A 112987-nucleotide genomic window follows, 5' to 3' on the forward strand; every position below is an offset into this window, starting at 1 on the left:
GTTCTGCACGGCGTAATACCTCTGCTGGTAACATAGCTGGACCAGCGCTGAAATTATATACCTGACTCATTAACCTCAACCTCACCCTATCAATGGATATAAATAAAATCGGACATATTGGTTTTATCACTCCCGCTCTGCTGCTGCAATGGTTATTAAGAGATTGTTTAAACTATTGTTGCAACCTATTGAACCGCTGGCAGATAGATTGTGTTACCGAGGATTTGATTATTAAAAATACCAATGAGAAAATCAGGATGATATTTTTAGCCTATATAAAAGATTTAAAATACACTTCAAGAATAATCTACATCCACAAATATAAACACATGGATACTTCATTCCAATGAAAACATGAGAAAGCAATATATTAACAGGGAAGGATTAATTAATATAATTGGGGTATTAATCGCTTAATATACGAAGCACTATTTTGTATCTACACAAAAGAAATTTGTATCTACACAAAAAAAGCTTTATATCCATTGCTGTATATCGGCCCGATTTTATCATGGGAGATAGGATTTCTATTCACCTATGGATAATCATTTATTGCACGTTATCTCTCTTATTGGAGATAAATCGGGCATATATCATAATTAAATACTTTATTCAAAAATCAGGAAGACGCATAAAGCATCTTCCTGATTTCTTTACATCAATAATTAAATCAGGAATTAATACTTACTGAACATTTCCTGAATTTTTGCCACATCAGTAGTCTGAGTCAGCGCCAATTGCAGAAGAACACGCGCTTTCTGTGGGTTCAAACGCTCAGACGCTACAAATCCATACTTGCTGTCGTTAACTTCAGCATTCTGGGTAGTGTAACCAAAAGGAATACGGCTGGAGCGAACAACAACAACACCCTCTTTAGCTGCTTTAGTCAACGTGTCGAAAATGGACTTATAGATGTTACCGTTACCTACACCCGCACTAATGATGCCTTGGTAACCATTTTCAACGAAAGCTTTCGCTGGCAGATCAGATGCGTTGGAGTAGTTATAAACAATGCCAACTTTTGGCAGTTTGTCCAATTCGCTAACATCAAAAGCCGCTTTGTTAGTTTTTACTGGTGCTGTGGAATAGTAATTAACTTTGCCGTTATGAACAAAACCCTGTGCACCGGAATTTACAGCCTGGAATGCCTGAACTTCCGTTGTGCTCAATTTACTGATGTCACGACCATGAATAACGGAATCATTCATCGCCAGCAAAACACCACGGTTTGCAGAGTTTTTATCCGCAGCAACAACAACCGCGTTGTACAAGTTCAATGGGCCATCAGCACCCAAAGCGGTGGATGGGCGCATAGCACCAACCATCACGATAGGTTTTTGGCATTGAGTCGTTAAATCAAGGAAGTAAGCCGTTTCTTCCATGGTATCAGTACCATGGGTGATAACGAAACCATCGGTTTTATCACAATCAGCATTGATTTTTTTCGCCAGAGTCAACCAAACCTGATCGTTCATGTCCTGCGAACCAATGCTGACAACTTGCTCGCCTTTCAAATCAGCAATATTTCTGATTGCCGGAACTGCGTTCAGCAATGAATCAACACCGACTTTACCTGCAGTATAACTAGATTGAGTTGCAGATTCACCACCCCCGGCAATCGTGCCGCCAGTTGCCAAAACGGTAATGTTTGGCAAAGCAAAAGCAGAACCGCTAACTAAAGCCAAAAAACCGGCTATTGCTGTTATTTTAGTCTTTTTCATTATTCAACCTCTTGTAAAAAAAGCTATTTTATTATGTAAACCAAGAATAAATAAACTCTAATTAACAATAATTTTTGGGAATTGATAGAGCGGATGAAAAAAACGCCGTATGATATGCGGTCTTTAGCATAAATTGAAGTGAATCACGATGACGCAAACCTATATCCCAGGCAAAGATGCCGCATTGGAAGACTCCATTAATCGTTTCCAGCATAAGCTGGAATCGCTCGGTTTTAATATTGAAGAAGCCTCATGGCTGAATCCTGTACCAAATGTCTGGTCAGTACATATCCGCGATCGTGACTGCCCTCTGTGCTTTACCAATGGTAAAGGAGCCAGCAAAAAAGCAGCATTGGCTTCTGCATTGGGAGAATATTTCGAGCGTCTATCGACAAACTATTTCTTTGCTGATTTTTACCTTGGCGATACTGTTGCCAAAGGCGAATTTGTTCATTATCCGACTGAAAAATGGTTCCCTCTGCCGGAAGATGACTCTCTGCCAGAAGGGATTTTAGATGAGCGTCTGCATCGTTTTTACGATCCAGATAATGCGCTCTGTGCAAGCCAATTGGTTGATCTACAATCGGGTAATGAAGAGCGTGGTATCTGTGCCCTACCATTTACGCGCCAATCAGATAACCAGGCTATTTATATTCCGATGAACATTGTCGGAAATCTGTATGTTTCAAATGGCATGTCCGCTGGAAATACCATGAACGAAGCCCGCGTTCAGGGGTTGTCCGAAGTGTTCGAACGTTATGTGAAAAACCGTATTATCGCAGAACGCATCAGCTTGCCTGAAATTCCACAGGATGTTATGAACCGCTATCCTGCCGTAGTTGAAGCAGTCAACAAATTGCAGGAAGAAGGCTTCCCGCTTTATTGCTACGATGCCTCACTCGGTGGTCAATTCCCTGTAATTTGTGTTGTGTTGTTCAATCCGAATAATGGTACTTGCTTCGCATCCTTTGGTGCTCATCCTGATTTTGGCGTTGCACTGGAACGCACTGTTACAGAGCTGCTGCAAGGGCGCAGCCTGAAAGATCTGGATGTCTTTACTCCACCAAGTTTTGATGATGAAGAAGTCTCTGAGCATACTAATCTGGAAACTCACTTTATTGATTCGAGCGGTGCAATCAGTTGGGATCTTTTCAAGCAGGATGCCGATTATGAATTTGCTGACTGGAGTTTCAGTGGCACGACAGAGGAAGAATTTGCCACTCTGATGGGAATCTTCAATACGCTGGATGCTGAAGTCTACATTGCAGATTATGAACATCTTGGCGTTTACGCATGTCGTATTCTGGTTCCTGGCATGTCAGATATTTATCCGGTTGAAGATTTACACATTGCCAATAACACGATGGGTACACATCTGCGTGACACGATCCTGACGTTACCGGAGAGCCAGTGGCAGCCGGAAGAGTATCTTGCCTTTCTCGAACGATTGGACGATGAAGGACTGGATGATTTCACCCGCGTTCGTGAATTATTGGGTATCGCTGCGGGTAAAGATAACGGCTGGAGCAATCTGCGTATCGGTGAATTGAAATCTATGCTGGCACTGGCTGGTAACGATCCGGAACAAGCCCTGATCTGGGTTGAATGGACACAGGATTTCAATGCCTCTGTCTTTACCGCTGAGAGAGCTAATTACTATCGCTGCCTGCAAACACTGTTGCTATTGACTCAGGAAGAAGATCGCGAACCAGCACAGTATTATCAAGCATTCGTTAAGATGTATGGGCAAGATACGGTTGATGCTGCTTCCGCTGCTATTGCTGGAGAGAACTGTTTCCACGGTTTATGGTCTGTTGATTCAGAGTTAAAAGCATTGCCCGCACATCAGGCATTATTGAATGCTTATGAAAAACTGCAAAAAGCTAAGCGTGAGTTTTGGGCGAAATAATTAAACTGTTACATTAAAGTTTATTAACCATAAAAAGTAAAATTCAGGTTAAATATAATTTATTTTAAAACAACAAATAAATGACAATTTAACCTGTTATTTTACTTTCCCAGCCGAAACCTCCAAAACCTTTCATATAAAATATTTTTATAAATTTTAAAAAATATTTTTTCTTTATAATCAAAATGTTAAAATAATAACACTGCATTTTGACGGCCATAGTTCACCAAACTTTCTGGCTAATATGATCCATATCAAATTCAGGTCAATGTCCATTTGTTACTATCATTGCGTGCTACAATTATTTAAGGATAAAGAGAGTGTTAGGATGAAAACTGACAACCCTTTTAATTTATTTCCACCTGCTGTAATGGCACGAATCGCTGATGATAGTGGTGTATATAAAGTCAATAAACACCCCGCAGTGACGTACTTATCGGCAATCATGGCAGGTGTGTTTATCTCCATTGCTTTTGTTTTTTATATTACGGCAACAACAGGAACCTCATCCATTCCTTATGGATTGGCAAAATTGACGGGAGGGATCTGCTTTTCCCTTGGCTTAATGCTGGTGGTTATATGTGGTGTTGATCTTTTCACTTCTACGGTACTGACGAGCATTTCAAAAGCAACAGGGCGCATTACGTGGTCACAGATGTTCAAAAACTGGATTAATGTTTATATCGGTAATCTGATTGGCGCGTTATTTTTTGTGGCCCTAGTTTGGTTCTCAGGCCAGTATGCCGTTGCCAATGGTGCCTGGGGGCTGAATGTATTACAGACAGCAGATCATAAAATGCACCATACCTTTATTGAAGCGGTATGTTTGGGTATTTTAGCCAATTTGATGGTCTGCCTTGCAGTTTGGCTCAGCTATGCCGGACGCAGTTTGACCGATAAATTATTCGCGTTGATACTCCCGATTGGGATGTTTGTTGCCAGCGGCTTTGAACACAGTATCGCTAATATGTTTTTAATTCCGTTCGGGATCGTCATCAGAAACTTCGCGCCAGATGAATTCTGGGTGAAAGTGGGAGCAACCCCCGAACAGTTTCCTCAACTCACCATTTCGAACTTTATTACCGATAATCTGATCCCTGTAACGATAGGTAACATTATTGGTGGTGCTGTATTAGTTGGGTTGACTTATTGGTTTATTTATTTACGTGGCGGCAAAAAGCATTAACTGCGCCTCCACGCCAGATTTATTAAAATTTCCACTGTTAAAAGGTAGAAGTATCATGTCTGAGTTAAATGAAAAATTTTCTGTAGCATGGCAAGGCTTTAACGAGGGTAGCTGGCAAAATAAAGTCAACGTTCGTGACTTCATCCAGAAAAACTATACTCCGTATGAAGGTGATGAATCATTCCTTGCAGGCGCCACAAAAGAGACAGATATTTTGTGGGAAAAAGTCATGGAAGGTATCAAAATCGAAAACCGTACTCATGCACCGGTAGATTTTGATACTAATGTTGCGTCTACCATTACCTCTCATGATGCTGGTTATATTGCAAAAGATCTGGAACAAATTGTTGGGCTGCAAACTGAAGCTCCTCTGAAACGTGCCATTATTCCATTTGGCGGCATTAAAATGGTTGAGAGTTCTTGCAAAGCCTATAACCGCGAACTGGATCCAAAACTGAAACAGATTTTCACTGAATATCGTAAAACCCACAATCAGGGGGTATTCGATGTTTATACACCTGATATCCTGAAATGCCGTAAATCTGGTGTATTGACTGGCCTGCCTGATGCTTATGGCCGTGGACGCATCATCGGTGATTATCGTCGTGTTGCGCTATACGGTATTGACTTCCTGCGTGATGAAAAATATGCCCAGTTCACTTCCCTACAGGAAAAACTGGAAAACGGCGAAGATCTGGAACCGACTATCCGCCTGCGCGAAGAAATTTCTGAACAGCACCGTGCTCTTGGCCAAATGAAAGAGATGGCAGCTAAATATGGCTACGATATCTCCAACCCGGCCACTAATGCCAAAGAAGCGGTACAATGGACTTATTTTGCCTATCTGGCAGCCGTTAAATCTCAGAACGGCGCAGCAATGTCCTTCGGTCGTGTTTCCAGCTTCTTGGATATCTACATCGAACGCGATATTAACGCGGGTAAACTGACTGAAGAGCAGGCTCAAGAGCTGATCGATCATCTGGTCATGAAACTGCGCATGGTGCGTTTCCTGCGTACTCCGGAATACGATGAACTGTTCTCCGGTGACCCAATCTGGGCAACTGAATCACTGGCAGGTATGGGTTTAGACGGCCGTACTCTTGTAACCAAAAACAGCTTCCGTTTCCTGAACACACTGTACACCATGGGGCCATCCCCAGAGCCTAACATGACCATTCTGTGGTCTGAAAAACTGCCGATTAGCTTCAAAAAATTCGCAGCAAAAGTTTCTATTGATACTTCATCCCTGCAATATGAAAACGATGATTTAATGCGTCCTGACTTCAACAGCGATGACTATGCTATCGCATGCTGCGTCAGCCCAATGATCGTTGGTAAACAAATGCAGTTCTTCGGTGCCCGTGCAAACCTTGCAAAAACCATGTTGTATGCCATCAATGGCGGCGTGGATGAAAAACTGAAAATGCAGGTTGGCCCGAAAGAAGAGCCCATGAAAGACGCAGTGCTTGATTATGACAAAGTGATGGATCGCATGGATCACTTCATGGATTGGTTGGCAAAACAGTATGTCACTGCCCTGAACATCATCCACTACATGCACGATAAATACAGCTATGAAGCTTCATTAATGGCACTGCATGATCGTGATGTGTTCCGTACCATGGCGTGTGGTATCGCGGGTCTGTCCGTGGCGGCTGATTCACTGTCTGCAATTAAGTATGCGAAAGTTTCCCCAATCCGTGATGAAGATGGTTTGGCAACTGATTTCAACATCGAAGGTGAATATCCACAATTCGGTAACAACGATCCTCGTGTCGATGATATCGCTTGTGATCTGGTTGAACGCTTCATGAAAAAAATCCAGAAACTGCAAACATACCGCAATGCAGTTCCAACCCAGTCTGTACTGACCATTACTTCAAACGTTGTTTATGGCAAGAAAACAGGTAATACCCCTGATGGACGTCGTGCCGGTGCACCATTTGGACCAGGTGCTAACCCAATGCACGGACGTGACCAAAAAGGCGCAGTTGCTTCACTGACCTCCGTTGCTAAACTACCATTTGCCTATGCTAAAGATGGTATTTCATATACCTTCTCCATCGTACCGAATGCGTTAGGTAAAGATGATGATGTCCGCAAAGCAAATCTGGCGGGCTTAATGGATGGCTATTTCCATCACGAAGCAGATATCGAAGGCGGTCAGCATCTGAATGTCAACGTGATGAATCGTGAAATGTTATTGGATGCAATGGAAAATCCTGAAAAATATCCTCAGTTGACTATTCGCGTATCCGGTTATGCAGTACGTTTCAATTCGCTGACTAAAGAACAGCAACGAGATGTGATTACCCGTACATTTACTCAATCAATGTAAATAATCAGAATAGCAACATCAAAAATGTCATTATTTTCTGATGAAATAAAATGACATACACTAAAGGCCCCTCCACAATTGGGGCCTTTATCAGCTTGTCAGTATTTGGAGAAATCCTTTCATGTCCGTACTTGGTCGTATCCACTCTTTTGAATCTTGCGGAACCGTTGATGGCCCCGGTATCCGTTTTATCGCGTTTTTCCAAGGCTGCCTGATGCGGTGCCTCTATTGCCACAACCGCGATACTTGGGATACCCATGGCGGAAAAATCGTGACAGTTGAAGAATTAATAAAAGAAGCAACGACTTACCGTCATTTTATGAATGCTTCTGGTGGTGGCGTTACAGCTTCTGGTGGTGAAGCCATTCTTCAGGCTGAGTTTGTCCGCGACTGGTTCAGGGCTTGCCATGCAGAAGGCATTCACACCTGCCTGGATACCAATGGTTTTGTTCGCCGTTATGATCCGGTGATCGATGAACTGCTGGACGATACCGATCTGGTTATGCTGGATTTAAAACAGATTGACGATAACATTCACCAAAAATTAGTCGGAGTTTCTAATCACCGGACTCTCGAGTTTGCCCGTTATCTGGCAAAACGTCATCAAAAAGTTTGGATTCGCTATGTCGTCGTCCCCGGTTGGTCGGATGATGATCAATCAGTTCATCTGCTTGGTGAATTTACCAAAGATATGAAAAACATTGAGAAAATTGAATTATTACCTTATCACGAACTTGGTAAACATAAATGGATTGCAATGGGCGAAGAATATAAACTAGAAGGTGTCAAGCCTCCATCAAAAGAGACAATGGATAGGGTAAAAGAAATTTTGAGTCGTTATGGGCATCATGTGATCTACTAGATTTATCCCTCTTCTAATCAAAAACTGGCATCAAATAATTGCGGCCAGTTTTATTCTAAATAGTTATCTGAACACCTCAAATCTGATCTTATATTTTCTACCAATAATATTGAATAACTATTTAATTTCAGCAATATTGTCACAATATTCCGTTGTTACTACGAGGGTATTATGATGAAAAGCTTCATTTTTTCTTTATTTAGCGTATGTATATTATTAACTTCATTAAATATACAAGCTAATGAGACAACATTAAAACTAAATAAACCGGCATACGGAAGTAATAATAATACATTGATAAACCTTGATGAAAAACCTAAAAGCAATAACATCCAAATTTATACCAATGGTAAAGACAATAAAATTATATTAAAAATTTTCACATTAAATATTTGGCTAGAGGGTATTATCGTTAAAGGTGGTTATGAAGGTATCATAAATGCTATCATTTCTACTAACGCGGACCTTATAGCGCTTAGTGAAGTGAAAAATTATAATAATATTGATTTTACTAAACGCTTAGTAAAAACGCTTAATGACAAAGGAATAAAATATTACTCTTACAAATCAACAAATGATGCCAGTATTCTTTCCCGTTACCCTATAATCAAACATAGTAATTTTGACAGATTTACTAAAGCATTAATTAAAATAAATAACACTTACATAGATTTTTACTCAGGTCATTTAGATTATAAAAACGCTGCCTATTACCTTCCCAGAGGTTATGATGGTAATACTTGGAAAGAGTTAGCCAATGGCCCAGATACTGATATTAACGATATATTGAGAGAAAATAATCAATCCCAACGTCCAAACTCGATTAAATTATTTATAAATGATGCTCAAAATGAAATCAACAATAATCATTTGATTATATTGGTTGGTGATTTTAATGAACCTTCTTGGATGGATTGGTCAGAGGAAACGAAAAATCTTTTCGACCATAACGGAGCTGTGGTTCCTTGGACGAGTAGTAAATTATTAACTAATTCAGGCTATCTTGATACTTATCGAATAAAATAATCCCGATCCAGTCGCTTATCCAGGCTTTACCTGGCCAGCAAATAATATATATGTTGATATCAAAAAGCTTATATGGGCCCCAAAAGCAGATGAACGCGATCGGATTGATTTCATTTTTTTCCACAATGATCCACGATTAGCAGTTCAAGATGCCGTTATCATTGGCCCTTCCGGTAGTATTGTGAAAAGCAAACGTGTTCAAGAAACCTCTCAAGACAAGTTTAAACAGCCTAAAGGTGTTTGGCCTAGTGACCACAAAGGTGTATTAGTTACTTTTGATTTAAGACCCTAACTGGTTGATATAACGTATTTATCCAAAACATAAAGGCTGAATAATGATAAATTCATCCCATTTATTAATTCCAACTAGTTATAGTAATATCAGGCTGTACTCAGCCTGATATTACCCAAATAAAAAGATTGCGCTTTCATATTTTTTTAATTACATCAATGAACTATAACTAATTAATATTTAATAAAATTCATAGAAAAATACCATCCAAATAATGGTAAAACATTAACCACAGGATATGAATAACATACGGCCTTAAACCAGGCATTGAGTAAAAATTTTAATCTAAATAAATTCAATTTTTGATATTAAAGATAAATTTATTTGCTTTACATCTATATGAATAAGTTAGTTTAACTAAAATCATGTTGTCATAAGCGATAAAAAACGCTTCAATTTACTCAGTAACACTGATAAAACTGCCATTAATCCACTGATAAGAATGACAATTAATACTTGTTGATTAATAATTTTTATATGATAATTCTGCTGTTTTTTCTAACAATTTGTGTTGGCGGGATGGAAATAGAGAAAAACCAATTCGACAATAGCCATTCAATAAGATAAATCGGAAAAAAAATGGATAATCAAGAGATTAATTTGAATTCAGGAGAAAACAACGTTTCCCTGAGCAAAGAAAAAAGCACATTCATTCCTGGTGGTCAAGCAGTAGGAGCTGGAGCAGCAACAGAGTGGATTGGTAACGCATGGGAGATGTTTAAAGGAAGTCCACTGAAATGGATGTTGATGACTTTAATTTACATAGTTATTCTGATAATAGCTCAGTTCATTCCTTTAGTCGGTATCTTTACTGCGCTATTTGGTCCAGTATTCGTTGCAGGCTTCATCGCTGCAAGTGAGAAACAAAGAACAACAGGCGATTTTGACATAGAGTCAATTTTCTACGGATTTAAAAATAAGTTGGGTTCATTAGTTGCTGTTGGTGCACTTTATTTTGGCATATATCTGCTTGGCTTTATTGCTGCTATGATTGTTGGCGGTGCAAGTATATTTCAATTGATTTTATCAGGGCAAGACCCAGATCCAGCACTATTAATAGGTGGCCTTTCTACTTTTCTATTAGCAATTATTATTCTATACATTTTCATAATAGTTGCCCTCGCATTTATCTGGTTTGCCCCTGCTCTGATCATCATTAATGATTTAAAATTTGGCGAAGCAGTTTCAATGAGTCTTAGTGCAGTAAGGAAAAACCTATTTGGTGGTTTTCTCTTTTTCTTGTTGATGGGCATCCTGATGTTTGTTTCCGCGCTTCCATTACTATTGGGTCTGCTTGTGACAATCCCTACGTTCATGATAACTTATTATACAACCTATCGTAGTATCTTTTATACTCCAGAAGAAAAAGAAACAAAATCAAGTTTAATCGTTTAAATTTTTACCCATCGATATCCACATGTAAAAAGCGCTAAAAAAAGCGCTTTTTTATTATCACTTAACACAGTGTGTAATCAGATAAAAAGTATTAATAATCAGGAAATTAAAAAGTAATGGATAACCCTAATATTGGTCAAAATTTGGAAAACACACCTAATAATGCTACTAATGATAACAGTATATTTATTCCCAATGGACAGACAATTAATGTAAGTGCAGCCATCGGTTGGATAGGTGATGCGTGGGATTTTATAACACCTAAACTTGGTATGTGGATAGTAATGGGAATTATCTATGGAATCATCCAATTAGGCCTGATATTTATCCCTTATTTTGGTTTTATTCTCCCTAATTTATTGGAGCCTTTATTTGTCGCTGGCATTATAGCCATTTGTGAAAAACAAAGAATTTGTGGTAAATTCGAGTTAGGACGTTTTTTTGATGGATTTAAATATAAATGTGGTGACCTGCTTGTCGTTGGTTTAATCATTTGTGGAATAACAATAATAAGCTCCCTGCTTATTACACTAATCGATGGTGGCAATCTCTATCAATCTGTTTTTGATGATCTCTATTCATACATTAATTATGACTCCATCATAACCTATAATGATTCAGAATTATCATTTTTATCCCTGATGATTACCCTAATTTCCCTGTTTTTATCTACTGCATGTTCTTGGTTTGCTCCTGCACTGATTATCCTTAAAAATTTCAACGTAGGAAAAGCCCTTTCAATCAGTTTCAATGCTATATCGAAAAATATTTTAGGAGTAATACTATTTTTAATTTTTATGTATCTTTTGATATTTATTTCTGCACTTCCTCTATGTTTAGGAATGTTGCTAACAACACCGCTGTATATGGCAACCTCTTATTCCTCTTATCGTCGTGTTTTTTACAAAAAAGAAGAACCCCTCGAACAAGCTGTGAATTAATTAAACCTGAAGAGAAGTAAATGGAATTTTAAAAATAAGGCCATGATATTTAGATCCTATTTCATTAGGAGCTTACTCATAAAAAAGCGCCAATATTCGGCGCTCTTTTATTAAAGAATACATGGTATTAACCAATGTATTCCAGTCCATTCATATAAGGACGCAACACTTCTGGGATTTCAATACGGCCATCTGCCTGTTGATAGTTTTCCATCACCGCAACCAGTGTACGACCTACCGCCAGACCAGAACCATTCAGTGTATGCACCAACTGGGTTTTCTTGTCATCTTTACCGCGGAAACGCGCCTGCATACGACGAGCCTGAAAATCCCACATATTAGAGCAAGATGAGATTTCGCGGTAAGTATTTTGCGCCGGCAACCAAACTTCCAGATCGTAAGTCTTTCTTGAGCTCGCTCCCATATCCCCCGTACACAGCAACATCTTGCGGTAAGGCAAGTTCAGCAACTGCAATACTTTTTCGGCATGCCCTGTCAACTCTTCCAGTGCATCCATGGATTTTTCAGGATGAACAATCTGAACCAATTCAACTTTATCAAATTGGTGCATGCGAATAAGACCACGGGTATCACGACCATAAGAACCCGCTTCAGAACGGAAGCAAGGTGTATGTGCTGTCATTTTCAGTGGTAATTCGCTTTCATCCAGAATTTCATCACGAACCAAATTTGTAACAGGGACTTCAGCCGTTGGGATCAACGCATAGTTACTGCCAGATTCTTCTTCCAGCGGTCTGGTGTGGAACAGATCTTCGCCAAACTTAGGCAATTGACCCGTACCATATAAGGAATCGTGGTTAACTAAGTAAGGAACATAAGTTTCCAGATAGCCATGCTGCTCAGTATGCAGATCCAGCATGAACTGTGCGATAGCACGATGCAGACGGGCAAGCTGGCCTTTCATTACGACAAAGCGTGAACCCGTTAATTTTACCGCAGCAGCAAAATCAAGACCGCCAGTCAATTCACCCAGTGATACATGATCTTTGATTTCAAAGTCATATTGACGAGGCTCACCCCAACGACTTATTTCCAGATTGTCACTGTCATCTTTTCCGTCAGGAGAAGAATCATCCGGGATATTCGGCATGCTTAATGCAAGAGTACGGATCTCAGCCTGCAACGCTTCCAGTTCAGCTTTTGCTGAATCCAGTTTTTCTCCCAATTGATTCACTTCCTGGCGCAGTGGTTCAATATCTTCACCACGGGCTTTCGCTGCACCAATAGACTTCGATCGGGAATTACGTTCTGCTTGCAGGGTTTCAGTTTCAACTTGTAAAACTTTGCGGCGCTCTTCTAATTTGCGCAGCATCTCCACATCAAGGGTATAACCCCTGCGAGCCAGTTTTTCGGCGACTGCGTCTAGCTCATTACGCAGTATATTTGGATCGAGCATGCTAGTCCTGTGCTTGTTGTTATTGAGAAAATTATTATTGAAAAAATTGTTATTAAGAAAACGTGATGAAATCTGTTGGATATAAACCTTACCGTATCAAAGAGATTAACGATAGCGTTTTATCAGGCTATTTTTATCCTGTTCCATTAACCAGTTTAACTTCTCTCCAATCTTACCTTCCAGCCCTCTGGTTGTCGGGTAATAGTAGCGTATTTGCTGCATTTCCGGTGGGAAATAAACTTCACCGGCAGCATAAGCATTCGTTTCATCATGGGCATAACGGTATGCTTCACCAAACCCCATCTCTTTCATTAACTTCGTCGGCGCATTACGCAAATGGGCCGGTACATCATAATCAGGTTTGTCTCGCGCATCCGCCATTGCTGCCTTGAATGCGGTATAAACCGCATTACTTTTTGGTGCACACGCGAGATAAACAATTGCCTGTGCTATCGCTCGTTCTCCTTCTGCCGCTCCCACACGGGTGAAGCAATCCCATGCAGCAATGGCGACCTGCATTCCGCGTGGATCAGCATTCCCTACATCTTCAGAAGCGATCGCCAATAATCGGCGGGCAACATAAAGTGGATCACCACCTGCGGTAATAATTCGGGCATACCAATAAAGCGCGGCATCAGGCGCTGAACCACGGACTGACTTATGCAAGGCAGAAATTAAATCGTAAAATCGATCACCTTTATTATCAAAGCGCGCACTCCGCTCCCCACTGACCTCGTTCAGCAATTCCGGTGTCAGAATTCTCTGCCCCTGTGAATTTGCTTCTGCCATATCTGACATCATTTCCAGTAAGTTCAGTGAACGGCGGGCATCTCCTGCAACAAGCTCTGCTATCATCTGGCGGGTATTATCCGGCAATATAATATGTCGCCCGCCAATGCCACGCTCTTTGTCGTTCATCGCCTGTATCAGTACTTGCTCAATTTCTGCCGTTGAAAGTGACTTCAATAAGTAAACACGAGCCCGTGACAACAAAGCTGAATTTAATTCGAATGAAGGGTTTTCAGTCGTAGCGCCAATAAATGTGATCGTGCCATCTTCAATATGCGGCAAAAACGCATCCTGTTGGCTTTTATTAAATCGGTGAACTTCATCAACGAATAAGATAGTTCTGCGCCCTGCATTACGATTTTGACGTGCTTTTTCTATAGATTCACGAATTTCTTTAATACCGGAGGTCACTGCTGAAATACGTTCAATATCAGCTTGTGCATAGTACCCGATAATTTCAGCCAGTGTTGTTTTTCCTGTTCCTGGCGGGCCCCATAAAATCATAGAATGGAGATGGCCAGCTCGAATTGCCCTTGGCAAAGGTTTTCCTTCTGCCAACAAATGTTGCTGACCAATATAATGATCTAATGTGACTGGCCGCATTCTTGCGGCCAGTGGCTGAAATTCATTTTGTGAAAAGTCGAGTGAAAGATTGTTCACTTAAACCTCACTGGCGTTGATCATCCAGCGTGACACCTTCTGGTACGGTAAATTTAAATTTCGCCGCATCTACATTGGTGTTTTGCTGCCCTTTCAATTGATAAGCGCTTTTTTGCCCGTCCTGTTCAACCGCTGTGAACTTCTGAATTGTCCCCTCTGGGGTCACGGTAATCGAAAAATGTTTTAGATTACCATTGGCGTTAGTGGGAGTCAGTTCAAAATTATTATTACTTTGCACAACTTTGTACTGTTTCCAATCAGCGGGGTCATTACGCGCAATTAACATAAATGGTGTATTTCCCGTTGCATCTTTTAACCAGTTCGCTGTCACCTGTTCAACAAAGGGATTATAAAACCACAAGGTATTGCCATCAGAAACCAAAACGCTTTCATCAGGTGACGTCATATGCCAGTTAAACAAATTAGGACGTTTGATCCAAAGTTCACCTTCTCCTTTTTGGATCGTTGAGCCATCATTACTCGTAACTGTTTGAGTAAAGCTGGCATGAAAACTATTTACCTTTCCCAAACGCCCTTGCAGATCCTGCGTCGCATCAGCCCATGCAGAACCCACGCTCACACCCATCATCAGACAACCAATTAACATCAGTTTTTTCATGTGCGAGATACCTTCAATTCGTATTTATTCCCGGCTTTAATGGCCGATACCACGTTATATTTTACAACTGTGATTAATGTTCGTGCGGTGGAGGCGCCAAAACTTCACGATTGCCATTATGACCAGGCGCACTAACAATCTGTTGTGCTTCCATTTGTTCAACAATCCGGGCTGCCCGGTTATATCCGATGCGGAATTGGCGTTGCACACCCGAAATGGAAACCCGGCGTTTTTCAATTACAAACTCAACTGCTTGATCAAATAAGGGATCGAGTTCTTCATCGCTATCAAACCCTAAACCACCTTCACCGTCTTCTCCCCCTTTGATAATGCTATCAATATATTGAGGGCGACCACGGGCTTTCCAGTCATTAACCACTTCGTGAACTTCTTGATCGCGTACAAATGCACCATGAACACGCACAGGAATGGAAGAGTTTGGTGCCAGATAAAGCATATCCCCCATGCCAAGCAATGATTCTGCACCACCTTGATCAAGAATGGTACGGGAATCGATTTTACTGGACACGGTAAATGCAATACGTGTCGGAATATTTGCCTTAATCAATCCAGTGATAATATCAACAGAGGGGCGCTGTGTTGCCAATACTAAGTGGATGCCTGCTGCACGTGCTTTCTGGGCCAAACGCGCAATTAATTCTTCCACCTTTTTCCCTACTGTCATCATTAAATCGGCAAATTCATCAACCATCACAACAATATAAGGCTCTTTTTTCAGCACAGGATGCGCAACATCCATACTATCACCCGGTTTCCAGAATGGATCAGGGATTGGACGCCCCATATTTTCCGCCTGCTTGATTTTGTCGTTATAGCCGGCGAGATTACGTACCCCCAAAGCTGACATCAGTTTGTAGCGTCGTTCCATCTCATTCACACACCAACGCAACGCATTGGCGGCATCTTTCATATCGGTGACAACTTCGGTCAACAAATGTGGAATACCTTCATAAACCGATAACTCAAGCATTTTAGGATCGATCATGATAAAGCGAACATCTTCTGGTTTCGCTTTATACAGGATACTGAGGATCATAGCGTTGACCCCTACCGATTTACCCGATCCGGTTGTCCCTGCAACCAGCAAGTGAGGCATTTTGCCCAGATCAGCCACAACCGGCTGCCCTGCAATATCTTTCCCAAGAACGATAGTCAATGGTGATGGGTTATCACGGAATTTCTCGCAATCCAACACTTCCCGCAGGTAAACTGTTTGTCGTTTCTTATTAGGTAGTTCCAAACCAACATAAGGTTTTCCCGGAATCACTTCAACAATACGAACGGCTACCGCTGAAAGTGAACGGGCAAGGTCACGCGATAAGTTAGAAATACGGGAAGCTTTAACTCCGGGTGCCAGATCCAGTTCAAATCGTGTAATGACAGGGCCGGGAGAAAACCCAACAACGTCCGCTTTGACGCGATAATCATTCAAACGCGCTTCAATCAAACGAGAGATTTGTTCAAGAGCAAACATATCAACCGGCTCTTCTTCCGCTGGCGGTTTTGCCAGAAGATCCAGAGAAGGCATTGGCGTCGTCGGTTTCGGCAACGGTTGATCATTGCGTATCAAAAACGGATGGAACAGGCTATCTTGCTGCGGTTGCTGCGGTTGCTGCGGTTGCTGCGGTTGCTGCGGTTGCTGCGGTTGCTGCGGTTGCTGCGGTTGCTGCGGTTGCTGCGGTTGCTGCGGTTGCTGCGGTTGCTGCGGTTGCTGCGGTTGCTGCGGTTGCTGCGCAAGAGTATGTTCAGTTTTCAATTCATGAGAAGCAAGAGCCGGAGCTATTTTTTTCTCCTGAGACTGATGAGTTGGGGTTTCTGTTAGCATAAATGCAGATTCAACGGGCTGGCTCATTTGATAACGCTCACGTTGCTGCTGCTCAAATGCAAGCCGTAACGCTTCTTCCTGCGCAGCCTGTTCATCTATACTTTCATCTACACTATTTTGCGGATTATTTTCCGTAAATGCCGCTACTCTGGGTTGTTCATATTTAGGTTGTTCATGGACTGACGCAGCTTGTTGCTGATCTTTGCTTTCCGCTTCAAAATCTGAACCATAACGTTCACGTTGTTGTTCAAGGAATTGCTGACGCAGCATGTTTTGCTGTTGCTCATCCATTTGCTGCTCGTCAGCTTCCGCAATCAGTTCATTTTGCCTTTCTTTTTCTTCTCTTTGCAGATGCTCTGCCAAACGATGAGAAGGCACTTTAATGCCATACAGTTCCCGGCGTGTAGGTATTCTGACCGGATTAGGGCGAGGCATTTCAGGGCCAATTCCCTGTTTGACCTGTGGGTTTCTCGTTACAACCGCAGAGCTTGTTATATCTGCCGCTGTATTTTTCAGATTGATATTTTCATTGTGAGTTTGCGAAAGAGAGCCAGATTCTGATTCTGCATCCAATTGATAATCTGCTGGCAATTCAAATGAATAACGAACAGGCTCCTGTTCCTCTGCTGACTGCGTAGCCAGTTGTAGAGACGGTTCACTGTGAAGTGAATTGTCAGCCATTTCTGAGAACACTACTTCTTTTGCTGAAATGACGGTAGCAGATTCTACATCAATAGGTTCAGGTGAGTTATTTTCCCGAAGCGTTTCAGAAGGCTCCATAACAGGAGGGATTGAATCAACCGGTGAGGTTGAGTCCGTATTCGCTAATTCAACGATTGTTGGCGCCATCAGCAATACATCATCTTCATCCACTGCTTCAGTCGTAACGGCTGTCTTAATTATGTCACTTTTATCGACGTGCTCAGCCCTTTCTTGTTCACTGGCGGAACGTTCAGAAACGACTTTATTTTCCAATTCATCATCGTAATATTCCGCATCATTACGGCCACGGTTTACCACAAAACTAATTGAATTCAGAATGACTTCACCAATTTTTTCCGCAATCGCGAGCCATGACCAGCCTGTAAATAGGGTAAAGCCAACAGCCCAAATGCCAAGCAGCGCCAACGTTGCTCCAAGGACATTGAACCAAGGCAGAATTGCATTGCTAAATAAGTTGCCGATAACGCCACCAGCGGCAAAATCATTTAAATCGTCAATATTGAGCGCGGCCAAGCCACATGAAGTCAATATCAGAGCTAAAACACCAATGACGCGCAGTGCGAGTGTGAAGAAATCTACGTACTCTTGCCTATCTTTCTGACGGAAAGCATTCCAACACCCTAAAAACATTAACGGTGGGACTGCATAGGCAAGAATACCAAATGCCGAGAATAGTATGTCTGATAACCAGGCACCAACGCTGCCGCCCCAATTATGAACGGGTTCATGCCATGACGTTTGTGACCAGCTAGGATCGGATGGGTTGAAGCTGACAAGCGCTATCATTAAGTACACAGCACAAATGGCAATAACCAACAGGATAGCTTCTAAAAGCCGGCGGCTACTGCTTATTTTTTTTAACTTAACACGTTTGTCTTCTGTATATTCCTGGTTCAAGAAAGACTCTCCAGGTTTTCATGTTGATTAAACGGAACAACGCTGAGGGTAACTCAGCGTTGAAACTGTATACATAAACAGGAGTGTACCTAAGTTTTTCCTGTTTTGCATCTGTACCTCATTAAATTAGGTAAAAGCTTAACGAGTCTTAATCACCAGACGGTTACTCTGTTTCACTTCTTCCATAACAACATAAGTACGAGTATCGTTAACACCTGGAAGACGCAACAGAGTTTCGCCGAGCAATTTACGATATGCGGACATATCTGGCACGCGTGTTTTCAGCAAGTAGTCAAAATCACCAGAAACTAAATGACATTCCTGGATTTCTTCCAGTTTCTGGACCGCAGTATTGAATTGTTCAAATACATCTGCTGCACCACGGTTAAGTGTAATTTCAACGAATACCAGCAATGATGCATCCAGATAATGAGGATTCAGCAAAGCTGTGTAGCCAGAGATAAAGCCCTGACGCTCCAAGCGACGTACACGCTCCAGACAAGGCGTTGGTGATAAACCAACTCGCTTGGATAACTCCACGTTAGAAATACGGCCGTCTTTTTGCAACTCGTTAAGGATATTACGATCTATACGATCAAGATCTTTTCCCGGACGCTTCTTATTATCAATCATCTTATTGCTCTCTCTTTATATTCCTACACCCATAACTTTTCCCTATCTCTTTCAAGCAACTGAGCTGGAAAAGATGTCTTCAAAGGCTAAAGCTCAATCTATAACCAAGGTTTAAGGCCTACTGCAATATCCCGGAATACGATTTTTTATCACCGTCTGACTCATACACGACTACCAAATCACCATTTCCCAGAATATTATCTCCTAAAACACTGTGTCTTTTAGAAAGCAGCTTAACGGCAATTTTTATATTCTATGAGAAAATCACCCACACTAATTTGTCTATTCTATAGAAACAATTGATTAGCGAGGTAGATAATTATCTCTTACGCAGATGTTTTCGCAAATGCACAGCCGATTGTCAAAGTAAATGAGCAAAAATCAGAACAACCTACCAAACAAATTTTCAGTAAATCCTTTTAATAACTCATTTCAGGCCTTAAACGTATAAATGATGTTCAATTCAGAAGGTTGAATAATCTCTTCTTACATTTCGCTTACATCATAGTTACTATCTATCGGTAAAATCGTTAATAACATGAATATTTTATCTGATAATCGCTTTTTTTAACTTATTATTTCTCCTACAATCCCTAAATCCGCAACATGCGATAATGGAAATGAGGTATTCATGAGCACAGCCAAACACAGTAAACTTATCATTCTTGGCTCAGGTCCTGCTGGTTATACCGCTGCTGTTTACGCAGCCCGCGCTAATTTAAACCCTGTTCTCATTACTGGGATCGAAAAAGGCGGCCAATTGACCACCACGACTGAGGTTGAAAACTGGCCCGGTGATCCTGAAGGGCTGACTGGCCCAGGCTTGATGGAGCGTATGTTCCAACATGCTGAAAAATTTCAAACTGAAATCATTTCTGACCATATTCAGAAAGTGGATTTCTCAAACAGGCCATTCCGTTTATATGGAGATGATCAGGAATATACCTGTGACGCTTTGATCATCGCGACAGGTGCATCTGCCCGTTACCTCGGATTGCCTTCCGAAGAAAATTTCAAAGGTCGTGGCGTATCTGCTTGTGCAACATGTGATGGGTTTTTCTATCGTAAACAGAAAGTTGCTGTAGTTGGTGGTGGTAATACTGCCGTTGAGGAAGCTCTGTATTTAGCAAACATTGCTTCTGAAGTTCATCTGATTCACCGCCGTGACTCTTTCCGTTCAGAGAAAATCTTGATTGACCGCCTGATGGAAAAAGTCAAGAACGGCAATATCATCCTGCATACCGATCGAACTCTGGACGAAGTTCTGGGCGACGACATGGGTGTGACAGGTATCCGCATTCGTGATACGAAAAGTGACAATACCGAAGAACTGGATGTAACCGGTGTTTTCATTGCTATCGGCCACAGCCCGAATACAGGCATCTTTGACGGTCAGCTTAATCTTGAGAATGGATACATCAAAGTGCAATCCGGATTACATGGCAATGCTACCCAAACCTCTATTCCCGGGATTTTTGCCGCTGGAGATGTTATGGATCACGTGTATCGTCAGGCCATTACTTCAGCAGGTACTGGTTGTATGGCGGCATTGGATGCAGAACGTTTCCTTGATGGGTTGGCAACCAAATAATCCATTTTTCCTTAGAAGCGCTATTTCGGTAGCGCTTTTTAACAAGCAACATAAAGCTTGTTTTGGTATTCCGTATCACTACCTGCTAATCAGAAGTTTTTCTTATGGACAAAACAAGACAAACCGAACTTGTTCGATGGCTAAGACAGCAAAGTGCCCCTGCCCGTCGGTGGCTTCGTCTATCCATGCTACTCGGCCTAATCAGTGGATTATTGATCATCTCTCAAGCCTGGCTCCTGGCTTCCATCCTCCAGGCCCTGATTATGGATAATGTTCCCCGCGAAAATCTCATCAATCAGTTTCTGATGCTAGCAGCCACCTTCACATTGCGGGCAATCGTCAATGCTATTCGGGAACGTGTCGGGTTTATTTGTGGCAAAGTTGTGCGCCAACAAATCCGAAATATGGTGTTGGATAAACTGGAGCAATTAGGGCCTGTATGGGTTAAAGGAAAGCCAGCGGGAAGCTGGGCAACGATTATTCTGGAACAAATCGAAGATATGCAGGATTTTTATTCCCGTTATCTGCCTCAGATGGTTCTTGCTACCATAATCCCCATGTTAATTCTGGTTACCCTATTTCCGATTAATTGGGCCGCAGGATTAATCTTGCTGGTCACTGCCCCCTTAATTCCTCTGTTTATGGCGTTGGTAGGGTTAGGTGCCGCAGATGCCAACCGACGTAATTTTGTTGCCCTTAACCGATTAAGTGGTAATTTCCTCGATCGTTTACGAGGTCTGGAAACGTTGCGCCTGTTCCATCGAGGGGAAGCCGAAGTTAAGCAGATCGCAGAGTCAACAGAGAATTTCCGTCACAGAACGATGGAAGTACTGCGCATGGCATTCCTGTCTTCAGCTGTATTGGAGTTCTTTGCCGCAGTTTCCATTGCCGTTGTTGCCGTCTATTTTGGTTTTTCCTATTTGGGAGAATTACACTTTGGCAGCTACGGAATGGGAGTTACGTTGTTTGCCGGCTTCCTCGCCTTAATCCTTGCTCCTGAATTTTTCCAACCCCTACGTGACCTAGGTACGTTTTATCATGCAAAAGCGCAGGCAGTCGGAGCAGCAGAATCGCTTTTCACTCTGCTTAGTAGTGATGGAGAACAAGCCGCAACCAGTGGCGAAAAAACACTAACAGATAAAGAACCCGTCGTTATTGAAGCCCGTGAGCTGGAAATACTGTCCCACGATGGTCATCACCTTGCCGGCCCGTTGAATTTTACGATGGATAAACACCAGAGAATTGCCTTGGTCGGAAAAAGTGGTGCAGGTAAAAGCTCATTGATCAATGTACTGCTGGGTTTTCTGCCTTATCGTGGCTCCCTCATAATCAATGGCATTGAGCTACACGAACTCAATCTCACTAAATGGCGCGAATGTCTGAGTTGGGTTGGACAAAATCCACATTTACCAGAACAAACTGTGCTCGATAATATTCGGCTTGGTCAATATGATGCCACGCAGGAACAAATCCATGATGTGATGGAAAGAGCTTATGTCAATGAGTTTGTCCGCAATCTGCCAGACGGAATCAATACGGTAATTGGGGACAATGCTGCTCGTCTGTCTGTCGGGCAAGCTCAGCGTATCGCCGTAGCACGAGCGTTATTAAATCCCTGCCAATTACTGTTATTAGACGAACCCGCCGCCAGTCTTGATGCCCATAGCGAACAACGTGTGATGATGGCTTTAAATCAAGCCTCTTATCAGCAAACCACATTACTGGTTACTCACTTGTTAGAAGAAACACTGACATATGATCAGATTTGGGTAATGGAAAATGGGTTATTGATTGAGAAAGGTGAATATCAGAGTTTAAGCCAGTCTCAAAGTGCATTTTCTCGTCTGCTGTCTCATCGTAGTGTGGAGCTCTAATCATGCGCGTATTATTCCCATTTCTCGCATTATACCGCCGCCACTGGTTTCTCATTAGCTTAGGTATGATCTTGGCGATTGTGACTCTGCTCGCCAGCATCGGGCTGTTGACACTTTCAGGTTGGTTTCTTGCCGGTACTGCCTTAGCCGGGTTCGCAGGGTTATATACGTTTAACTATATGCTGCCTGCCGCGGGTGTGCGTGGTGCTGCCATTTTCCGCACTGCTGGTCGTTATGCTGAACGACTTGTCAGTCACGATGCAACATTCCGTGTATTAGCTCATTTACGTGTTTTTGCTTTTCAGAAAATTTTGCCATTTTCTCCGGGAGGCATTGCCCGCTTCCGTCAAGGTGAGTTGTTAAACAGACTCGTTGCCGATGTCGAAACGTTAGATCACCTCTATCTGCGGGTTATCTCCCCTGTTCTTGCCGCATTTGTTGTGATTGTAGTACTAACGTTTGGCTTAGGGTTCCTTGATATTACCCTTGCCTATACTCTCGGTGGCATTATGTTGGGGCTGCTATTGATCTTGCCTTTCGTGTTTTTCCAGGCAGGGAAACCCTACGGCAGAAACATTACTCTACAGCGCGCTCAATATCGTACATTACTCACCAGCGCTTTGCAGGGACAAGCTGAATTAACTGTATTTGGTGCACTTAAGCGTTTTCGTCAATCCATGACGGCGATTGAAGGTGATTGGCTGAAAAACCAACAAAAACAGGCTAATTTGACAGGGCTTTCACAAGCCATCATGATTTTTTCTACGGGCATGACTGTAACACTGATACTTTGGCTCGCTGCAACAGGTGTTGGAGAAAATAGTCAACCGGGTGCGTTAATAGCGCTATTTACCTTCTGTTCCCTTGCTGCTTTTGAAGCTCTTGGGCCAGTCACTATAGCATTCCAGCACATGGGACAAGTTATTGCATCTGCAACTCGCGTTTCTCAATTGATGCACCAAGAACCGGAAGTGACTTTCCCTGATCAAGGACCACAGGCAAATAGCTCTCTCAGCCTTGAGATAAAAAATCTTGATTTCACCTACCCGGGCCAACCTCAGCCTGTATTAAAAGATATTTCTTTATCTCTGACATCAGGAGAGCATGTTGCTTTATTAGGAAAGACCGGATGTGGTAAATCGACGCTTTTACAGTTATTAACTCGCGCATGGGACGTTAATAATGGGGAAATTCAACTCAACCGGCATCCCATTTCCGATTATGATGAAGCAACACTTCGCTCAATGATGTCCATCGTTCCCCAACGTATACATGTGTTCAGCCATACTTTACGTGAGAATCTTTTATTAGCAAAACCCGATGCCAGCGATGATGAATTAGAAACCGTATTACAACAAGTGGGCTTGGAGAACTTGCTAGGCAATGATAAGAAGCTAAACTGTTGGATGGGTGAAGGCGGTCGCCAACTTTCCGGCGGAGAACAGCGCCGTTTAGGTATTGCCAGAGCGTTACTGCACAATGCCCCTTTAATGCTTCTAGATGAACCAACCGAAGGACTCGATTCTGATACTGAACAACAGATTTTGTCATTGTTACACCGTAGTTGCCAGCACAAGACACTGATTATCGTGACTCACCGACTGACAGGCTTGCAGCATATGGATCAGATCTGTGTTATGGATGGAGGACGTATTATTGAGCAAGGCAAACATGATGTGCTACTTGCCCAACAGGGACGGTATTATCAGTTTTATCAGCGTCAGAGCTATCCTGCGCAGGAGTGATTCATTTTATGTTGATAGCTCAACTCGATAATTCCTATGAGTTTCCCCATCCAACCAATGCGATGGCTGAACCTAATGGTTTACTGGCATTTGGAGGAGATCTTAGTGCAGAACGCTTAAGAGTGGCGTATCATGAAGGCATTTTCCCGTGGTATTCGCCCAATGAGCCTCCTTTGTGGTGGTCTCCCAACCCCCGGGCAGTATTAATTCCCGGGGAATTGCATACGGGCCGAACACTTCTTCGGTTTATTCGCAAACATACTTACCAAATTACGGTAAACTATGCTTTCGATGAAGTGATATATCATTGTGCACAACGACAAGAAGGCACTTGGATAGGGCCAGATGTTTTGCGAGGTTATCAAGCACTGCATCATGAAGGTTTGGCTCATTCAATTGAGGTTTGGCATGATCGCCAACTTGTAGGTGGTTTATACGGTGTTTGTGTAGGGACACTATTTTGCGGTGAATCTATGTTTAGCAGAATGGAGAACGCATCTAAGTGTGCGTTTGTCGCATTCTATCACCACTTTCTACATCATGGTGGCCGATTGTTTGACTGTCAGGTATTAAATCACCATACAGAATCATTGGGCGCCAAAAATATTCCAAGGGAAGAATTTCTTCAGCATCTTTATCAATTGAGAGAGCAGCCATTACAATCGGACTGCTGGTCTAAACAAGAGCTGGATTTATAATCATCACTTAGGGATTTATGCTGTTCACGGCGGGAATGTCATTATCGTCATACATGAAATGATGGTTTAAAATACGACATTCCTTTACATAATGATGGTTTTTCGGCATTATCTTGCCGATTAAAAACTATGGTTGTTACTTAGAGGATTAGATGGCCAAAGAAGACACTAATTTTGAAATGCAAGGTACTGTATTAGAAACACTGCCGAATACTGTGTTTCGTGTTGAATTAGACAACGGGCACGTTGTTACTGCCCACATTTCAGGAAAAATGCGGAAGAACTATATCCGCATCCTGACTGGAGACAAGGTCACAGTCGAGCTAACTACATATGACCCTGAAAAAGGCCGTATTACTTTCCGTAGTCGCTGATTAAGATACCTTTTAACACCACAGGGGATAGTATTTTCAGCATCCACCTGTGGTGTGGCTTTCGGTTTTTATCGCCAGCCTTTATCACTACTTACAGTATTCACTAACTTACAATACAGCATCTTCTGATTTCTTATTATTTGACTTATTCGACCTTTTGGCATCCTTAAAATCATATATTAATGCTTGTTTAGCCTTATCAAGCTTAATACTGACCGAGCCTCCATGTACCAAAGAACCAAATAATAATTCATTCGCCAATGGTTTTTTGAGGTTGTCCTGAATCACTCGAGCCATAGGGCGTGCCCCCATAGCTTTATCGTAACCTTTGTTACATAGCCACTGACGGGCGTCTGCACTGATTTCCAGAGAAACACCTTTTTCATCCAGTTGGGCTTGTAATTCGACGATAAATTTATCAACGACTTGCTGAATAACCTCAGAAGAGAGTGCATCAAACCAAATGATGCCATCAAGACGATTACGGAATTCAGGTGTGAAAATCCGTTTAATCTCTTCCATGCCATCTGTGCTGTTATCTTGTTCTGTGAAACCAATGGATTTACGCTGTGTCTCACGTACCCCTGCATTAGTTGTCATCACCAAAATAACATTGCGAAAATCAGCCTTGCGGCCATTATTGTCGGTCAATGTCCCATTATCCATAACCTGTAACAATAGGTTAAAGACATCGGGATGGGCTTTTTCAATTTCATCCAGAAGTAATACAGAATGAGGATGTTTGATAATAGCATCAGTTAATAACCCTCCCTGATCATACCCCACATAACCCGGTGGTGCGCCAATTAAACGGCTAACAGTATGACGCTCCATATATTCCGACATATCGAACCGCAGTAGTTTGACATTCAATACCTTAGCAAGTTGGACTGTCACTTCCGTTTTACCAACACCCGTCGGCCCTGCAAATAGGAAAGACCCGACTGGTTTATACTCCTGACCCAATCCAGCACGGCTCATTTTAATGGCTTCTGTCAAAGCCCCAATGGCGCGATCCTGGCCGAAGACCAACATTTTCAAACGATCATCCATTGTTCTCAGTACGTCTTTATCACTTGCCGACACCGTTTTTTCCGGGATACGGGCTATGCGAGCAACAACGGACTCAATATCAGAAACATTGATCGTTTTCTTACGGCGGCTGGACGGAACTAACCTTGTTCTGGCACCGGCTTCATCAATAACATCAATGGCTTTGTCCGGCAAATGGCGATCAGTAATGTATTTCACCGATAGCTCAACTGCTGCACGAATTGCTTTCGCCGTATAACGGACATCATGGTGTGCCTCATATTTAGCTCGCAATCCATTGATAATTTGCACCGTTTCCTCTGGAGAAGGTTCAATAATATCAATCTTCTGAAACCGACGAGCCAAAGCACGATCCTTTTCGAAGATATTGCTGAACTCATGGTAAGTTGTCGAACCTATTACCCGAATACGCCCACTGGACAGCAAAGGCTTAATAAGGTTGGCTGCATCCACTTGTCCACCTGAAGCAGCGCCTGCACCAATGATAGTATGGATTTCATCAATAAAGAGAATGCTTTTTCTATCTTGCTCTAAGGTTTTTAACAAGGATTTGAAGCGCTTCTCAAAGTCACCACGGTACTTTGTACCCGCCAACAATGATCCAATATCCAGAGAATAGATAGTACAGCCCTGCATAACTTCGGGGACATTATTTTGTACAATACGCCATGCAAGCCCTTCTGCAATAGCCGTCTTACCAACGCCAGATTCTCCAACAAACAGGGGGTTATTCTTGCGACGGCGGCACAGTACCTGAACAGTTCTCTCCAATTCATTCTGACGCCCGACAAGGGGATCAATTTGACCTTTTTGCGCCAATTGATTCAGATTAGTTGTAAAATTCTCCAACCGATCTTCACTAACTACCTGCTCTTCCTGAACCGGATTGATACTGTGGTGAGAATCGCTATCCGGCTCATCTTTGCGCGTTCCATGAGAAATAAAATTCACGACATCCAAACGACTGACGTCATGCTTACGCAATAAATAAGCGGCCTGAGATTCCTGCTCACTAAAAATAGCGACTAAGACATTAGCCCCGGAAACGTCTGAACGCCCCGAGGATTGAACGTGAAACACAGCGCGTTGTAAAACACGCTGAAAACTTAATGTAGGTTGTGTATCCCTGTCATCATTTTCGGATAACAAAGGAGTCGTTTGAGCAATAAAATTCTCCAATTCCTGGCGTAACAGCGACAAATCGACTTTACAAGCCTCCAGTGCTTCCCGCGCCGATGTGTTACTTAATAGCGCCAGCAACAGGTGCTCTACAGTCATAAATTCATGCCTGTTATCCCTTGCTTTGGCAAAAGCAATGTTGAGACTAAGCTCCAGTTCTTGATTGAGCATAAGCACCTCCTCCTAAAATCAGTAAGCCAGATCAGACTTTTTCCAGCGTGCAAAGTAACGGATGCTCGTGCTCCTTAGCATACATGTTCACTTGCGCAGCTTTAGTTTCTGCGACCTCTGCCGTATAAATTCCGCAAACTGCTTTCCCTTTATAATGGACATCCAGCATTAGTTGCGTTGCTTTTTCAACATCATAAGAAAAGAACTTTCGCAATACGTCAACCACAAACTCCATAGGGGTATAGTCATCATTATTAAGAACGACCTTATACATTGATGGCGGCTGTAGCTTTTGTTTTGCGTCATCTTCAATAAATTCTTCAACTTTCAAATCGTTATAAAACTCAGTCATTATTCTTCCGCTGGGCATTAACTTTCCGCTGGATTTTAGTATGAACTAATTCATTCTACTGCTATATATTTTATCACTTCATACAGCACTCTGCTTCCTCCCCCCTTTGATTACCGAATAAGGATTTCACCTAAAAATCGGATACCGTTATCTATATCAAACTTTAGCCATCTGAGACAGCTTGACGTTACTTATATGCTTGACGGCGTAATGAATTTCACTACAGTATATTTTATGAACACCGCATTCTGTCTGAGCGTATGTTCATATCCTGAAATTTTTAGTGACTCCTAAACCCGAAATCGTGATACGAGGGATAGAGAAGTATGGAAACAGGTACTGTTAAATGGTTCAATAATGCAAAGGGCTTTGGATTTATTTGCCCAACCAGCGGGGGTGATGACATATTCGCTCACTATTCAACCATTCAGATGGATGGTTATAGGACGCTGAAAGCTGGGCAAAAAGTGAATTTTAGTGTTCATCAAGGCCCGAAAGGTAACCACGCCAGCCTTATTGTACCTTTGGAAGAAGGCTCAAAATCAAAAAAAGAGTGATCTAATAAATTCGTAATTCCACGCCACAAATAAACAATGGCCTATTTGTGGCGTGCTATTTGCTTCTTTGCTACTTACTCCCCTGCTACTTTATTTCCTTGCAAATTACTCCCTTGCAAGCGCTTCTATAGGATCAAGATGAGCAGCGTTTCGTGCTGGCAGGAAACCAAAGATTATCCCAATGACTGTTGAACAACCAAAAGCGACGATAAATGCAGCAGGGTTATAAACAAAGTCCCATTTTGGTAATATCCACTGTGCAGTCAAAGATAAGCTATATGACAGGGTGATCCCCAGTATGCCGCCCATTAGACAGACCAAGACAGATTCAATAAGAAATTGCTGCATAATATCGCTGGTTCTGGCACCAACGGCCATGCGAATACCAATCTCTCTGGTACGCTCTGTGACTGATACCAACATGATATTCATCACGCCAATTCCACCAACCACCAAAGATATTACCGCCACTAACGTTAAGAACATTTGTAAAGTTCGCGTTGTTTTATCAATTGCTTCAATTGTTCTGTTTACATTGTAGGTAGAAACATCTTTTTTACCATGATGAAATGCCAATAACTGCTTAAGTTTTTCTTCCGCTTCATTGGCAGAGTAGCCATCCTTCACTCTGACATCAATTGAATCCAAGTAGCTTTTGTTTATCAGACGACCATTCATCGTACTGTAAGGCAACCAAATTTGTAATATGTTACCGCCATAAAACTCTTGCCCATCGCCAATTACGCCAATCACCGTCAAGGGTATATTTTCTAAAATGAGCTCTTCGCCTATCACATTATTTTGGTAAGGAAATAACTTCTTACGAGTATAGTTGTCAATAATAGCTACTTGAGCCTGATGCTGAAGCATTTCTGAAGTAAAAGGCATACCTTGGATAAATTTCATGGCATATACATGAAAAAAATCACCTCCTACACCCAATACCGATGTATTAACATCAATATTGCCTCGACGCAAACGCCCATTTGTCCTGAATTCAGGAGAAACTGCCTGAACATAATGTTGGGATTTTATTATTGGAATATCGGTGAGTTTCAGTGCCTGACTATCCAAGTCACTATCATCATCACCAAAATCGCCACCCGGATAAATCTTGATAGAATTAGTTGCAATGGATTTAATATGTGATAACACCATTGATTTTGCCGCATCACCAATCACCAGGATCGTTACAACAGAAGCAATGCCAATGATAATGCCAAGCATAGTCAGTAAAGTACGCAGTTTATTGATGATCATGGCACGCCACGCCATCAATAATGCTTCATTAAAACGCCCCCAAATTTGTTGCACTGAAGAGTTTTTTACCCCCACAGAATTTACGCTCATCAAAGAAGAAGAGGGCGATGTTTGTGTTCCGCATTCAGAAGGACGTGAATCACTCATGATACACCCATCTTTAATTTCAATCACTCTTTGAGCCTGTGCTGCAATATTCGGATCATGAGTAACAATAATAACCGTATGCCCTTGCCGACAAAGTTGCTTCAAGATATCCATCATTTCCTGACCAGAAACACTATCCAATGCTCCTGTCGGTTCATCAGCAAGAATGACTTGCCCACCATTCATAAGTGCCCTGGCAATGCTGACTCGTTGTTGCTGTCCCCCTGAAAGCTGGTTTGCCCGATAACTGATACGATTTTCCAATCCAAGACTTTTAAGCAGCCTAACAGCCCGCTCACGACGTTGTATTTTGGGAACACCTGAATAGATCGCCGGAATTTCAACATTCTGTTCTGCGGTTAAATGAGCCATCAAATGATAACGCTGGAAAATGAACCCAAAGTATTCCCTGCGTAATTCGGCCAACTGGTTACTATCCAAACCGGCAGTATCTCTCCCAGAAACCCAATATTCTCCACTGCTAGGTTTATCCAGACAGCCTAGTATATTCATCAAAGTTGACTTACCTGAACCGGAAGCACCGATAATCGCTACCATTTCTCCAGCATGAATGGATAACGAAATATTATCCAAAACATTAATTCGTTCTTCTCCAGCGAGGTAACTGCGGCTAACACCTTTTAGTTCTAGTAACGCATTCATTATGATCCCTCTACATTACTATCACTGCGGCTACTTATCACACGGTCGTTTTCCTTCAAACCAGAAATAACCTGAACATTGATATTATTAAAGGCGCCTGTTGTAATTTCGCGTTTTTCTTCTTTTCCATTACGCAAGACACCAACTTCATATCGGGTAGAAGATATTTGCTTCCCTAAATCTGAAATTGGGATCATCAATACATTATGTAGAGTCTGAAGCTCTATTTTCACTTGAGCAGTCATTTGCAAACGCAGAATATGTTCAGGATTCGGAACCTTAAAACGCGCATAGTAGAAAACAGGGCCAGATTTATACGTTACTTCACCATTAGGTGTGCTTGCCGTTCCCTTCGGAGTTGGCAAGATATCTTCTAAGACACCGTGAAACTGTTTTCCGGGTGCTCCCAAAATAGTAAATGATGCTTTTTGTCCGGGTTTCAGATTGATGACATCTGCTTCTGATACTTCTGTATTCACAATCATCGTATCGAGGTTTGCGATTGTCAGGATAGTCGGAGCTTGCTGTGCGGCTATCACAGTTTGTCCCTGAAATGTTTTAATATCCGCCACAATTCCTTCTATGGGAGCGAGGATATTGGTGTATTGCAAATTCGTTTCAGCCGTATCAAGTTTGGCCTTATTTTGCTGAATTCGTGCATTAAGGTTATCAACTCTGGCAGCTTTAGACTGCACGTCTGCTTTACTGACATCTAATTCCTGAGCAGACGTCGCATTTAATTTAAGCAATCTTTTCTGCCTGCTTATTTTAAGCTGAGCCAGTTTAAGCTCTGCTTGTGCACCGCGGAGATCGGCCTGCAATGATTTTGCCGTTTCTTGCGCTTCCACCACAGCATTTTTTGCTGTCTGCGGATCAATCGTCGCCAGTAATTGACCTTTTTTAATCTTTTCTCCTAATTTCACATACAATTCTTTCAATTGACCGCTAACCTGAGAACCTACATCAACTCTACTCACTGCATCCAATTTACCTATAGACAAAACACTTCTTTCAAAGTTACCCTTTATGACTGCATTAGTTTTATATGTGACAGGCTTCGGCAGGAAGAAGAAATAGCTCCATACAGATGCAATAGTAATGAGGATAAGCACTGTTGCGATCCAACGAGACTTAACAGAAAAAAGATTCATCAACAAAGCTCCACCATGAGAAAATAAAACTTCGTTACACCAATGTACTGTAGATGACATCAACGAATCCTATCAACTAGATATTTCCGATTAGAAAAACATCTAACACATCTTTTCTCTAAAACTTGGAGTACTGAATCATCAAAACTTCACGTTCAATTGATTTTTCCTCTTGCCAATCAAAAAACTCTGGAAAACGCCTCTTTCAAAAGTAACAGGATAGCGCCGACACCCTCGCATTGGGTGAGGGTTTACAGCTTACTTTGTTAAAGCTGGAAATTTCTACACGTTCCAGAAACACATATTCCCCCTTTTACCCATCGGATTTACTTGGTTTTATTTATAACAACCACTCTATTAGAGACTAAAAATGCGTTGAGTTTCAGTATGTTTACCCTTATCCTATTTGTTATTTTAGTGTAAATATTTTGTTTCCCTACGCTTATTAGCCCTTATGACTGGTTTTAATTATTAGAACTAGATAAAAAAACGTCTCTGACTGGATAAGGATGTGAATTATGTATTCAGGATTGTTAATTATTCTTTTGCCTTTAACCCTGGGCTACCTTATTCATCTTAATAATAAATCGATGCTCATTTTGGTACACCAGCTACTCAATGTCATGGTTTATACCATTCTTGTTTTGATGGGCATCAACCTCGCCATGTTGGAGAATCTGGGCAGCAATTTGCTTTCTATCTTGCTGTATGCAACAACATTTTTCCTATGCACTTTTATTATTAATATGCTAGCGCTTTTCCTATTGGATAAACGAGATCCGTGGATTATTAATACACATAAACAGGAACAGCCACCGTCCCGATTACATATGGTGTTAGATTCCGTCAAATTATGTGGCGCATTAATATTAGGTTTTCTTATTGGCTTAACAGGCTGGTCATGGTTCCAGTTCTCCAGCCGTGCCAGTGCAGTTGCATTGGTTTTTCTACTACTTCTGGTTGGTATTCAACTGCGCAATAATGGCATGAGCTTAAGGCAAACGCTGTTGAATCGTCGTGGTACGATTATCGCCATAGTCGTTGCCATCAGTTCTCTGCTAGGCGGTGTGCTGGCTGCATTTTTGCTGGGATTACCCACCAAAACAGGTCTTGCCATTGCATCGGGATATGGTTGGTACTCCCTTTCGGGAATTTTAATTTCCGATGCTTATGGGCCAGTACTTGGCAGTACAGCATTTTTCAATGACTTAGCTCGTGAGCTGGCTTCTATTATGCTCATCCCTATGCTAATAAACCGCTATCGTTCAACCGCATTAGGTTTAACAGGAGCGGCTTCAATCGATTTTACCTTACCTATCTTACAACGCTGTGGTGGTGTAAGTATCGTACCAGCAGCCATTGTTCATGGTTTTATATTGAGTTTAATGACTCCGTTGTTCATTGCATTTTTTACTCAATGAAGAACAACCTTGATTTAACATATAAACTAACTAAAAAAGCTTTTTTGGTATGCAAATCAATCTAATTCGTAAAATAAAGAGCGAAAAACAATCCAAAAAAATACCTATTACTTGATTAGTTAAGTCACTAATCTAATGAAAACAACAATTTTATTCAGACATTATTGCATAGTTATGCTTATAGGATTAGTATCTCAACAAATAACTAACTATTCATATTTTTCGCATGAGCATTCAATTAAAAAACATAAATTGTTTCTATGGTAAACATCAGGCTCTGTTCGATATCAATTTTGAATGTACATCAGGAGAAACTGTCGTATTGCTGGGGCCAAGCGGGGCTGGCAAGAGTTCATTGCTGCGTGTTCTGAATTTACTAGAAATGCCTCGCTCTGGGCAACTCAATGTGGCAACTCATCAGTTTGATTTTAAGCAACAACCCAATCACAAAGAAATTCTGGCATTACGACAAAAGGTTGGCATGGTCTTTCAACAATACAACCTGTGGCCACATCTAAGCGTAATGAATAATTTGATTGAAGCACCTTGTCGAGTCCTTCAATTGTCTAAACAACAAGCCCGGGAAAAAGCAGCAAAACTTCTCTCTCGTCTCCGTTTAGATGAATTCGCTAACCGTTTTCCACTGCATCTTTCTGGCGGACAACAACAACGTGTCGCCATTGCAAGGGCGTTAATGATGGAGCCGCAAATTCTGTTGTTTGATGAACCCACTGCTGCACTTGATCCGGAAATTACCTCTCAGGTTATTGATATTATTAAAGAGTTGGCAGAAACCGGTATCACGCAAGTTATCGTGACCCACGAAGTGGAAGTCGCTCGTAAAACAGCAAGTCAGGTTGTATATATGGAACAAGGCCACATTATCGAAAAAGGTGACGCAACTCATTTTATGCGGCCTCAAACAGAAGCCTTTGCTCATTATTTATCACACTGATATACCATACTTTATGAACAACAGGATATGGCTATGAAAAAATTATTGTTTGCTGTTTTGTTGAGTGTAATGACCTTATCGGCAACCGCAGCAGAAAAAACGACTCTCCGTTTTGCAACAGAAGCCACTTACCCGCCATTTGAATTTATTGATGCAAACAATAAAATTCAGGGATTCGATGTCGATTTAGCAAATGCCATATGTGCAAAACTTCAGGCTGAGTGCACATTCACTAACCAATCTTTCGATAGTCTCATTCCCAGCCTGAAATTTCGCCGTTTTGATGCACTGATGGCCGGTATCGATATTACGCCCGATCGCCAAAAACAAGTTGATTTCACCCATACCTACTATGATAACTCAGCCATTTTCATTGCCATCAAAGGAAAATTCGCTCACATTGGCGATCTCAAAGGTAAACAAGTCGGAATACAGAACGGAACTACACACCAAAAGTATTTGATGGAACAACATAAAGAAATCAAGACCGTACCTTATGATAGCTACCAGAATGCAATCCTTGATCTGAAAAATGGTCGTATTGATGCTGTGTTTGGCGATACAGCAGTCGTTAATGAGTGGCTGAAAAAGAACCAGGAATTAGGTACTGTTGGTGATAAAGTAACAGATAAAAACTACTTTGGTACTGGTTTAGGGATTGCAGTTCGTAAAGGCAATGCTGAGTTACTGAACAAACTGAACAAAGCACTGGCTGAAGTTAAACAAGATGGCTCTTATGACACCATCTATAAAAAATGGTTTGAACAATAAGCTGGAACCCAATGAATGAACTACAATCTTTAATCAATGCCGCCGGAATTACCGTCGGCCTTGCAATCTCTTCACTTATCATTGGCTTGGTGCTGGCAATGCTTTTTGCCGCGTGGGAATCCATACGCTGGAAACCTATCGCTTTGTTAGGTTCCTGCTGGGTTACATTGATCCGGGGGCTGCCTGAAATTTTAGTCGTTCTCTTCATCTATTTCGGAAGTTCACAACTTCTAATCATGTTGTCAGAAGGTTTTGAAGTTAATCTGGTTTTCTGGCAGTTTAACATACAGATGGAAATTGATAACTTTGATGTCAGTCCTTTCCTTTGTGGCGTCATCGCCCTTTCACTATTGTATTCCGCCTATGCTTCACAAACGCTGCGGGGAGCATTGAAAGCCATCCCAATAGGGCAGTGGGAAGCTGGCCAGACATTGGGGTTAAGTCAAACCCGCATATTTTTTCGTCTGATTATGCCGCAGATGTGGCGCCATGCCCTACCCGGACTCGGTAATCAATGGCTGGTTCTGTTGAAAGATACTGCTCTGGTTTCCCTCATCAGCGTTAATGATTTAATGTTACAAACAAAAAGCATTGCAACCCGAACACAGGAGCCATTTACATGGTATGTGATCGCCGCGGCTATCTATCTGGTAATTACATTGGTGAGCCAATTTATTCTTAAACAACTTGAAATGCGCACCACTCATTTTGAACGGAGTGCTTCATGATGTTTGAGTATATCAAGGATATTTTACCGGGCCTGCAAACCAGTCTTAGTCTGACTTTCATAGCATTACTGACTGCCTTTATACTGTCTGTTGTATTGACTATGATTCTGACAATGAAATTGCCCGTACTCTCTCAATTGGTCAAAGGCTATATCACGCTATTTACCGGAACGCCTCTTCTCGTTCAGTTTTTTCTGATTTACTATGGGCCGGGACAATTTCCATCAATAAAAGAATATCCGTGGTTATGGCAACTCATGTCAGAACCGTGGCTATGTGCAATGGTTACACTGGCATTGAACAGTGCCGCCTACTCAACCCAATTGTTTTATGGTGCGGTTAAGGCCATTCCAGCTGGGCAGTGGCAATCTTGTCAAGCTCTTGGTATGTCCAAAGCACATTCTATGCGCATTCTGCTACCTTATGCTTTTAAGCGGGCGCTTTCTTCCTATTCCAATGAAGTCGTGCTGATTTTCAAGAGCACTTCGCTTGCCAGCACAATCACTTTATTGGATATCATGGGGCATAGTCAGCTTCAATTCGGGCGCAGTTATGATGTCACGGTATTCGTTGCCGCTGGTATCATTTACCTTTGTATCAATGGTCTTTTAACACTGCTGATGCGTATGATCGAACAGCGGGCATTATCATTTGAACAACGCAATTAATCACCATTGCTACTTAACTAACCAGTACATGTTTTGCTTACTCCTGCGATAACCTCAATTTATCACGGGAGTAAGCAGGTAAAATCAGCAGATTACTTTACATCAAGAACTAAACATCAAGAGCCAACAATGCCAACGTTTCATAATGTTCAGTGTGAGGAAACATATCAAATAACTGAACTTTTTCTATTCGATATTGTTTAAGCATAGCAATATCTTTTGCCATCGTCTGAGCATTACAGCTTGAATAGAGAACAAACTTGGGAGCCATCCGACCAAGATATTCACAAAGTTCTTTGCCAATACCTCGGCGAGGAGGGTTTACCAGCACTAAGTCAGGTACTTGTGATTTATCAAGCGCAAAATGAGTAGAATCCAGCGCCTGAAATACCACATGTTCCAATCCGAGGCTTTTGGCTGAACTTTTAGCACAATCAATAGCTTCAGCACTGATTTCGATCCCCGTCAGCTTGGTTTCTTTATCTGCACAGTGCAAACCAAAACCACCTGCACCACAAAACAGATCCCACATGCTGCTGATATTTAATTCCCTGACCCAACGCCCTGCCGCTGCATACAGCTCAGAGGCAATATCTGGATTCGTCTGAAAAAAACTACGCGGACGAATATACAGCGGGATACCGTTAAAGGTTTCCTTCAACATCTTGGGTTCAGTGAAAATGATCTCTTTTTCGCCTTCCAAAATTGCCATATGAACCGATTGGATATTGGCGGAAACTACTGTCACTTGTGGCAACTGTTCCTGCAACCATGGTAATGCACGCTCCAACTGAATCAGTTTTGTTTCTGAACGCAAAACAAAGCGCAGCATCATTTCACCATTGGCACGGCTTTCCGTCAAAAGAATATATTTCAATTCTCCTTTTTTACGCTCAACGTTATAGGGAACCAAGCCAGCTTTAGCGATAAATATTTTTATTGCATCAAATACTGGCTGAAAATATTGTGGGTACAACGGGCAATCACAAAGATCGACTGTTCTACCATCACGATGCAACATACCAAGCAACGGGCGTTCAACACTACCACTCACTACCATCTTGGCTTTATTACGAAACCCACTGATCTGGCTGGTTATTGGCGGTAGCCAGTGTATTACTGATGTTTCCTGTAAAAGTTGTTTTAAATGTTGTTGTTTATCAGATAATTGCTGTGAATAGGACTTATCGAGCCACTGGCAGGAGTGACAATGCCCCGCGGTGTACTGCACACATTGCATTGTAAAAAACCGTATCAAAAAATATTAGTGCAAAGTAAATGTTGATGTATTCGTCGAAGCCAATGATTCTTCATCTTCTACTTCTACTTCTACTTCCATCTCACTTTCCATATCATGATTGACATAGAGAAGATTATTGCTGTGAATTTCGAAAATCACATTAGCAATTTGTTCTTCACCTTGCTGCATAAAATTGGAAAACTGCGTGAAAGTCATACCTGCTGCGATAGGAAATGCCTGACAAACAATCAGCTTAGGTAAGTTTTCATCCTGAACATCAAGAAATGCCTTAACTGTCAGGGAACTGGCATTAATCTGACTCAAATTGGCAACCAATGGAATGATCGCAGTTGGCCTAACTTCTGCCAGAGCAGAAAATAATACGACATCACCCAACAGATCGATCTTGGCATCAAACAGGCCATCGATATTCTGCATATGAGGCAAATGCAGGACTGAGTTTGAATCATTCTCAAAATAAGAAATTTTGAGCCGTTCAAGCCACGTGCGCAATGTTGACAAATCGGGAATAACCATAGAATCCATCGAAATTAACCTCATATGACCAAGAAGTTACACATGCTACTTTGGGAAACACCCTACTGAGTAGCAGCATGACCAATAATTAACCTATTTTATTTTTTCATCATCAGAAAAAGACTGATGATTTTTATCTGCTTTCTTATGATCAATTCCCAAAAAGGAAAGATTATAGACCGCACGCCAGATAATATGGATAGCTGCTGGTATCAAGCAACCGATACCCAATAAGATCATAGCAATGTGAGCTTCTGTCGTCATTAATAAAGGTGATAGAATTATGCTATCAGTGATCGACAAATACGCCAAAACTAATAACCCGATACCCAATACTTCCAATAAAATAACCAAATTGGGCATATCAGCCAATGAGCGCATCTCTTTTGATGGGTTTATTTTCATTTTTGACCTGCTTTCTCAGCCTTAAAAATAGATCTTCTGTCACTTATCTTCAGGCTATCATACCTCAATCCCGCCAATTGGCAGGACTAATTACAACAAAAGGCAATTCCTGCTTTTTTTTGTGGACACTTACAGGCATAGTAACGCCAGATGACAATCTATCAAGTTCACGATCATTACCACTAAGGAGTTGTTTGTATGTATACTGTCATTTTTGGCCGCCCAGGTTGCCCATACTGCGTTCGTGCTAAAGAACTCGCTGAAAAATTAAAAGCAGAGCGCGACGATTTTGATTATCGCTATGTTGATATCTGGGCTGAGAACATCACCAAAGACGACTTATCAAAAACAGTAGGTAAGCCTGTTGAAACTGTTCCTCAAATTTTCATTGATGAGAAGCACATCGGTGGCTGCACTGACTTTGAAGCTTACGCTAAAGAAAATCTAGCGCTATACGAATAACAAAAAAATAACTAGCCAGAAACGCAAAGCATCAAAAAAGCCGCTATCCAGCCGAAAACGTTTACCTTACTGGATAGCGGTAACCTGAGCTATACCCCCTTCAAAAAAATTCACCCCTCAGAAAAAATTTTTCATTTTTTTTTCTCAATGATGAGAACTTTCACTCCATAGTGTAGTCTTAACTATTGCCACTGCTTTTCTTTGATGTCCCCATATTGAGGAGCCCGATAGTCATCCACTTTGGTTAAAGGCTATCGGGTTTTTTTGTTGTTTTTGTGTTAATTACAAGAGAGATGACTTTTCGTTACTATCACCGCTATATTATTTACTCATATGGTTTCAACAATAGTTAAATAAAGTGATGAATCAAAGTGATCATATTTATGACTTTGTATTATAAAATTACTATTTTAACTTTAAGTTGCTAAAATAAAATCATCATGTTACGTAAATATCACGTTTGTGAGGCTTACTTTGCTAGAACAACTTAACCACAAATTGTTTCTTTTTATCAATGCAACACCCGATTCATCACCCACAATGATTTGGCTTGCAGTCTTTATCGCAAAATATTTAGTATTTGTTTATCCCATCACATTAGCCATTTGTTGGCTTTGGGGCAAAGAAGAAGCCATCACACATCAACGTACGGTCGTCAGTAAATCCTGTATCGCTTTTGCCTTTGGAATAGCAGTATCCTATATCCTTGGCATACTTGTTCCACACGCCAGACCGTTTGTTGAAGGTTTTGGCTATAATTTTCTCTATCATGCCCCTACGGAATCTTTTCCGAGTAACCATGGCACAGCCGTATTCACTTTCGCATTAGCATTCATCTTATGGCATCGAATCTGGTCAGGTGTAAGCCTAATAGTTATTGCCTGCGCCATTGCCTGGTCCCGTGTCTATGTTGGTGTGCACTGGCCGATTGATATGATTGGTGCATTTTTAGTGAGCCTATTAGGATGTGCTTTCTCTCAGGTATTTTGGAGCCTGTATGGTGAGCGTTTGCAAAGTAAACTTACCCGCCTTTACCAGTTCTGTTGTGCATTCTTAATCCGAAAAGGGTTGGTAAAAAATTAGTCAAATCTCAAAGTCATATCCTATTAGATTGCAAATCGCAGCGCTGCACAATTTGCAAAATGAAAGGTAACAATATGTCGCTGGAAATTCATACTAGTAACGAGTTTCCAGTGAACATTTACATTTTAAACTCTAATCCTTTAATGTAATTAGGTTTACCTTAAACCCAGTAGGCTTGTTAAATTTAAGGTTTTATTTTATTCAATTTATTTCGTAACATTTATGTTACTCTATGTAAACAGACAAAATATCCAAATAAAACCCTTCGTTATATTTAACAATATACAACCATAAAATGATTATCATTTCTTCACAAATACAGATTCAGTGATTGATATTTACACACAACGATCAACTAAAGATAATAGTTCCATTAACACATAATCAATAAAAACAAAGTAATAAGAAAAAGAAAAAACACCATATTTAATTAAGAAATTAAATCTAATTTTCTATTAAAAATCAATATATTACAGAGCAATCCAAGTTAAACCAAAAAGACAAAAATAAAAAATTAACATTAATTATATTTATTTAAATATTTATTAACTAACAATCGAGAAATTTATTAATATATGAATATTATTGAATGATAATATAGGTCAATATGAGAATTTAAAACAAAAATAATGATATCATCCTTGTTAAGTTCTTCATTCTATTTTCTTTAATATTTGATCAACATTTCAGCAAAGATCTATAACATCTTTCCTTTTTTATATAAATCTTGCAATTGCGAGAGTGATCACGGTACATTTCACTGAAAATAAATATATTTCCCTATCAAAAGTCAGGAGTTAAATTTTTTGATTTGGGCATTAAAGATACAGTGAACAAGAGTTACAGCTCCTTTTCCTTTGTTTAAATGTTCTGTTTTAAATGAACATATTTTGGCCAAATTATTAATGTAGTAATAAAAATGTAGTAATAAAAACGTTTAGATAAACATCAACGCAATATCTGACAACTTATTATTCATATAAAAATCCAAGTCGCGCATTTAATTAATGTGCGAGCTTAGCAGTTTTTAAATTTTACTTTACCGCGTTATTTCGGAGATATTTATGGACACATCTCAATCATGTTCAATCGCATCCCCTGCTGCCAGCAAAAGCGAGCACGCTACCTGGCGTAAATCAGACACTGTATGGATGTTGGGGTTATATGGCACAGCTATTGGCGCTGGTGTTTTGTTTCTTCCCATCAATGCTGGCATCGGTGGCTTGATTCCTCTTATTATCATGGCGATACTCGCTCTTCCCATGACATTTTTTGCTCACCGTGGGATGTGTCGTTTTGTTTTATCTGGCAAAAGCAGCGGTGGAGATATCACCGGCGTGGTAGAAGAACATTTTGGTAAAGTTGCAGGTTTTCTGATCACTATTCTCTACTTCTTTGCCATTTACCCTATCCTGCTGGTTTACAGCGTGGCACTGACCAACACAGTAGAAAGCTTTATCGTAAACCAGTTACAAATGAGCGCTCCACCACGTGCACTGCTGGCACTTATCTTGCTTCTTGGTGTAATGAGCATCATCCGCTTCGGTGAGCAAGTTATCGTCAAGGCCATGAGCGTACTGGTATTCCCATTCGTCACTGTTTTAATGTTGTTGGCTGTGTATTTGATTCCTCATTGGAACACCGCTATCTTTGATACTCTGTCACTGGACAGTGCGATGTCGTCAACAAGCAATCATGGTCTGCTATTCACTTTGTGGCTGGCGCTCCCTGTTATGATTTTCTCTTTCAACCACTCGCCAATCATCTCTGCATTTGCAGTAGCAAAGCGTGAAGAGTACGGTGAACATGCAGAGAAAAAATGCTCACGCATTCTGGGTTATGCTCACATCATGATGGTAGTGACTGTCATGTTTTTTGTCTTTAGCTGCGTACTGAGCCTGTCTCCTGAAAATTTGGCAGAGGCAAAAGCACAAAACATTACTATTTTGTCTTATCTGGCTAACCATTTCCGTGTACCCACTATTGAATACATAGCTCCATTCATTGCTTTCATTGCCATTACCAAATCTTTCCTTGGTCACTATCTGGGTGCCCGTGAAGGTTTCAATGGTATTGTGAACAAGGCGTTGAGCACTCAAGGCAAAACAATTCAGCACAAAACGCTGAATCGTATCACTAGCCTCTTTATGTTAGTCAGTGCGTGGATCATAGCTACACTTAACCCAAGTATTCTGGATATCATCCAGTCACTGGGTGGCCCTGTTATTGCCATGATCCTGTTCATCATGCCAATGTATGCTATTCATAAAGTTCCGGCTATGCGCAAGTATGCAGGCAAACCAAGCAATATCTTTGTTGTAGCAGCAGGTTCAATTGCTATTTCTGCGGCAATTTATTCAGTCATGTAATCAACGTAAAAAAAGCTGCTGTTTGTGCGGCAGCACCAAAAAAATGCCAGTCACCAAAAGGTTGACTGGCATTTTTTCACGTCATGTTGTTATGTAGATTTATCAAGTCTTTTTAGCTCTTACTAACTGAATAACGAACTAAACCAACCACTCACGGTTTTTACAACGAAATCCCACATACGACCAAAGAAACCACTTTCTTCCACAGCTTCTTTAACTACCAACGGACGCTGATCAATAACTTTATCATTGAGCATAAAATTCACAGTGCCCACCGCTTGGTTTTTCGCCAGCGGTGCTTCAAGGGAAGTTTGATTCAATGTAAAACTGGCTTTTAAATTGCCTACCTGCCCACGAGGCACTATCACTGAAGCATCTTTTTCAACCCCTAAAGCAACCTCTGAACGCGTCCCGTACCATACTTTTTCCGTCACCAGCGTATCACTGGCCTTTAGAGGGATCGCCGATTCATAAAAGCGAAATCCCCACGCTAAAAGTTTTTCACTGTCAGAAAAACGCATCCGATCACTGGGGGCACCCAATACCACCGAAATCAAACGCATTGGCCCTTCTGTTGCCGATGCGACCAGATTATAGCCAGCGCCACTGGTGTGTCCGGTTTTAACCCCATCCACATTCATATTTTTATTCCACAACAGGCGATTGCGGTTAGGCTGGCGGATGTTGTTAAAAGTGAATTCTTTTTCTTTATTCAGAGCATACTCTTCCGGCACATCACGGATCATAGCCTGACTTAAAAGCGCCATATCATGGGCGGTACTATATTGCCCGGCCGCATCCAGACCATGGACAGTTTTAAAATGAGTATTCGTCAGTTTCAGTGTTTTTGAATATTTATTCATTAAATCAACAAATGTATCCTGACTGCCTGCCACATAATCAGCAAGAGCAATACTGGCATCATTACCGGACTGGATGACAATGCCACGGTTCAGATCTATAACCTTAACTCTGTCACCCGGTTTCAAAAACATTAAGGATGAACCTTTAAGCACTGGATTACCCGTAGCCCAGGCATCTTTACCAACGGTTACCATATCTTCTGTAGAAATTTTTCCTGACTTAATCGCCTGCCCAATGACATAGCTAGTCATCATTTTGGTTAAACTTGCCGGATCTAACCGCTCATCAGCATTATTTGAAGCTAGAATTTTTCCGCTGGCATAATCTATTAATACATAAGCTTTCGCATCAATTTCAGGTGCAGCGGGTTCGTCCACTGCATACACATTGGCACTCGCTAACCAAAAAACACTTAAGCCAACAACAAAAGATTTTATTACCGGTGTCTGTTGTTTTTTTTTCATCATCAGTCGCCCTTCTCTTTACCACCCAATTTTGTATATATCCACAAAGTAAACATAAAAACTCTATTAATATAGGATGTTATAAGAGAAGACTCCAACCCAATAACGTAAAGATTTTCTTGTTATTAGTCTGATTTTGTTATCATATTATCAATTATTCGGAATGATCTTACATAAGGCGAAAATAATGCTAACAATCTGGGGTCGTAAAAACTCATCAAACGTGAAAAAAGTGCTTTGGTGTCTGGAAGAACTAAACGTGCCATATCAACAAATTGATATCGGTGGCAAATTTGGCAAACTCAATGATCCTGAATACCTGCGTATGAACCCCAATGCAGTTATTCCTTGTTTGCAAGAAGACGATTTTATCTTATGGGAATCCAACGCAATTGTTCGTTACGTTGCTGCGAAATTTGGCAAAGACAGCCTTTATCCAGCCGATCTTCAAGAAAGAGCCAGCGTTGAAAAATGGATGGATTGGGTAGGTTGCAACCTCTTTCCTCCCATTAAACAATTCATGATCAGTTTTATCAGAACTCCGAAAGAACAACGCGACCCTAAAATTGTCGCTCAATCTTTAGCAGAGATTGAAAAATTGCTGAAAATTGTCGATGACACCCTAAGCAAGCAACAATATCTTTCCGGCAATAAATTTGGCATGGCTGATATTGCCTTGGCTCCGCTGGCCTATTTATGGTTAAACGTAGATGTAGAGCGCCCATCTCTGCCAAACCTAGGGCGCTGGTATCAATTACTGACCGAGCGACCTGCTTTTAAAAAGATTGTTATGATAGAAATTAATTAAGCTTTTGCTTGTGAGTTTATTAACTCATTGGCATTCTGCCGGGATCTGGAAACTGATACTTAAACCCTAGTTCCCGACAGATACGGCTACCATCAACTATTTTGCTTTCAATTACTGTACCCTCTGACTGCAAAAATTCTGGCGGAGTCAGATCAAGTTGACGACTAACTAATGGATAAAACTCAGCTCTTTTCGGATGTATGGGGGCACACAAATTAAAGATATGTCCGCCTTCCGGTTGTTGAATAAGCAACTTAATAGCAGAAATAACATCATCTTGATGAACCAAATTGACCGCATTTTCTCCTCCCTTGAGTGCCTTCCTTCCAGCGAGAAAACGCCCCGCATGGCGCCCATTACCAACCAAACCCGCTAAACGTAATATATCGACCGATGTATTAGGTAGTTTATGCAGCCAATTTTCCAACTCAACCAACGCCTTTGCTGATTCAGTTTCGGGAGACAGTGGTTCATCTTCATTGATGTAACCAACAAGCGAGCCATAAACTGAAGTTGAGCTGGTGAAAATAATCCGTGGAATTGAATATGCAAGCGCAGTATCAACAACCAGTTGCACTGCTTTCACATACCCCTCTCCACCACCAGCAACACCACTAACGGGCAATGTCAAAACCAGTACATCAACAGACATCAGTTGATCAAGATCATCTGCATCACAGATAATTTGAGGGTCCAGATTCAATAAGTAACAATCCACTCCACACATACATGCAGCTTCAACGCCATCCGATGTTGTTTTACTGCCAACGACCTGCATACCACTACTTAGTAATGCTTGCGCCAATGGCATTCCTAACCAGCCTAGTCCAATAATAGAAACTTTTTTTACCATGGCTCTCCCCCAAGACTGACATGATTTTGATTATTAGGTCAATATATGACCATGGCTAACATTACCCGTATATCTTCCTAATGACAACAACCCTCATTTATGATGAAAAACAATTAATTAACACAAAATAAATATCTTTTTTTAAAAAAAAGTTTGCTTTTCATACATAAAATCATATAGGTTAAACAGCAAGCAACCAATCCTTAGTCGCAAACATAACGTTAAGTATAGTTATCATTAAGTGCGGTTATCATTAAGTACATATATACCCTTTATAAAAATAGCACTTACATAACATCAAACGTAGATAGAGAGCTTTCACATTATGAACCGTATTCAATTCAGCCATCATCATCACCATCATCCTGATTAGTCTTTCAGGCTGCTGCGTGCTGGAAGACATTTAATCCGTCTTCCGGTGGCATGAATACGACAAAACCCTCGGAAGATTTTCCGGGGGTTTTTTGTTTCTGGCTTCTACGATTTAAACACTGACCGAATATTAAGATAGGGTAAAACACAACATGTTAGATAAAACACGCTTACGGATAGCCATTCAGAAATCAGGCCGCCTTAGTGATGATTCCAGAACATTGCTGGCGCGCTGTGGGATCAAAATCAATTTACAACAACAGCGCCTGATTGCATTTGCAGAAAATATGCCCATTGATATCCTGCGCGTCCGCGACGATGATATCCCTGGCCTGGTTATGGATGGTGTTGTCGATTTGGGCATTATCGGTGAAAACGTTCTTGAAGAAGAATTACTGACTCGTCAGGCACAAGGAGAAACCCCGAGTTATTTAACGTTACGTCGTCTGGATTTTGGTGACTGCCGTCTTTCCCTCGCGGCTTCCTTTGATTGCGAGTATACAGGGGTGGAATGCCTGCAAGATGCCCGTATTGCCACATCTTATCCACACTTACTAAAACGTTATTTAGATCAGAAAGGCATACGCTTCAAATCCTGCCTCCTCAATGGTTCTGTTGAAGTTGCACCTCGTGCAGGACTAGCGGATGCCATTTGTGATTTAGTTTCAACCGGTGCCACATTGGAAGCCAACGGATTGCGGGAAGTTGAAGTGATTTATCGCTCAAAAGCCTGCCTTATCCAACGTGATGGAGAGATGCCAGAAGCTAAGCAACGGCTCATCGACAAACTGATGCTCCGCATTCAAGGGGTCATTCAGGCACGAGAATCCAAATACATCATGCTACACGCTCCCAATGATAAGTTGGAAGAGATTATTTCCCTACTGCCGGGAGCCGAACGCCCCACCATTCTGCCACTCGCAGGCGCACAAAATCGTGTCGCTATGCACATGGTCAGCAGTGAAACACTATTCTGGGAAACGATGGAAAAACTCAAGGCATTGGGTGCGAGTTCCATTCTCGTTCTGCCAATTGAAAAAATGATGGAGTAAAACTTGATGAATATTAATTTTAAAACCATCATCCGCTGGCAAGAATGCACCCCAGAGCAACAAAAAATATTGCTGGCCCGCCCGGCTGTCGCTGCATCAGATGATATTGCCTGCACAGTTAAACAGATCCTGGAAACAGTAAAAATACGCGGCGACCAAGCATTACGAGAATTCAGCCAACGCTTCGACAAAACGATTGTAGAAGCCATCCGGATCACTCCAAGTGAAGTAGATTTAGCTGTTAACCGCCTGTCCCCCGAAATTAAGCAGGCTATGCAGCAAGCCATGAATAATATTCGTCAGTTCCATGAGGCTCAAAAACCAGCAGAAATTGAAGTTGAAACTCTGCCAGGCGTTCGCTGCCAGCAAATCACTCGCCCAATAAGCTCAGTCGGGCTTTATATTCCCGGCGGCTCAGCCCCGCTGCCTTCTACAGTATTAATGCTGGGCACACCAGCCAACATTGCGGGTTGCCGTAAAATCATCCTGTGTTCTCCACCTCCCATTGCCGATGAAATTCTCTATGCGGCACAACTGTGCGGGATCACTGAAATTTTCCAAATTGGTGGCGCACAAGCCATTGCTGCAATGGCATTCGGTACAGAATCTGTTCCCAAAGTAGACAAAATTTTTGGCCCCGGCAACGCATGGGGCACAGAAGCCAAACGGCAAGTGAGCCAATATATTGACGGAGCTGCAATTGACATGCCCGCTGGCCCGTCAGAGGTACTGGTCATCGCTGATCACAGAGCTAACCCTGTATTTACTGCCGCAGATTTACTTTCTCAAGCGGAACATGGCCCGGATTCCCAAGTCATACTGTTAACACCTGACGAAAACTTTGCCGGACACGTCATCCGTGAAATTGAAGCCCAGCTCGCGATATTGCCACGCCAGCAGATCGCAAACCAAGCTTTGCAATCTAGCCGCATCATTATTACAAAAGATCTCTCCCAATGCGTGGAGATCAGCAACCAATACGGCCCTGAACACTTGATTATTCAAACCCGCCAGCCTGAACAATTAGTGGAACAGATTACCAGCGCTGGCTCTGTATTCCTCGGTGACTGGTCGCCAGAATCGGCGGGAGATTACGCCTCTGGCACCAATCATGTTCTGCCGACCTATGGCTATACTTCAACCTACTCCAGCCTCGGTCTGGCTGACTTTCTAAAAAGAATGACCGTTCAGCGGCTCACACCACAAGGGTTGAGAAACCTTGCTCCCACGATAGAAACGCTGGCACAGGCAGAGCAACTCATCGCGCACAAAAATGCGGTTACATTACGTATGACTGCTTTGAATAATGCAAACTTAGAATCACAAGGCTAAGGATCAATCATGAGTACGGTTTTTGATATCAATTCACTGGCAAGAGAAAATATTCGTAATTTAGTTCCTTATATGTCAGCCCGCCGTCTGGGAGGCAAAGGTGATATTTGGCTAAATGCGAATGAATACCATACCGCACCCGATTTCCAATTTCGCGAGAACACTCTCAATCGCTACCCTGAATGTCAGCCCGCTGCGGTTATCCAACGTTACGCCAATTACGCTGGTTTACAGCCGGAACAAGTTCTTGTCAGCCGTGGAGCGGATGAATCTATCGAACTGTTGATCCGCGTTTTTTGCGAGCCAGGACGTGATGCCGTGCTGTTTTGCCCGCCCACTTATGGCATGTACAGTGTTAGTGCAGAAGCCTTCGGCATAGAACAAAAAAAGATCCCTGTCAGTGCCAACTGGCAACCCGATGTTGATTCCATCAAAAATAATTTGGATCGCGTCAAACTTATTTATATCTGTAGCCCTAACAACCCCACTGGTAATTTGGTTAAGCCTGCGGCATTACGTCAGATCCTTGAACTCACTCGTCACCAGGCCATTGTTGCCATTGATGAGGCCTACATCGAATTTTGTCCGCAACATACTACCATTCGATGGCTGCAAGACTACCCTCACTTGGTCATTTTGCGAACCCTCTCGAAAGCTTTTGCTTTGGCTGGATTGCGTTGTGGATTTACGTTGGCTTCTGCCGATATTATCGCGCTGATGTTGAAAGTGATTGCCCCTTACCCACTTGCAACGCCTGTCGCAGATATCGCTGCACAAGCACTAACGGAAACGGGTATTCAGACAATGAAAAATCGTGTGGCAGAAATCGTCAGTAACCGGATTTATCTTCAGCAAGAGCTCAGTCAACTGGCACTGGTTGAAAACGTGTTTCCGAGCGAAACCAACTATATTTTGGTGAAATTTACCGATGCAGAAATCGTATTCAAGACGTTATGGGATAAAGGAATCATCTTGCGTGATCAGCGAAAGCAGCCGGGATTAGAGAATTGCCTGCGCATCACCATTGGTAGCCGGAGTGAATGTGAACAACTAGTCAGTGCCATTAGTGCACTTTCCAGCCAGACTCAACAAATCAAGGAGACTGAGAACCCATGAGCCAGAAAATGCTTTTTATTGACCGCGATGGAACATTGATCACCGAGCCACCTAGTGATTATCAAGTTGATCGCCTTGATAAATTGGCTTTTGAGGTTGGAGTGATCCCCGCCTTACTGTCCCTGCAAAAAGCCAATTACAAATTAGTGATGATTACTAATCAGGACGGATTAGGTACTGCCAGTTTTCCACAAGCAGATTTTGAACCACCCCATGCCCTGATGATGCAGGTTTTCACTTCACAAGGTATCCATTTTGAAGAGGTACTGATCTGCCCACACAAACCAGAAGATAGCTGTCTTTGCCGTAAACCCAAACTCGGATTGGTACAAAAATATCTGGTCGAAAATGTTATTGATACCGAAAACAGTTATGTCATCGGCGATCGGGAAACCGATTTGCACTTGGCCCAAAACATGGGAATTAAGGGTATTCGTTACCAACCTGAATCACTTGGATGGTCAGCTATTTGTGAAAAGTTGACCCGAAAAGATCGCCATGCGCATGTTGAACGCAAAACTAAAGAAACGGCCATTGATATTCAAGTCTGGCTGGATCGCGAAAGTGAAAGCCGTATCAATACCGGTGTTGGTTTCTTTGATCATATGTTGGATCAGATTGCGACTCACGGTGGGTTCCGCATGAACATACAAGTCAAAGGCGATCTCTATATAGATGATCATCACACCGTTGAAGACACTGGTTTGGCACTGGGTGAAGCCTTGAAGCAAGCATTGGGAGATAAGCGAGGAATCGCCCGTTTTGGCTTTACATTGCCAATGGATGAATGTCTTGCCCGCTGTGCCTTAGATATTTCCGGTCGCCCATATCTTGAATATAAAGCTGAATTTAAACATCAGCGTGTCGGAGATTTAAGTACAGAAATGATAGAACATTTCTTCCGTTCCCTCTCCTATACGATGGGATGCACGCTGCACCTGAAAACTAAAGGAAAGAATGACCATCACCGGGCAGAAAGCTTGTTCAAAGTTTTTGGCCGGACATTGCGGCAGGCTATTCGCATAGAAGGCGATACCTTGCCTAGTTCAAAAGGTGTTTTATAAGGGGACGCTATAAAGGAAGTTATGATGAAGGAAGTTACGATGAAAATAGTTATTCTGGATACAGGCTGCGCTAACCTCGCTTCTGTTGCTTATGCCATCCGCCGATTAGGTCATGAACCAATTATCAGCTTAGACGCAAATGTTGTACGTTCAGCCGATAAACTGTTTCTGCCCGGCGTGGGCACGGCTACCGCTGCAATGGCACAACTCGAACAACGCCAATTAATCCCATTGATTAACTCACTCTCTCAACCTGTACTGGGTATTTGCCTCGGCATGCAGTTATTGGCTGACATCAGCGCGGAAGGCGATAACGTTCCTTTGCTGAAATTAATTAACGCACCTGTCGAAAAAATGGTGACCAAAGGATTGCCATTACCGCATATGGGCTGGAACCAAGTGCAGGCACAGGAAGGGCATCCTCTGTTTCGCCACATTGCAGACAATGCCCGTTTCTATTTTGTTCATAGCTATGCGCTGCCTGTCAGTGAATATACGATTGCTCAAACGGAATACGGCAATATGTTTAGCAGTGCCGTTGCGAAAGACAATTTCTTTGGGGTGCAATTCCACCCTGAGCGCTCAGGTGCGGCAGGTGCACAATTATTGAAAAACTTTCTGGAGATGTAATCCCATGATTATACCTGCATTAGATTTAATCGACGGCAACGTGGTGCGTTTGCATCAAGGAGATTACGGTCAGCGCCGGGATTATGGCAATTCTCCACTTTTGCGTTTGCAACAATATGAGCAGGATGGCGCTGAATTACTGCATTTAGTGGATCTGACAGGTGCAAAAGATCCTGCCAAACGACAGATCGCGCTTTTGAAAGAGTTAGTGGCGGGTGTGACTGTGCCTGTGCAAGTGGGTGGAGGCATTCGTTCAGAAAACGATGTCAAAACGCTTCTTGAAGCGGGTGCCAGCCGGGTTGTAATTGGCTCGACTGCAATTACTCATCCTGAATTAGTCAAACAGTGGTTTCAACAATATGGAACGGAGGCGATTGTGCTGGCATTGGATATCCGCATCAGTGCCGATAGGGTTAAACAAATAGCCATCAGTGGCTGGCAAGAAAACAGTCATGCCACTCTAGAATATGTCATTGAACAATATCTTCCTGTTGGGTTAAAGCATGTGTTATGTACCGATATTTCCCGTGATGGCACATTAAGCGGCTCCAATATCGCCCTCTATCAGGAAATCAGCCAACAATATCCACAAATCCAGTTTCAAGCTTCCGGCGGTATTGGCAACCTCGCCGATATTTCTCCTCTGCCTGCGTCTGGTGTAGCAGGTGTTATTGTCGGGCGTGCACTACTGGAAGGAAAATTTACACTGACGGAGGCTATACAATGTTGGCAAAACGCATAATTCCATGCCTTGATGTCCGTGATGGGCAAGTCGTCAAAGGCGTACAATTCCGTAACCATGAAATTATTGGCGATATCGTTCCTCTCGCACAACGCTATGCCCAAGAAGGCGCAGATGAGTTAGTGTTTTACGATATTACCGCCTCGTCTGATGGCCGTGTGGTGGATAAAAGCTGGGTAGCAAAAGTTGCTGAAGTCATCGATATCCCTTTCTGCGTGGCGGGTGGCATTAAATCCATTGAAGAAGCAGGGCAAATTTTATCGTTTGGGGCAGATAAAATTTCCATCAACTCCCCTGCACTTACTGAGCCGGATTTAATTAACCGCTTGGCTGATCGTTACGGAGTCCAGTGTATTGTTGTAGGTATTGATACATGGTTTGATGAGAAAACCAACAATTATCAGGTTTACCAGTTTACAGGTGATGAAAAACGTACAACCGCAACGCGCTGGCAGACATTGGATTGGGTCAAAGAAGTACAACAACGCGGAGCGGGTGAAATTGTCCTGAATATGATGAATCAGGATGGTGTCCGCAATGGTTATGATCTCACGCAACTGAAATTAGTTCGCGATATCTGCTCTGTGCCACTGGTCGCTTCTGGCGGAGCCGGAGCACCAGAGCATTTTCTGGATGCGTTTAAACTTGCAAACGTTGATGGTGCTTTAGCTGCCTCCGTTTTCCACAAACAACTCATTAATATCGGTGAACTCAAACAATATCTTGCTACACAGGATGTCGAGGTTAGAACATGTTGATAGCACAGCCATTAACAACACAAGAAATCGAAAAGCTGGATTGGGGGAAAGTGGATAACCTGATGCCGGTCATCGTCCAACATGCTATTTCCGGAACAGTATTAATGTTGGGCTACATGAACCAAGAAGCACTGAATGTCACGCTCGACTCAGGTAAAGTGACCTTTTTCTCCCGTACCAAACAACGGTTATGGACAAAAGGCGAAAGTTCCGGTCATTTTCTGAATCTGGTTGATATTTATCCCGATTGTGATAACGATACCCTACTCGCCCTCGTAAATCCTGTTGGCCCAACCTGCCATAAAGGTACTGAAAGCTGCTTTGCTTCCGTACAAACTGACTGGGGTTTCCTCTATCAATTGGAACAACTACTGGCAAGCCGAAAAAATGCCTCACCAGACAGTTCCTATACCGCTCGTTTATACGCCAGTGGAACAAAACGCATCGCCCAAAAAGTTGGCGAAGAAGGTGTAGAAACCGCGTTAGCAGCTACAGTGAATGACAGAGAAGAGTTGACCAACGAAGCCGCAGATTTAATTTATCACCTGCTGGTTTTACTCCAAGATCAAGAACTCGATCTTAGTAGTATCATTAATCAATTGCGGGAAAGGCACTCAGCCAAAGAATAATTTTCGGTGCAGTAATAGAGGCTTCGAAAAATAACAGCCACTTTGTCAAGCTATATATACGAAGTGGCTTCTTGCTATCCTATTAGATAACCTTTTATATCTGAGTAGGATGTAGTATCAATTATGGTGGCATTCAAATTCTACTATTCAAAACACCTAGCAAATTGAAAATCCATTAACAGTGTTAAATAGAGAAGCCTATTTACTCTATTTAGCAGCCACAACCACCCGGTGCGCACATGGGAACTTCAACTGAGGCGACAAAATTGCTTGATGCTGTTCCACAGTTAAATACCCCATAGTGTGTACAGCCTTCACCAACCACACTAAACAAACTATGGTATCGGCTTTTGCAAATGATATCTGCTGTATTTCGACATATTGGCACCGCTTTCCCTGTTTCAAATACATGTTCTTGATCAAACATAAAGCGAATGGGGGCATCAGGGAGATTACCTTTGTACATGGCGACTTGACCATAATCTTCACAACTATCTTCTAGATCAATCTTGAATAACCTGAGAGTCATTGAATACAATCTTGCACCACCCAGTTTTTCTTCAATGGGTTTGTTGCTAATGGTCTTTAAATTGCTTGCAACAATTCGTATATCCCGAAAGCCTGCATCACGCGCTATTCGTACAAAGTCGCCATAATACAATACATCACCAATACACTCTCCAATCAGCAATGGATCATTTTTTAACTCTTGGGAAAGTCTGCGATCAGAGAAAATATCAGCAAAATAAATTTCTCCACCAGGTTTGAGCAACTGGGCCATTCCCTGAAGCACATCAGATTTTGCGGCAGCTAGATTAATGACACAATTGGAGACAATGACATCGACACTATTCGGCGGTAAATTGAGTAAATCCAAGGACTCAATATTACCGTGTATAAAATGTACATTACTTTCGGTGTAGCCATAGGCTTCTCGGTGATATTCGACGTAGCTCTTGGCAAATTCAATTTGCTCAAGAGTAGTATCCACGCCGATAACATTCCCTTCTGGTCCTACCAACTTAGATAAAATGAAGCAATCTCTCCCGCCACCACAGCCTAAATCCAACACAGTTGATCCAGTCAGCAAAGGAGGAAAAGGAGTACCACAGCCATAAAAACGCTGCTGCACATCTGGGTGAATTGCCTTTAGTATAGCTTTGATCTCATCAGAAGGTGGTTCATCTACCGTGCAAACATTAGTTACCAAGTCTTCCTTGCTCGAAAGCGTTGTACCGTAGTAATTCTGTACATTTTCAACTCGCCGAGACAATTGTTGTTCTTTCGTTTTCATCATTCTATTCCTCTAATAAAACCCAACTTTAGTCCAGACATGGCTCTAATAACGATAAACCTAAGACGTTTATTTGCCTGTCATCTAAGCAATCTATTCAATACTCACCATATCCAGTCATTACACACGGTCATAGCAACTTGTTTAGCATAGTGTTTATTCACATCTTCAATAAGTAATAACCTTCAATTAACATGGTCTTTAAATAAATAGCGGCCTACTCATTTTGATTAACATTCAGAAAAATAGTAAAGCCGCGTAACCTGCGATCATGGCAATAGCAAGGATAACAGTTACAAAGGCCGCCAAGAGCTTAAATGTAAATAGGGATCGTAATAAAATTAGCTCAGTCAGGCTGGCGCCAGCACCACCGATAATTAACGCCAGAATCGCTCCGGCACTGACTCCTTTCATCATCAAAGCTGCTGAAAGCGGTATCAAAGCTTCGGCACGAAGATACAGCGGTATTGCAATGACAGCCGCAATTGGGATAGCAAAAGGATTATCTGAGCCAGCATATTCTTCAAGCAGACTAGTAGGAATATAGCCATAGATCACACTGCCTATCGCTATACCGATGAATAAATATGGTAGTACATTCTTAAAATCTGACCAAGCTTCCTGCCACAGACCGCTATACTTGCTTTTTGGATGAGCAGCTTTAGTGGTTTGGCTATCGCAACAACCTGTAGATTGCGTGGCTATCTGGGTAGCAGAACAACAGGTAGCCGCCATTGACTCGCAACTGTTTGATATCGTGGGTTTAACGTCGCAACTACTCCCAGTAACTCCGCAACCGGACGCCTCTTCGTGGCGTACATAACGCTCAAATCCCAATTTTTGTAGCGACCATCCGGCACCAAGTGAGACCAGAAGAGCAGATAGTACGTAAATAGCTGTTAGTGTCAGACCAAAAGTAGCAGCAAGCAATACAACGATGATGGGATTCAATAGAGGGGAAGTAAATAGAAATACCATCGTTGGACCAAAACCAGCTCTGGCACGAATTAACCCTTTCAACATAGGAATGGTCGAACAACTACAGAAAGGGGTGATAGATCCGAGGAGTGCAGCCAAAAAATACCCCCTTCGGTTAGCACCCAGTAAGGCTTCCACCTTGGATGGAGGTATATGCCGCTGGAGAATACCAACCAACAAACTAATACCAATAAACAAAGCTGATAACTCTATGGACAGGAAGACAAACATGTTTAAAGTTTCTTGCAATTGAGAAGACATTTCAAACCCCCAAATATCTATATTTCTAGTTTTATGGAAATATTAGGGATATTAGATTGCTATTGCAGTTCCTGTCAATTATATTTCTAGAAACATTGAAATTTTTGTTTAGAGACACGTATGAAACACGAAGAAGTCGCAGAAAGCCTGGCTGAACTGGGGAATAGTCACCGGTTAGCTATATTTCGCTTTTTAGTTAAGGCTGGTCATCAGGGAGCCTCCGTCGGAGAAATTCAGAAAGCCCTGGGTATTCCGGCTTCAACACTATCACATCATCTAGCGCGCATGGTGAAAGTTGGACTAATCCGTCAAGAGAAGCACAGTCGTACTATTGTATGTATACCTGAGTATCAGCACTTGGAAAATTTGATCAACTTCTTGCAAGAAGAGTGTTGTGTGGGGATTTCGGTTGAACACTTCACCGAACAATCATGTGGGTTATGTAAAAAACAGGGATAATAGAAGAAGACTATGTCTCTATAAAGTATACGGAATAAGGTTACAGTAGACTTGAAAGGAAAAACATGTGTGTAGTGCATCTGTACACTTTTGAAAACAAATACTGCCAGAAAAATCTCTATTAGGGGATGACAGTGAAGATTTTTTATCATTTATAGCATAACTTGCCTATCACCTAATGAAAAACACCTTCCCTAAGGGAAAATGTGTTTTTCAAAGGGATACGCAATACTCATGTTATTAGAACATTCAGCTATAAAAATCACTGCTCAATGAATTACATTGCCGCTTTGAAAATAGCGACAATCTCTTCATGCGATGCCTGAATTGGGTTGGTGAATCCACAAGCATCTTTCAATGCGTTAGTCGCCAGTGTTGGCAAATCGTCCTCTTTTACATTCAACTCAGACAAACCTGACGGAATATTTACATCTTTTGCCAACTCACTGATCGCTTGAATACAGGCTTCAGCTCCTTGTACATCGTTTAGAGTATCAACCTCAACGCCCATAGCAGCGGCAATCTCTTTTAGCCGCGCCGCAGAAACTTTTGCATTAAATCTTTGCACATGCGGCAGTAAAACCGCATTACAGACACCATGTGGCAAATCATAGAATCCACCTAACTGGTGTGCCATAGCATGGACATATCCCAAAGAAGCATTATTGAATGCCATACCTGCCAGAAATTGGGCATAGGCCATATTCTCACGTGCTTCCATATCATTGCCGTCTTCAACGGCACGGCGCAAATAATTGCTAATCATTGCCACTGCTTTTAATGCACAGGCGTCAGTGATGGGGTTCGCTGCTGTAGAGACATACGCCTCAATGGCGTGGGTCAACGCATCCATCCCGGTTGCGGCTGTCAGGCCTTTTGGCATACCTGCCATCAAAGCAGAATCATTGACTGACAGAATAGGCGTAACATTTTTATCCACAATCGCCATTTTAATATGACGTTCAACATCCGTAATAATACAGAAGCGTGTCATTTCAGAAGCAGTACCCGCAGTAGTATTAATAGCAATCAAAGGTAACTGCGGTTTAGCTGAACGATCAACGCCTTCATAATCGCGAATATCTCCACCGTTGGTCGCTACCAGCGCAATACCTTTTGCACAGTCATGAGGTGAACCGCCACCCAAAGAGATAACGCAATCGCAATGATGCTGGCGCAGAATTTCCAATCCTTCCTTCACATTAATCGTTGTTGGGTTTGGATTCGTTCCATCATAAATCGCACTTTTTATCCCTACCTCTGCCAGTGAAGCCTGAACCTTTCTGACAACACCAATCTCGTTTAGCACGCGGTCAGTAACAATCAGCGCTTGTCTGTAGCCATAATTTTTTATTAATTCAACGGCTTCAGCCATGCACCCCATACCAATTTTATTCACTGGCGGGATAAAGAAAGTCGATGCTGCCATTTGGAACCCCTTAGATTTTACTGAATTATTTCAAATTTCAATGTAAGAGAATTGAATTACAATGTGACATTTATCTGACCCAGTAATTTTGACCAGAATCAATAATTGCCTATGTAAGAATAAAAAAATAGGTATTAAATTTTAGTTTGAGTTTATGTAGGAGAAGATTTTGCTAAAAAATGACATTTTCGAACGTCTAACTGCTTTGTTGGATACTCACAATGCTCGTTATCGTGTCATGGAACATGCCACAGGTGGTCGTTCAGAAGAAGTTGCAAAAATACGGGGAACTCAGTTAGGCCAAGGCGCAAAAGGCCTGGTCTGTCATGTGAAAGGGAATGGTTATCGACAGTATATCCTTGCTGTTTTACCTGCTGACCAACAAGCCGACCTTGCCACTCTCGCCAGACAAGCAGGAGGAAGCCGGGCATCGTTGGCAAGCCCAAAAGAAGTTTCTGAATTGACACACTGTGTCTTTGGCGCCATTCCACCGTTTAGCTTTCATCCGTATCTGAAGCTCGTTGCCGACCCATTCCTGTTTGATCGCTATGACGAACTGGCATTTAATGCCGGTAGTCTGGAACGTTCAATTATTTTGAATACGGAAGATTACCGTCGTATCGCTATACCAGAATTAGTTGCTTTTCGAAAAATAGCCAATTAAAGCTAACTTCAGGAAAATACCCAATAAATTTAAGATAACTTAAATAAGGTTTACATTTTGCTATAATTTAACCAGATGAAATGAGTGATTATTATATGAATAATATTTTTGTTCTAGTAATACTCAGTCTGGTTGTCCTCAGCCTCGCTGTATTGCTTTACTATCATGATGCTGAGATAGCACACTGGTTAGAGAGATTTGCACAACGGTTGCTCAAGTAACAATCTCTGAATTAATATGTTTCACAACAAAATAGGGTGTTGATAACTCAGCACCCTATTCTTTGGACATTAAATATTTAATAAAAATATCTAACGATTATTCCAGCCATTCGGTGTGATACACACCTTCTTTATCGGTACGCTTGTAAGTGTGCGCACCAAAGTAATCACGCTGTGCCTGAATCAGGTTGGCTGGCAAAATGGCTGAACGATAGCTGTCGTAATAAGAAATGGCAGCGGAGAATGTTGGTGTTGGGATCCCATTCTGTACGCCATAAGAGACAACATCACGCAGGGCTTGCTGGTATTCGTCTGCGATTTGTTTAAAGTAAGGAGCTAGCAGCAAGTTAGCAATGGCCGGGTTTTCATTGTACGCATCCGTGATTTTTTGTAGGAATTGCGCACGAATGATACAACCGGCACGGAAGATCTTGGCAATTTCGCCGTAGTTCAGATCCCAACTATATTCATCCGATGCCGCTTTCAGTTGCTGGAAACCTTGCGCATAGGAAACAATCTTACCCAGGTACAGAGCACGGCGAACTTTCTCGATAAATTCAGCTTTGTCGCCATTGAATGGCTGTGCTTCCGGGCCAGACAACACTTTGGATGCCGCCACGCGCTGATCTTTCAGGGAAGAGATATAACGTGCAAATACGGATTCCGTAATCAGTGTCACTGGAACACCCAAATCCAACGAGCTTTGGCTAGTCCATTTCCCAGTACCTTTGTTAGCAGCTTCATCCAGAATCACGTCAACCAGATATTTACCTTCTTCATCTTTCTTACGGAAAATATCAGCAGTAATTTCGATCAAGTAGCTGCTCAGCTCGCCTTGGTTCCAATCGCTGAATACTTCTGCCAATTCCTGATTGCTGAGGTTCAATGCGTTTTTCAATAAGGAATAAGCTTCCGCAATCAGCTGCATATCACCATATTCAATGCCATTGTGAACCATCTTCACATAATGGCCAGCACCGTCTGCGCCAATATAAGTGACGCAAGGCTCTCCATCAACCTGAGCAGCAATCTCTTTCAGAATAGGCGCTACCAGTTCATAAGCTTCTTTTTGACCACCGGGCATGATTGAAGGGCCTTTCAGTGCACCTTCTTCACCACCAGAAACCCCAGTACCGATAAAATTAAAACCCTGAGCAGACAACTCACGATTACGGCGAATAGTATCCTGAAAATAGGTGTTGCCACCATCGATCAGAATGTCACCCTTATCCAAATGTGGCGTCAGTGATGCAATGGTTTTATCCGTAGCTTCACCTGCCTTAACCATCAACAGAATACGACGTGGCTTTTCCAGTGAATCGACAAATTCTTCAATGGAATAACTTGGAACTAATTTTTTCCCTGGATTTTCAGCAATAACTTCGTCAGTTTTATCACTGGAGCGGTTAAAAATGGATACAGAGTAACCACGGCTTTCAATATTCAACGCCAGGTTGCGCCCCATTACCGCCATACCGACAACACCGATCTGCTGTTTGGACATGAATAACTCCCGTCTAATAATGACTGCTGCCCACCCAAGATGCAGTACGTAACGCGACATGTCATATGTAACACATGCCCGTATGCAACAAAACAGAGTGGACAATTTGTTAATGAAGTCACATGTTAACTCAGGAAGGGTCATAGAGGGTAGTTATTGATGCAATCGATACCGTCGTGACGTTTGTTTGCTGAAAAAATTTCCAACTAAGATAAATCGACTATTGATATTTTATCCTTCAATACCCATTATTCAATAGTCGGCAGAAGCCGTCATAATAAAAGGTAAAATAAATTGTATGGAATGGATCGCTGATCCGACGATATGGGCCGGTCTGGCCACTCTTATCGTTTTAGAAATTGTTCTCGGAATTGATAACTTAATATTTATTGCCATTTTGGCAGACAAACTTCCTGAAAAACAGAGAGATAAAGCTCGCCTGACAGGGCTTTCCTGTGCTCTGGTTATGAGGATATTGCTGCTATTTAGCCTGTCTTGGCTCATTTCCCTGACCAAACCACTCGTTACCCTCTGGGATCATCCTTTCAGCGCCCGCGATTTAATTATGTTGATAGGTGGACTTTTCTTGCTGTTCAAAGCCACAATGGAATTGAATGAACGGCTGGAAGGGAAGACGATACATAGCAATCAACAACGCAAAGGAGCTAGCTTCTGGCCGGTTGTCGTGCAGATTATCGTTCTGGATGCGGTATTCTCACTGGATTCTGTTATTACTGCTGTAGGCATGGTCGATCACATTGGTATCATGATTGCCGCAGTTATCATCGCCATGATCTTGATGATATGGGCCAGTAAGCCTCTGACGAAATTCGTTAATGCACATCCCACAATCGTTATCCTCTGTCTCAGTTTCTTGTTGATGATCGGTTTCAGTTTGGTTGCAGAAGGCTTTGGTTACCACATACCGAAAGGCTATCTCTATGCGGCTATCGGTTTCTCCATCATGATTGAAGCATTGAATCAGTTTGCCCAATTCAATCGCCGCAAGTTCTTGAGCGCTTCCCGTTCTCTGCGTGAAAGAACCGCGGAAGCCGTTCTTCACATTTTAAACGGCAAGCGTGAAAACGCTGCGTTGGATAGTCATACTTCCAATCTGATTGCGGATGGTACTGATAACGAAGAAGTTTTTGAGCCTCAAGAGCGCCAGATGATCGCCCGTGTTCTCAGCATGGCTCAGCGTACCGTCAGCAGTATCATGACTTCACGCCATGATGTCGTTTATCTTGATGCCCATGCTCCGGCTGAAAAATTGACTCTGTTGTTGGAACAAAAGCCACATACGCGAATTGTCGTCACCGATGAGACAACCAGTGATGAACCTCTCGGTGTAGTGCACGTGATTGATATTCTCAACCAACAACTGACTCACAATGCCTTCGATTTACGGAAATTGGTGCAACAACCGCTGATTTTCCCAGAATCCCTCTCTTTGCTGCAAGCATTGGAGCAATTCCGTCAGGCACAAACACATTTCGCGTTTGTCGTTGACGAGTTCGGTTCTGTTGAAGGTGTAGTCACAGTAACAGATGTGATGGAAACCATTACCGGTAATCTGCCTGTGGGTGGCGGAGAGATCGATGCCCGCCATGATATTCAGGTCATGGAAGAAGGGTATTGGGTCGCCAATGGGTTTATGCCACTAGAAGATTTGGTTCTTTACGTGCCACTGCCATTGGATGAAAAACGCGAATACCAAACACTGGCTGGTTTGTTAATGGAACACTTGCAACATATCCCACAACAAGGCGAACAATTGCAGATTGGTGATTATTTGTTTGAACCACTGGAAATCACTAGTCACCGTATCAATAAAGTAAAAATTACTTCATTGAAAGTGGGAGAAGAAGTAGAAATGTAACACGCCAACCTAAGATTACATGGCTACTGAGAAAAACCAGCATAAGGCCGGTTTTTTTTTATTCCTATATGTTTTATCAGTTTGGCTCAATTTTTAGGCTATTTACTTATAACTTACCTAAGTACAATTAACGCCATTCAATGGTAGTTAGCGGGGATGTCGCCACCGCCTTCATATGCCCAGAAACTTTGACAAAGTCTTCTGCGGCTGATTTCGCAATACATCTATTTATTGTTGATAAGATGAGGGTTTCATATGAGTACAAAACATTTTGCATTACTGACACATGCAGGTAAAAACAAACTAGAAGCAGCTTCTTCATCGGGTAATAAACTTGAAATTACCCATATGGCTGTAGGGGATGGAGGTGGTAGTGCACCCATTCCCAACGCTAACCAATCTACACTAATTAATGAAAAGCATCGTGCTGAACTTGATGCTTTGACCATCGATCCCCAAAATCCCAGCCAACTTATCGCTGAGCAAACACTTCCTGAAGGTGAAGGGAATTGGTGGATCCGTGAAATGGGCTTATTTGATAAAGATGGCACACTGATTGCGGTAGGAAACTGCGCCGATCTCTACAAACAGGAATCTCAGGAGCAAACCATTCGTATGGCTCTGCCTGTTGGCGACAGAAGACTGACAGATTGGATAAGTAAGCTACTTTCCGGCCTTTCAACTCGCAACTATGTGAGAGAAAAAATTAAAGAACACGCCGAAAGCCGCAACCATCCTAACGCTACTTTAAAAGAGAAAGGATTTGTTGTATTGAGTAGTGCAGTAAACAGTGACAACGAAACTCATGCAGCAACACCAAAAGCAATAAAAACAGCCTATGAATTAGCAAATAAAGCTTATGATTTAGCGACTACGATATCCTCTACCGGCAAATTTGTACCATCAACCCGCAAAGTTAATGGCAAGGAACTGTCCAGAGATATTGAGTTGACAGCAGCGAATGTTGGTGCCTACGACAAAATTCAAACAGATTCTCTTGTCAATGGAGCCAATGAATTAGCTAATCAAGCTATTGATATTGCAAATAACAAAGTTCCACAATCCCGTAAGATCAACGGCAAAGAGCTGATAAAAGACATTGACCTGACCGCGCTTGATGTGGGTGCCTACACCCGACAAGAGACTGATGGACTTATCGACACAGTTAAGAAGTCGGCCGATACTGCTAATCAGAATGCAATTCAGGCACTTACAGAAATTAAAAGTGCGGTTCCACAAACTCGTAAGATTAATGACAAAGAGTTAATAACAGACATCCAACTGACTGTGGATGATATCGGTACCTACGATAAGAAAGCAATTGACGATCGTATCAATGCCGTTCAGCAATCAGCCGACACGGCCAATAACAATGCCATATCGGCCATTAAAGAGGCTGACAAAAAAGTTCCGTTAACCCGCAAGATCAACGACAAGGAACTCTTAACCGATATCCAACTCACTGCTGCCGATGTCGGTGCCTACAACAAAGCGGAAAGCGACGCCAATCTCAAGGGTGTTCGGGATCTGGCTGACAGCAAAGTGCCATTAACCCGCAAAGTCAATGGCAAGGAACTCACAACCGATATCCAACTGACTGCTGTCGATATCGATGTCTACGGCAAAGCGGAAATCGACACGCGTATCAACGATGTCAAGGAGCTGGCTGACAACAAAGTGCCATCAACCCGCAAAGTTAATCACAAAGAATTGTCAGCCGATATCCAACTCACTGCTGCTGATGTCGATGCCTACAACAAATCAGAAATCGACACGCGTATCAACGACGTTCAGAATTCGGCTGACAACAAAGTGCCATCAACCCGCAAAGTTAATAGCAAAGAACTGTCAGCCGATATCCAACTCACTGCCGCTGATATTGGTGCCTACAGCACAGCAGAAATCGATACGCGTATCAACGACGTTCAGGATTTGGCTGACAGCAAAGTGCCATTAACCCGCAAAGTTAATGACAAAGAGCTGTCAGCTGATATCCAACTCACTGCCGCTGATGTTGGTGCCTACAGCAAAGTGGAAAGTGACGCTAATATTAAAGTTGTGGCGGATCTGGCTGACAGCAAAGTGCCATTAACCCGCAAAGTTAATAACAAAGAACTGTCAGTGGATATCCAACTGCTTGCTGCCGATGTCGATGCCTACAGCAAAGCAGAAAGTGACGCCAATATTAAGGTTGTGACAGATCTGGCTGACAGCAAAGTGCCATCAACCCGCAAAGTTAATGACAAAGAACTGTCAGCCGATATCCAACTCACTGCCGCTGATATTGGTGCCTATAGCACAGCAGAAATCGATACGCGTATCAAAGACGTTCAGGATTCGGCTAACAACAAAGTGCCATTAACCCGCAAAGTTAATGACAAAGAGCTGTCAGCTGATATCCAACTCACCGCCGCTGATGTTGGTGCCTACAGCAAAGTGGAAACCGACGCGCATATCAATGATGTCAGGGATCTGGCTAACAGCAAAGTGCCATTAACCCGCAAAGTTAATAACAAAGAACTGTCAGCCGATATCCAACTCACTGCCGCCGATGTCGATGCCTACAGCAAAGCAGAAAGTGACGCTAACATTAAAGTTGTGACGGATTTAGCTGACAGCAAAGTGCCACCAACCCGCAAAGTTAATGACAAAGAACTGTCAGCCGATATTCAACTCACTGCCGCTGATGTTGGCGCCTACAGCAAAGCAGAAAGTGATGCCCATATCAAGGACGTCAGGGATCTGGCTAACAGCAAAGTGCCATTAACCCGCAAAGTCAATGGGAAAGACCTCACGACCGATATCCAACTGACTGCTGTTGATATTGATGTTTACAGCAAAGCGGAAATCGATACGCGTATCAACGACGTTCAGAGTTCGGCTGACGGTAAAGTGCCATTAACCCGCAAAGTTAATAACAAAGAACTGTCAGCCGACATCCAATTGATTGCTGCCGATGTTGATGCTTACAGCAAATCGGAAATCGACACACGTATCAAAGATGTTACGGATCTGGGTGACAGCAAAGTGCCATTAACCCGTAAAATCAATGGTAAAGAACTTTCAACCGATATCCAATTGATTGCTGCCGATGTCGATGCCTACAGCAAAACAGAAAGTGACACCAATCTCAAGGACGTTAAGGATCTGGCTGAAACTGCCAATAAAAATGCCACGTTGGCTCTGCAACAATCTGTTCCATCAACCCGCAAGGTCAATGGCAAGGAGCTGATAACTGACATTGAATTAAAAGCTGCTGATATCAATACTTATGATAAAGCGGAAATCGATGATCAAATCAGCAGAGTTACCGAGCAAGCTAAAAAAGCCGATAACACAGCAAATTCAGCCATTAGTATTGCTGATAGCAAAGTACCATTGACACGTAAAGTGAATGGCAAGGAATTATCAACGGACATTCAACTTACTGCGTCTGATATAGATACCTATAACAAGGCTGATATCAACATCCTTATTGATGAGGTTAAGGAACTGGCAAATAATGCCAATAATAATACGGAGAGTAAAGTTCCACTCACGCGTACCGTGAATGGTAAGGCCCTATTATCCGATATTAAGCTGACTGCATCTGATATGAATGCCTATACCAAAGGCGAAGTGGACAACCGCATTGAGGACATTAAAGATCTGGCAAATGCAGCCAATAACAATGCGGATGGTCGAGTCCCACTCACGCGTACCGTAAATGGCAAAGCCCTGTTATCCGATATTAGACTGACTGCATCTGATGTAGGGGCTTATAGCAAGACGGAAATCGATACCCGCATCAATAAAGTTGAAACATTAGCAAGTAATGCCGATACCAATGCGATAGCCGCCAAAAATGACGTTGAGGGACGGCTGGAGAAAAGTAAGAATGGAGCCGATATCCCAGATAAACAAGCCTTTGTGCGAAATTTAGGCTTGGGTGATTTGGTAGGATCAGGCCTTGAATCACGTCGAATCGGGGAAGATCACACCATCATCAAACTGGGTGAGATATTCATGTTAAACGGACTTGTGGTTGGTAGTGAACCTATTGGCGAATTTAATGTATCTGTGATTGGTGGAGTGACTTACTATACTCACTTCTACAAAATCACACTGCCCACGGCCTTGCCAAATGGCATTATTTCATGCCAGGCAAGCATTGTCGGAGATAGTTTTGATAATCAGCATCCTAGTTATTTGGCTGATGTCAAAACCCGGCGAGATAATTCAGACGGAGTTGGCTTGTCGAAAGATACACTGACAGTCTCTGTCACGACTAATCAGCTTGACTGGGTACCGCACTTCTACTATCAGGTTGTCGGGTATTAATACAGTAGGGTATTAACAGAAATAGGCATTAAATCAGGTGATCGCCAAGGCGATCACCTGACCTAAACTAAGATATCAATTTCTTTTCTATTACTACACATAAACCGACGATAATGCACGACCAAGGTTAGACGTCATAGGTAATATTTACCCTCTCTTTGTCTTATTTCTGACTTTATGATTTGTGACACTCTGAGCCATTTTTTTAATTAAAATCTGCATACATGGTTAACATTACGTATTAATGATTGCCCCTGTTTTTATTCAGCAATTCTTCTAGTTTTTTAAGGTTCTCATTATCGTTGTTATTTTCGAGCCAATCTTTGATGGATTTTTTAGCTCTTTCTTGTATCTCATCACGCAATACAGATTCCACATTCAACATATATTGCAGGTTATTCCAATCACCATAAACGCGCAGTGGTACTCTTAACTTCGCCAGACGACGTACCAATTCGTTCTGCTGACCCCATCCATCGGTTAATTGCACCCATAATGAAACATCGGTGTTCTGTTTCAGTAAATTGGCTTTTCCTTTACCCTGTATATTGAGAATACCGGAAGTTGCAGTAAGTTCACTAATATTAATCTCACCACGATCCAATTGTGCTTTCACTGACATATCTTTCGCTTCAGTAAAATCACCTGTATTCGTAGGTTGGCTGACTTGATCAGTTGCCCGGGAAAAAGATTGCTGAATAAGCTGTGGAATATTCAATCCTTTCAGGCGCGCGTTTTTCAGAACGATATTCAAATCACCCTGCCAATAATGGGAAATAGCATATTCGTCATACCCTTCCCCCACAAGGTTACCATCCACGTTAATCTGGCCATTGAATATTGGCGGTAATGCTAATGCGGTTAACAATGGCTCCAGCTCAATTTTCTGTAAAAGTGGCTTTGTATGTAATTTTGCAGGAGTCACTGTGGCATCAATCGTGGTTGGCAGCGCAAAATGCCCACCAAATAGATTGCCGCTTAACTTTTCAATTCTCGCCAAGCCATTATTATTCACAGCCTGCAAACCAAAATTATCAATATTCATCCCCTGATAGATGAGTTTATCTGCCATGAATGAGACATCAGCATCAACGCCTTGCAAAAAAGTGAGATCATAATTGGACAATGGCGAGACTGATGCCGCGATCACTGGTTTTGAGGAGTTATTTTCGATTCGATAATCATGTTTTGCCTGTGGGGTATTTTTCGGTAAAACATCCCATCCCAACAGATTGTCCAGATTCAATTTTGGCGATGTCAGGTTGATGGAGTATTGCGGCTTATTTTTCAATATGGCAGTAATATTACCTTTCAGTGCGTTCTCATCATTTATCATCAACGCTATTTTTTGCAGTGATATTGATTCAGGTGAAGCCTGATATTTCACTGTCGCACTGCCCGTCCCTTGAATTCCGGCAGATGGCAAACCAACACCCTTTAATTGATACGTCAGGGAATTAATGTCAGCCAACATCTTCTGCGGATAGTCGGAAATATCCACTGAGGCACCAAGTTCAAATGCTAATTCTTTCTGATTCTGATTAATTTTACTGCTGAGTTTGAGGTCAACGTGATTTTTATCATTGCGTTCCAACAGTAAATTGATACCACGAACATTTAATTGGGAATGATCACTGGCTTGCCAGATCAGTAAACTATCCACTACTTTGATTCTGGCAATATCCAATTTCCAAGCCTGAAGGCCAGAGACGGCGGGATAGCGAATATCACTTGCCGGCGCAATCGGAGCTTGCAGCCGTTTCTGCGGCTGGCTATCTGGTGTGAATCGCAATACAGCCTCTTTCAGCATCACTTCTTTAACTGAAAGTTGGTGGGATAACAGAGGCAACAATTCCACGTCCAGACGCATATTTTCTGCCACAATTGCCGGCTTTTTAGCATCCTGAGCGGTCAATGATACCTGTCCAGTCAGAATGCTCAGTTTTGGCCAGACATGCCAGCGTAAATCATCCTGAAACACGAGCTGGTAACCACTCTTCTTTTGTACCTGTTTGACTATATAGTCACGGAAATCATTTGGGTTAATTAACATGACCAGCGTAGTTAAACCAACAACAATGACTACCAACAAAATAACGAGTGTCGTCAACAATCTTTTCATGACTTCCCCAGTCTCATGTCTACAAGATGACCATTTTCACCAGAAAGCTTTATCAGGAAAGATTAATCTTCACTGATACGGCTACCTACGGCTCCCTGCTGATTTTTATATTTAGCATCCTGACGTCGGTTATAAGGCCGTTCAGCCGATCCGGAAAGCGGTTCAAAGCTCAATGCGCCTATGACCATCCCGGGGCGTAAAGCCAAAGGCAGTTTGCCTGAATTATAGAATTCCAGAACGATTTGCCCCTGCCAACCCGGATCAATGCGATGCGCAGTGACATGCACCATCAGGCCGAGACGCGCCAGAGATGAACGCCCATCCAACCAACCGACTAAATTATCAGGCAGTGTGACAGATTCCAGCGTTACCGCCAAAGCCAATTCACCGGGATGGAGGAAAAATGCTTCTCCATCCGGCAAAGTAATTTCATCGCTCATGACACGGTCAAGTGCTGCATTGACTTCCGCCTTAGGGCCACTCAAATCAATGTAAGCGGCAGTATGACCCCGAAAAACGCGAAACTGATTCCCAAGGCGCACATCAGCAGTTGCCCCATTAATACGTTCAACAGGGGGACGTGGGGTAATTACCAGCTTACCTTCATCTAGCCATTTAATAATGTCACGGTCACAGAGTCGCATTATTTCCTCTCAAATACGATGGTACTTATGAATGCCTGAACAGCAGATTATTCGTAAAATTGGCCAATTTTGGCTTTTAAGATATCAATGGCCACGCGGTTTTTCCCACCACGAGGTACAATAATATCGGCATATTGTTTTGATGGCTCGATAAATTGCAGGAACATGGGTCGTACCGTTTTCTTGTACTGTTCCATAACGGAATCCAACGAACGCCCGCGTTCATTCACATCGCGTTTAATACGGCGCATCAAACAGATATCCAGTGGTGTATCGACAAAAATGGAAAAATCCAACTCTTGACGCAAGCGCTTATCCGTTAATAGTAGAATACCTTCGAGAATAATGACTCTTTTCGGTTCAAAATGAATGGATTCAGGTTTGCGGGTGTGTTCAACGTAGTCATATTGCGGCAATTCAATGGATTTTCCGGCCTTCAGTGCCTGGAGATGTTCAAACAGTAAATTGTGATCCATTGAACTTGGGTGATCATAATTAACTTTATAACGTTCTTCCATTGGGGTGTTGGTTTGATCTTTATAATAGCAATCTTCTGGAATAACACCGATATTATGATCACCAACCTGAGCGCGTAATTCTCTATAAAGTGTGCTGGCAATTAGGCTTTTGCCTGAGGCGGAGGCACCTGAGATACCTACGATTGTACACTTATGTGCTTCATCAGCCATAGTAGAAATAACCTGGTTAAAAAAGAAAAAAATAAAGTGGGAACATGGTATTCACGAACACCATGTGTGGCGGATTATAGGGAGTTAGTGGCTTCTATTCCAGAGTAAACAAGATAAGTCTCGTTTTTTTCGATACGCTTCGCATAAAAATCCCGCGATTTTATGCTTCAAATGGAGAATACGCTAAAAATAATCCTTCAATGGTATGTAATTGAAATATGGAAAGTGATGCGAGACATTTTGGCAGATAAAATAGACATCACCGAACATCGACATCACCGGACATAGGCATCACCGGACATAGAACAATGGCCCTGTAACCGTAGGAGCCATTGGCCTACGTTCTTCATACTGAGTCACTCAAATATCATAAACCACCACTGGATGATAATAATATCAATAGGTTAATCATTAACTTAACCTATTAAATCTCTCAACAAATTGATTATACTCTCGTATCAGCTTGCCGACAGAACCATTTATCAACCATTCAGAAGAAGTGCCTAAATGTTTTTGCTCAAAATCTGAATAAGGAACTTTATCCCTGATCCTGCGGATACGTTCTTTCGCCGCCTTAGCATAACTGTCAGCTTGGGTTAGCAGAAAGTTATAACCTATGTAGGAGTGGTCACCCGCATTCTGAAGTTCTGCAACCAAGGGAAGCGCATTTTCTGTCTTGCTTTGCAATTCAGAAACCATAACAAATGCTTGAGCAGTATCAAAAGTATCCTCTTCAATCATCTGATTGATTTTTTTAGCATCAATTAAGATTGCCAGACTATAATATTCCAACGTCCGACCATCTTCTTTTTCTATTTGCTGTAAAGCGGTCAGTTGACGTTCATCATTAATCTTTTCAATAGATAGAGAGAATTCCTCAGACACGGGTTCAAATGCCTGATAAGCAGCAATCAATTGAGGATGTTTTGCTTTGCCTTTGGCAAAACCATCATCTTTGTGATCACCTTGGTCATAATAACGATTCAGTGCATTGATTTCTGCGACAAGTTTTACTGATAACTCAATATAGTTAATAGCAATATCATCAATCGGCTTCAATTCGGGTGTCATCGCGGCAACTTTTTTAATTTTTCCCTGACAACGGGTTACGCCATCTTGTCCAACCGGGTAGATGCCATAAACACCTTTTTCATTACCTGTAGGGCCTTTTTCTAAGTCTTTAACCCAATCGCTATAGCGATTCATACTCTTATGGATATATTCATCCAGTGAGTTATAACACTCAATATATGCCTGCATTTTTTCTGAAATAACTTGTTCAGCATCTTGAACAGATTCGCCTTTTAATTCCTTGGCTAATTGTTCAACTTTCCCTGCGATTGAATGATCTTGCGCAGTTTCAGATGATGCAGAGGCTACAGGCTGTGCTGACGCTTCTTTCTTGTTATCACACGCTGATAACGCTAGCGCAATGCAAAACGCCATAACCCCTTTTTTCCATTTTGTGGAGCTACCATTAAAATCCATTGCCATTCCTTACATAAGATTTTTTAAGGTGGATAAAATACCTTTTGAAAAGAGGGATTTCAAGGCGCTGAACTTAACTATAAAGTAGTTTATTTAATGAATTAAAATCTCAATAAATTACTTATCAGAGGGATTAAGTTTTCTTAATTTCACTATTTCTATGTAATAAAAACAATAAATCGAGTTTTACATCTAATTTATTAATCAGGGAAGAATAAAACACCAGACAACCAATTAAAGTAAATAATATTTTTAACTAAGTTAAAAAAACGCCGCTCACAAAAAATTGTCAACTAACAACGGCGTTTTATATATTTTTTAAATAATTACTTAAATAAAACTGCAACCACATCAATCAAACTGCACGGAAAGAAATTTCAGTCGGGATCTTTTCTCCCTGCCAATACATCTGTGCAGAAATACCGGCAGCAATTTCACGATAAATATCCGCAAACTCACTATCAGGCTGACTAATCACCGTCGGTTCACCACGGTCAAGATCTTCACGCAATGAAATATGCAGTGGAATTTTTCCCAATAATTGGCAATGATATTTTTCTGCGAGTTTCTCTGCTCCACCTGTACCGAAAATCGGCTCATGATGACCGCAGTTACTGCAAATATGGGTGCTCATATTTTCAATAATGCCTAAAACCGGCACATTGACTTTCTGAAACATGACAATGCCCTTCATGGCATCAATCAGGGCAATATCCTGTGGTGTTGTAATAACCAACGCACCAGTCACCGGAATATTCTGAGATAGCGTCAACTGGATATCACCTGTCCCCGGCGGCATATCGATCACCAGATAATCCAAATCTGGCCACAAAGTATCCTGTAACATTTGCATCAAGGCTTTGCTCGCCATCGGGCCACGCCAAACCATTGCGTTATCATCGGTAACAAGGTAGCCGATGGAGTTAGTCGCCATGCTATGTACCATAATCGGTGCCATATGCTGACCATCCGGGGAAGTCGGGCGCTCTTTGGCTGTACCAAGCATATTGGGGATAGAAGGGCCGTAGATATCCGCATCCAGAATACCGACTTTTGCTCCTTCCTGTGCCAGTGCCAGCGCCAAATTTACCGCCGTGCTGGATTTCCCCACACCGCCCTTACCTGAGCTGACTGCGACAATATTGCGCACACCATTTACGCCCGGCAAGTTATTGGCGCGGCGCAATGTGCTGATATCATGGGTTAATCGCCACTCAACGGCTTTCGCTCCCGTCGCGGCTTGCAGGGATTGAGTTGTTTCTTCTTTTAATACTTCAAAAGCGCGTTTCCAGACGAACGGCATGATTAATTCAATATGCAGTACGCCATCCAGCATAGTGCAATGATGCAACGCTTTCAGGGCGATCAAATCTCGCTCTAATGTCGGGTGTTTGAATGTTGCCAATATCTTGGCAATGTGTTCTTTCAGCAGGTCAGGATTGGTCTGCTCGGGGGATTGTGAGTTCATCCCGGCTCCTTTTAATTTCTCTTTTTTCAACCTAAAACCGTTTGGGCATCATAACAGAAGCTAACGGCTTCAGATAAGGCCATAAGTAAAAGTGACGAAGTTCCCCCGTTACCCTAGCGGCAACGCTCTTGATCAGGTAACATCAAAAACCCTTTTCATTTTACGGAAGTCAGATCCTAACTATGTCTCAAGTCGCGAACAAACTATTGGTGACCTGTGCGTTACCTTATGCTAACGGTCCAATTCATCTCGGTCATATTCTGGAACACATTCAGGCTGATATTTGGGTTCGTTATCATCGAATGCGCGGCAAAGAGGTTCACTTTGTCTGCGCTGATGATGCCCATGGTACACCAATCATGCTGAAAGCCCAGCAGAGTGGGGTTTCACCAGAAGATATGATTGCCAAGGTGAACCTGGAGCATCAGCAGGATTTTGCCGGCTTTGCTATCAGCTACGATAACTACCATTCTACGCATAGTGAAGAGAACAAAGCATTTGCATCTAAAATTTATCTGGAACTGAAAAAGAACGGTTACATCAAAAACCGGACAATTTCTCAGTTGTACGATCCAGAAAAAGGTATGTTCCTGCCAGACCGTTTCGTCAAAGGCGCCTGCCCAAAATGTAAGGCAGAAGATCAGTATGGCGATAACTGCGAAGTTTGTGGGACAACCTATTCCCCAACGGAGCTGATCAATCCTCGTTCCGTTGTTTCTGGAGCCACGCCAGAAATGCGCGATACAGAGCATTTCTTCTTCGATCTTCCTGCATTCAGCGATATGCTGCAAAAATGGACTCGTTCTGGTACGTTGCAAGAGCAAGTTGCCAATAAAATGCAGGAATGGTTCGAAGCCGGGTTGCAACAATGGGATATCACCCGTGATGCACCTTATTTCGGTTTTGAAATTCCAGATCAACCGGGTAAATATTTCTACGTTTGGTTGGACGCGCCAATTGGCTACATGGGCTCATTCAAAAATCTGAGTGATAAGCGTGATGACCTGAATTTCGATGAGTTCTGGGAAAAAGATTCCAAAGCAGATCTCTACCATTTCATCGGTAAAGATATCGTTTATTTCCACAGCCTGTTCTGGCCGGCAATGTTGGAAGGTTGCAATTACCGTAAACCAACCAACCTGTTTGTTCACGGTTATATCACCGTAAACGGAACTAAGATGTCCAAATCCCGCGGAACCTTCATCAAGGCCGAGACTTATCTGAAACACCTTGATGCTGATTGCCTGCGTTATTATTACGCTGCGAAGCTCTCTTCCCGCATTGATGATATTGACCTGAATCTGGAAGACTTTGTTCAGCGTGTCAACAGCGATATTGTTAACAAAGTGGTTAACCTTGCTTCACGTAATGCCGGTTTCATCAATAAGCGCTTTGGTGGCAAACTGGCATACCAGCTTGCTGACCCTGTGCTGTACCAAAAATTTGTTGATGCAGCACAAACTATTGCAGAAGACTTCACCAACCGTGAGTTCGGCAAGGCAATCCGTGAAATCATGGCATTGGCCGATATTGCTAACCGTTACGTTGATGAACAGGCACCGTGGGTTGTGGCGAAACAAGAAGGCCGTGACGCCGATCTACAAGCGATTTGTTCAATGGGCATTAATCTGTTCCGCGTACTAATGACTTACCTGAAGCCAGTGCTTCCGGGCTTGACTGTACGCGCAGAAGCCTTCCTGAATACCGAACTGACTTGGGATAGCATCCAACAACCTCTGTTAAACCATGAAGTTTCCCCATTCAAAGCACTATTTAATCGCATTGAAATGGCTAAAATTGAAGCTATGGTTGCTGACTCAAAAGAGAGCATTGAACCCCAAAAAACCGTAACTGGCCCGTTGGCGGATGATCCTATTCAGGACACGATTACATTTGATGATTTTGCCAAAGTTGATCTACGTATTGCATTGATCAAACAAGCGGATTTTGTTGAAGGCTCAGATAAGTTACTGAAACTGACCCTTGATCTCGGCGGCGAGACTCGTCAAGTGTTCTCCGGCATTCGCTCAGCCTATCCTGATCCAAAGGCGTTAGAAAATCGCCTGACAGTGATGGTTGCCAACCTTGCACCCCGCAAGATGCGCTTTGGTATTTCAGAAGGTATGGTGATGGCAGCAGGCCCTGGCGGAAAAGATATTTTCCTGCTCAGCCCAGATAGCGGCGCACAACCTGGTATGCAAGTTAAATAACTAACGCGTATTCAGAAAAAATATTGATTTTTATCAAATAGATACTAAAGCGGGCTCAAAAATGAGTCCGCTTTTTAATGTGACGTATGGCACATTTACGGTGTTAGTCGTATGATAAAAACCTCGCTATATTGAGGAATTATCTATTATGTCTTTCCAAAACGTGCTGATGACAGGCTGGCAATATCTGCGCGCATTTGCGTTGCTCTATTTGTGCTTGATCGCGGGAAATATCATTTCAGCACTGCTTCCCTTCTCTCTTCCCGGCAGTATTATTGGTTTACTTCTCCTGTTTTGTTTACTTGCATTCCAAATTATTCCCCCGCATTGGGTAAAACCGAGCTGTAGTCTGTTGATGAAAAATATGACATTGCTCTTTTTACCTATCGGAGTGGGCGTCATGGATTATTACTCACAACTCAGCCAGCAAATACTCCCCATTATCCTTTCCTGTATTGTCAGTACAATTGTTGTCATGATTGTTGTTGCCTACAGTTCCCACTATGTCCACCGCGAGCGCATCATTATTGGCGCTAAACAGCAAGAACAGGAAGAGAAAGAAAAATGTTAAGTCATATTTGGTGGTCACTACCGTTAACTTTGCTCGTATTTTATTTTGCCAAAAAGCTATCAATTCGGCTCAAACTGCCTATATTTAATCCTTTGTTGATATCAATGGCCGTTATCATTCCCCTGCTACTCATGACAAATACACCTTACGCACATTATTTTGCGGGTAGCCGGATATTGAATGATTTGCTACAACCTGCCGTTGTCGCCTTGGCCTTCCCACTTTATGAACAACTCCATCAGATCCGTGCCCAGTGGAAATCGATTATTACCATCTGTTTTATTGGCAGTATTGTGGCAATGGTAACAGGTACTGCCATTGCATTATGGGCAGGTGCTACACCGGAAATCGCCGCTTCCGTTCTACCCAAATCTGTCACCACGCCAATTGCTATGGCAGTCGCTGATTCTATTGGTGGTATTCCCGCTATCAGTGCAGCTTGTGTTATTACGGTAGGTATTTTAGGTGCAATTTTTGGGCATAACCTGTTTAATCTTCTGAAAATAAAGACACAGGCTTCGCGAGGATTGGCGATGGGAACAGCATCCCATGCAGTGGGGACTGCTCGCTGTGCTGAAATGGATCATGTTGAAGGGGCATACAGCTCGCTGGCTTTAATGACGTGCGGCATTATTACTTCACTCATTGCACCTTTTTTATTTCCGATCTTATTGCATCTGTTCGGTTAATTATCCCGCCAACAGCCATTGTTAAAGAAGTTGATAAAGCGTAACGGAAAAGTGAAAAAATTAATTAAAACAGCAAAAATTTGATATAAGTTGCTAAGATAATGCTTTTATTACACAAATTTCATTAAATATATGGCTGTTATCACATTACAAACCTGAACAGACATCCTAGAATGACCTTCAATTAATTTGGAGATCATTCTATGCAAGCTCGTTTTCATGCTATTTGGTCAGAAATTACGCCTAAACTGCAAGAAGCGCTATTACCTTACATTGGCAATGACGATTTTCCTGCCATGTTAACTGCAAAACAGGTTGAATCCGTTAAACAAATCAGTGGATTTGATGATCATGCGCTGGCATTAGCCTTATTACCACTTGCTGCGGCCTGTGCCATTACGCCTATTTCCCATTTCTATGTCGGTGCAATTGTACGGGGAGAAAGTGGTAATCTTTATTTCGGCGCCAATATGGAATTTGCTGGTGTCCCTTTACAGCAAACTGTCCATGCCGAACAATCAGCAATTACACACGCTTGGTTATGTGGTGAGAAAAAACTGGCTTCCATCACTATCAACTATTCGCCTTGTGGTCACTGCCGCCAGTTTATGAATGAGCTGAATAGTGGAACACAATTAGAAGTTTATCTACCGAATCGCCCAAGATTAACGCTAGCGGATTACCTGCCGGAAGCCTTTGGCCCAGGTGATTTAACAGACACACCGTTGCTGCTGGATACCGTTAACCACGGGCATCAATTCAATACCATCGATACCATCAATACCAACGACGAATTAGTACAGGCAGCTCTAGACGCAGCAAACCACAGTCACGCACCTTATAGCCAATCCCACTCAGGGATCGCACTACAGGATGAGCAAGGGCGAATTTATACCGGCCGTTATGCAGAAAACGCTGCATTCAACCCAAGTTTACCGCCATTGCAGGCCGCTCTGATACTCATGAATATGTCAGGTGGAAATTGTCAATCCATCAAACGGGCGGTACTCGTGGAAGGTGAAAATAGCCATTTATCACAATGGAACGCAACCCAATCGACATTAACCGCACTTGGCTGTACAAAAGTGGAACGGCATACTTTTTAAAATGAACGATATCCCATTGGGTATAAAGGTAACTTAACAAAATGGCAGTTTTACTCCTCTATATCGCTCAAGAGGAGTAAAATAAAGAAATTGAATAACATTTTTTTAGCCAATTCTGCATGTTATCTCTCATTTTTGCTCACGATAAATATATTTAAGTAACATTTGCTGTACTTATTTTTTTTATCTTCTTAGGATCTACAGCCGATTTTGTTATTGATTAGTCCAAAGAGTAAGCATCATGGAACTGGAACACGAAAGTAAACGTCCTCTTTATATTCCCTACGCAGGTCCCATCTTATTGGAATTTCCTCTGCTGAATAAAGGCAGTGCCTTTACTGAAGAAGAGCGCAGCAATTTCAACTTGCATGGTTTACTGCCCCAGGCAGTTGAAACAATAGAAGAACAGGCCGAACGCGCCTACCGTCAATATCGCGATTTTAAAAGTGACGCCGATAAACACATTTATTTAAGGAATATTCAGGACACCAACGAAACGCTGTTCTATCGCCTCCTTGATGCTCACCTCAGTGAAATGATGCCTATCATCTATACACCAACCGTGGGTGAAGCGTGTGAGCATTTTTCTGACATTTACCGCCGTGCACGTGGCCTGTTTATTTCCTACCCAAACAAAGCTTACATTGATGACATGCTGCAAAATGCCACCAAGCAGAATGTGAAAGTTATCGTGGTCACTGATGGTGAACGTATTCTTGGCCTGGGTGATCAGGGTATCGGGGGAATGGGGATCCCTATTGGTAAATTGTCGCTGTATACCTCCTGTGGTGGGATCAGCCCGGCTTATACCTTACCGGTTGTGCTGGATGTGGGCACAAATAACCCACAACGTCTGAATGACCCGCTATACATGGGCTGGCGTCATCCGCGCATTACCGGCAAAGAGTATGACGAATTTGTGGATGAATTTATTCAGGCGGTGAAACGCCGCTGGCCAAATGTACTGCTGCAATTCGAAGATTTTGCTCAGAACAACGCGATGCCACTATTGACCCGCTATCGTGATGAGCTTTGCTGCTTCAACGATGATATTCAAGGTACCGCAGCCGTTGCCCTTGGTAGCTTGATTGCAGCCAGCCATGCCGCGGGGCGCCAGCTAAAAGATCAGACTGTGGCATTCCTTGGTGCGGGTTCCGCGGGTTGCGGGATTGCAGAGCAGATCATTGCCCAGATGAAATCTGAAGGATTAAGTGATGAGCAGGCTCGTGCCCGTGTGTTCATGGTTGACCGTTTTGGTCTCTTAACCGATAAACTGCCAAATCTTCTGGATTTCCAGAGTGCGCTGGTACAGAAAAGTTCAGCTCTGCAATCATGGGATGTCAGCAGTGATTCCCTTTCGCTGATGGATGTCGTTCACAACGCAAAACCCACTGTCTTGATTGGTGTTTCCGGTCAGTCTGGTTTGTTCACAGAGGAAATCATCCGTGAAATGCACAAACATTGTGAACGTCCAATCGTGATGCCGCTGTCTAACCCAACCTCTCGTGTAGAAGCGCGTCCTGAAGACATCATCAATTGGACAGAGGGCAAAGCGCTGGTGGCAACAGGCAGCCCATTTGCGCCGGTAAAATATGAAGGTCAGGAATTCCCGATCGCACAGTGCAATAACTCCTATATTTTCCCTGGTATCGGATTAGGTGTTATCGCTTCCGGCGCTAAACGTGTTACGGATGATATGTTGATGGCAGCCAGCCGTGCATTGGCAGAGTGCTCACCACTGGCACAAACAGGCTCTGGCCCATTACTGCCGCTCATCGATGATATCCAGGATGTTTCTCGCAAAATAGCCAAAGAAGTGGCGAAAAAAGCCCAAATTCAAGGTGTAGCGATTGTCACATCCGAAAATGCACTGGATGAGGCAATTGACCGCAATTTCTGGAAACCAGAATATCGCATCTATAAACGCACCTCATTCTGATAATAATCTTAATAAGCCTGCCAATCATGTTGGCGGGCTTATTCAGTTATTACACCGTCGTTTTAGTTTTTCAATTAGTTTTAATATCACCCACTGGAAACTTGCTTCAATATTTTAAGTAAAGTAGCCTTTAGGCATTGGCCCATAAGTACATATAAGGCAAACGAAAATCATGTGGAAACGCTTGATTACCGGTCTGGTTTTCATCATTGCTGTCATGATGCTGGCAGCTATTATGCTTGACCGTTGGATTAGCTGGAAAACCGCTCCTTACATTTTTGATGACCTCAGGCAACTTCCTGAGCGACAAGTCGGCATGGTACTTGGCACATCCAAATATTATAAAACCGGTCAATATAACCAATATTACTTTTACCGTATTCAAGGAGCGGTTAACGCTTACAACAGCGGTAAAGTTAAGTATTTGTTATTGAGCGGAGATAACGCTCAGCACAATTATAATGAACCAATTACCATGCGGAAGGATTTGCTCAAGGCAGGGATCCCTGCCAGCAGCATTGTAATGGACTTTGCCGGTTTCAGAACATTAGATTCGATTGTCAGAACCCGCAAGGTATTTGATACTGACGACTTTACCATAATCACTCAGCGCTTCCATTGTGAACGGGCTTTATTTATCGCCATACATCTGGGTATAGAAGCACAATGCTATGCGGTGCCTTCCCCTAAGAATATGATGACCATTCGTTTCAGGGAAATATTTGCACGCCTTGGCGCATTGACAGATTTGTATATTCTGAAACGTGAACCACGTTTTTTAGGCCCATTGATGCCAATTCCCACACCACATAGCGTCCCAACCGGGGTTCAGGGTTATCCGGCTGTATCGCCAGAAGAGCTACAGGAACTAGAGAAAAAACCTCATAGCAAATAAAAAAATAGAAACGAATTTAATATAAAAGAGCCTATCCAATAGGCTCTTAATCTTTAAATAACTTAGCAAATTATTTGCCTAAATCTTACCAGACAATTTTGTTGTTAAACTGCGCCAGAGCTTTTCCATCGGCCCTTGTGAATAACGATTTAACCACCAGCAAGCAAACCAAATATTTAATGCCCAGATAAATGGAACAAATGCCATCAATTCCAAACGAGTAAACCGGCCAAATAATTCAAAGCGATAAAAAAGAGTGGTGCAAATCAAGGTTTGCAACAAATAACTACTCAGTGCCATTCTCCCGACCTGACGAAGCCAAAACGCGATTTTCCAGCGTGATATGGTAGGCCAGAATCCATAAATCAACGAGATATAAGCCAATGCCAACAAGGGTGTTGCCAGTTCAGTAATAGTGTAGCGGACTGTCCACGACGCAAAATAACTGTAAGGGTATAGATACTGAATTGACAAGGCAATACATTGAATCACCATCCCCACAGGAATTAAGCATAATGCCAGTCGACGGTAATGTTTGCGGCTGAATTCTCCTTTTAACCAACCATTACGCAGTAACATTGCACCACAAAGCATGACACCCACTATTTGCCAGCCGTATTGCACAACGACCACAATCATGATGCCACTGATTTGACGGATTCGATGCTCTATAGCCAGTAGCCCGCCATGAATTTTCCAGTAACTCTCATGAAAGAAGTCTTCCGGTGTTGGCTGCCAGAATGAATTATTATCTCCTAGGGGAAATAACCCCAGAAGATAAAACATCATCACGCCGAATAAATACAACGTCGCCGCTGTACCAAACAACTTTTGACGATTATTGATAAAATGCCATGCCAGCAGGCCAACAATGCCATATGACAACAAGATATCGCCATCCCATAGCAAAATACCGTGCAGTAAACCAATAACAGCCAAAATCAGCAATCTGGGAATATTCCAATCACGCCCTCGCTGTTGAAGCAGTTCAAGCGATGCCCCAAACAACAACGTCAAGATGAACAGAAATTTTCCCTGAGTAAAGGTATTCAAAATCAGCCATGTCACGACATCAGAGGATGAAACTGAATCGTTATAAAACAAATTCATATAGGCCGCATATGGCAATGCAAAACCGGAGATATTCAGCAGTAATATCCCCAAAATGGCAAAACCACGCAGGCTATCAATTACCTCAACTCGCTGGTGCATTACTCCATTAGAACTATGCTCCATGATATTAAAAGTTCATCATGATAATTGCAGATGGCGCACGGCACGCAGGAATTCCTGCCGTGTATTCTGGCTGGTTTTAAATAACCCTCCCAGAGAAGTCGTCGTTGTCGTGCTGGTTGCATCACGAATGCCGCGTGCTTTAACGCAATAGTGGACAGCATCAATAGAAACGGCGACATTATTTGTGCCAAGCAAGGCTTGTAGTGCAATCAGGATCTGCTGCGTCAAACGTTCCTGCACTTGTGGACGCTGAGCAAAAAACTGAACAATACGATTAATCTTCGACAAACCAATGACCTTATCTTTAGGGATATAAGCAACGGTAGCTTTGCCGTCAATGATGACGAAATGGTGTTCGCAGGTGCTGGTTAACGTGATATCACGTACCGTTACCATCTCATCGACTTTCATTTTATTTTCTATCAGGGTGATTTTCGGGAAATTGTTATAATCCAATCCTGAAAAGATCTCATCCACATACATTTTCGCGATACGACCCGGCGTATCCGCCAAACTGTCATCACTCAAATCAAGATTTAACAGTTTCATAATTTCTGTCATGTGTTCCTCAATGCGTGCCTTACGCACTTCCGGCTCCAGAGTTTGTTCACGCAATGGGGTTTCAAGACCACGGGCGATCAGTGCCGAATGCACCAATGCAGCTTCTGTACTTAGGGATGACATCAGTTTCTCCAAGAGTAATACTTTCCGTTACTTGACGGATAATCGAAACGTTTATTTTACGCAGATATCAGTGAGTGTAACACCACACGATATTTATTTATTTTTGTATCCAGGCACAACTATACCTGTGCGTCATCAATGCGCCAAATCAAGATAACTCACGATGGATTTTATGACGATTGAAAACCAATAACCCTGCAACAAGCAAGCCAATAAATGCAATATACAAAGCAGGTTCCAGTTTACCTGTCAGCCATGTTGAAATCGCTGATAACACCGGCCCCACTAATTGCCCCAGTGCATAACCCGTGGTCAGTAATCCCGCCATATAGCGGGCGTGATTTGGCGCCAATTCCCGGCCATACTGCAAAGCCAATTGCACCACACACATAAAACCACCGCCTATCAGTAATGCTCCAGTCATTAACCCGGCAAGACCCGGCAATATTTCTGCAATCAAAATACCTGATGCCTGAAGCCATAACAAGACTGCCAAACGAATTTGAGGCGTTGATACATTGCGCAGTAAAATTCCCAACATGATGCCAATAACAGAAGCACCGCCAAATATTGGCCAGACAAACTGAGCAAACAGGCTATCAGGAAAACGTTCTGATGCCATTTGGGAAAGGAATGTTGCAGGCAAAATATAGCCAAATCCAGCCAGACTGTAACTCCACACTAATCGCTTAATATCCGGTGTCAGAGTGAGTTTTTGGATGGCAGTTTGCGGACGGTGCAGTTCACCACTGCGGGGTAAATGACGGCTGATATAAATACTGAGTAGTAAAGCCAGAATACCATATAACATCCACGCGCTGGCGGCACTCATTTGCCAGGATTGGATCCCCATCGCCAACACACCGCTGATAAAGATCCCCATTCCCGGCCCAGAGAAAACAGCCGCACTTAATCCCGGACGATTCAGTTTTGCCAACTCATCATTCGCCCATGCTGCAACCAATACCAACGTCCAGCCACTGGCCCAGCCAATAAAGAAACGAGCAATACTGTGCAAAACAGGCCCATCCAGCAATGCCGAAAGCAGCGTAATGATCACTGCTCCCCATAATCCACTCCATAGACGATATTCAACAAAACGCTGAGCCCGCATTGCATCATAAGAACCCGCCAGATAACCAAGGTAATTAAATGCCGCAACAATGCCTGCTCCCGTCAATGTGAGTTGGGATTCAGCGATCATTAACGGAACTTGTGGGGTAAAAGTGAAACGCCCTATTCCCATTGCAACAACCAAAGCAAGAAAACCGCTTAATGCAATCTGAAAAGCCTGATAATGACGTCCACGAGATGTGATGGTTTGATTGCTCATAGTGATTAAATGATAATGAAATCAATTGGATTAGTGAGAATAAATCAGTTATAACAAATCATGAATATAATATACATCTTTTATTAACAACTACTCCCCCTCATTCCCCAGCAAGGCAATCTTTGTCATAATGCGTTCAATTGCAAAAATAACTGCTTCAAAAATAAATGATTGTCCGCAAGCTGTAATATTTGTATTTGCGGCATATAGGGAGCTTCTCATGGATCACTGTCATACCTCAGACTTAATTTCACTTGAGCAGGCACTAGAAAAATTACTGGCGCAGACTGTTCCCCTAACTGACACAGAAACCATTAACCTGATTGAATCTGCGGGCCGTATCACCGCCACTGATATTATTTCCCCCATCAACGTTCCCCCTTTTGATAACTCAGCAATGGATGGTTATGCCATTCGCGTTACCGATCTGAGCGATCACCAAACCTTGCCCGTTGCAGGAAAAGCACTGGCTGGTGTGCCGTTTCAGGGTGAATGGCCGGCTGGCAGTTGTATTCGCATCATGACTGGCGCCCCTATTCCTTCTGGTGCTGATGCCGTGGTGATGCAGGAACAGACAGAGGTTACTGAAACAGGAATCCGGTTCACTTCTCCGGTAACACAAGGGCAAAATATTCGTACTGTTGGAGAAGATATCACTCAAAATGCGGTGGTATTGCCAAAAGGAATTAAACTTTCCACGGCGCAATTGCCGCTGATTGCTTCACTGGGCATAGCTAAAATTGATGTTGTCCGTAAGCTGAAAGTTGCTATTTTCTCTACAGGTGACGAACTGCAAGCCATTGGCGAACCGTTACAGGCTGGTCAGATTTACGATACCAACCGATTTGCTGTTCACCTGATGTTAGAAAAACTGGATTGTGAAGTTATCGATCTGGGCGTGATCCGCGATGATCCTGCTACATTGCGCCAAACGTTTATCAATGCAGATAAACAAGCTGATTTAGTGATCAGCAGCGGCGGCGTTTCTGTGGGTGAAGCAGATTACACTAAACAGATTTTAGATGAAGTGGGCAAAATCAGTTTCTGGAAACTCGCGATTAAACCGGGTAAACCTTTTGCGTTCGGTAAATTGGAGAATGCGTGGTTTTGTGGCTTACCTGGCAATCCCGTTTCTGCTGTGTTGACCTTCTATCAATTAGTGCAACCACTGATTGCCCGTTTATCCGGCTTTACCACATGGCAACCCCCCATGCGCCTCACAGCCAAGGCGACAACGCCATTGAAAAAATCCGCCGGAAGATTGGATTTTCAACGTGGTATCGCTGCCATCAATGAAAACGGGGAATTCGAGGTAAAAACCACAGGTCATCAAGGTTCCCATATCTTTAGTTCATACAGCTCCGGAAACTGTTTTATCGTTCTGGAACGGGAACGCGGGCACGTTGCGGCTGGCGAAACAGTGCATATCGAATTTTTCAATCATTTACTGAAAAACCAATAAGATGATAAAACAATGACTATCGAACTTACCGATGAGGAAACCCTGCGCTATAACCGACAAATTGTCTTGCGGGGTTTCGATTTCGACGGGCAGGAAAGATTAAAATCTGCCAAAGTGCTGATAGTTGGTGCGGGAGGCCTCGGTTGCGCGGCTTCCCAATATCTTACTGCGGCTGGTGTTGGAACTATCACCCTGCTGGATTTTGATACGGTTTCCCTTTCCAATCTGCAAAGGCAAATACTCCATCGCGATGAACGCATTGGTATGCCAAAAGTTCATTCAGCGGCCCTGACACTGCGGGAGATTAACCCGCACGTTACTATTCATCCCATTGAAGGATTATTAGATGATCCTGCATTGGATGAATTAATAAACCAGCACGAAATTGTGCTTGACTGCACAGATAACGTTGCCATCCGTGAACAACTCAATCGCTTGTGCTACAAACGTAAAACATCCTTGGTTTCTGGTGCAGCCATTCGCATGGAAGGCCAGCTTTCCGTCTTTACTTACCAACCTGAAGAACCTTGTTACCGTTGCCTGAGTCGGTTATTTGGTGAAAACAATTTGACTTGTGTTGAAGCAGGCGTCATGGCGCCATTGGTGGGAACTATTGGTTCCTTACAGGCCATGGAGGCCATTAAGCTATTGACTCAATATGGAAAAACCTGTCATGGAAAAATATTACTGTTCGATGCAATGACAATGGAATTTCGTGGGATCAAACTGCCTAAAGACCCTAAATGTGAGGTTTGTCAGTAACCCTGATCATAGCCCCGTAAAATAAACGGGGCTATAAACGTTAAGCAGAATTACTCAGCAATACCCTGACTTCTCAGATACTCATCATAAGTACCTTTAAAATCAACCACCTTATCGGATTTAATCTCCAGAACACGGCTGGCTAATGAGCTAACAAAAGCACGGTCATGGGAGACGAAAATCAACGTTCCCTGATAGAGTTCCAGCGCAAGGTTCAAAGATTCGATCGATTCCATATCCAAGTGGTTGGTGGGTTCGTCCATTACCAAAATATTTGGCCTGTGCATCATCAGCTTACCAAACAGCATCCGGCCTTGTTCACCACCGGAAAGCACACCCACTTTCTTCTTGATATCATCCTGACCGAACAATAAACGACCAAGAATACTGCGCACTGCCTGCTCATCATCACCTTCGCGCTTCCATTGACTCATCCATTCAAAGACAGTCAGATCGCAGTTAAAATCACTGGCATGATCCTGTGCGTAATAGCCAATGGTATTGTTTTCAGACCATTTAATCGTACCGCTATTTGGCGCTTCTTCCCCAATCAGCGTTTTCAGGAATGTGGTTTTACCGATACCGTTTTCACCAATCACTGCCATCTTCTCGCCAACTTCCATCAGCAGATTCAGGTTCTTGAACAGTGGCCCGTTATCATACCCTTTGGTTAAACTTTCCAGTTCCAGCGCATTACGGAACAGTTTTTTATCCTGATCAAAACGGATATAAGGATTCTGGCGGCTGGAAGCTTTTACTTCGTCTAACTGGATCTTGTCAATCTGACGAGCGCGGGAAGTTGCCTGTTTAGATTTAGAGGCGTTAGCACTGAAGCGGCTAACAAAAGCCTGTAGCTCAGCAATTTGTGCTTTCTTCTTCGCATTATCTGCCATGAGGCGCTCACGAGCCTGTGTCGCCGCCACCATATACTCATCATAATTGCCCGGGAACAAACGCAATTCGCCATAATCCAAATCAGCCATATGAGTACATACGGTATTCAGGAAATGACGGTCATGGGAAATGATGATCATTGTGCTGTCACGTTCATTAAGCACTTGCTCCAACCAGCGGATAGTATCGATATCCAGGTTGTTGGTTGGCTCATCAAGCAGCAACACATCAGGATTAGAAAACAGTGCCTGTGCCAACAATACACGCAATTTCCATCCCGGGGCGACTGCACTCATCAAGCCATAATGCTGTTCCACAGGAATACCCACGCCCAGTAACAGCTCACCAGCACGCGCTTCGGCACTGTAACCATCCATCTCACCATAGGCAACTTCCAGATCAGCCACACGATAGCCATCTTCTTCGCTCATTTCGGCCATGGCATAAATGCGGTCACGTTCCTGTTTAACTTCCCACAGCTCCGAGTGTCCCATGATAACCGTATCCAACACGGTATATTCTTCGAATGCAAACTGATCCTGACGCAATTTACCCAGACGCTCATTCGGATCAAGGCTGACGTTACCAGAAGTTGGGGTTAAATCTCCGCCCAGGATTTTCATGAACGTAGATTTACCTGCCCCATTCGCACCAATCAGACCATAACGGTTGCCGTTGCCGAATTTGACAGAAATATTTTCAAACAGTGGCTTACTGCCAAACTGCATGGTGATGTTGTTTGTACTTAACACAACTTTTGCTCTTAAAGTGAATAAAAAGGAAGTTTATAAAATTGATAGCCGCGCATTATGCCACAACCAGAAAAAAGTATCGCCAGAATGCGTTGCTCAGTTTCAAAATTAGAGAAAGACATCAAATAACATACTGAATATTAATTATTTTTTCTATAAACAGAGATAATCTATAGAACGGGGAAATACAGAGCTCAAAGCGGTACTGTTATAAACTTTCCCTGAATTGTACGACTCAACAATTTGATACACCGGAAAAATACAATGCAAAAAGTAAAATGGGGCATTATTGGTTGTGGTAATGTCACTGAAGTAAAAAGCGGCCCTGCTTTTTACAAACTAGAACACTCTGAATTAGTGGCGGTAATGCGCCGCAATGCTGATTTAGCCAAAGATTTTGCCAAGCGACACAATATCAGAAAATGGTATTCAGATGCCGAATCTCTGATTAATGATCCTGAAATTGATGCCATATACATTGCGACCCCACCTTCTACCCATAAAGAATATACAATCTTAGCAGCACAAGCGGGAAAAACTGTCTATGTTGAAAAACCGATGGCACTGACATTTGAAGAATGCAACGAAATGATTGCCATCTGCCGATCACAAAAAGTCCCGCTGTTCGTCGCTTATTATCGTAGGGCTTTACCCAGGTTTATCAAAATAAAAGAGTTAATTGATTCCGGGGCAATTGGTTCACCTCGAATTGTAAATTGCATGCTATTCAGGGAAATGGCTTCTATCTATCAAGATCCTGATAATTTGCCATGGTTTGTAAAACCAGAAATATCCGGTGGTGGCTTATTTGTTGATTTGGCTTGCCACACACTCGATATATTGGATTTTCTGCTCGGTAAAATTATATCAGTTAAAGGACATGCCAACTCACAGGCAAAAGCCTATCCCGCCGAGGATTGCGTTTCCATGTCATTTATGTTTGAAAACCAGATTCAGGGTGTTGGAATTTGGAATTTTGTCGCCACCTCTCGTGAGGATAAAGTCGAAATTATCGGAGACAAAGGCAAGATAGTTTTTGCCACATTCGGTGACTCCCCCATTTCATATTATGATGAAAATAACCAACATCATCAGTACCATTTTGAAAACCCAAAACATATTCAAATGCCATTAATCCAGAAAGTTATTGCTGAGATACAGGGCAAAGGAATTTGCCCATCTAATGGAGAATCTGCCGCCCGAACCAGTTGGATTATCGACGAAGTACTAAGAGAGTACCGAATTGCTTTAAACAATAATGCTAAGAAATGAACTCATTATAGCCAGCTTTAGCTGGCTAATTCATCCTGATCATATTTCTCATTCTTACCGATGGCTATGCCTAAAATTGCCTGTATAGAAAGAGTCAGTGCACATATCCATAATACAATCGTCCATGACCCGGTTAAGTCATGGACATAACCAGAAACTAAAGGGCCAAAGAACGCAATTAAATAACCCATTGATTGCATCATGGCGTTTGCTTTTGTCACATTTGCGGTGTTATTAAATCTCAGTAGAGGCAACAAAAATGCAACCCCTGTACAAATACCTGCACCTATTCCCATAATTGCAATTGCAATAGGGATCAGATCGTTACTACCATAAACCAGAATCAATATTCCGATTATGAAAATAATGGGATTAATAAAAAATAAAATTTTCTGTTGTTTAATCTTATAAATATAAAATGAAGTTAATGTAGCAAAAGGAATAGCAATTAATGGAAATAGAGAGGCATAGAATGCAGAATTAGTTTCACTTAGGCCATAGGAACTAATCAGTTCAGGAAACCAAGCGGTGATAATGAAAAAGTTAAATGACAAAACCGAAAAATAGATTGCCATAATCCAGCACGGTATACTTACCCACGGATTGATTGCACGTTCAAGGCGTTCATATCTCTCATTGCTAGCTATCGCTTTGTTTTCAACTGATACCTGTTTATTATTGGAAAAAAATAAAATTAACAACATAGAAAGTATAGGGATAACTATCCAAGCCAATGAGATTTTGTTCCAGGATATATCAAATATGTTCTTAATCGGCAAGGTTAAAGCTGTTGCTATCGCAGGCCCCAGATACAGGGAGGCAGTATAAGCTGAAGATAATATAGCTATTCTGCTACTGCCTAATCGCTTAAAAAATGAGGGCAATGCAACATTTCCCAATGCGATGGCAAAACCAAACATGATAGTAGAAACAAACAATAATATGACAGAGCTGTTTGACCTCAAAAAATAAGCAAAAATCGCAACAATAAAAGTCATTATCAGGGTCTTATACAACCCTATTTTCTTTTCAAAGTAAGGTGTCAAAGGCGAGAACAGAAAGAAACAAAGGGGTGACAATGAAGTTATTAATCCCAGTGTAGAGTGATTGATTTTCAAATCATCCATGATTTCCAATGACATAGGCGGAATATAGGATATTGGTATACGTAATCCCAATCCTGCTATTATGATAAACAGTGATAACTTTAAGATGTAACCATTATTAATTTTATTATTTGATAATTTCATTTTTTCACCATTTTATTTTTCTGCCTGAATTTAGTTTCCTTATTCAAAAAATAAAGTTAACTTACCACTTAATATCATTATTTTATTAATGATGGGTGAAACCTCAAAGGTTACCCTCAAATCATTCTGATTTTGGAAGAGAAATGCTTTTTTAGCAAGTATTGCCAAAAAGATTAACTGACCAGAAAACAACTTATAAACAACTTACAGAGACAAATAAACATGAACCATCAGAATGTAACTCTGATGGTTCAAATAGACGCTTATTATTGCAAATAGCTTGAACATGGACGGTGCACAAAACTTGAAGCGTCATCGCGCAGGACGTGGGGATCACAGAGTAATCACCATAGTTCTATTCACTTCTTGATACCCTTCCCTTTCATAAAAGCGTATTGCATCAACATTTTTAGATAATACACCCAGTTCCAGATGTGAATAACCATTTTCTTTTGCCCATTTCTGCATTCCAGCCAATAATTTCCGACCAATACCGAGATTTCTGGCATCCCGACTTACTACCAGATCAAAAACATAGCCATAAGTTCTGGGAACCAGGCAATTAAAAGGCGGTGTCTTTTGTTCTTGTGCCATGGCAAATCCCTTTATGCTGCTATCTTCATCTTCTGCAACAAGTAAATGAAATTTGCTATTATCCACATTAGAAACAATAAAATCTCTGTCTTGTTCAGTCGCTTTGATCCTATCTGGCTGTAACGCTGCCATTTCGCTAAATAAGACATAATAGAGAGATAAAATCGCCTCAACATCCTGCATCAAAGCTGTTCTTATTATCATTATATTTCCCCTTACGTTGAAATTATTTGAAGTAAGTTTTAACAGAAGGAACAACATAATCATTAAAACGGTCAAGTAATAAAGCAGGTTCTTGTTCAACAATTGCCATATGACGATATTTTTCCTGCAAGAACTGCTCATCTGCCATTCTGTCGATCATAGAAATTAAAGGATCATAGAATTGGTTAATATTGAGGATACCGCAAGGTTTACTATTCAACCCAATCATACTCCAGGTAAAAACTTCACTGAATTCTTCCAATGTACCAAAGCCGCCGGGCAAAGCAACAAACCCCTCTGCCAGTTCGATCATCTTGCTTTTACGCTGGTGCATAGTTTCCACAACATGGAGTTCAGATAAATTCTTATGGGAAATTTCACGCTCTTCCAGCAAGGTCGGGATAACACCAATCACTTTACCGCCTTCTTTCAGGACAGTATCCGCAACTGTTCCCATGATCCCTACGCTTGCTCCACCATAGACTAAAGTAATGTCACGTTTTACCAGCTCTGTCGCAAAAGATATCGCGCTTTCTTTATAGACCTCAGATATACCAAGGCTTGAACCACAATAAACCGCAATACTTTTTACAGAACCTTTTTTTTCTGGTGCATTTTTAATCGCATTTTCTTTCATAAACTAAACTCCATTATTGTTTTTTTAATTTCTGATTATACGATAGACTAACAAGCATACAACTGATAATACTGTTGAGTTATATCTGTTTCACTGCGAAGATGACACCCCCCTAATTAATACGTTGTAACTGAGGTTTTTTTTAAATGTCTCTTTCTAAACATCGGGCAGTTTCTTTTCCACTGTTCCCCATTATTTTATTGTTACTGTCGATGACATCAATTCAGGCCGGAGCCTCACTGGCTAAAACAGTATTCCATGTCATCGGTGCGCCTGGTGTCACAGCTTTGAGACTTGCGTTGGGAACAATTATTCTCTTTCTGATTTTTAAACCGTGGCGCCTGAAATTTCAGCGAGATTCTCTGATTCCTCTTTTTGCCTACGGTATTTCACTCGGGGCGATGAATTATCTGTTTTATATGGCCTTGTCCCGCATTCCTCTCGGCATTGCCGTTGCACTTGAGTTCACAGGGCCTTTGGCTGTTGCCATGTTTTCTTCCCGGCGCCCACTGGATTTTCTCTGGATTGCTTTGGTCATCGCCGGCTTAGGTTTTCTCCTGCCAATCGGGGATAGTGTCAGTACACTTGATCCTATCGGGATTTTGTATGCTTTAGGAGCCGGCGTCTTCTGGGCACTTTATATTATCTTCGGGCAACGTGCGGGGGCTGGCTATGGTGCCGCTACCGTTTCTATTGGTTCGCTGATTGCTGCCTTTATCTTCTTCCCAATCGGGTTAATACAGACTGGCCCTGAATTACTGTTTGATGTTTCACTGCTGCCTATTGCGCTGGGGATCGCCATTTTATCTACCGCATTCCCCTATACACTGGAGATGATTGCCCTCACTCGCCTGCCAGCCAAAACATTTGGGACATTAATGAGCCTTGAGCCAGCATTAGGCGCGTTATCAGGCATTATTTTCCTTAATGAGCATTTGACAATGACTCAGTGGGTTGCTCTTTTCTGTATTATTTGTGCTTCCATCGGCTCCACATCCACCATTAAACGAAAAACTAAAATAGAAAAAATAGAATAGTTATTTTTACCAAAATACTAGCTTATTTATTCAGACCGGAGGAAATTCAATATCCTCCGGTTTTTTATTTTCATGAAATATCTATCAATATCATACCCATCCATATCATACCTATTAATACCAATACCTATTAATGCAATAGGGATAAGCAATGTGGCTCACGAGAATTTGTCAGCTATAATTATCAAATCTAATGAGGCAATTCATTAATCGGAATTAAGGGAGCGCTATTATGAGTACAGCAAAATTAATCAAACCCCAAGCTTCTGGTCTGCTTTATACCCGCAATAATGTTGATGAAGATGTTAAACAGAGATCGATTATCGCCTTGAATCATATGGTGATCCAATTTATCGATCTATCCATGCTGACTAAACAAGCCCACTGGAATATGCGTGGCCGGAATTTCATTGCTATTCATGAAATGCTGGACAGTTTTCGCAGTGCCATTATTGAGCATCTGGATATATTTGCAGAACGCGCAGTTCAATTGGGTGGCACAGCATTAGGAACCGTTCAGGAAGTGAATAAACGTACAACGCTGAAAAGTTATCCAACAAATATTCATGACGTACAAGATCATCTTAAGGCGCTGGCAGATCGTTATGCCATTGTTGCCAATGATATTCGTCAGGCGATTGTTGATGCGGAAGATGAAGACACAGCAGATATGTTTACGGCGGCTTCCCGTGATCTCGACAAATTTTTATGGTTTATCGAAGCAAACATTGAGCAATAAATTAAAAATATTATTTCTAAAAATCTTAAGGCCACTTCTGTGGCCTTTTTTACATCTTTGCATACAATTGATAAGAAAAACATTTAAAAACAGCGGTTATATTCTAAAAAACCACACTAACCTTTAAAAAAATAATTTTTCTCTCTATAATCCCTGTTTGATTTAAAAATAAACATGAGGACGCCATACAATGGATAACGAAGTTAAAGACTCCAACGGTGCATTACTGAATGACGGTGATTCAGTTCAGGTCATCAAGGACTTAAAAGTAAAAGGGACTTCCAAGACCTTGAAACGTGGAACATTGATTAAAAACATCCGCCTGACTCATCGCGAAGATGAGATTGAGTGTAATGCTGACAAAATCAAAGGGTTAGTACTGAAAACCTGCTTCCTGAAAAAAGTAGTATAAATAACAGTTACAAACCTGTTTTTGGTTAAAGGATAAATAATGTTAAATTTTACATTATTTATCCTTTTTCATTAGCGCCAACGCCTGTTCCGAGGGAACATCAGGCCGTTCGATAGGAAATACAGGCAAAGAATTCAACAAACGTGGGCCATAACGTTTGGTCAATAACCGATTGTCATAAATCACCACGTCACCATAACACTCATGGCTACGAATTAACCTTCCCACTTGCTGAATCAAATTGAAGGAAGCACTTGGCAGGCTTTGTACTTCAAATGGATAGCGTTTCAATGACTTCAGCCATTCACTTTCGGTGATAATGACCGGATTGGTCACAGGCGGGAAGGCTATTTTATGAATATGTACCTGAGAAAGATAATCACCTTTTAAATCCAGCCCTTCTGCAAATGACTGCAACCCAATCAGAACGCTTGCTTGCCCTTCATCAATCCGCTTGCAATGTGTTTCTACCAACCGATAACGGGGTTGATCACCCTGTACCAATAACATCAACCGCAAATCTGTCACAAAAGTGAGGAAACCTTCCATCGCACGCTGACTGCTAAATAATATCAGCATTCCCCGATGCTTCCCGTCTATCACCTGCGAACGGAAATAACGCGCCATTTCCTCAAGATGCTGCATCTCATTTTGAATCGTCGGTTCTTGTGTCATTTGGGGAATAATCAAGCGCCCCTGCCGTACATGCTCAAAAGGCGATGACAGAGTAACAAAACGATCACCATAGTTTTCATGTAAGCCAGTCAGTTCCTGAATACGGGAAAAACTATTCAGCGAACGCAATGTCGCCGATGTCACCACAACATGGGGAATGTTACGCCACAGTAGCTGAGTTAGCTGTTCGCTGACCCGAATGCCTGCACAGTGAAAATAGAGATGTGATTGGTTTTTCTCATAGCGGCGTGTTAACCATTTTGATATCGGCGCGTGGGAAGATTCTTCCTGCGAGGCCAAACGCCACAATTTTGCCATATTCTCAAAATAGCCCAATGTCCGGCTGGTTTGCAGGATGGCACGATGCAGTCGGACAATATCCTGTTTAGCCGTTTGATCGTTCAGGTCATTTAAAATCGCTTCTACTAAACCACGTAAACCATCGGTGAGCTTAAATAACTGCTGACAACACAACAGCAAACTATCCGGTAACTTTCCCAGTTCGAATAAATATTCTTCCGCTTCACCGCGTTCAGGCAATAAAGCCTGTGTTATCATTGCCAACTCCTTAAAATGTTCACGGATTGCTTCACAATGAGCCTGCAATCGTGTGACATTTGCCAACGCAGGCGGTTTGGTTGGCCGGAATTGAATCAGATACTGCTCCACATGACGGATAAATGAATCTAACTGCCCATTAAGCTGGAATAACGTAATTTCCCCTTCAACTTCCAGCGAATCCCTTGCAACATCAGGGATATGGTGCCCTTCATCCAATACCAACAGCAGATTTTTTGCTTCCGGTAAAACGGATTCACTTTCCAGCGCAGCCATAACCAAAGAGTGATTGGCAACAACAACATCCGCATTGTCAATCTCCCGACGGGCAAGAAAGAAGGGACAACGATGATAAAACTGACAATTTCGCGCCAGACAATTCATCTTATCCGTACTGACTTTTGCCCACAGCGAGTCCGATAACGCCAGTTTATGATGATCACGCAGGCCGTCCCATACAAAAGTCGAGTAATCATTACGCAACCGACGACATAACTCACGCTCTTCACTATTGGTGATTTCCGTTTGATCTTCAACCAGAAACATCAGATCAATCTGCTCTCCCTCTGCGGCACAAATCGCCTCCAGATTACGTGGACAAACATAACGTGCACGGCCAAAAGCGCCTGTGAATTTCAGATCAGGAATAATCTTGCGTAACAACGGCAGATCTTTGCTGTAGATTTGATCCTGCAAGGCAACATTGGCCGTACTCACCACCAATGGTTTCTGTTCTGCCCGACTGACGGCAATCCCCGGAATCAGGTACGATAAAGTTTTCCCTACTCCCGTAGGCGCTTCTATCACCAAATGCCGCCCTTCTTCATCTGCCAGGGTTTTTGCAACTTCTGCGATCATTTGGCGCTGAGGTGCTCGTGGGATAAAACCATCAATATGGATGGATAATGCCTTATACCATTGGCTAATTTGATTTTTTATTGAACTGGAAAGTGCCATAAGTTTTACTGCTTAAAAATTGGAAGGCTATTCTCCCATAGAGTGAGTATCAAATCAGCTTCATATACTCATTACTGGGAAGTTGTTCCCAGCGTTCTGACTGTTTTACTGTCAATATGATAAAAATGGTTATTGCTTGTCTGAAGCATAGAAGCCGATATACTTTTGGCTTTCTATCTTTTGGCATTGTTTATGGCTGTTATAACGCTTTATTAAAAACCTTATTGGATACAGAGATGAAAAAAATCCTGCTCATTATCATCATATTATTTTCTATTGGCTCAATTGGTGGCGTCTTTCTGGCAGGGTTGAATATGTACACCCGCTCCACAACACCAGCAGAAGAGCCACAACAGACTCAGCAGGGAAACTCCCCAGTAGAGCAACAATAAATAAATTAGTTTTTATCGCAATACCTGATATTACAGTATCCATTTTTGACAATGTATCAGTTTGTAATATCCGGTATGACGACACCAGATGAGGAAGCTCATGAAAAATGAATATTTTGTCAGTCCACAATGGCTAAACGAGCATCTCCATGATGAGAATGTCGTTATTGTTGATGCCAGCGCCCCGATGCCTACTCAATCCATCGATTATCATCAACTCTGGTTAGATAAGCATATTCCCGGCGCTCAGTTCTTTGATCTTGATAAGGTTGCCAATTTACAGACCAATCTGCCTCACATGCTGCCAGAACCAGAAACTTTCTGTCAGGCGGTTAATAAAATGGGCATCAATGAAAACCATCTGGTGGTTATTTACGATCAGGGAAATATGTTCTCTGCTCCACGCGCATGGTGGACATTCAAAATTTTTGGTGCCCGCCATGTCCGCATTCTGGAAGGCGGGTTACAAGGCTGGCGACAAGCGGGTTATCCAACCGAATCAAGGGAAGTCGTTCGCCCGCCCGATGTGTTTAATGTTCAGTTTACCCCCGAAAAAGTCTGTTCTCAGGCGCAGATCCTGAATATCCTGCACAAGAATGAACCGATACAGTTTATTGATGCCAGAGCGGAAGACCGTTTTCAGGCAAAAGTGCCAGAACCTCGCCCCGGTCTGAGAATGGGCCATATTCCTGGTGCTAAAAATGTTCCGTGGACAGCATTGATTGACAATGGATGTTATAAATCCGTAGAAGAAATTGCAGCAATTTTTCACAAACAAGGCGTTGATTTAAACCAGCCGATTATTACCAGTTGCGGCTCTGGAATGACAGCCGCCGTTTTAGTATTGGGGCTTGATATGATTGGTCACAAAGAAGTTGGATTATACGACGGTTCTTGGGCTGAATGGGGAGCTGATGATTCACTTCCATTAGAAAAATAACGCTCGGAAAAATAGTTGATAAAAAATAATGATAGTAAAGGGCATTGAAATAACATGCCCTTTCTTGTTATTTATCATATAAGTTGTGAGCTTTAAGATAAAGTTACTGATTGGAAATTTTATGGTATACAAATAGGACAAGCATCGCGCCGATAACGGCAATAGCGAAGCTGCCCAAATTAAAACCATCAACTTTTCCCATTCCAAAGAATGTGCTGATATACCCTCCCACAACAGCGCCCACAACTCCCAGAATCACTGTCATAATGATGCCGCTGCTGTTATTTCCCGGCATAATCCACTTAGCCAGGATCCCGGCAATTAAGCCAAAGATAATCCATGACAGGATACCCATATACAACCTCCGAATCTGATTAAATTATTTGTTTAAGAGTCAAGTTATGTTTCTATGCCCTAAGTTAAGACACTAGCCAAAAGAATTGCAAATCAGAAAGGAAAAGAGATTTTTCAACTGTAATGAAGATGTCTTCATAATCACTTTAACTTATTGAATAAATTACCACAGCCGCTCAGCAATAGAGAGCTGGTGAAGGGTTATTTGATAATAGTGGTAATGCCTCCAATCGTTAGATTCCTCTATCGTGTGTTTTAAGCTTCTAATGTTTTTGCGATGAATAAATGGGAATAAAGGAACAATATGTTCGCTATTTTCTGTTTTGACATACACCCGACAGTGTATATATTAAGCGATTATTTTTAATTCATAAGAATTAGTAAAGGTTTTGCGCTTACCTGAAATGAATAAACTAAAGACCCAACCTGAACGGTCGCCAGAACAGAAAGAACAACTGCCAGCTTTTATGGTGCAACAAGCCAATTTTGTTTGTCTGGCGGGTTTCACTCAACAGCGTTCCATTCTGTATCTAGTAGCGGGAAGAAGTCTGATGCGGGATAACGAAGCACAGGTGCAAGAGGTGCGGGCACTGACTTGTTATGAGTATTGTTTTAAGAACCAGATTACAAAATAACATAGGAAAAAAGAGAAATGGACATTGTTGATCCTATTTTCACAAAAACTGGTGAAGCTGTTGATACAGCTTCTGCAAAAGCAAAACAAGCTTTTGAAAAGATGGTTGATGAGGCGAAGGCACGCATACCTCATGAGTTGGATATGGATACCGTTGTCAGGCCATGTGATCTCAATATCCGGCCTGTTTATCCTGCCAGATATGCCTATATGAACTTTTTTGATTCAGCAAAGGACTCAAAAGCTGAGTTGCCATCCCCAATATATGATTATATTGACCCAGAAATTCTATCCCTGTTTCCGACAGATGGCTATTGCATTCGAATGCCTAGAGCTGGTTGGATATATGTAAAGGAAGAAGAACCGTTAAAAACACGGGGATCTCAACATAAAGGGAGGTTATTAATTTTTAAGTATGGTCCTCAAGTTGTAGAGATAAAAGACGGTATAAGAGGATTAATTGTAAAATATACCCAATATGAAAGAAAAGCAGGTAACGCATCCTGGGAAAAAATACAACCTGCTAATGGTTCAGCGGGATTAGGCTATCCTTTTCTGGCTCTTAATAAAGACGTATCTAAAATTAGTATTGTTTATAGTGAAGTTTCATTTTCTGAACGAATTTTAGACAAAATAGATAAAGATGAATCTTTTCGCAGAAATGCAATGCAGTTTGTTGATCTGGATGATGAAAAATCTTCATATGCTATTGATGCCACAGAGGAGCATATAGAGGCTCTAATAGAAGAATTTAAAGAGGCTGAAAAACAATTTCATCGCTATCATGAACATTTGCAAGACCTGCAAGATCCAAACGCACCTCCCATCAATCTTGGTGATTTAACTACAGAAGATACTTATGCAATGGATGTCGATCTGGTAATGCGTCAGATGGACAGTGTGCGATGCCCGTATTACAAAGATAAAGCTAAAATTGTTGTTTTACACGATCCAGTCGGATACCAGCGTGATCTTTTGAATGTACATACTTTGCTTTCTATTTGGCAGAGAAGTTACATGGCTACCAATATGTATCCCCTCACAATAGGCCAATTTATTGAGCAACTGGAATATGCAGTTGTAAATAACTTTACGCTGAGTGAACAATTCAAAGACAACATCCATTTAGATAATTGGCGAACTTGGTGGCCTAAGCTTATAGATCCGATTAAAGACGTAAATGAAACTCAGGAGGCGATTGTTGCTTTATATAGGGGGTTCTTTGAAGACCCAGGCGTTGCTGATAAATTAGGTGGGCTGACTCATTATTTCAGTAACTTCTTCTCGGTGAATGAGAAAAAAGATGATCTCAGTGAAGAAGATGCCAAAGAATTTAAGGTATTTTGTACTCTTATTTCGGAGTTGCTTGGGCCACTAAAAAGCTCAGATGCAGGAATGTCTACATCACTGCGTGTATTAGCGGGGGATCTTGCCTCAGAATCTAGTAGCACTTGGGATGTTGCTCTCAACGGTGTTGCCAACACGTTAGCGCATGATGGAGCAAACAAAGATGTAATGGCAAAATATTTTACCAAAGGAGTAGATAAATTATTAAATGCCACGGCTGAAATCATTGCACATTTATTTGTGGTTGGAGCGGAAAAAGCAAATCAAATATCAACTTATGCCTATGCAGGAAATGTCGAAAAGTTAAACCAATATTTCACTATTAAGTGTTTGTCTTTTTTAGGCGTTGAAATACAGAATGGAAATCATGTTGTATTAGATGAAAAATCGTGGAATAAGTTGTTAAAAAAACTAGAAGAATATAAAAATCAAGGAATTCCAGGTAAAATTAAAGGAGGTATGGCTAACATTAATACTGAGCTGAAAAAATGGGGCGGCAGAAAAGTCTTTAACTGGTTTAAAAGAGTTGATAATTATACTTATGAGTTATACGTAAAAGTACCTACAATTAAATTTAATAAACCAAAGTTCAGCTATATGGTTGCGGAGCATTTTAAGGCACAGACCAGTGTGTTGTTTGATTGTAGTTTGAGTGGATTAGATTTGTATATGAAAATGTATACATTTTACTCCCTAGCATCACAATCTAATTTCGACCAAAATGATCCACTGAAAGCGAGTAGCAGAACTCTTTATATCCGTTTGACATATTTGAATACAGTCATTGGTGGAATGGTTGCAGCAAGAAATGTTTCTGAGCTCTTAGGAAAGGCAGCAGCAAGGGCGGAATTACTGGCACAGAAAATAAATCGTCCTGTAATAGGAGCTTTGTTGGGAACTGCATCACGTAATCTTATGTTAAATAGCGATTATGTAAAAATAATAGCAAAGAGAGCTGTGGTGGCAACGGGAATTTTAAGTGGAGGGCTTTCATATTATGATGCTTATCATGCTTTTTCTTTAGGTAATGAAATGGAAGGTTATTCACACGCCGCTATTGGTACAGGTACATTTATAATGACTGGTACATTTTTGTTAGCCACTCCGGCAACTGGAGGCGCAATTGGAGCAGGGGGAGCCGGGTTAGCATCATTGGGAGGGCCTATATTTTGGACGGGCATGGCATTAGCCGGAATAGGTTATATTGGTGTGATTTTATTTAGTAAAGATGAATTTGAAAGTTTATTGAATAACTGTTTCTGGGGAAGGGGAAGTAAGTATGCTTTTTGGGATACCAGAAGGCCGAATAATATAAATGAACAGTTTTCTAAGGCCAACAGAATGAATAACGAAACAAGAAAAGCATTTTTAGTTGAACAACAAGAATTTTTAAATCTTTTTATTAGACCAATTTTAAAAAAAGAAAACAATAAAAAAGGAAAAGTAATTTATACTTTTCTACTACCTAATTTTAGATTGGGAGAATCAGAATTTGTTTATAAAATATCGAAATCTTCTTATGGTGAAGAAGGAAAGAAACACTCTAATTATTATTTCACATTTATAGCTTATGAGAAGGCTAAGGAAAGATTTGAAAGTTTAATGGAAGAAGCTCTATCAAATATATTTCATAAAAACAAAAAATTAGGTGATAAAAATCCAATTGATGAAAACGGTACTCTTACTTTTTCATTAAAAATTGAAGAGGAACATGTTAATTATTTAAAACTTTCTTGGTACTATATGCCCACTGAGGATACTATTTCTCCTTTACGTTATAAGTGGGGAGAAGAACCAATATGGGAAAATGCAATTTACGGATATAATGATGATAAATTACTCTAAATTTTAATTTAGATAAAAAAGTTAATTGTAGAATTATTAATAACAAAAGAGTTTAATAAATGAACAATGAAAAAACTAATAAAATAAGAGTAAGTCGACTATCAGCAGTGTGTGATCCTCTTTTGAAGGAAGACATTGGAGTATTAGATAAGGAACAATTAGAAAATGAGGGAACTGTTGAATTAATTAATGATGAAAATTGTGTAATAATTAACGAAACTAACAATTATCGAAATAATATTATTATTCCTGCTCTTATTGGTTTTTTATTAGGATTTTGTTTTTTTATTAATGATTATATTAATGATTGGAAAGGCAATGAAAAATTTTACCTTGAGATGGTTACTATTGCTAAGGAAAGATATGGAAATGAATTTTATTTAAATCCTAAACTCCCTGAGTATTTTAAAAAATATGAATATATTAGCCATTCCAAAAACATATCAATATTGCAATATTTTCATATTCGTTATACGGATAGTGGGTTCTATAAAAAATCCACAGTGAGGTATGATTTATTACTAGACGGAGGTTTTTTCCTGCTTTTCCTTACTGCGAATTCTTTCTTCTTATATTTGCTATTTTTCTCTCGTAAATTAGCTCCATTTGTTATTGACAGAGAAAAGAAAATTTTTTACACATGGGCAAAAGGTAAAATGTATATTGCACGCTATACACAATTAGAGGCTGTGCATTATAAAAATGTATTGCTTTTAAGAACTTATGGCTTTGATGAAAACAATAACCTGCTTATTCATACCTTCAGACCTCGTATTCCTAATATCCACAATGAAAGAATAGGTAAAGCCTATCTCTTGACCTTTATAGCGAAATACTTAATTCAAGGAAAAGAGGCGGTCAGTTCAGTCGATTTTCAACGTCAAAGAACGTTATTTGCATCGCTATTTATTTTACGTCAAGAACCAAAACCAACTGATTGGGAATCTCAAATCGAAGATATTTTGGTTGAGTTAGATAAAATTATGCCTCCAAATATATCTCAGGTTGAGGAGATATCTAAGGACAATATTTGATGAAAAGAAATTAAGTGCTGAAAAAATTAATAAATAGAATACAGAGCGTTTATTAGCGCTCTGTAAAACCACTTTAACAAATGATGGGAATTTATTTTTATAAATACAGCATGTTAGATGTTTTATGTAGGTTTTTCAGTACCGCTCCCCTGTCCTATCGGTCGTGGAAATCTGCAAGAAACGGGAGTCTGTCATAGTTAGATTCCCCCTATCGTGTATTTTAAGCTTTTAATGGCTAACTCATCAAAATTGCTTATTAATTTTAAATAAAAATACTTAGATACTCTAATGTTTTCTCGATGAATAAATGGGAATAAAGGGACAATATGTTCGCTATTTTTTGTTTTGACATACACCCGACAGAGTATATATTAAGCAGTTCTTTTTAATTCATAAGAATTGATAAAGATTATGTACTTACCTGAAATTAATAAACTAAACATATACCCTGTGTATTTCAGGATGCCAACAACGCTAACGCTGCAACTTGAAGGACGGGTATAAATGCAAAGTGGTCATTCTCACAACATGCCGCTTTAGGAAAAGGAGTCAGTTGTGAAATCGTTTGAGTATTATTATCAGTGGGAACTTGATTACCTAAGACAACTTGCAAAATCTGCGCGTGAAGAGAAACCACATCTTGAAGATGTACTGAGTGGCAGGGATCCTGATGCTGAAAGGGTTAATGAGGGCTTTGCTGCTTTAATGGCCCGTTTGAGTCAGAAAGTCGATGATGCTTTCCCTGAGTTGACTCAGCCGTTACTGCAAAGATTACGGGCACAGCCGATCAAAGGTATCCCTGCGACCAGTATGATTCAGTTTGACAGTGGCACGCAGGGGGATTTTGCTTTTTCCGTACCGGCAGGAACAGAAGTTCATACGCATCATCGACAGCCATTTGTCACTTGCCGAGAATGTCCTATTGAGCCTTTGATATTAGTGTCACGTGAAATTACACATCAGGTACAGACGACTAAAATCACCTTAAAATTTCGTTATATTGGTAAAGAGGAAGAGTGGCTGACCCAGCCGATTAATTTATTCCTGAGCAGTGATGAGCAGGTTGCGGATGCCCTGATGCTGGGGCTGACTCAATATTATGATGGTGCTGAACTGTATCACGACGGTCAAGTTTATAAAGCACACGGAGATCGGTTTGAACCGCGCTCAGGCGCTTCCCGATTGGCTCTGTCATCTGCTGTCGGGGATAACTGGGCGCCACAATTGTTAGTTGAGTCTTTTTACCTGCCACATGTTAACCAATTTCTGAATTTACCTCTGCCGACCATGGCAAAGCGATTAAAACTGGCAAAACATCGTGAATTCAGTGTCGTTCTGACCTTGAATACAGTATTGCCATTGTCAGCAGCTCAAATAAAGTCTGCATTCCAGCTTCATTGTGCGCCTGTGGTTAATATGGCGCGTAACAGCCAAGTGACACTTCCCTTTGCCCCAGAAACAGCACGTTATCGTTTACCCTTAATGCCAGCTCAGGGTGTTCTGCATATTGCAGGTATTGAACTGAAAAATGAGCCAAACACAGAAGAGGAACGACGCGGGGATGAATACCTGTTTTATCCGGTCAGCCTCCTGACAGGTATGGAACGTTATCACCCAGAGTACGACAAGGCTTGGTTCTATGCGCTTGAAATCAGCAAAGATGCGCTGGGCAGAATACAGTATGAGCTGATTTTCTATGACAGCAAAGCGGAGTTGATGCGTAAACCACCTGAGCGTGAATTCATTTGCCATTTTTATGGCTTTGAACAACATCAGGCACCTCTTGTACTGGGTGAGATCTGCCAGACGGGAGAAAATGTTCCCGAAGTTTTTCAATTAAAAAATATCACTCCCACTTCACAAACTTATCCTCCGATTGTTGATAGCCATCGTCATTGGGATTTGTTGTCACATTATTCTGTCGGCAGCCATTTATTGGAAATGAGCGCGTCAGTCAAACAACTACTACAGGATTTTGATCTGTATGCAGATACTGATCGTGCGTCCAGCCGGAATATCCGGCGCATGATCGGCGGGATCGCCAATATAGAGGCAAAATGGGGTGACAGGATAATCCGGGACAGACCCGTTCGCTGTCTGCTGGTTACCCTGATGCTGGATGAAAGCGCTTATACCGATGCCGGCGAAATGTATCGATTCGCCAATTCACTCTACCAATTCTTCCCGTTCTGCCTTGCACAGGGGACATGGCTGCGAATGCGCGTGCTCAGCCAACCTTCAGAAACGGAATGGTATCTGTCACCTTCAATGATTCAGGGTTATCGCTCAATTATGTAAGGAGTTTCTACAGTGGATGGATTAGTTTTTACTTGCCAGATAGGTGCACTACCGCAGACCACGTTTCAGGTAGTGAATTTCAGCTTACAGGAAGGGTTATCACAACTGTTTCACCTGTCTATGACAGTAGTCAGTTCTTTTGACAACGTGGCACTCAATAAACAATTGGGTTCCAGTGCCTCTCTGACGGTGATTAGAGATGGCGTCATTGAGCGAACTGTTAATGGTGTTGTGGCTGGAGCCGAACAGGGTAATACCGATGGGCGACAAACCTATTACACTTTTATTATTCGCCCGGAAATGTGGTTGATGACCCTCAATCAGGATAGCCGGATTTTCCACCATCAATCCGTGCCGGATATTCTCGGTCAATTACTGAAAGAACATCGCATCAGGGCAGACAGCAAGTTTTACAAAGATCACCAGCAGCATTCAATACGGGAATATACCACTCAGAAACGCGAATCCGCTTATGAATTCTGGTGCCGACTGGCGGCGGAAGAAGGCATCGTGTTCTGGTTCGAAGAGGACAAACTGTTTTACAGCAATTCCCACCTCGGCATGTTGGCTGCGTTAACGCTGACCTACAACGTACAGGCAAACACAGATAGCAGTGACTCGACAGCATGGCAGTGGAATTACGGCGAATACCTGTGCCCGGATGAAACGCTCCATAAAGATAATAATTTCCTGCGTCCTTCCTATCCTCTGCAACATCTGTCTACGCTGGAACATGGAGGGGATCATTCTGTATTTGAGAGTTATGGCCGTTTTCAGAGGGATGCAGAAGGCCGCCCTTTCACCCAATTGCGTTTGGAGCAGTTGCAGAACCAGAGCAAAGTCGGTAAAGCAAGTACCAACTGTATCAAATTAAGACCGGGACGGATCTTTGTTCTGCAATCCCACCCGATTGCGACGATGAATGATCGCTGGCAGGTGGTTACTATCACGCATCATGGACATCAACCACAAGCTTCTGGAAATGCGGGAGAAGGTACGACGCTGACCAACAACGTTTCCTTTATTCCGGGGCGGCAAGACTGGCGCCCGCCATTCCGTTACAAGCCACTGGCAGATGGGGATGAAGTGGCAACTGTCGTGGGGCCGGAAGGTGAAGAGATCTATGTTGATAAACATGGCGCTATCAAAGTTCATTTCCATTGGAATCGTTACGATGAAGCAGATGACCGCGCTTCCTGCTGGGTGCGTGTCGCGCAGGGCTGGAATGGTGATGGCTATGGATTTATGGCTATTCCGCGTATTGGTCAGGAGGTGATTATTTCCTACCTGAACGGGGATATTGATCGTCCAATAGTGACGGGCTGTACCTACAACGGCCGTAACCGCCCGCCGCTGGATCTGCCGGCGGAAAAAACGCGTACCACCTTCAAGACCCACACCCACAAAGGTGAAGGGTTTAACGAATTGCGCTTTGAAGATGCGAAAGGCAGTGAAGAGATCTATATCCACGCCCAGAAAGACCAGCTTATCCAGATAAACCACGATAAAACCCAACGCGTTGGTCACGATGAAAGCCACCATGTCCTGAACAACCGCAAACATGAAATCGGCAACGATGAATTCATCCGGATCATGCGTGAACAGCACATCCAGATTGATCTGAACCAGTTTGAAACCATCACCAAAGATCGCAAAACCCGCATCAATAACAACTGGCAGGAAAATATCTTTGCGGATCACCTGCAAGAAGTCGGGCGGGATAAGACCGCCAGAATCAACAACAACTATACCCTGAATGTGGTCAACAACATCCAGAGCCTGACGAAAGTCCATACCCTACAGGCCAGCGAATCCGTGCTGATCAAAGGCAAAGCGGGGTCGATTAAGCTGGATGGTTCAGGGGTGACGATCACCGGCAAAATCACCCTGCAAGGGGATGTTTCGGTCACGGGGGGCAGTCCGGGCACGGTGCCATCACTCAGCGGATCAGCCAATGAAGGGTTGGCAATGGCAGAGGATTGCCGGGAAAAAGCCCGTAAGCAGCAGGAGCCATCAGAATAATGTCCTGGATACCCGATTATACCGAACATTGGATAGTGGATTATTCCTATGCCACGCAACAAGGTGAACACTACTCTGCCCGGGCGATTGTCCATGCAGCGAGCAAGCCACAGGCTCTATCGTCGCTGGCGGAATATGTCTTACAGGCGGGACATTCACCGGGGCAATACCAAAATATTCAGCCGTTGCCTGAATACCTTGCTGCCAGCTCTTATATCGAATTGCCGCTATTGCGGCAGTTCCGGCAAGGGGTGGAGCGGAATGCACGAGTGATCCCGCTAAACGAACACAATATCAACACCCTCTTGCCTGCCGAGCGTGGCGTATTGCAGTTCGCTGTGACGGAAACCATGCCCGCCAAAGAGAGCAGACAATACCGCTATATGGTGATTGATGCCACGGTTTACCGTCGGGTCATGGGCAGTTTTATCGTGCCTGACCTGATGGTCTCCAACCTGCGATGGGAAAGCCTGTTTCAGGGGGAAACCCAAATCACGCTCGAAGACAGCGCCCCTTATCTGGTTGAATTAACCGATGACACAACAGTGCATTCTGCTTTTCAGCAGAAGATCACACAGCCGATCACACCGGAACCGGGAATTTTTATCGACAGTGACCAGCCATTTCCCGTGATCCGTAATCACCTGCGTAAATTCACCTATCTGAGAAATGAACAACAACAATCATGGGTGTTTTATCGCTTCTATGTGCCGCAAGGCTTGCTCCCGCTACTGAAAAGCCTGCCGGATGAACAACTGATGCACTTTATGCGCCCGATAACGCGCATCGGTTATTTCGATAGCCAGACAGCGCAGTACTATGCCCTTTCTTTGGCTGAAAACACATTAGATCAGGAGAAAACAGCACCCGTGGCAATTAACCCCTATCTGATAAATCTATTAGCGGGGCAAACCCAAGAGCGGGCGGTGGCTCAAATAGTGAAATTTATTGCAGAGACCCAACCTGAACTGTCGCCAGAACAGAAGGAACAATTGCCAGCCTTTGTGGTGCAACAGGCCAATTTTGCTTGTCTGGCGGGTTTCGCCCATCAGCGTTCCATTCTGTATCTGGTAGCGGGCAGAAGCCTGGCGCGGGATAACGAAGCACTCTGGCAGCGGGCATGGCAGCATGCCTGTACACAAGCACAGGCGCAAGAGGTGCGGGCGCTGGCTTGTTATGAGTATTGTTTTAAAAACCGAGCATTAAGTTAACACAAGGAAATAAGGTAAATGGAAAAATCGATATTAACGAGCGTGAATGACGCTCTTGAGACAGCCGCGGAAAAAGTGGAAAAAACGTTTGAAAAAATTGTCGATGAGGCGAAGGCACGCATACCTCATGAGTTGGATATGGATACCGTTGTCAGGCCCTGTGACGCCAATATCCGGCCGGTTTATCCTGTCAGATATGCTTATATGAATTTTTTTGGTGACAAATGGGTAAATGCTCAATTACCGCCGCCAATAAGGACTTTTATTGATCCTGATGATAATTCATTAAATGCAAGCGTTCTGGGGGGCTATAGCATTCGAATGCCAAGACCGGGTTGGATCTATGTCAAAGAAGAAGGGCCAATTAAAACCAGGGGTTCCCAACAAGATGGCAAGTTATTGATTTTCAAATTCAGCCCTGAAATTGTCACATTAGAGGGCAAAAGGGGAATGGTCACAAAATACACCAAATATGAGCAAAAAGCCGGAAGCTCATCGTGGGAAGAAATCCACCCTGCCAGCGGTACAGCGGGATTAGGCTATCCTTTTCTGGCGATTGATAAAGATGTGACCCAGATCAGCATCGTTTACAGTGAAGTCAATCTGGCTAAATCTGTCCTGAATAAGATGGATAACGATAAAAACTTCCGCAAGAGTGCGATGCAATTTGTGGATTTAGATAATGAAGCATCAGATTATGCCATTGATGCCAAACAAGAACATTTCGACGGATTAGTGGAAGATTTCAAAGATCCTGAAAAACAATTTCAGGCATACAAAAATCAATTATCCGATCCGCTTTTACAATCTGCTGATTTGGGAGATATCACGACTGAAGGCAGTTTTTTCATGAATGCAGATATGGAAATGCGTTATATAGACAGCCTTATCTGCCCTTATTACAAAGACAAGGCAAAGATTGTGGTATTGAACGATCCTGTGGGATATCAGCGTGATATTTTAATGGCTTATGAGTTACTTAATCTTTGGGAGCTAAGCTATTCTGCGACAAATATTTATCCTCTTACTATAGGGCAATTTGTTGAGGTAATAGCTGCATCAAAGGATGAAAATATTAAAGAATATTTTAAAGAACATATTCATCAGGAAAATTGGAAAACCTGGTGGCCTAAACTTACCGATCCCATTTTAGATGTAAAAAAAAGGCAAGGAAAAGTTCTTGAAATATATAAAGAATTTTTTGAAAGTCCGAATATTGCAGGTAAATTAGGTGGTTTATCACATTATTTCAAGTATTTTTTTTCGTTGAGTGATAAAAAAAGTGATCTGACAGAAGAAGATGGTCATGAATTTGAAATACATTGCGATCTAATTGCAGAATTAATGCAGCCATTACAGAGAACAGTAGAGGGAGCGTCGACATTAGAACATATTATTGGTGGTAAACCTGCATTAGATGAGGGTAGTGCATGGTTTGTTATTAACAATGGAATCGTCAATACGTTAGGACATGATGGTGCTCAAAAACCATTGATGGCAGAATATATAACAAAAGGAATAGATAAAGTTCTTAGTGCAACAGGTGAAGTACTAGGGATGTTTCTTGCATGGGGAGCCGAAAAAATAGCTCAAGGTTCTGCCAGCTTATATGTAAAAAGTATTGAAAAAGTAAACCAGATTTTTACCAATAAAGTGTTTAACACGTTGGGAGTAGAAGAATATAAAGGGTCTGTTTTATTGACAGAAAAAGAAGTGGCAAAATTAATCAATGATCTGGAGAAATATAAACAACAAGGGCTGATCGGGAAACTGAAAGAGTGGGGAAAAAAAACCAAAGCCAACGTTCAAAAAGAGGGAGGAAAGGCAGTATTTAACTGGTCAAATCGAATTAAAAATTATACGGGAGATTTGAAACTAAAAATACCTACCATTAAAATTAACAGCCCAAAATTTAATATTAAGCTTATGCAACATTATGATAAGTCTCTTAGTATTGTACTGGATTGCAGCCTAACTGGATTTGATCTTATTATGAAAAGTTATACATTCTATACCTTGTTGTCGCAATCTGGTTTTGATAGAAATAATCCACTGCACGCGAATCGAAAAATTGTGTATTTAGCTTTTACTTACCTGAATACGACACTTGGTATGGCAATTGCAGCACGCAATGCTTCTGAGCTTGTCGGGAAAGGGCTTGCAAAAGCAGAAGCACTAGCGAGAAAAATGAATCATCCTGCGGCAGAAGCACTATTAGGTGCTGCATCACGCAGGCTTATGTTAAGTAGTACCCATATAAAACTGCTGGCAAAGGGGACGGTTGGGATAACTGGGATTTTAAGCGGGGGGCTTGCTTATTATGATGCTTATCAAGCTAAGGCTTTAGGTAGTCATAAGGAAGCGTATGCACATGTTGCTATTGGTACCGGTACATTAATGATAACTGCTGGATTTTTGGGACCATCACTTTTAGGCACAAGCGCTGGAACAGCAGGAGTAGGAACATTCTTTACCGGTATGGTATGGGTGGGAATTCTAGGCATGCTGGCAAGTATTGCCTATTTAGTTTTTTTTGGAAAAACCCAATTGGAATATTTATTAATGAATTGCTTTTGGGGAAGTGGTGATAAATATTCATTTTTGGAAATGGGTTTTAAACGACCTGAAGATATAGCACTCCAATTCGGCAAAGTTCGAAAAATGGATGATAAAGTAATTAATACATTTAAGGTAGAATATCAAGAGTTTTTGAATTTTTTTACTAGGCCAATATTAAAAAAGGAAAGTAATAAAAAAGGAAATATGGTTTATCATTTTATGTTGCCGAATTTTCAATGGGAAAGATCGGAGTTAGTTTATCATGTTTTACCATCATCTACTGTTACTTCCAGAAGTGATCACACCATTTATGTAAATGAGCGTCATTATGCTAAAGCTAAGCGGAGATTTGATGAATTAATGGAACAAGTCCTCTCCGAGATAATTTATAAAAATGAAAACCCCATTGATGAAAATGGCATTCTTACTTTGACATTGGAAATAGAAGAAGAATATGCTCAATATTTAACAATTTTTTGGTACTATATGCCCAAAGAAGATGATATATCACCCTTGCGTTATCAATGGGGAGAAGAGCCAACAGTCGAAAATGCGATTTATGGATATTTTGATGAGAAGGTACGTTAAATGATAAACTCAATAAAAAAGTGGCTAGCTAGAAAGACTGAAGGTAAAGTAAATAATGATATCAGAATTAACCGGCTCTCAATAGTGTGCGATCCTTTCTTGGATGAAGACATTGGAATTCTGGATAAAGAGCAAATAAAAACAGAGGGTTTTATTGATTTAATTGATGATAAAAAATGTGAAATACGATATGGCAGGAGTAATTATCGTGAAAATATTTTACTTGCTTCTTTAGCTGGGTTTTTATTAGGATTTTGTTTTTTTATTGATGATTACATTACATCATGGAAAGCTAATGAGAACTTTCATTTAAGTATTGTTAGTGATATTAAAGATAAATATGGGGAAGATTTTTATCTAAATCCTAAATTGCCTGATTATTATAAAGCTTATGAGTATATTGCTGATGCAGAGAGCATTTCTTTTTCTCAATATTTTCATATTCTTTATATGGATAGTGGTTTTTACGGTAAATCGAGAGCTCAACAGGGTTTATTGCTAGATGGTGGTTTTTTTATATTTTCCATTACAATGATTTTAATTCATTTATGGGTACTATCTTTAATTCGTAAAATATCACCTCTTGTTATTGATCGGGAAAAACAACTGTTTTATACATGGCGTAAGGGAAGAATGTATGTTGCACGTTACTCTCAAGTCGATGTTGTTAATCTATATGATGTTCTGTATTTCAGAGCTTATGGATTTGACAAAAATAACAAACTGATGATTTATGATTTTGAACCCCGTATTCCTAACTTAATAGACGACATAATAAGCAAAAAATATTTATTGGCTTTTATGGCAAAATATCTGATTCAAGGAAAAGAATCTGTCAGTTCAGTGGATTTTAAACGCCAATCATCAATATTTTCTTTACGTAAGAACTCAAAACCAGCAGATTGGGAACAACAAATTTCAGTAATTTTAGCAGAGTTGGATAGGCTTGGTCCACCGAAAAGGGCTACTGATCCTAAATGATAGTTGGAATATATTAATATAGTTAGTTATATTTTTATTTCAGAAAAAATAGCACCGAAGAATACTATAATCATATCGGTGCTAATTTTAAGGATTAAAAAATTATATTATAAATAGTTACTTTATTATCATTTATACTAAATTGTTATATGAGATTGTTTTTATGACTAAGGATAACAAAATTAAATTAGCACGACTGTCAACTGCTTGCGATCCTTTCTTGGATGAAGACATTGGCATGTTGGATAAAGAGCAAATAAAAACAGAGGACTTTATTGATGTAATTGATGATAAAAATGTGAAATACGATATGGCAGGAGTCATTATCGTGAAAATATTTTACTTGATTATTTAGCTAGTTTTTTATTAGGTTTTTGTATTTTCATTAACGATGTTATTAATACATGGAAAGCGAATAAGGAAAATAACCAACGTTGGAAAATGCGGTTTATGGATATGAAAATGAGGTATTACGTTAAATGAATAAATTCATAAAAAAATTACTCAAAAAACTTTTTAGAGTGAAGACACCTCCAACAGCGCCATTATCTACATTTAGTGATCCTATTCTGGAGGAAAAGCTAATTCTGCTGGATAATAAGACCGTGAAACGTGCAGTATTTTTGGATGCAATAAATAGCAAGGAATGTCATTTTCGTCATAATCTTATCAGAGTAAGAAAAGAAGTTATAGTACCTGTGATGATTGGGTTTATGTTAGGTTTTGGATTTTTTATTAGTGATTTTGTTAAGGGATGGAAAGCTAATGAAGAAGATTTTCTTTGGTTCTTAAAAGATGCAAAAGAAAGCTATGGAGAGAAATTTTATTTAAATCCCAATGCACCTGCATATACTAAATCATTACAGATAATATCAGATGACAAAAAGGTATCGTTATTAGAATATCTCCATATTAAATATTCTAATGATAGCTATTATGGTGAAGAAAGGGCTAGGCGATATCTGATTATAGATGCAAGTTTCGGATTGTTTTTTCTGAGTACCAACATTCTTCTTATCAGCATATTTTTAAGGTTACGTAGGCCTGCAAATTTCATCATTGATCATGAAAGACAACTTTTTTACACTTGGAAAAAAGGAAA

At 41.8% G+C, this 112987-nt stretch carries 92 protein-coding genes, 2 pseudogenes and 1 other annotated feature (1 of these 95 running past the window's edge); of the genes and pseudogenes, 59 read left to right on the top strand and 35 right to left on the bottom strand.

What is annotated here, in order from left to right; all coding sequences use genetic code 11:
• Both serC and ansB read right to left on the bottom strand, forming a co-directional pair.
• Positions 1-70, bottom strand: the beginning of a protein-coding gene (serC, locus tag Xmir_RS11210) for a 3-phosphoserine/phosphohydroxythreonine transaminase (RefSeq protein ID WP_099114332.1). 1019 nt of this gene lie to the left of the window's left edge; the window shows 70 of its 1089 coding nt (coding positions 1-70); its start codon is at positions 68-70; its stop codon lies beyond the left edge, outside the window.
• A 607-nt stretch (positions 71-677) separates the two neighbouring features.
• On the bottom strand, positions 678-1721 hold the full coding sequence (ansB, locus tag Xmir_RS11215) for an L-asparaginase 2 (protein ID WP_099114333.1): 1044 nt from the start codon (positions 1719-1721) through the stop codon (positions 678-680).
• Positions 1722-1869: 148 nt separating this feature from the next.
• Here ansB and ycaO point away from each other — a divergent pair, with 148 nt between their 5' ends.
• The 7 genes from ycaO to Xmir_RS11250 all read left to right on the top strand — a co-directional run bounded on the left by ycaO (position 1870) and on the right by Xmir_RS11250 (position 11670).
• Positions 1870-3630 carry a 30S ribosomal protein S12 methylthiotransferase accessory factor YcaO gene (gene ycaO / locus Xmir_RS11220; protein WP_099114334.1) on the top strand — a complete coding sequence of 587 codons (1761 nt, stop codon included), beginning with the start codon at positions 1870-1872 and terminating at the stop codon, positions 3628-3630.
• Between the two features lie 328 nt (positions 3631-3958).
• Positions 3959-4816 carry a formate transporter FocA gene (focA, locus tag Xmir_RS11225; RefSeq protein ID WP_099114335.1) on the top strand — a complete coding sequence of 286 codons (858 nt, stop codon included), beginning with the start codon at positions 3959-3961 and terminating at the stop codon, positions 4814-4816.
• A gap of 55 nt (positions 4817-4871) precedes the next feature.
• The gene (gene pflB / locus Xmir_RS11230; RefSeq protein WP_099114336.1) at positions 4872-7154 is read left to right on the top strand and encodes a formate C-acetyltransferase; all 2283 of its coding nucleotides are present in this window, start codon (positions 4872-4874) and stop codon (positions 7152-7154) included.
• Between the two features lie 121 nt (positions 7155-7275).
• Complete coding sequence (pflA, locus tag Xmir_RS11235; RefSeq protein ID WP_099114337.1) at positions 7276-8016, top strand: pyruvate formate lyase 1-activating protein; 741 nt, start codon at positions 7276-7278, stop codon at positions 8014-8016.
• Positions 8017-8187: 171 nt separating this feature from the next.
• Positions 8188-9042 (top strand): endonuclease/exonuclease/phosphatase family protein, encoded by an 855-nt coding sequence (locus Xmir_RS11240; RefSeq protein ID WP_208620422.1) that lies wholly within the window; start codon positions 8188-8190, stop codon positions 9040-9042.
• A gap of 871 nt (positions 9043-9913) precedes the next feature.
• A complete protein-coding gene (locus Xmir_RS11245; RefSeq protein ID WP_099114339.1) occupies positions 9914-10729 on the top strand; it encodes a BPSS1780 family membrane protein in 816 nt (271 codons plus the stop codon).
• Positions 10730-10845: 116 nt separating this feature from the next.
• Positions 10846-11670: a BPSS1780 family membrane protein gene (locus tag Xmir_RS11250; RefSeq protein WP_099114340.1), complete on the top strand. Its 825-nt coding sequence runs from the start codon at positions 10846-10848 to the stop codon at positions 11668-11670.
• A 127-nt stretch (positions 11671-11797) separates the two neighbouring features.
• On the opposite strand, the gene serS is transcribed toward Xmir_RS11250, so the two are convergent.
• The 6 genes and pseudogenes from serS to lrp form a co-directional block, all read right to left on the bottom strand.
• On the bottom strand, positions 11798-13087 hold the full coding sequence (gene serS, locus Xmir_RS11255) for a serine--tRNA ligase (RefSeq protein WP_099114341.1): 1290 nt from the start codon (positions 13085-13087) through the stop codon (positions 11798-11800).
• Positions 13088-13192: 105 nt separating this feature from the next.
• Positions 13193-14536, bottom strand: a complete 1344-nt coding sequence (locus Xmir_RS11260) for a replication-associated recombination protein A (RefSeq protein WP_099114342.1) — start codon at positions 14534-14536, stop codon at positions 13193-13195.
• Positions 14537-14543: 7 nt separating this feature from the next.
• Entirely contained in the window at positions 14544-15155 is a 612-nt protein-coding gene (gene lolA, locus Xmir_RS11265; protein WP_099114343.1) for an outer membrane lipoprotein periplasmic chaperone LolA, read from the bottom strand.
• Between the two features lie 73 nt (positions 15156-15228).
• Positions 15229-17622 (bottom strand): annotated as a pseudogene (locus Xmir_RS11270) (DNA translocase FtsK); the annotation flags it as partial.
• A 486-nt stretch (positions 17623-18108) separates the two neighbouring features.
• Positions 18109-18510: pseudogene (locus tag Xmir_RS34015) on the bottom strand (DNA translocase FtsK 4TM domain-containing protein); the annotation flags it as partial.
• 249 nt (positions 18511-18759) lie between these two features.
• Complete coding sequence (gene lrp / locus Xmir_RS11275; protein ID WP_004256338.1) at positions 18760-19254, bottom strand: leucine-responsive transcriptional regulator Lrp; 495 nt, start codon at positions 19252-19254, stop codon at positions 18760-18762.
• Positions 19255-19885: 631 nt separating this feature from the next.
• Between lrp and trxB the strand changes: the two genes are divergently transcribed.
• From trxB to infA, 5 genes are all read left to right on the top strand, one after another.
• Positions 19886-20845, top strand: coding sequence for a thioredoxin-disulfide reductase (trxB, locus tag Xmir_RS11280; RefSeq protein ID WP_099114345.1), 960 nt, complete (start codon positions 19886-19888; stop codon positions 20843-20845).
• A 104-nt stretch (positions 20846-20949) separates the two neighbouring features.
• Positions 20950-22719, top strand: coding sequence for a heme ABC transporter permease/ATP-binding protein CydD (cydD, locus tag Xmir_RS11285; protein WP_099114346.1), 1770 nt, complete (start codon positions 20950-20952; stop codon positions 22717-22719).
• Between the two features lie 2 nt (positions 22720-22721).
• A complete protein-coding gene (cydC, locus tag Xmir_RS11290; protein WP_099114347.1) occupies positions 22722-24464 on the top strand; it encodes a heme ABC transporter ATP-binding protein/permease CydC in 1743 nt (580 codons plus the stop codon).
• A gap of 8 nt (positions 24465-24472) precedes the next feature.
• Complete coding sequence (aat, locus tag Xmir_RS11295; RefSeq protein WP_099114348.1) at positions 24473-25162, top strand: leucyl/phenylalanyl-tRNA--protein transferase; 690 nt, start codon at positions 24473-24475, stop codon at positions 25160-25162.
• Between the two features lie 152 nt (positions 25163-25314).
• Positions 25315-25536, top strand: coding sequence for a translation initiation factor IF-1 (infA, locus tag Xmir_RS11300; RefSeq protein ID WP_045969938.1), 222 nt, complete (start codon positions 25315-25317; stop codon positions 25534-25536).
• 108 nt (positions 25537-25644) lie between these two features.
• On the opposite strand, the gene clpA is transcribed toward infA, so the two are convergent.
• Positions 25645-27939, bottom strand: a complete 2295-nt coding sequence (clpA, locus tag Xmir_RS11305; protein ID WP_099114349.1) for an ATP-dependent Clp protease ATP-binding subunit ClpA — start codon at positions 27937-27939, stop codon at positions 25645-25647.
• Between the two features lie 31 nt (positions 27940-27970).
• Positions 27971-28291: an ATP-dependent Clp protease adapter ClpS gene (clpS, locus tag Xmir_RS11310; protein WP_099114418.1), complete on the bottom strand. Its 321-nt coding sequence runs from the start codon at positions 28289-28291 to the stop codon at positions 27971-27973.
• 326 nt (positions 28292-28617) lie between these two features.
• Here clpS and cspD point away from each other — a divergent pair, with 326 nt between their 5' ends.
• Positions 28618-28848: a cold shock-like protein CspD gene (gene cspD / locus Xmir_RS11315; RefSeq protein WP_047961941.1), complete on the top strand. Its 231-nt coding sequence runs from the start codon at positions 28618-28620 to the stop codon at positions 28846-28848.
• A 105-nt stretch (positions 28849-28953) separates the two neighbouring features.
• Here the strand turns inward: cspD and macB are convergent, their stop codons facing one another.
• A complete protein-coding gene (gene macB, locus Xmir_RS11320; protein ID WP_099114350.1) occupies positions 28954-30918 on the bottom strand; it encodes a macrolide ABC transporter ATP-binding protein/permease MacB in 1965 nt (654 codons plus the stop codon).
• Positions 30918-32069, bottom strand: coding sequence for a macrolide transporter subunit MacA (gene macA, locus Xmir_RS11325; RefSeq protein ID WP_099114419.1), 1152 nt, complete (start codon positions 32067-32069; stop codon positions 30918-30920). Before macA ends, macB begins: the two co-directional genes overlap by 1 nt.
• A 518-nt stretch (positions 32070-32587) precedes the next feature.
• On the opposite strand from macA, the gene Xmir_RS11330 reads away from it, so the two are divergent.
• The 5 genes from Xmir_RS11330 to artM all read left to right on the top strand — a co-directional run bounded on the left by Xmir_RS11330 (position 32588) and on the right by artM (position 36612).
• The gene (locus tag Xmir_RS11330; protein ID WP_099114351.1) at positions 32588-33490 is read left to right on the top strand and encodes a LysO family transporter; all 903 of its coding nucleotides are present in this window, start codon (positions 32588-32590) and stop codon (positions 33488-33490) included.
• 226 nt (positions 33491-33716) lie between these two features.
• Positions 33717-34445, top strand: coding sequence for an arginine ABC transporter ATP-binding protein ArtP (artP, locus tag Xmir_RS11335; RefSeq protein ID WP_099114352.1), 729 nt, complete (start codon positions 33717-33719; stop codon positions 34443-34445).
• A gap of 33 nt (positions 34446-34478) precedes the next feature.
• On the top strand, positions 34479-35216 hold the full coding sequence (gene artJ, locus Xmir_RS11340) for an arginine ABC transporter substrate-binding protein (protein WP_099114353.1): 738 nt from the start codon (positions 34479-34481) through the stop codon (positions 35214-35216).
• An 11-nt stretch (positions 35217-35227) separates the two neighbouring features.
• Positions 35228-35944, top strand: coding sequence for an arginine ABC transporter permease ArtQ (gene artQ / locus Xmir_RS11345; protein ID WP_099114354.1), 717 nt, complete (start codon positions 35228-35230; stop codon positions 35942-35944).
• The gene (gene artM / locus Xmir_RS11350) at positions 35944-36612 is read left to right on the top strand and encodes an arginine ABC transporter permease ArtM (RefSeq protein ID WP_099114420.1); all 669 of its coding nucleotides are present in this window, start codon (positions 35944-35946) and stop codon (positions 36610-36612) included. Before artQ ends, artM begins: the two co-directional genes overlap by 1 nt.
• Positions 36613-36721: 109 nt before the next feature.
• Here artM and rlmC read toward each other — a convergent pair whose 3' ends face one another.
• The 3 genes from rlmC to Xmir_RS11365 form a co-directional block, all read right to left on the bottom strand.
• Complete coding sequence (gene rlmC / locus Xmir_RS11355; protein WP_099114355.1) at positions 36722-37852, bottom strand: 23S rRNA (uracil(747)-C(5))-methyltransferase RlmC; 1131 nt, start codon at positions 37850-37852, stop codon at positions 36722-36724.
• 24 nt (positions 37853-37876) lie between these two features.
• Positions 37877-38398, bottom strand: a complete 522-nt coding sequence (locus Xmir_RS11360; protein ID WP_099114356.1) for a type III secretion system chaperone family protein — start codon at positions 38396-38398, stop codon at positions 37877-37879.
• Between the two features lie 84 nt (positions 38399-38482).
• Positions 38483-38794 carry a YbjC family protein gene (locus Xmir_RS11365; RefSeq protein WP_099114357.1) on the bottom strand — a complete coding sequence of 104 codons (312 nt, stop codon included), beginning with the start codon at positions 38792-38794 and terminating at the stop codon, positions 38483-38485.
• Between the two features lie 198 nt (positions 38795-38992).
• Here Xmir_RS11365 and Xmir_RS11370 point away from each other — a divergent pair, with 198 nt between their 5' ends.
• The 3 genes from Xmir_RS11370 (at position 38993) to Xmir_RS11380 (ending at position 42708) form a co-directional block, all read left to right on the top strand.
• Entirely contained in the window at positions 38993-39256 is a 264-nt protein-coding gene (locus Xmir_RS11370; protein WP_099114358.1) for a GrxA family glutaredoxin, read from the top strand.
• Positions 39257-39730: 474 nt separating this feature from the next.
• Positions 39731-40339 carry an undecaprenyl-diphosphate phosphatase gene (gene ybjG, locus Xmir_RS11375; RefSeq protein WP_099114359.1) on the top strand — a complete coding sequence of 203 codons (609 nt, stop codon included), beginning with the start codon at positions 39731-39733 and terminating at the stop codon, positions 40337-40339.
• A 1064-nt stretch (positions 40340-41403) separates the two neighbouring features.
• Positions 41404-42708, top strand: coding sequence for an HAAAP family serine/threonine permease (locus tag Xmir_RS11380; RefSeq protein WP_099114360.1), 1305 nt, complete (start codon positions 41404-41406; stop codon positions 42706-42708).
• 122 nt (positions 42709-42830) lie between these two features.
• Here the strand turns inward: Xmir_RS11380 and Xmir_RS11385 are convergent, their stop codons facing one another.
• Positions 42831-44036 carry a serine hydrolase gene (locus Xmir_RS11385; RefSeq protein WP_422646013.1) on the bottom strand — a complete coding sequence of 402 codons (1206 nt, stop codon included), beginning with the start codon at positions 44034-44036 and terminating at the stop codon, positions 42831-42833.
• A gap of 187 nt (positions 44037-44223) precedes the next feature.
• Between Xmir_RS11385 and Xmir_RS11390 the strand changes: the two genes are divergently transcribed.
• Positions 44224-44844 (top strand): glutathione S-transferase family protein, encoded by a 621-nt coding sequence (locus Xmir_RS11390; RefSeq protein WP_099114362.1) that lies wholly within the window; start codon positions 44224-44226, stop codon positions 44842-44844.
• A gap of 19 nt (positions 44845-44863) precedes the next feature.
• Here the strand turns inward: Xmir_RS11390 and Xmir_RS11395 are convergent, their stop codons facing one another.
• Complete coding sequence (locus tag Xmir_RS11395; protein ID WP_099114363.1) at positions 44864-45697, bottom strand: SDR family oxidoreductase; 834 nt, start codon at positions 45695-45697, stop codon at positions 44864-44866.
• A 325-nt stretch (positions 45698-46022) separates the two neighbouring features.
• On the opposite strand from Xmir_RS11395, the gene hisL reads away from it, so the two are divergent.
• The 9 genes from hisL (at position 46023) to hisIE (ending at position 53392) form a co-directional block, all read left to right on the top strand.
• On the top strand, positions 46023-46070 hold the full coding sequence (hisL, locus tag Xmir_RS23465; protein WP_139837445.1) for a his operon leader peptide: 48 nt from the start codon (positions 46023-46025) through the stop codon (positions 46068-46070).
• Positions 46046-46166: a sequence feature (His leader region), on the top strand. (Overlaps the previous gene by 25 nt.)
• Before the next feature lie 55 nt (positions 46167-46221).
• Positions 46222-47121, top strand: a complete 900-nt coding sequence (gene hisG, locus Xmir_RS11400) for an ATP phosphoribosyltransferase (RefSeq protein WP_099114364.1) — start codon at positions 46222-46224, stop codon at positions 47119-47121.
• Positions 47122-47127: 6 nt separating this feature from the next.
• The gene (gene hisD / locus Xmir_RS11405; RefSeq protein WP_099114365.1) at positions 47128-48453 is read left to right on the top strand and encodes a histidinol dehydrogenase; all 1326 of its coding nucleotides are present in this window, start codon (positions 47128-47130) and stop codon (positions 48451-48453) included.
• A gap of 9 nt (positions 48454-48462) precedes the next feature.
• Positions 48463-49569, top strand: coding sequence for a histidinol-phosphate transaminase (gene hisC, locus Xmir_RS11410; protein WP_099114366.1), 1107 nt, complete (start codon positions 48463-48465; stop codon positions 49567-49569).
• Positions 49566-50633, top strand: coding sequence for a bifunctional histidinol-phosphatase/imidazoleglycerol-phosphate dehydratase HisB (hisB, locus tag Xmir_RS11415; protein WP_099114367.1), 1068 nt, complete (start codon positions 49566-49568; stop codon positions 50631-50633). Before hisC ends, hisB begins: the two co-directional genes overlap by 4 nt.
• Before the next feature lie 39 nt (positions 50634-50672).
• Positions 50673-51263 carry an imidazole glycerol phosphate synthase subunit HisH gene (gene hisH / locus Xmir_RS11420; RefSeq protein ID WP_099114421.1) on the top strand — a complete coding sequence of 197 codons (591 nt, stop codon included), beginning with the start codon at positions 50673-50675 and terminating at the stop codon, positions 51261-51263.
• A 4-nt stretch (positions 51264-51267) separates the two neighbouring features.
• On the top strand, positions 51268-52005 hold the full coding sequence (hisA, locus tag Xmir_RS11425) for a 1-(5-phosphoribosyl)-5-[(5-phosphoribosylamino)methylideneamino]imidazole-4-carboxamide isomerase (protein ID WP_099114368.1): 738 nt from the start codon (positions 51268-51270) through the stop codon (positions 52003-52005).
• On the top strand, positions 51987-52763 hold the full coding sequence (gene hisF, locus Xmir_RS11430; protein ID WP_099114369.1) for an imidazole glycerol phosphate synthase subunit HisF: 777 nt from the start codon (positions 51987-51989) through the stop codon (positions 52761-52763). Before hisA ends, hisF begins: the two co-directional genes overlap by 19 nt.
• Positions 52757-53392 carry a bifunctional phosphoribosyl-AMP cyclohydrolase/phosphoribosyl-ATP diphosphatase HisIE gene (gene hisIE, locus Xmir_RS11435; protein ID WP_099114370.1) on the top strand — a complete coding sequence of 212 codons (636 nt, stop codon included), beginning with the start codon at positions 52757-52759 and terminating at the stop codon, positions 53390-53392. Before hisF ends, hisIE begins: the two co-directional genes overlap by 7 nt.
• 211 nt (positions 53393-53603) lie before the next feature.
• Here the strand turns inward: hisIE and Xmir_RS11440 are convergent, their stop codons facing one another.
• Positions 53604-54686: a methyltransferase domain-containing protein gene (locus Xmir_RS11440; protein WP_099114371.1), complete on the bottom strand. Its 1083-nt coding sequence runs from the start codon at positions 54684-54686 to the stop codon at positions 53604-53606.
• A gap of 237 nt (positions 54687-54923) precedes the next feature.
• A complete protein-coding gene (locus Xmir_RS11445) occupies positions 54924-55925 on the bottom strand; it encodes a permease (RefSeq protein WP_099114372.1) in 1002 nt (333 codons plus the stop codon).
• A 120-nt stretch (positions 55926-56045) separates the two neighbouring features.
• Here Xmir_RS11445 and Xmir_RS11450 point away from each other — a divergent pair, with 120 nt between their 5' ends.
• A complete protein-coding gene (locus tag Xmir_RS11450) occupies positions 56046-56384 on the top strand; it encodes an ArsR/SmtB family transcription factor (protein ID WP_099114373.1) in 339 nt (112 codons plus the stop codon).
• Positions 56385-56661: 277 nt separating this feature from the next.
• On the opposite strand, the gene yiaY is transcribed toward Xmir_RS11450, so the two are convergent.
• Complete coding sequence (yiaY, locus tag Xmir_RS11455) at positions 56662-57813, bottom strand: L-threonine dehydrogenase (RefSeq protein WP_099114374.1); 1152 nt, start codon at positions 57811-57813, stop codon at positions 56662-56664.
• Positions 57814-57982: 169 nt separating this feature from the next.
• Here yiaY and Xmir_RS11460 point away from each other — a divergent pair, with 169 nt between their 5' ends.
• Positions 57983-58477, top strand: coding sequence for a YbaK/prolyl-tRNA synthetase associated domain-containing protein (locus Xmir_RS11460; RefSeq protein ID WP_099114375.1), 495 nt, complete (start codon positions 57983-57985; stop codon positions 58475-58477).
• Between the two features lie 318 nt (positions 58478-58795).
• On the opposite strand, the gene gndA is transcribed toward Xmir_RS11460, so the two are convergent.
• Positions 58796-60202: an NADP-dependent phosphogluconate dehydrogenase gene (gndA, locus tag Xmir_RS11465; RefSeq protein WP_099114376.1), complete on the bottom strand. Its 1407-nt coding sequence runs from the start codon at positions 60200-60202 to the stop codon at positions 58796-58798.
• A 298-nt stretch (positions 60203-60500) separates the two neighbouring features.
• On the opposite strand from gndA, the gene Xmir_RS11470 reads away from it, so the two are divergent.
• Positions 60501-62081: a TerC family protein gene (locus Xmir_RS11470; protein ID WP_099114377.1), complete on the top strand. Its 1581-nt coding sequence runs from the start codon at positions 60501-60503 to the stop codon at positions 62079-62081.
• A 255-nt stretch (positions 62082-62336) separates the two neighbouring features.
• The gene (locus Xmir_RS11475; protein ID WP_099114378.1) at positions 62337-66401 is read left to right on the top strand and encodes a phage tail protein; all 4065 of its coding nucleotides are present in this window, start codon (positions 62337-62339) and stop codon (positions 66399-66401) included.
• A gap of 241 nt (positions 66402-66642) precedes the next feature.
• Here the strand turns inward: Xmir_RS11475 and asmA are convergent, their stop codons facing one another.
• From asmA to apbC, 5 genes are all read right to left on the bottom strand, one after another.
• Entirely contained in the window at positions 66643-68523 is a 1881-nt protein-coding gene (gene asmA / locus Xmir_RS11480; RefSeq protein WP_099114379.1) for an outer membrane assembly protein AsmA, read from the bottom strand.
• A 62-nt stretch (positions 68524-68585) separates the two neighbouring features.
• Entirely contained in the window at positions 68586-69167 is a 582-nt protein-coding gene (gene dcd, locus Xmir_RS11485) for a dCTP deaminase (protein ID WP_099114380.1), read from the bottom strand.
• A 47-nt stretch (positions 69168-69214) separates the two neighbouring features.
• Positions 69215-69856 carry a uridine kinase gene (udk, locus tag Xmir_RS11490; protein ID WP_099114381.1) on the bottom strand — a complete coding sequence of 214 codons (642 nt, stop codon included), beginning with the start codon at positions 69854-69856 and terminating at the stop codon, positions 69215-69217.
• A 411-nt stretch (positions 69857-70267) separates the two neighbouring features.
• Positions 70268-71344, bottom strand: coding sequence for a YiiG family protein (locus Xmir_RS11495; protein WP_167385971.1), 1077 nt, complete (start codon positions 71342-71344; stop codon positions 70268-70270).
• Positions 71345-71699: 355 nt separating this feature from the next.
• Complete coding sequence (gene apbC / locus Xmir_RS11500; RefSeq protein WP_099114383.1) at positions 71700-72812, bottom strand: iron-sulfur cluster carrier protein ApbC; 1113 nt, start codon at positions 72810-72812, stop codon at positions 71700-71702.
• Between the two features lie 182 nt (positions 72813-72994).
• Here apbC and metG point away from each other — a divergent pair, with 182 nt between their 5' ends.
• The 6 genes from metG to sanA all read left to right on the top strand — a co-directional run bounded on the left by metG (position 72995) and on the right by sanA (position 80222).
• Positions 72995-75022, top strand: a complete 2028-nt coding sequence (metG, locus tag Xmir_RS11505) for a methionine--tRNA ligase (protein ID WP_099114384.1) — start codon at positions 72995-72997, stop codon at positions 75020-75022.
• A gap of 148 nt (positions 75023-75170) precedes the next feature.
• Positions 75171-75593 (top strand): CidA/LrgA family protein, encoded by a 423-nt coding sequence (locus Xmir_RS11510; RefSeq protein WP_099114385.1) that lies wholly within the window; start codon positions 75171-75173, stop codon positions 75591-75593.
• Positions 75587-76282: a CidB/LrgB family autolysis modulator gene (locus tag Xmir_RS11515; RefSeq protein WP_099114386.1), complete on the top strand. Its 696-nt coding sequence runs from the start codon at positions 75587-75589 to the stop codon at positions 76280-76282. The genes Xmir_RS11510 and Xmir_RS11515 overlap by 7 nt, the downstream gene beginning before the upstream one ends.
• Positions 76283-76485: 203 nt before the next feature.
• Positions 76486-77388: a cytidine deaminase gene (gene cdd / locus Xmir_RS11520; RefSeq protein WP_099114387.1), complete on the top strand. Its 903-nt coding sequence runs from the start codon at positions 76486-76488 to the stop codon at positions 77386-77388.
• A gap of 241 nt (positions 77389-77629) precedes the next feature.
• Positions 77630-79327 (top strand): NAD-dependent malic enzyme, encoded by a 1698-nt coding sequence (locus Xmir_RS11525; protein WP_099114388.1) that lies wholly within the window; start codon positions 77630-77632, stop codon positions 79325-79327.
• A gap of 172 nt (positions 79328-79499) precedes the next feature.
• Complete coding sequence (sanA, locus tag Xmir_RS11530) at positions 79500-80222, top strand: outer membrane permeability protein SanA (protein ID WP_099114389.1); 723 nt, start codon at positions 79500-79502, stop codon at positions 80220-80222.
• Between the two features lie 78 nt (positions 80223-80300).
• Here the strand turns inward: sanA and yeiB are convergent, their stop codons facing one another.
• The 3 genes from yeiB to Xmir_RS11545 form a co-directional block, all read right to left on the bottom strand.
• Positions 80301-81458 (bottom strand): DUF418 domain-containing protein YeiB, encoded by a 1158-nt coding sequence (gene yeiB, locus Xmir_RS11535; protein WP_099114390.1) that lies wholly within the window; start codon positions 81456-81458, stop codon positions 80301-80303.
• Between the two features lie 15 nt (positions 81459-81473).
• Positions 81474-82142 (bottom strand): GTP cyclohydrolase I FolE, encoded by a 669-nt coding sequence (gene folE, locus Xmir_RS11540; protein WP_099114391.1) that lies wholly within the window; start codon positions 82140-82142, stop codon positions 81474-81476.
• Between the two features lie 148 nt (positions 82143-82290).
• Positions 82291-83475 (bottom strand): YbfB/YjiJ family MFS transporter, encoded by a 1185-nt coding sequence (locus Xmir_RS11545; protein ID WP_099114392.1) that lies wholly within the window; start codon positions 83473-83475, stop codon positions 82291-82293.
• A gap of 220 nt (positions 83476-83695) precedes the next feature.
• Here Xmir_RS11545 and moeA point away from each other — a divergent pair, with 220 nt between their 5' ends.
• Together moeA and moeB are read left to right on the top strand one after the other, a co-directional pair.
• Complete coding sequence (gene moeA, locus Xmir_RS11550) at positions 83696-84937, top strand: molybdopterin molybdotransferase MoeA (protein ID WP_099114393.1); 1242 nt, start codon at positions 83696-83698, stop codon at positions 84935-84937.
• 12 nt (positions 84938-84949) lie between these two features.
• Positions 84950-85699 (top strand): molybdopterin-synthase adenylyltransferase MoeB, encoded by a 750-nt coding sequence (gene moeB, locus Xmir_RS11555; protein WP_099114394.1) that lies wholly within the window; start codon positions 84950-84952, stop codon positions 85697-85699.
• A 50-nt stretch (positions 85700-85749) separates the two neighbouring features.
• On the opposite strand, the gene Xmir_RS11560 is transcribed toward moeB, so the two are convergent.
• Positions 85750-87345 (bottom strand): ABC-F family ATPase, encoded by a 1596-nt coding sequence (locus tag Xmir_RS11560; RefSeq protein ID WP_099114395.1) that lies wholly within the window; start codon positions 87343-87345, stop codon positions 85750-85752.
• A gap of 264 nt (positions 87346-87609) precedes the next feature.
• Between Xmir_RS11560 and Xmir_RS11565 the strand changes: the two genes are divergently transcribed.
• Complete coding sequence (locus Xmir_RS11565; protein ID WP_099114396.1) at positions 87610-88617, top strand: Gfo/Idh/MocA family protein; 1008 nt, start codon at positions 87610-87612, stop codon at positions 88615-88617.
• Between the two features lie 17 nt (positions 88618-88634).
• Here the strand turns inward: Xmir_RS11565 and Xmir_RS11570 are convergent, their stop codons facing one another.
• From Xmir_RS11570 to Xmir_RS11580, 3 genes are all read right to left on the bottom strand, one after another.
• Complete coding sequence (locus Xmir_RS11570; protein ID WP_099114397.1) at positions 88635-89867, bottom strand: MFS transporter; 1233 nt, start codon at positions 89865-89867, stop codon at positions 88635-88637.
• Positions 89868-90200: 333 nt separating this feature from the next.
• Entirely contained in the window at positions 90201-90665 is a 465-nt protein-coding gene (locus Xmir_RS11575) for a GNAT family N-acetyltransferase (protein WP_099114398.1), read from the bottom strand.
• A 22-nt stretch (positions 90666-90687) separates the two neighbouring features.
• A complete protein-coding gene (locus Xmir_RS11580) occupies positions 90688-91302 on the bottom strand; it encodes an LOG family protein (RefSeq protein WP_099114399.1) in 615 nt (204 codons plus the stop codon).
• A gap of 146 nt (positions 91303-91448) precedes the next feature.
• Between Xmir_RS11580 and rhtA the strand changes: the two genes are divergently transcribed.
• The 3 genes from rhtA (at position 91449) to Xmir_RS11595 (ending at position 93490) form a co-directional block, all read left to right on the top strand.
• Positions 91449-92339 carry a threonine/homoserine exporter RhtA gene (gene rhtA / locus Xmir_RS11585; RefSeq protein WP_099114400.1) on the top strand — a complete coding sequence of 297 codons (891 nt, stop codon included), beginning with the start codon at positions 91449-91451 and terminating at the stop codon, positions 92337-92339.
• Between the two features lie 232 nt (positions 92340-92571).
• The gene (dps, locus tag Xmir_RS11590; protein ID WP_099114401.1) at positions 92572-93078 is read left to right on the top strand and encodes a DNA starvation/stationary phase protection protein Dps; all 507 of its coding nucleotides are present in this window, start codon (positions 92572-92574) and stop codon (positions 93076-93078) included.
• Positions 93079-93268: 190 nt separating this feature from the next.
• A complete protein-coding gene (locus Xmir_RS11595; RefSeq protein ID WP_099114402.1) occupies positions 93269-93490 on the top strand; it encodes an alkylphosphonate utilization protein in 222 nt (73 codons plus the stop codon).
• A 54-nt stretch (positions 93491-93544) separates the two neighbouring features.
• Here Xmir_RS11595 and dinG read toward each other — a convergent pair whose 3' ends face one another.
• Complete coding sequence (gene dinG, locus Xmir_RS11600) at positions 93545-95680, bottom strand: ATP-dependent DNA helicase DinG (RefSeq protein ID WP_099114403.1); 2136 nt, start codon at positions 95678-95680, stop codon at positions 93545-93547.
• A 236-nt stretch (positions 95681-95916) separates the two neighbouring features.
• Between dinG and Xmir_RS25210 the strand changes: the two genes are divergently transcribed.
• The gene (locus Xmir_RS25210) at positions 95917-96072 is read left to right on the top strand and encodes a hypothetical protein (RefSeq protein ID WP_167385972.1); all 156 of its coding nucleotides are present in this window, start codon (positions 95917-95919) and stop codon (positions 96070-96072) included.
• Positions 96073-96172: 100 nt separating this feature from the next.
• Positions 96173-97012, top strand: coding sequence for a 3-mercaptopyruvate sulfurtransferase (sseA, locus tag Xmir_RS11610; protein ID WP_099114405.1), 840 nt, complete (start codon positions 96173-96175; stop codon positions 97010-97012).
• Between the two features lie 103 nt (positions 97013-97115).
• Here the strand turns inward: sseA and Xmir_RS11615 are convergent, their stop codons facing one another.
• Complete coding sequence (locus tag Xmir_RS11615) at positions 97116-97367, bottom strand: GlsB/YeaQ/YmgE family stress response membrane protein (RefSeq protein ID WP_099114406.1); 252 nt, start codon at positions 97365-97367, stop codon at positions 97116-97118.
• Positions 97368-97770: 403 nt separating this feature from the next.
• Here Xmir_RS11615 and Xmir_RS11620 point away from each other — a divergent pair, with 403 nt between their 5' ends.
• From Xmir_RS11620 to Xmir_RS11665, 10 genes are all read left to right on the top strand, one after another.
• On the top strand, positions 97771-98001 hold the full coding sequence (locus Xmir_RS11620) for a hypothetical protein (protein WP_099114407.1): 231 nt from the start codon (positions 97771-97773) through the stop codon (positions 97999-98001).
• Positions 98002-98018: 17 nt separating this feature from the next.
• Entirely contained in the window at positions 98019-101192 is a 3174-nt protein-coding gene (locus Xmir_RS11625; protein ID WP_099114408.1) for a toxin VasX, read from the top strand.
• Positions 101193-101251: 59 nt separating this feature from the next.
• Positions 101252-102226 (top strand): hypothetical protein, encoded by a 975-nt coding sequence (locus Xmir_RS11630; protein WP_099114409.1) that lies wholly within the window; start codon positions 101252-101254, stop codon positions 102224-102226.
• A 555-nt stretch (positions 102227-102781) separates the two neighbouring features.
• The gene (locus Xmir_RS11635; protein ID WP_099114410.1) at positions 102782-104524 is read left to right on the top strand and encodes a type VI secretion system baseplate subunit TssF; all 1743 of its coding nucleotides are present in this window, start codon (positions 102782-102784) and stop codon (positions 104522-104524) included.
• Between the two features lie 12 nt (positions 104525-104536).
• Entirely contained in the window at positions 104537-106546 is a 2010-nt protein-coding gene (gene tssI / locus Xmir_RS11640; protein ID WP_099114411.1) for a type VI secretion system tip protein TssI/VgrG, read from the top strand.
• Entirely contained in the window at positions 106546-107757 is a 1212-nt protein-coding gene (locus tag Xmir_RS11645; protein ID WP_099114412.1) for a DUF4123 domain-containing protein, read from the top strand. Before tssI ends, Xmir_RS11645 begins: the two co-directional genes overlap by 1 nt.
• A gap of 18 nt (positions 107758-107775) precedes the next feature.
• Positions 107776-110904, top strand: a complete 3129-nt coding sequence (locus Xmir_RS11650) for a toxin VasX (protein ID WP_099114413.1) — start codon at positions 107776-107778, stop codon at positions 110902-110904.
• Positions 110905-111885, top strand: coding sequence for a hypothetical protein (locus Xmir_RS11655; RefSeq protein WP_099114414.1), 981 nt, complete (start codon positions 110905-110907; stop codon positions 111883-111885). It abuts the gene before it with no gap.
• 163 nt (positions 111886-112048) lie between these two features.
• A complete protein-coding gene (locus tag Xmir_RS11660) occupies positions 112049-112240 on the top strand; it encodes a hypothetical protein (protein WP_099114415.1) in 192 nt (63 codons plus the stop codon).
• A gap of 124 nt (positions 112241-112364) precedes the next feature.
• Positions 112365-112987 (top strand): hypothetical protein (locus tag Xmir_RS11665; protein WP_145956889.1); only part of this gene is annotated, 623 nt, incomplete at its 3' end.

The sequence above is a fragment of the Xenorhabdus miraniensis genome, from assembly GCF_002632615.1.

Coding starts and splice junctions, on each gene's coding strand:
- Xmir_RS11245 (WP_099114339.1), top strand. CDS start 9,914: ATGGATAATCAAGAGATTAATTTGAATTCAGGAGAAAACAACGTTTCC.
- ansB (WP_099114333.1), bottom strand. CDS start 1,721: ATGAAAAAGACTAAAATAACAGCAATAGCCGGTTTTTTGGCTTTAGTT.
- Xmir_RS11515 (WP_099114386.1), top strand. CDS start 75,587: ATGTTAAGTCATATTTGGTGGTCACTACCGTTAACTTTGCTCGTATTT.
- ycaO (WP_099114334.1), top strand. CDS start 1,870: ATGACGCAAACCTATATCCCAGGCAAAGATGCCGCATTGGAAGACTCC.
- hisF (WP_099114369.1), top strand. CDS start 51,987: ATGTTGGCAAAACGCATAATTCCATGCCTTGATGTCCGTGATGGGCAA.
- rlmC (WP_099114355.1), bottom strand. CDS start 37,852: ATGCAATGTGTGCAGTACACCGCGGGGCATTGTCACTCCTGCCAGTGG.
- Xmir_RS11620 (WP_099114407.1), top strand. CDS start 97,771: ATGAATAAACTAAAGACCCAACCTGAACGGTCGCCAGAACAGAAAGAA.
- Xmir_RS11450 (WP_099114373.1), top strand. CDS start 56,046: ATGAAACACGAAGAAGTCGCAGAAAGCCTGGCTGAACTGGGGAATAGT.
- hisG (WP_099114364.1), top strand. CDS start 46,222: ATGTTAGATAAAACACGCTTACGGATAGCCATTCAGAAATCAGGCCGC.
- Xmir_RS11570 (WP_099114397.1), bottom strand. CDS start 89,867: ATGAAATTATCAAATAATAAAATTAATAATGGTTACATCTTAAAGTTA.
- Xmir_RS11510 (WP_099114385.1), top strand. CDS start 75,171: ATGTCTTTCCAAAACGTGCTGATGACAGGCTGGCAATATCTGCGCGCA.
- Xmir_RS25210 (WP_167385972.1), top strand. CDS start 95,917: ATGAAAAAAATCCTGCTCATTATCATCATATTATTTTCTATTGGCTCA.
- Xmir_RS11575 (WP_099114398.1), bottom strand. CDS start 90,665: ATGATAATAAGAACAGCTTTGATGCAGGATGTTGAGGCGATTTTATCT.
- Xmir_RS11655 (WP_099114414.1), top strand. CDS start 110,905: ATGATAAACTCAATAAAAAAGTGGCTAGCTAGAAAGACTGAAGGTAAA.
- Xmir_RS11240 (WP_208620422.1), top strand. CDS start 8,188: ATGATGAAAAGCTTCATTTTTTCTTTATTTAGCGTATGTATATTATTA.
- asmA (WP_099114379.1), bottom strand. CDS start 68,523: ATGAAAAGATTGTTGACGACACTCGTTATTTTGTTGGTAGTCATTGTT.
- Xmir_RS11390 (WP_099114362.1), top strand. CDS start 44,224: ATGCTAACAATCTGGGGTCGTAAAAACTCATCAAACGTGAAAAAAGTG.
- Xmir_RS11545 (WP_099114392.1), bottom strand. CDS start 83,475: ATGAGCAATCAAACCATCACATCTCGTGGACGTCATTATCAGGCTTTT.
- aat (WP_099114348.1), top strand. CDS start 24,473: ATGTTGATAGCTCAACTCGATAATTCCTATGAGTTTCCCCATCCAACC.
- cspD (WP_047961941.1), top strand. CDS start 28,618: ATGGAAACAGGTACTGTTAAATGGTTCAATAATGCAAAGGGCTTTGGA.
- Xmir_RS11595 (WP_099114402.1), top strand. CDS start 93,269: ATGGATAACGAAGTTAAAGACTCCAACGGTGCATTACTGAATGACGGT.
- artM (WP_099114420.1), top strand. CDS start 35,944: ATGTTTGAGTATATCAAGGATATTTTACCGGGCCTGCAAACCAGTCTT.
- artP (WP_099114352.1), top strand. CDS start 33,717: ATGAGCATTCAATTAAAAAACATAAATTGTTTCTATGGTAAACATCAG.
- hisB (WP_099114367.1), top strand. CDS start 49,566: ATGAGCCAGAAAATGCTTTTTATTGACCGCGATGGAACATTGATCACC.
- artJ (WP_099114353.1), top strand. CDS start 34,479: ATGAAAAAATTATTGTTTGCTGTTTTGTTGAGTGTAATGACCTTATCG.
- Xmir_RS11250 (WP_099114340.1), top strand. CDS start 10,846: ATGGATAACCCTAATATTGGTCAAAATTTGGAAAACACACCTAATAAT.
- Xmir_RS11440 (WP_099114371.1), bottom strand. CDS start 54,686: ATGAAAACGAAAGAACAACAATTGTCTCGGCGAGTTGAAAATGTACAG.
- infA (WP_045969938.1), top strand. CDS start 25,315: ATGGCCAAAGAAGACACTAATTTTGAAATGCAAGGTACTGTATTAGAA.
- Xmir_RS11330 (WP_099114351.1), top strand. CDS start 32,588: ATGTATTCAGGATTGTTAATTATTCTTTTGCCTTTAACCCTGGGCTAC.
- apbC (WP_099114383.1), bottom strand. CDS start 72,812: ATGAACTCACAATCCCCCGAGCAGACCAATCCTGACCTGCTGAAAGAA.
- metG (WP_099114384.1), top strand. CDS start 72,995: ATGTCTCAAGTCGCGAACAAACTATTGGTGACCTGTGCGTTACCTTAT.
- lolA (WP_099114343.1), bottom strand. CDS start 15,155: ATGAAAAAACTGATGTTAATTGGTTGTCTGATGATGGGTGTGAGCGTG.
- hisH (WP_099114421.1), top strand. CDS start 50,673: ATGAAAATAGTTATTCTGGATACAGGCTGCGCTAACCTCGCTTCTGTT.
- hisA (WP_099114368.1), top strand. CDS start 51,268: ATGATTATACCTGCATTAGATTTAATCGACGGCAACGTGGTGCGTTTG.
- Xmir_RS11660 (WP_099114415.1), top strand. CDS start 112,049: ATGACTAAGGATAACAAAATTAAATTAGCACGACTGTCAACTGCTTGC.
- dinG (WP_099114403.1), bottom strand. CDS start 95,680: ATGGCACTTTCCAGTTCAATAAAAAATCAAATTAGCCAATGGTATAAG.
- Xmir_RS11360 (WP_099114356.1), bottom strand. CDS start 38,398: ATGGATTCTATGGTTATTCCCGATTTGTCAACATTGCGCACGTGGCTT.
- yiaY (WP_099114374.1), bottom strand. CDS start 57,813: ATGGCAGCATCGACTTTCTTTATCCCGCCAGTGAATAAAATTGGTATG.
- pflA (WP_099114337.1), top strand. CDS start 7,276: ATGTCCGTACTTGGTCGTATCCACTCTTTTGAATCTTGCGGAACCGTT.
- gndA (WP_099114376.1), bottom strand. CDS start 60,202: ATGTCCAAACAGCAGATCGGTGTTGTCGGTATGGCGGTAATGGGGCGC.
- moeB (WP_099114394.1), top strand. CDS start 84,950: ATGACTATCGAACTTACCGATGAGGAAACCCTGCGCTATAACCGACAA.
- serS (WP_099114341.1), bottom strand. CDS start 13,087: ATGCTCGATCCAAATATACTGCGTAATGAGCTAGACGCAGTCGCCGAA.
- dps (WP_099114401.1), top strand. CDS start 92,572: ATGAGTACAGCAAAATTAATCAAACCCCAAGCTTCTGGTCTGCTTTAT.
- Xmir_RS11525 (WP_099114388.1), top strand. CDS start 77,630: ATGGAACTGGAACACGAAAGTAAACGTCCTCTTTATATTCCCTACGCA.
- lrp (WP_004256338.1), bottom strand. CDS start 19,254: ATGATTGATAATAAGAAGCGTCCGGGAAAAGATCTTGATCGTATAGAT.
- cydC (WP_099114347.1), top strand. CDS start 22,722: ATGCGCGTATTATTCCCATTTCTCGCATTATACCGCCGCCACTGGTTT.
- Xmir_RS11650 (WP_099114413.1), top strand. CDS start 107,776: ATGGAAAAATCGATATTAACGAGCGTGAATGACGCTCTTGAGACAGCC.
- pflB (WP_099114336.1), top strand. CDS start 4,872: ATGTCTGAGTTAAATGAAAAATTTTCTGTAGCATGGCAAGGCTTTAAC.
- cydD (WP_099114346.1), top strand. CDS start 20,950: ATGGACAAAACAAGACAAACCGAACTTGTTCGATGGCTAAGACAGCAA.
- yeiB (WP_099114390.1), bottom strand. CDS start 81,458: ATGGAGCATAGTTCTAATGGAGTAATGCACCAGCGAGTTGAGGTAATT.
- Xmir_RS11475 (WP_099114378.1), top strand. CDS start 62,337: ATGAGTACAAAACATTTTGCATTACTGACACATGCAGGTAAAAACAAA.
- cdd (WP_099114387.1), top strand. CDS start 76,486: ATGCAAGCTCGTTTTCATGCTATTTGGTCAGAAATTACGCCTAAACTG.
- Xmir_RS11395 (WP_099114363.1), bottom strand. CDS start 45,697: ATGGTAAAAAAAGTTTCTATTATTGGACTAGGCTGGTTAGGAATGCCA.
- artQ (WP_099114354.1), top strand. CDS start 35,228: ATGAATGAACTACAATCTTTAATCAATGCCGCCGGAATTACCGTCGGC.
- Xmir_RS11630 (WP_099114409.1), top strand. CDS start 101,252: ATGAACAATGAAAAAACTAATAAAATAAGAGTAAGTCGACTATCAGCA.
- Xmir_RS11580 (WP_099114399.1), bottom strand. CDS start 91,302: ATGAAAGAAAATGCGATTAAAAATGCACCAGAAAAAAAAGGTTCTGTA.
- sseA (WP_099114405.1), top strand. CDS start 96,173: ATGAAAAATGAATATTTTGTCAGTCCACAATGGCTAAACGAGCATCTC.
- Xmir_RS11470 (WP_099114377.1), top strand. CDS start 60,501: ATGGAATGGATCGCTGATCCGACGATATGGGCCGGTCTGGCCACTCTT.
- Xmir_RS11370 (WP_099114358.1), top strand. CDS start 38,993: ATGTATACTGTCATTTTTGGCCGCCCAGGTTGCCCATACTGCGTTCGT.
- rhtA (WP_099114400.1), top strand. CDS start 91,449: ATGTCTCTTTCTAAACATCGGGCAGTTTCTTTTCCACTGTTCCCCATT.
- udk (WP_099114381.1), bottom strand. CDS start 69,856: ATGGCTGATGAAGCACATAAGTGTACAATCGTAGGTATCTCAGGTGCC.
- Xmir_RS11495 (WP_167385971.1), bottom strand. CDS start 71,344: ATGGATTTTAATGGTAGCTCCACAAAATGGAAAAAAGGGGTTATGGCG.
- clpS (WP_099114418.1), bottom strand. CDS start 28,291: ATGACTGAGTTTTATAACGATTTGAAAGTTGAAGAATTTATTGAAGAT.
- clpA (WP_099114349.1), bottom strand. CDS start 27,939: ATGCTCAATCAAGAACTGGAGCTTAGTCTCAACATTGCTTTTGCCAAA.
- Xmir_RS11445 (WP_099114372.1), bottom strand. CDS start 55,925: ATGTCTTCTCAATTGCAAGAAACTTTAAACATGTTTGTCTTCCTGTCC.
- Xmir_RS11615 (WP_099114406.1), bottom strand. CDS start 97,367: ATGGGTATCCTGTCATGGATTATCTTTGGCTTAATTGCCGGGATCCTG.
- Xmir_RS11365 (WP_099114357.1), bottom strand. CDS start 38,794: ATGAAAATAAACCCATCAAAAGAGATGCGCTCATTGGCTGATATGCCC.
- Xmir_RS11625 (WP_099114408.1), top strand. CDS start 98,019: ATGGACATTGTTGATCCTATTTTCACAAAAACTGGTGAAGCTGTTGAT.
- hisD (WP_099114365.1), top strand. CDS start 47,128: ATGAATATTAATTTTAAAACCATCATCCGCTGGCAAGAATGCACCCCA.
- hisC (WP_099114366.1), top strand. CDS start 48,463: ATGAGTACGGTTTTTGATATCAATTCACTGGCAAGAGAAAATATTCGT.
- hisIE (WP_099114370.1), top strand. CDS start 52,757: ATGTTGATAGCACAGCCATTAACAACACAAGAAATCGAAAAGCTGGAT.
- Xmir_RS11385 (WP_422646013.1), bottom strand. CDS start 44,036: ATGAAAAAAAAACAACAGACACCGGTAATAAAATCTTTTGTTGTTGGC.
- Xmir_RS11565 (WP_099114396.1), top strand. CDS start 87,610: ATGCAAAAAGTAAAATGGGGCATTATTGGTTGTGGTAATGTCACTGAA.
- focA (WP_099114335.1), top strand. CDS start 3,959: ATGAAAACTGACAACCCTTTTAATTTATTTCCACCTGCTGTAATGGCA.
- folE (WP_099114391.1), bottom strand. CDS start 82,142: ATGTCATCCCTAAGTACAGAAGCTGCATTGGTGCATTCGGCACTGATC.
- macB (WP_099114350.1), bottom strand. CDS start 30,918: ATGAATGCGTTACTAGAACTAAAAGGTGTTAGCCGCAGTTACCTCGCT.
- dcd (WP_099114380.1), bottom strand. CDS start 69,167: ATGCGACTCTGTGACCGTGACATTATTAAATGGCTAGATGAAGGTAAG.
- Xmir_RS11380 (WP_099114360.1), top strand. CDS start 41,404: ATGGACACATCTCAATCATGTTCAATCGCATCCCCTGCTGCCAGCAAA.
- macA (WP_099114419.1), bottom strand. CDS start 32,069: ATGAATCTTTTTTCTGTTAAGTCTCGTTGGATCGCAACAGTGCTTATC.
- moeA (WP_099114393.1), top strand. CDS start 83,696: ATGGATCACTGTCATACCTCAGACTTAATTTCACTTGAGCAGGCACTA.
- sanA (WP_099114389.1), top strand. CDS start 79,500: ATGTGGAAACGCTTGATTACCGGTCTGGTTTTCATCATTGCTGTCATG.
- trxB (WP_099114345.1), top strand. CDS start 19,886: ATGAGCACAGCCAAACACAGTAAACTTATCATTCTTGGCTCAGGTCCT.
- Xmir_RS11645 (WP_099114412.1), top strand. CDS start 106,546: ATGTCCTGGATACCCGATTATACCGAACATTGGATAGTGGATTATTCC.